Genomic DNA, 115,343 nt, shown 5'->3' with positions numbered 1-115,343 from the left:
ATTCCAATGTATTAGAACCAAACTACGAAAGAGTCAGCTGCGGCCCCTCTCGAACTCACCATAATTTATTAGAACGATAAAGCATCTATAAATTGAACAGAGCCAATATGTCAGCCCATACAAATCCTTGAGGTATTTATCTTAGGGACTTGTATGGGGCAAAAATTAGAAAATGTAAATTCAATTAATCAATGCAATAACTATATGAAAATATGGAATGAATGAGATTTTATGAAATAAAGGATGGCTAGGGTGCCATCCTTTTATTTTTATTCATTAGTACTGTGCCTGACCAGGAATCCAGTTAGTGCCTGCCAGCGGAACACGTGCCATTGCAGCAGCTTCTACATTCAATGCCACCAAATCTTCTGGATCAAGGTTGTGCAAATGTGATTTACCACATGCTCGCGCCATTGTTTGTGCTTCTAACACAAGCACACGCAGGTAGTTTGCAAGATGGCGTCCCCCTTCTACAGGATCTAAACGTTTAGATAACTCAGGATCTTGTGTGGTGATACCAGCTGGATCACGGCCATTTTGCCAGTCATCATAGTAACCTGCTGCAGAACCAATTTCTTTTAGTTCTTTATCCAGACGCGGATGGTTATCCCCTAGAGCAATTAGTGCTGCTGTACCAATGGCAACTGCATCAGCTCCTAGTGCCATCGCTTTAGCCACATCTGCACCGGTACGAATACCACCTGATACAATCAGTTGGACTTTTCGATGCATACCCATTTCCTGAAGTGCTTGAACCGCTTGAGGAATGGCTGGAAGAATTGGGATACCTACATGTTCAATAAATACCTCTTGGGTTGCTGCTGTCCCGCCTTGCATGCCATCCAGTACGATTACATCTGCACCGGCTTTCACAGCAAGCTTCACGTCATAATAAGGACGGCTTGCACCAATTTTTACATAAATTGGTTTTTCCCAATCTGTGATTTCACGGATTTCCGCAATCTTGATTGCAAGATCATCTGGACCTGTCCAGTCAGGATGACGACAAGCACTGCGTTGATCTACACCTACTGGTAAAGTACGCATACCAGCAACACGCTCAGTTACTTTCATGCCAAGTAACATGCCACCACCACCTGGTTTTGCACCTTGACCTAATACGATTTCAATTGCATCAGCTTTACGCAAATCATCTGGGTTCATGCCATAACGAGATGGTAGGTATTGATAGACCAAGGTCTCTGAGTGACCACGTTCCTCAGGTGTCATACCACCATCACCTGTAGTAGTTGATGTGCCCACCATTGATGCACCACGGCCTAAAGATTCTTTGGCATTGGCAGAGAGAGCACCAAAACTCATGCCGGCAATGGTCACAGGAATTTTTAGATGAATTGGTTTTTTCGCAAAACGTGTGCCCAGTACCACATCAGTACCGCATTTTTCACGATAACCCTCCAATGGGTAACGTGACATGCTGGCACCTAATAACAATAAGTCATCAAAATGCGGGACTTTACGTTTTGTGCCACCTCCGCGAATATCATAAATACCTGTCGCTGCTGCACGTTGAATTTCCTGAATCGTTAAACGGTCAAATGTCGCTGATTCACGTAACACTGGTTCAAATTCTTGGATAGTTTGAGTCATGATTTTATTCTCCGTATTACGTTATTCTTAGTACGCTGATGCGTTGTCGACTTTGAAGTTATATAGCTGACGTGCTGAGCCATAGCGTTTAAATGCTTTTGGATCTTCATCAAACCCTGCTTTAGCCAAAAGTTCAGCAAGCTCGTTCAAATGTTCTTCTCGCATTTCTTTTTCGATACAGTCTGAACCCAATGATTTCACTGCACCTTTAACATAAATTCGTGTTTCATACAGTGAGTCACCAAGTGCATCACCAGCATCCCCACAAACCACTAATCGACCTGCTTGTCCCATAAAACAGCTCATATGACCGATACTGCCACCGACAACAATATCGACACCTTTCATGGAGATACCACAACGAGCCCCTGCATCGCCTTCAATCACCAGTAAGCCACCATGCGCTGTTGCACCTGCTGCTTGAGATGCATTGCCCTTAACATGCACTGAGCCGGACATCATATTTTCTGCACAACCCACACCAACATTGCCATTCACAACAATATCCGCTTCTTGGTTCATACCGGCACAGTAGTAACCTGCATGACCATCAATGGTCACTTTTACTGGGGCTTTAATACCGACTGCAATATTGTGCTGCCCTGCTGGATTTTTGACTGTCCATTCGCTAATCGAAGCCACCGCTTCAGCATCATGCAATGCTTGGTTAAGTTCACGAATACTATCTACGCTTAAGTCGTATTGGTCTTTCAGTTCTACTGCGTTTAATTGTTCTGCTACTGCACTGTTCATAATCTTAATTCTCCTGATGATCTTTTACTTAAGCCGCGTCTTTCGAACGTTCCCATACATATAAGGTGGCAGGTTCTGGTTCCCAAACTCGAGCCTTATCGATATTTGGTAGAGAAGCCAAGGCCTGATATTCAGACGCCATTGCAACGTAGTCATCAGTTTCAGCAAGGACAGCTGGTTTGCATGCAATCGGATCACGAATCACGGCAAAACCATCTTTGGTTCCAATCGCAAAGGTAAAGAAACCGTCTAAATCATCTAAAGCATTGTCGAGTGCTTGAGCCAAGCTATCACCTTGTTGAAGACGCCAAGTCAAATACCCTGCTGCAACTTCTGTATCGTTGTCTGTTTCAAAATGAATGCCTTCACGTTTCAATTCTTGGCGTAAGCGTGCGTGATTCGATAATGAGCCGTTATGTACTAGGCACAAATCAGCGCCGGTAGAAAATGGATGGCTGCCTTCCATCGTTACAGCACTCTCTGTTGCCATACGGGTATGTCCGATGATATGGCTACCTTTCATTTTTGAGAGGCCAAAACGTTCAGAAATTTCAGCTGGAAGCCCCATACCTTTGAGGATTTCAATGCTTAGTCCGGCACTCATAATTTTGAGTTGTGGTGCCAATTTAGTAATCGCTGTACGGACTGTATCCTCATCCGCCTTTACTTTAATGACTGCTGCGGTCGCATTGGTAAACCAGTCTAATTCTGCATTTAATTCAGTCGCAAGTTCGGCAATAAAGGTATCCCAAATAAAAGCTTCATCAGTACTTTGTAAAGTGAGTTTAACCCAGCCTTCTTGTACTTCATCACCATAAATGGCAAAGCCTGCACTGTCTGGCCCACGGCCTGTCATTGACTCAAGCATCGGTTCAAATAATTTGCCAAGTTGCGATTCCAATGCCGGATTTTTAAGATATAAACCAACGATTCCACACATAGTTGTTCTCCACTACATTATTTTTTCAATGTTTAAAAGTTATGAATTAAAAGAATTCGGTATAACGTTGAATTTCCCAGTCAGACACATGGCGGCAATACTCCACCCACTCCATGCTCTTTTGATCAATGAATTCATCGACAATTTCTGCGCCTAATTTTTCGTGGAAAAGCGGATCGGCTTTGAGGGCTACGACTGCCTCTTTGAGTGACTGGGGTAAAGTTTCAATGCCACGCGCAGCAATTTCTTCCAGGCTTAAGGTATACAAATTTTCATTACACACCGGTGGTGGTGTCAGTTCACGTTCAATGCCATCTAGACCTGCAGCGATAATTGCGGCTGTTACCAGATAAGGATTACAACCTGCATCCGGTAGACGAAGCTCAATACGTCCATATGGAATACGAACCATGGCTGATCGGTTATTTGAACCGTAAGCGATAAATGCCGGTGCCCATGTCGCACCTGAAAGTGAGCGCCCTACTACTAAACGTTTATATGAATTGACTGTCGGTGCACAGAAAGCACAGAGTGCTGGTGCATGTGCCAAAAGACCTGCAATAAAGTGATAGGCCATTTTGGATAGCCCCATACCACTTGGGTCACTTGGATCATGGAATAAATTTTTGGATTCATCACTTCCTATCGATAAGTGGAAGTGCATCCCATTACCTGCACGCTTCGGATCCGGCTTCGGCATAAATGAACAGACCATACCCAAATCATTGGCAATTTCACCTGCTGCCATGCGGAAGAAGGTAAACATGTCTGCCGAATTCATGGCATCAGAATAGGTATAGTTAATTTCAAACTGACCATTGGCATCTTCATGGTCAATTTGGTAGATATCAAAACCAACTGGGATCAAGGCTTCTGTGAGCTTTTCCAGAAACTGGCGTGAACGGGACAAGCCTTTATAGTCATAACACGGCTTATCGAGATTATCCGAATCATCGACCATTTTGAGTTTGCCGTCTTCAGTACGACGGAACAAACTAAATTCTGGTTCTAGACCAGTGTTCAGTGTCCAGCCTTTAGCAGACAAGCGTTGAACTTGGCGACGTAACACATAACGAGAGTCATAAGGGTGAGGCTGCCCATTGACATAACCTTCACAGACTACACGACCATAGCCTGGCTGCCATGGCACGGGTGTCAAAGTAGATAGATCACCCTTGACCATGAAATCTGGTCCATGCGGTTGCATACCCATACCTGAAATTGCAAAGCCTGCAAATCCAACACCATCACCTTCAATTGCTTTTAAACCTGAGATCGGTACAGATTTGGTTTTTGCAGCCCCATGGATATCTACGAATTGAGCCAATACATATTTTAATTCATGCTCATCAATCACCTTTTGTACTTCTGGTCGGTACTTTGGCTTGCTTATTATCTGATGATCAAATATCTCTTTTACAGCCTGTTGCAACATGATTGACATACTCCAATATGACAAGACAACTTTTGGCGTGAAAAATGTCCATTAAGAAATGAATTACATTATTCAACACAAGAAATTTTATTTCCTAATAGGAATAGCAATTCTCTTGCCAACTTTTCATTTCCATAGTCAAAATTTGATTTTTTCTATAAAATATCAATATTCATATTAGGAATATATTTTTCCTGAAAATAAATTTTGGAGTTGTTAGTATTTTCCATCCAAAATTTAACTTGACTACAAATGATTTAGACTCAAAAGAGTGCAGGTTGATCCAGAATGAAACAAACAAAGAATGGTATGAAGTTAGAACAATACATTGGTATTCAGATTAAACGTTATCGTCAGGAACAAGGTCTCAAACTGTCAGATGTTGCCCAGATCTCTGAAATTAGCCAGGGCATGCTGAGTAAAATTGAAAATGCACAGGTATCTACGAGTCTGGAAACCTTAAGTCGTCTTTGTGAAGTATTAGGTATTCCTTTATCAACTTTATTTAGTCAATATGATCAGCAGGAAAGCCATGCCATGCTGGTTAAATCCGGTGAAGGCATGGAAGTCGTGCGCCGGGGTACGGATAAAGGCCATACTTATCATTTGTTGACTCATTCACGCGGACCTAAGAAAAATTTTGAGGCGTATTTAGTCAGTATTGATGATGAAAATGAAGAATTTCCTGATTTCTCTCATCCAGGTACAGAGATGTTGTATTTAATTGAAGGTGAACTCATCTATCGCCATGGTGATGAAACCTTTCACATGCATCCAGGTGACTGCCTAACCTTAGAAGGTGAAATTCCACATGGACCGGCCCAATTAATTCAAGTCCCTATTCGTTTATTGTCGATGGTCAATTACTCTCAAACAGCTGCCGAATAATTTGATTTATTCTCTAATTAAAAGATGGCTTCATGCCATCTTTTTTATTTTCATATAGTTAAATATATTTTTGATCAAAAACAGATCAATGGTATGAGAATTGCTTTAATAACAAGAAAATAATATTCCTTATAGGAATAAATATTTTGTCATTCAATTTCGTAAAAGAACATGAACTGATACGTAAAATTTTCTGTGATTCAGGAGCAATCATGAAATTAACTTCCATAAAACAGCTTACTTTTTATAGCCTCATCATATTCCCCTCCTTATGTTTTGCCGCAGAGACTGAAATGGATAAGGCTTCAACCGTATGGATGATCATTTCATCTTTACTGGTACTGTTCATGTGTATTCCTGGACTTGCATTATTCTATGGAGGCATGGTCCGAACAAAAAATGTGTTATCTATCTTTACCCAGTTTCTTGGGATTGCCGGTGTGGTCTCTGTACTGTGGGTAGCTTTCGTTTACAGCATGACCGCTGATGGAACCAACATGGCTGAAGGTGTCTACAATCTAAATAGTTTTGTTGGTGGCTTAAATAAAGCTTTTCTCATCGGTATTGATGAAAATACCCTGATTGGTGGTGTACCTGAATATGTCTTGCTCACGTTCGGTTTAGCTTTCGCAATTATTACTCCCTGTATTGTGGTGGGAGGATTTGCTGAACGCATGAAATTCAGTGCTGTGATGCTGTTCAGTATTTTATGGCTCATCATTGTTTATGCACCTGTGAACCATATTGTTTGGGGCGGAAGCGGTGCATTATTTCATAATTGGGGTGTACTTGATTTCGCGGGCGGGACTGCAATTCATATCAATGCCGGGATTGCTGCTCTAGTCGGGGCTTTCGTTTTAGGTCGTCGTAAAGGATGGCCAACTACACCTATGCCTCCGCATAATGTCATCTTTACACTGATGGGGATGGCCTTTTTATGGTTGGGTTGGTTTGGTTTTAATGTCGGCTCTGCACTTGCAATCAATGAATCCGCGATCGTGGCATTCATCACAACCATGTTTGCGACTTGTACTGGCATCTTGGGATGGTTGGTCATCGAAAAGATTAAAAGTGGTCATGTCACTGCATTAGGCTTAGCTTCAGGTGCAATTGCTGGACTGGTTGGTATTACGCCTGCTTGTGCTTTCGTTGGTCCCTTAAGTGCCCTATTCATTGGTTTTGTCAGTGCAATCGGGTGTTATTATGCGATCACAGTATTGAAGAAAAAATTAGGCGTAGATGATGCCTTAGATGTTTTTGCCCTACATGGTATCGGTGGGATCATCGGTTGTATTCTCACAGGTGTATTCTGTGTCCCAGCACTAGGCGGAAAAGTTGAAGGTATTGAAATTATTCCTCAGGTCACTGCTCAAATTGCCAGTATTATTGTCACTATCATTTATTCAGGTCTTGTGACCTGGATCATTATGAAAGTGGTAGACAAAATGATTGGTTTACGTGCAAGTCCTGAAGCAGAACAAAAAGGTTTGGATATTAGCGATCACAATGAGCGTGCTTATAACAATTAATTCAATCCCACATTCATCAAGAGCCTTGCGCTCTTGATGAATGCAAGTAGTTCCCCATTTTTATCTTTGTTTATCTATTCATTAATTTCTCATAAGCGTCTTTAATTAAATAATTTAAAGATTTCTTTTTGTTTTGCACCTTTTACTTCACAGGTCTATATAGTTCATAAGCTTCCATTATTATTGTCATACCTCTTGGAGATTCAATCATGATTTCTCTTGTCCTTAAATGTATCTAAAATTTACATAATACACACTATACGAAACCATCCTGTAAGCCTAAATTATTATTTTAATTCAATTATTTAGTTCAAAAAAATTCTAGACCTACCTAACTGGACTTTTTATACTTTTGCCATGTTCCACGCATGTTATTTGATCAGCGTTCCACAATGGTGCTTACTCTAACTTATTAACGAATAAATACTTAGTTGAGTAACATATGTAGAAAATGGCTGCCCGTTTACACGAACAGCCATTTGAGGGTTTACAGGTAGGGGGAAACTTTTTAGATCAAAGCTTCAATGCCAACAACTTGACCATTAAATTCCTGAATTGCATCGACCAGTACTTCCCAAAGATAAAGAGACATTGTACGGTCGCATAAAATATTAAATTTTGCTGCTACATCATCGCTGACATTCATCACGATTGCATTGATACGTGCGACTGATGTTTGTGCCACCTGGCCTCTTAAAAAGGCTTCTTCAGATAAATCTACTGCACAGAGTTTCGCCATGATCAAAGCAATCGATGGGCCTGTAAGCTGTAAACAAGCATGGCTGTCCTGACGTGGCAACAAATAATTGAGACGATCATCCATGACCCAGTTTTTTTCTAGATCTATAATCTTCTTACCAAAATCATCTAGACCACCCAAAAGCAGATATTCTGTTGCAGATAAACGTGCAACATAGCTGCCATCTTGCTGGGTAATCAATGTATTAGGTGTTTGTGGTAACTCAAAACCATGGTCAAGTAAAAATTCAGCAGTATCGATCCCTCGGAAGCCAACACGAGGTAAATTAGTTAAATCGACCAATGCACATTTTTGAACTGCACCACGGTCATCCAAACCACCCGCTAAAAATAATTTTCCAGCGCCAAAAGATTGGTAATGTCCCGCAACATTTTGAATTGGGCTACGTTCTGCTTGATATAAATTTTTCATAATTAAGCTACCTCCTGACGCACGCCTTCTGGATCATAAAATGGAGCTTTCACTACCGTCCCATATACAATTTCCCCTTTTTCCACGCGAATTGGAAATTGTTGGCCAACCTCACTTTGCTCTATGCTGACATAAGCCATACCAATGATTTGATCTAAAGTTGGTGAGAATTCACAAGAGGTAATGTTGCCTGTGATATTTTCATCATTGAGCACGATATGACCTTCAAGAGGTTGAGTCTGTTGCTTATCTAATACAAAAGACACCAGTTTACGTTTCAATGGTTGTTTACTGAGGATATCAATGGAACGTTTACCCACAAACCAGGGTTTAGATTTAGCAACTGCCCAACCCAAATCACATTCCAAAGGATGAGTCATGCCATCTGTTTCCTGACTAATGATGATGTGGCCTTTTTCCAAACGTAATAAACGCTGTGCTTCCACACCGAAAGGCTGAATCTGAAATTCTTGACCTGCGCCTATGAGATGATCCCAAAGGAACTCGCCATAACGTGCTGGATAATGGATTTCGTAACCAAGCTCGCCTACAAAGCCAACACGTAGCAGACGTACAGGAATGCCTTGAATTGTGCCAAGACGTAGACCTAAATATGGGAAAGCTTCATTGCTAAAATCCACATCGTGGCAGACTTTTTCCATCACTTTGCGTGAATTGGGCCCTGCGATATTTACTGCGGTAAATGCACTGGTGACATTAGTAATATCTACGTTTAAGCGCCATTGCACATTCCATTTCAACATCTGCTGATAGATTCGATCCACACCACTTGTGGTTGCTGTCACATAAAAATGATTGTCACTGAGACGTCCAGCAACACCGTCATCGATGATCACACCATCCTCTGCGGCCATGACTGCATAACGGGTTTTACCTACTGGCAATTTAGCAAAGGCAAAGGTATACATACGATTTAAAAACTCTGCGCTGTCGGTACCGCGGATTTCAAGCCCGCCTAGTGTTGAAACATCGATGATGCCAACATTTTTTCGTACATTCAGTACTTCACGTTCAATATTTTCTAAACGCTGTTCAGGGTTGCCATAAAATGCCGGACGTTGCCAATTGCCTGCAGGCATCATTTTCGCACCTAGTTCGAGGTGACGTCGGTGCATGGCTGTTTGACGGTAAGGATCAAAACCACGACCAGCAATGTGTGCCAGCTTTTCAGCAGTAAATGGTGGACGTGCTGTCGTTACCCCGGTTTCACTGACACTGCGATCGGTATGTTTTGCTACCAAGCGTGCCGTCGGTAATGCGGAATGTCGACCTTGTGATGGCCCCATGCCGACCGTTGAGAAGCGTTTAACCAATTGCACATCACGGTAACCGCTTTTTGTGGCATTAATGATGTCCTTGATTTGTAGGTCTTCATCATAATCGACAAATTCTTTACCTTTAGGATGTTCAAAGATCGGCCATGGATAGTTAACCGCAGCTTCTTTAAAGGTAATTTTATCAACCTGATGTGTATCATTTAAAATGGCATGAATAGCATTTTTTGCTGATTGTGCTGCATCTGCCAGGACATTCTCAAGTGCATGAACACCATTGACCGAGCCTGCAATATGTAGCCCTTCGACTAAGCCTGAAATACTGAACTGTGCTTGCGTATCGTTATAACTAAGTTTACCGCCTGCCTGACACAGCAACTGATAAACAGGCATATATCCGGAAGACATGGCCAATACATCACATTTTAAATAATGTGCATGTTCCGATACTTGACCTTCAGCCGTAATCTGACGTACATCAATGCTTGTAACATGCAACATGCCTTTACTATGCAGTGCCTCATATACAGTACTATTGAAATAACAAGGAATTTTATTTTGTTCCACTGCTTTTTGGATTTCAGTATTTGCTGCACCTGAACGCATCTCAATTAAAGCGACCACATTAAGTCCCGCTTCAACCAGATCCAGTGCGGCTAAGTACCCATCATCATTACCCGTTAAAATGGCAATTTTTTGTCCAGGTTTGACTGCATAAAGTTTCACAAGACGCTGTACAGCACTGGTCAACATCACCCCTGGCAAATCATTATTTCTAAACACCACAGGCTGATCAAAGCTACCACTAGCTACGATGCATTGTTTGGCACGTACCTTATACATGCGTTTGCCCTGAATAATTGGCAAATAATGATCGGTAAACCAAGCATTACAAATCGCCTGTTTCAGTACGGTAATCTTAGGATGATTTTCAACTTTTTGAATCAGCTCGGCTTTAATGGCTTGCGCTTTTTGTGCATCTACATCAAAGCGTGCATAGTTTAAGCTACCACCTAGTATTTTATCCTGCTCAATGAGTAGCACTTTTAAACCAGCTTCAGCTGCAGTCAGTGCTGCCTGAAGCCCTGCAGGTCCTGCGCCAATCACTGTAACATCAGTAAACAAATAAGCTTTATCGTAATATTCAGGCTCGAAGTTGAGATCAAGTACCCCCAGCCCAGCTTTTTTACGAATCATCGGCTCCCAGAGTTTCCACACCCCTTTTGGTTTGTAGAAAGAGCGGTAATAAAAACCAACCGGCATAAATTTGGAAAAATGTCCCAAAAATGCATCGGAGTCTTTCATTAATGAACCCGAATAATTTTGCCCAGTGGCACAGACTGCTTGTTCAATCTCTGTTGTATCCGCCAATACATTCGGCTCTTGTGGCAATTGAATTAAAGTATTGGCATCTTGACCCGCCATAGTCAGTGGCGCACGTGGACGATGATATTTAAATGAACGTGACATCACCCAACGGCCACTGGCAATTAACGCGCTGGCAATCGTGTCACCGGCAAAACCTTTAAACTTTTGACCATCAAATTCAAATTCGACTTTTTGATCACGTTGAATGAGTAATCCATATGGTGCTGGAAGGCGATCTAATCCTGTATTGCTCATGCGACTACCCCCTGTTGTGGTACTTGAGACTGACTTTGTTTTTGTTCTATTGCAAAATCAACGCGTTGATTGAAAAGTTCTTTGGCATCATAGGTCCGAATAATTTCATCGCTGGCTGTATGACGTTCTGCAATGAACCAGTAACTACTTGGCGTATGCATCCACCATTCACGAACAATGGCAATCTGATTGTCTTTATTAAAGACATAATCCGCCCATTGTTCATCGGTGCAGGTATTTTGATCCGGCATTTCACGCACTTCACCGCCATAGCTAAACTCACTGATATTGCGTGGGCCGTTTAAAGGACAAATCATAATTTTCATGTTATTACTCCTTAGTGGCTTGCTGCAGTTGCACCCATTTCATTGACTTGCTGGAAACGGCTGAAACGTGAAAGCTCAAATGGTTTAATCAAGTCAGGAGTTTTTCCTGTTGCTACCAGTTCCGCCATGGTCTTGCCGCAGATCGGTGTAGACTTGAATCCCCAAGTCCCCCAGCCTGCATCAAGGTAATAATTGTCATATGGTGATTTACCCATGATTGGACTATAGTCCGGTGTCATATCGGTAATCCCGGCCCATTGACGCATAAGTTTGACGTTGGCCATAAATGGGAACATCTCAATCGCATGAGCAAGTAGACTTTCTTTTAAATCTAATGTGGAACGGGTGTTATACAGTGGATATGGATCTGAACCACCGCCAAATACGATTTCTCCGCGACTGGTTTGTTGTACATAGCAATGCAATGCCGATGAGCTCACCAGTGGATTGATAAAAGGTTTAAAAGGCTGAGACACCATCGCTTGCAATGGAAAGGTATGAATTGGTGAACGAATACGCAGCTTGTTCATCAGTAGACTTGAAGCACCGGCGATTGCCTGAACTACACATCCACACTGCACCGTTCCACGGTTGGTCTTTACAGCAGTAACCCGATTTCCCTCAGTGACGAAGTCCTGAACTTCAGTGAGCTGATGAATTTCAACACCACGCTTAGATGCGCCTTTCGCATATCCCCATGCCACCGCATCATGCCGTGCAGTCGCCCCATCGATATGCCATAAACCTGCTAAAACGGGCAAATGTGCAGGATCAAGATTCAGACAAGGAACTAATTCTTTAATTTGCTGACGGTCAATCATTTCAGTACGACCACCAAAATGTTTATTTACCTCAGCTCGTTGACGAAAAGCACGTACTGTTGAATCAGTATGTGCTAGCGTGAGCTGTCCACGCTCTGAATACATGATGTTGAAATCAAACTCATTGGACAAATTTTTAAACATATTGACTGATTCTGAATAGAACTTCACACCTTCAGAAGTCAGATAGTTAGAACGAATGACGGCTGTATTTCGGGCTGTATTACCACCACCTAAATATGATTTTTCCAATACGGCAATATTGGTAATGCCTTCATATTTCGCTAAATAATAAGCTGTAGCGAGACCATGCCCACCACCACCAATAATCACCACATCATAGTGTGACTTCAGGTCTTTAGGTGGAGGTAAATCAACCTCTACAGGATATTCACTGCTTAATCCGTATTTGAGTAAACCCAATGGCATGATGCATCCTCCACGACATTTAACATGTCAGTTGTAATTCTTTATCTTGATGACTGTATTTGCTGATGAGCTGCAGCAATTGTATTTTTCATTAAATAAGCGATGGTCATGGGTCCTACACCGCCAGGGACAGGAGTAATTGCTTTGACTTTGCCTACAACCGCATCAAAGTCCACATCTCCTACTAGCTTATTCTTGCCATCCACCTGAATCCGGTTAATTCCGACATCAATCACGATCGAATTTTCATTAAGGTAAGCTCCATCCAGCATTTGTGGGCATCCTACTGCAGCCACCACAATGTCAGCCTGTTTGCAAATCGCTTGAATGTTTCTCGTCTTGGAATGAACGATAGTGACCGTACAATTTTCTTTAAGCAGTAAAGCCGCCATCGGTTTACCGACAATATTAGAGCGTCCGACTACAACTGCATTGAGACCACTCAGATCAGGTCCAAGCGTATCTTTGAGTAAACGGATACAGCCTGTTGGGGTACAAGGGGTCAAGACGTCACGTCCCTGGCTTAACCCACCCACATTTTCACTATGAAAACCATCAACATCCTTTTTAGGATTTATGCGTTCTAACACACTATTTTCATCTATATGTTTCGGTAAAGGCAGCTGGACCAAAATTCCATGCACAGTAGTATCAGCATTCAACGCATCTATCTGAGCAAGCAGTGTGTTTTGAGAAGTATCTGCGCTTAACCGGAATTCAAGAGAACGTATGCCTACGTAACCTGCTTTTTCTACTTTGTTACGCACATAGACATGGCTGGCAGGATCATTACCGACCAATACCACGGCTAAACAAGGTTCGATGCCCTGCTGCTTCAGATCCAGCACTTCTGCTTTAACTTCATCCAAAACAGTTTGTGCTGTCGATTTACCATCTATGATTTGCATCGTCTGGTGAGTTTGGAGTGCTATATTCATTTAAACACCACCGTACGATCGTCATTCAGGAATACACGGTGCTCAACGAAATATTTGACAGCTTTAGACAAAGCTATAGTCTCAGTATCACGGCCCACCGAAACCAAATCATCTGGCAAATAAGCATGATCAACACGCTGTATTTCCTGTTCAATAATTGGACCTTCATCCAGATCACCTGTAACAAAGTGAGCCGTTGCACCAATGAGTTTTACACCACGCTCAAAGGCTTGATGATAAGGTTTAGCACCTTTAAATCCAGGCAAGAAAGAATGATGGATATTAATGGCACGCCCTGATAAAGCTTTGCATAAGTCATCTGAAAGAATTTGCATATAGCGCGCAAGAATGACTAATTCCGTTTTAGTCTCATCTACAATTTTGAGTAATTCAGCCTCTTGTTGTGCTTTGGTTTCTTTAGTAACAGGTAAATAAATAAAACGGATGCCTTCACGTTCAGCAATTGGACGTAAATCTAAATGGTTGGAAACAATCGCGGTGATTTGAAAATCCAGTTCACCTTTGTGATGGCGATATAAAAGATTGAGAAAGCAGTGATCAAATTTACTGACCATGATTAAGACTTTCATTGGGCTATCACAGTCATAAAAGTCCGCCTGCATGGCAAATTGAGCTTTGACAGTTTCAAAACCATTTGTTAAAGCCTCGATATCGCCCTTGCCTTCATTAAAGCGAAACACAATACGAGTAAAAAACTGTCCTGTGGTTTCGTCATCATATTGTGACATTTCACTGATATAGCATTGATTCTGCGCTAGATAACCAGTCACGGCTGCCACAATGCCAGATGCTGCAGGACAAGTAATTTTTAAAATGTATTGTTTATTTGGATTGGATAACATGGCCTGATTTCCCTCAGAATTTCCAATTTGGTGCATAAGTTCAATGGAATGATTTATTTCCCTTCAGGAAAATAAATTTCTCTTTAGGAATTTATATTGGATTTTTTTTAAGCTGTCTAGCGCTTTATGAATATTTTTTTACTATTAGTAATATTTATTTTTATTTATATTTTTCATAGACATAAATAAATATCAATGAGGATTTTTTCCTCATTGAATAGTGATCTTATCTATGCTCAGCTTAGAGTTACCTTTATACAAAATAATGGGCTTTTATCTCTTTTGGACCCCTGAAAATATTCTTCACAAAATAATCAGCAAAAATTGCGCCAATATAAATAACTTTGACATAGTAGTGACTTAGGAATGCTCGCTTTTAGCTCTAAAAACATCAGGTTCACTAAGTTCATGAATCACTTAAAATTAAATTATGAATTTAATTAAGTGTATGAAAATATTTAAAATTAATAATTATATTAATTATGAAGTGGACTTTAGGTGGCACTGTTGCAAATAACCACTAATGGTAAGCTGAATCCTCTTTTAGCTAAAGGTACAGCATATGAATCCCTTCTTCAGGGCGAAATCATTCTTTGGGCTGTGCGCTAGTATTGTAAATATGGCATTAGCTATCGTGAACTGCAGGAAATGCTGGCCGAACGTGGTGTGAATGTTGATCACACGACTATTTATCGTTGGGTTCAGGCGCTTGGATCGCGGAATCCAGAGGTCATTGGCAGTCATCCAACGACGAAGCGTTTCTACAGGGATATTCAGGTCAAACATGCTGCTGAGTTTTTCATGCGCTAAGGTTGGGCCAAAGCCCAGCAGATGTTCAGAAATAATGGAAAGACATTTTGATTTTAACAAGTCATCATGGCGACGATGGCCAGGTTGACCACGACTGGCATGTGTCAGGCCTGAAACACCGTCTTGCTTTAGCTTCTGCAATAAGCGGGTAATTTGACGGGTTGAAAGATTCAGAATTTCAGCAGCACGGACTTGTATAATACGTTGATCTCGAACATCTTTCAGCACTGCAAGACGTTGTATTTCCTTGTCAGACATAGTGATCAGCATCTCAAGTTTATATCCAGTCCATGATGTTGATGCGCATCATAGACCAGACATTTTTATTGGTGAGAATACAGACACTTTAAATGGTTTCTAACAGATGGACTTCGTATAAGAGTTTTTATGTTAAATACAAATAAAAAAAATCCTAACGCACTGTCAGGATTTTTTAGTTCACATGTTATTAATCCTAACCGTAGTCAGGGAAGTTATACCCAAAAACTTTTTTCCAAGTATTTATTGATTCTTTATCTTTTCCTTCATTTTCAAGTTGTCTAGCATCTCTTGAAAGTTGGGCGAATGTTTTAAATTTCTCGCTCAATGAGTATCTACTATAATAGTCTATATCATTGATGTTACTTTGAATATTTTTAGGATCAGCCACAGTATTGATAATACTATTCGCTAAGTAGTTAAAAACGTTCTCTAATTCCAAATCAACATACTCTGAACATGTATTATTCGGTTTACTTTCATAGTAGTACAGGATCATAGCTTCTAATAAATAAGATCCGATGTTCACTCTTTTTTCTTGTTTCCAGTACTTCAATATGCGAATTACATTTAAAACATTACCAGATTGATTTTGATTGACGGCTGATAATCTATCTCTATCAGTCTTAGGATTCGTTTTTTTCCAACTTCCAGATCTATTTGGGATTAAATAATAAGAGTTTCCATCGCTATCTGGTGATGTCAAAAAGCAAGGAACAATATCGAAATTCCATGTATAGCTTTTCAACTTCAGAGTTGCTGCTTCTCCATCCCTTTTGATTTCAGCTGATGAATATTGACTGACCTTACTTAATTCTGATTTAAATGCATTGGTAATACGTGTTGAACTTAAGCCTGAACTATCAAGAGTTTTCGCATATTTTTTTAACTTTCCAGAGTAGTTTTCTGGAAATTTCAACTCAATATCGTCCCAAGATCTTTCATAATATGTACATCCATCGGCTTTGATACCAACCATTAGATCAATATCATCTAATGGTCTAGTTTTAGTCTTTCGAGCAAAAGAACCAAAGCCGATATCGATTTCTGGATATAAGTTAGGAAAGTTATCATTATTTTCTGGAAAGTTTGAAATTTGATATAATAACCAATTTCGACTATTTCGAGCCGTTGATGATGTAGCTGAATCTAAATTTACAATATTTTTCTGGAAGTCATTAAAAGCACTTATAACTGTTGTTGCCATATAAATCTCAATAAAGTTAATTAAAGATAGTTGTCTATGTATCTTTGAATATTCCTTATAGATAAGGTTTCATTTTGATTTTTAAAGTATTTATGTAATTTATTTGGAATAGGTCTAGCAGATTTACGATATGAATAAACCGCATTTTGTACCTCTTCAGCAAGAGATATAACATCTTGATCAGTAGCACTATTATTTGATAGTTGGTTTAAGGCATCTTCTATTTCACTATTCAAACGATTTCCTTCTTTAACAGTTTCTTTATGTTCTAGGACTAGAAAGAATAGAAATATTACTATAGGTATAGAGGCACTTAGTGTTTTGATAAATAATGAAATATTTTCAAAATAATAGATACTTACCGCAAAAAATACGAAAATCAGTAAAACAATAAAAGCTAATACGGTCTTGTAATATCTTTCTCTGTTGGGAATGTCCCAAGATAAATTTTGGCTTTGGCATAGGATAATTGCCATAGGGTATTGATAAGTAGCTGCGGGGGATGTATACCAATTTAAAAATTCTGAAAAATCTCCATACTTTTTCTTATATTTTTCAGATAATAACGTTACTTGACGGTTGTTGGGTTTTTCTCCTAAATAAAGTTTGTTCCACTTTAAGTTAAAGATAGAGCGATCATATAGTTCTTGCATCTGTACTGCTGAGCTTCTTATATTTTTTATCCAACATGATAAAGCTATACTACTGAGGCTACAAAAAATAGCTAAGTAAATGAATATAGAATAATCCTTAACAATACCAATTAATCCAAGAGTAAATGGCATACATACACTAATGATAAAATTTATTGTCATTAGAAATTTACTGTCACTGTATAAAGTATTTACAGCTGCTTGTAATTCTAAATTGGCTAGATCATTTTGCTTCTTTGAAATCAAGTTAACCTCTAAGTTTCTAATTTTTAATAATATTATACAGAATAACGAGTATGAAGTTTTAAATAATTAACAAGATCCTAAAATGATTCTCTTTATATAACTCAAACTACTGGTGTAATCTTTAGTTACTTATGAAATTCTTAGCATTGGGGAATAAGAAATGAATAGTGATAAACAGTACTTTGATCGTCTACAGGAAGAGTATTCAGAAAAATATGGTCATGAACTGTATGCAATTGATGATATTGAAGGAAAAAAAATATTTATTGATATTAATGATCCGTGGAGTGTTTCCTCAAGTTGGGGGGCTTTAGAGAATGAAATACGGTTAATAAAAATGGGACTATTTCCATTAACATTAAGACAAAAATTCGAAAGGAAAGAAACTTTTGAAAAAAAAGCAGACGAACTAGCTAAGCTAATTAATGTTGTTCATACTAAAGAAAATAGTATTCTATGTCCTACTAGTAGATACAATCGTAATAAAGAAAAATAGAATTAGTAATTAGAGCTGAATAATTTAATTTACCTCAAACTAACATAATACACGTTATGCGAAGTCAAAAAAGGAAGCTTAGGCTCCCTTTTTTATTGATGATTTTTTAATTCTTTTAGCATGGCATCCCGCAAAATTTCATTCATTCGTGTTTGATAACCTTTACCTTGTGCTTTGAACCAAGCAAGTACATCAGCATCTAACCGAATTGAAGTTTGTTGCTTCACTGGGCGATAAAATTGATTATGGCGTACAGCATTACTCCAATCAGTAATTTCAGGAATATCTGATAGATCTAGCTGATCATCAGGAACTGTACCTTTAGCAAGCAAGCGTTCAATTTCAGCATCTTGCTTGTCGCTGAATTTTTCATTCAGCTCTTTGCGTGAGTATCTAACCATGCTCATATTTATCTCGCTCCGTTTTGGTTACCTGTCTTGCACTAATGATTCGTATGATTTCACAGTCATCTTCATCAAAGATGGTATGAGCTACTAAGAGCATTAGTACGCCTTTTACTTTTCCAATGGTTTGCCAACGTTCTTCGCCATCGGTATGTCTGTCTTGGATTGAGATCCTCAATGGATCTTCAAAAACAAGGCTTGCCGTTTCGAAAGAGACATCGTGTTTTTTTTGATTTTTTCGATTCTTTGCCTCATCCCATTCGAAATACTGTTCCATAAAAAACATTCAAATTTGTATATACAATAATGTATCACAAAATTGTATCACTCAAGCTGAAAAGCGTAATTTTTGGTCAAAATTAGTGGCAAAATATGACAAAGTTGATCAAAAAACACACGAGTTGTTAAAGCGTGTGTTTTTTGATCTTTTTGGTTTTGGTTTTATTGAATTAAGTGTTTGATAAATAGAACTATTTAAAAAGGCATTTCGCATAACGCCCATTATGTTAAATGGAACCTTCTTTAGTTGAATATTCATACTTTCAATGGAGCAAAACTTGCAGAATCTTGTCTAATTTGTAATCCTTGCAGCCAAGGGTGTCTAGCTGAGCTAAGGCAGGTATTTGTTGTAGTCGGGCCGCTATAATATTGATAAAGAGCGCCTGTATGTTTAATTTCAAGATTTTTAATAAAGTCTCTACGGAAGTGTTGACGATAAAAAATGACCTTCAGCTTAATTCTGAAATTCAACTTATAACAAAATATAAGACCTCTACTTCTGAAGATTATAAAAAAGCAATTATTTTGATCTTTAAAGAACGTGGTTATTCAGCTTTAGAGATTGGTCAACTATTGGAAAATTAAAGTAAAAGATTTATTCTGATCAGATAGGCACCCTTATTTAAAGGTGCCTATTCATTTTAGAAATTCTTAAATTTCAATCTGACTACCTAGCTCTACCACCCGGTTAGAAGGGATTTTATAAAAATCACTGACAGGGCTGGTATTTTTTTGCATTGCGACAAATAACTTTTCACGCCATGTAGACATCTTGCTGGACAGACTTGGAATTAATCTTTCTCTAGAAACAAAGAAGCTGATATTCATTAAGTCATACTCAAGATCCAGTACTGAAAAAGCTTGTTTCAATGAATGAGGCACATTAGGCTCTTCTTTAAATCCATAATGGATCGTTATTCTGAAAAAACCATTCTCTAGTACTTCAGTAACGATTCGCTTAGCTTCATCAACATACGGGATTTCAGAAGTCTTGATTGTCACCAAAAAATTACGTTCATGCAGAACTTTATTATGCTTTAGATTATGTAAAAGCGCATGGGGTACGACTTGAGGCGTTCCAGTTAAAAATACGGCATTTCCACTCACTTTCTGACCTGTCTGTTCAAGGTGCTCAAGAAACACATTCAGTGGAAGCGTGTCCTTCTGCAGTTTGTCCTGAAGAATCTCTCTGCCTTTTTTCCAGGTCATCATGAGGGTAAAAACAATAACCGCAATAACGACTGGTACCCAGCCTCCAATCAGGACTTTTAATAGGTTTGAACTCAGCAAAACCAGATCAATAAAGGCGAATGGAATAATGAACAGTAAGACTTTCCATGTTTTCCATTTCCAGTAACTATAAGCCAGAAAAGCTACTAACAGTGTGTCACAGAACATGGTCACAGTGACGGCCAGACCATAAGCACCTGCCAACTTGCTGCTACTTTCAAATATTAAGATCAAGATGGTGATAGAGATAAACAGGAGCCAGTTCAGTAATGGAATATAAATTTGTCCAATTTCCGAAGCGGAGGTATGTAAAACGGCACTGTTGCAAATAACCACGAATGGTAAGCTGAAGACTGTTTTAGCTAAAGGTGCAGCATATGAATCCTTTCCATGGTCGGCATTTTCAGGGCGAAATCATTCTTTGGGCTGTGCGCTGGTATTGTAAATATGGCATTAGCTATCGTGAACTGCAGGAAATGCTGGCCGAACGGGGTGTGAATGTTGATCACACGACTATTTACCGTTGGGTTCAACGTTATGCTCCTGAAATAGAAAAACGTTTACGCTGGTATTGGCGTAATCCTACAGATCTGAGCTCGTGGCATATTGATGAAACCTATGTAAAAGTGAATGGACGATGGTCTTATCTGTATCGTGCAGTCGATCAACGTGGCGATACCATTGATTTTTATCTTTCTTCTAGACGTAATACCAAATCAGCATATTGTTTTCTTGGAAAAATTTTAAATAATGTGAAGAAGTGGCAAATTCCACAAGTGATCAACACGGATAAAGCACCCACATATGGACGTGCTTTATCACGGTTAAAACGGGAAGGTAAATGTCCACCAGACCTTGAGCACAGGCAGATTAAGTATAAAAATAACGTGATTGAATGTGATCATGGCAAGCTAAAGCGGATCATCAGGGCCACATTAGGATTCAAATCTATGAAGACGGCTTATGCCACAATTAAAGGTATTGAAGTCATGCGTGCACTACGTAAAGGACAAGCATCGTCATTTTATTATGGTCAGCCTCAGGGTGAAGTGTGTCTAATCAACAGGGTTTTCGGTCTCTAAGTACTTTTTAAAGGGAACATCATCGACTCAAATCTCTATTTGCAACAGTGCCGTTTAAAGTCAGAGTTTGAAACCCGTATTGGCACAGATGAAAATAAGGTTTTTATTAAAGTTCATGCCGATAAAGAAGAATCGCATGATGCACATTATGATGCCAAACTTTTATATAGCCGTATGATTTCAGACTTTTGGGATGCACAGATTGGTGCACGTTATCGCAGTGAAAAAGTTGAACTCGATGATCATCGCAAAGACACCGAAGAAAATGTTGATGCAGTGATTGGCTTACATGGTATGGCACCATATTTCTTTGAAACTGATGCTTATCTCTATGCAGGAGAAGACAGTTATGCGGGCTTTAGCCTAGAAACGGAACGTGATTTTCTGATTACGCAAAAGTTGATTATTCAAACTTATTTAGAGTTGGATGCGATCTTTAGTGATGACTCTAAATATGCGAAAAAAACTGGTTTAAGCAGAGCAACCGCAGGGCTTGAAACTCGCTATGAAATCAGTAAAAAGATCATGCCGTATATCGACATTGCCTATGAGTATTCAAAAGGTAATGATGAAACGTCGTGGCAAATAGAATCAAACTCTGAGAAAGGTTGGTTATATGGAGCTGGTGTTAGATTTAGATTTTAATTAATTTAATGATTACTAAATAGCTTTATTTAAATAAAACTCTAGCTTAATGTGACCGGAAGCAAAATGTTAACTTATTTTGCTCCCTCCCTCCCATTTAACATAATAGAGCTTATACGAAACGTATATTTTAAATATATAAAAATCAGATGCTTGTGTTATAGTGATAATGCTCGACGATGTCGAAAAGCTGACTTGGAAACAAGTCGGCTTTTTTTTAAATTGTTTTGATATATTCCGCCAATAAAATTGATTGTTTCTTAATCAAATTAAAACTTTCTTCAATGTTGTCAGCCTTCTCCGGTAAGAAAATATCCCCAATTTCTGCGGATAAAAAGGGGACGGTTTTTATCCGATCTTGTACGCATTTGCTTACGTCAATTCCGGCCCTTTGCGGCTATGCGGCATACTGGAATTTTTCGGCACTGTTGCAAATAGGCTGACATGATAAGCTAAATATCTTATTTATTTCGAGATACAGTAGATGAATCCCTTCCACGGTCGGCACTTTCAAGGTGAAATCATTCTTTGGGCTGTTCGTTGGTATTGTAAATATGGCATCAGCTATCGTGAACTTCAGGAAATGCTCGCTGAACGTGGAGTGAATGTTGATCACACCACAATTTATCGCTGGGTTCAGCGTTATGCTCCAGAAATGGAAAAACGTTTACGTTGGTATTGGCGTAATCCTACAGATCGACATTTATGGCATCTGGATGAAACTTACGTAAAAGTGAATGGCAAATGGGCATATCTATACCGTGCAGATGACCAACGTGGCCATACTCTTGATTTCTATCTTTCTGCTAGACGAAATACCCATTCAGCTTATTGTTTTCTTGGTAAGATTTTCAATCAATACCAAAGCATTGAGCATTATTCAAAGAATGGTAATTGGACTCAAATACTATATGAGTTTAAAACAGAACAAGGACAGATTTTTGTTTTTGCACGTAATCGCGCTGTTGCTAAACATTTGCCAATCATGGCTCAAATTCAACCTAATCAAAAAATATGCTTCCAGTACTCACCCAATTTTAAAGATAGTAATACACTCTATCTTTTGACAGGTTTGAGCTTACAAAACTAACAGGCAAAAAAATACCTTGCGGAACAAGGTATGGAAACTGCGTTTATACAACGCTAGAGGGTAAACAAAATACAGCAAATCTGGATAAATATTAAGCAATAAAAAGGCTTGAGCTAAGGTAGCGAGAAACTCAGCATAAATATTGACATTAAAATCCAATTTTATTGACAATTCACGACAAGCTCATCTTTATTGTCGTGAATTGTCAAAATAAAACTTTGTCTGGCTTATTTACCCTTAACCTATAAGTTAAGCGACTGATTCACTTTGCTCTTGTTCTACGACAGGAGGCTTAACCAGTTTTGGCTTTTGCTCGACCCATTTTGCTGGAAATACGGATTCAATTGCATGACTAAGCGCTTTAGAAATAGGGGCTGGTAACTTGATACCTAGCGGATTGTCCTCTTTCAAATCTGCTGAAGACACCACACGCGTCCCCATCACATAATCAAACCAAGGACGAGTAACACACCAATTTGCATCTTGGTTCGAGTTCATGTGGTGATCATAGTGCCACGGGATTGTACGCTTCGCCCAATCAGGCTCAAGATGGGCACGGCGATGAACATAATAATAATTCCCCGCACTATAAATCGCTGCAAGCGCCATGCCTTTTGAAAAAGGATAGAACACAACACTTAGCACACCTGCGGCTACAGCAAGTGACATTAACTCATTGCGCGTACGCCAGTTGTCCAGACCCTCGACATAACAATCATCAGAAAAGCCCTGCTTGCGCACTTCACGGTGGTGTGCCCAGTGCGATTCCATCTGTTTTGGCGTTGGGCTGAAACGTGGCTTGCCTTTACGGTGAACCCCATGCAGTAGATATTTATGGGCAAACCATTCATAACCGTTTGCAATCACCAAACCTGCAACAAAACCCTTCAACATGGTTTTCTCCAAATGTTTCCTTATTTTTTTAAAGATATAAATTTTTGTAGGCGAAGTATTGACGATACGATATATTTATATTGACAAAACACGACAGAATAAGGAGTAGACAGGATGTCTCAACTCAAGAATTATACAGGCTCGGTTTATGGTGGTTTAGGACACCTGCTAAAAGCCTACTGTGAGGCGAAAGGTCTAGAAATACCTGGACAATTACAACAGGTTCAGAACCTAGAACGCTTTGATTACGTGATCTGGCGCGACCTGCTTGAAGACTTAAACCGTCTCCATCCACGGACAGGTTTGGGACTGGAAATTGCCGCATATGTCCAACCCAAGCATTTGGGAATTATCGCCTACCTAGCCCTGTCCTGTGAAAATCTGGGTGAGGCCATGGCACGCTACCAGGACTTTCACCGTCTTATTTATGATGGCAGCCCGCTACTGGTGGAATTCGACCATCCATATGTCTCGATTCGCTGGGAAGCACCCGAACCCAATCCCACCCAACTGACCGATGAGATTGCGATTGCCTTGATGATACAGTTCCTTAAACTGTTTATGTCGGGTGAAGGCATCAATCTGCATGAAGTCCATTTTTTAAATTCTGCACCAAAGAATATTTCTGTTTATGAACAATATTTTCAGTGCCGTGTGCGCTTTGACCAACCCAGAACCCAACTAATTTTGCCTGTGGCTGAGGCATTCAAGCCACTGAGGAATGGAGACCACACCTTACAGCAACTACTTTTACAGCAGGCACAGGCGCTTCTGGACAAATTACCCAACTCGACCCAACTTGATCAACGCTTGCAACATGCCATTTCGACAGGCCTGCAAAAGAACCAATACCAGATCGACTTTATTGCGAAGAAACTGGGAGTCTCGGTTCGGCAGCTTCAACGCCACCTGCAACAGCAAAATGCCACTTTTCAGGAACGGGTACAGGAAGTTCGCTTTATGCTGGCAACTGAATATCTAAAAGACCCACACCTGAGTTTACAGGAGATTGCCCTGCTGCTTTGCTATTCAGAACAAAGTGCCTTTCAGCGCGCCTTTAAACACTGGACCCAAGTCACACCTCAGCAGTGGCGTATCCAGCATTTTCACTAAAATCTGATCTGTTTGATCTACGTCATCAGGATGTCATGCTTTTTTTGTTAAATTGACTGAAAAACGAGCATTTTCTCGTTAAATATAAAGTTCTATGCGAATAAAACATCAATAACTACAAAAAGCGCATTATGAATAAATATCTTGCTGAATTCATCGGAACGTTTTGGTTGGTCTTCGGAGGCTGTGGCAGTGCCATTTTTGCAGCAACTTTTCCCGAGTTGCGCATCGGCTTTCTTGGCGTTGCACTTGCCTTTGGTTTAACCGTTTTAACGGGTGCCTTTGCACTTGGACATATCTCTGGCGGTCACTTTAACCCTGCAGTCAGTGTCGGCTTATGGGTCGGTGGACGTTTTGATACCAAAGATCTGATCCCCTATGTGGTCTCCCAAGTGGTCGGAGCAGTTTTAGCCGCTTGGGTGTTATACCTGATTGTCCAAGGACAAGCTGGTTTCGCCGGTACAGGAGGCTTTGCGACCAATGGTTATGCCGAACTGTCACCAGGAAAATACTCTTTAATCTCCGCTTTAATGATTGAAATTGTACTGACCGCAATGTTCTTAATCGTGATTATGGGCGCCACAGATAAGCGTGCGCCTGCTGGTTTCGCGCCGATTGCCATTGGTTTAGCCCTAACCTTGATTCACCTGATCAGTATTCCTGTGACCAACACCTCGGTTAACCCTGCACGAAGTACAGGTGTTGCAATATTTGCTGAAACAGCCGCATTAAGCCAACTCTGGTTGTTCTGGGTTGCCCCGATTGTCGGTGCCATTATCGGCGCTATTATTTATAAAATTTTAGAAAAAGAGGATTAATTTTTTCTCTATCCATTAATAACAAAGCCCACAATCTGTGGGCTTTTCTTATTGTTCAACATGGAACATAGATAGGCTTATATTATAAAAATGGATTGTCAATTTCACCCGACTGCGGATGTTCAATTTTCTCAGGAAGCTGAGCTTCACTTTCAAGCTGTTGCACAATAGCATTCAGATACGCCTGCAATGCTTTGGCCGCAGCTAGGCCAGCTTGGTCTTTGGTGAGTTGTAAATTGCCATAAATACTAACGCAGTCCGTGTCATTTTCAAGGGTCAAATCATGAATGGCATGGGACTCGTTACCTTGTACAAAAGGTTTAAACATTTTATTTTTACTCTTGTTTGTTTTTCAGGCATTGGGCACTGCAGTCGAAGGTCTATACATCCAACTGCATAGAACTTTAACGTAACAGCTGCAAAATATATTGCAATAAGGCGTCGACCAATTGTTTCACAATCGCATCTTGATCCACCGCATCAATACCCGTGCCTGTTTTGACTGTGCTACCACTACTCGACTGAGTAGAGCCCGATTTAAAGTTTTTTTGTAAGGCTTTGAGCTGCTCGGATGAAACCTCTTCTGCACACTGACTTTCCGCATCCCAATGCGAGTATTGAATTGCACTATTGGCTTTTACCGCCGTTGCTGTCAATGGTAGTTTATAAGTATTACGTTTTTGCTCTTCTGTCAGTTGCGGAAATAAATTCACACCCAACTGCTCTTCCAAATAGCAGACACTGACAATTCTTACCTGCTGTGAATTATCATTCGGTGCGTAATAAGCGCCGATTGCACCTGTTTTTGGCATATAGACCGCTTTGTAAACCGCACTCGGAACAATCACTCCCTGACCAATGGTCTTGAGCTTTTTGCCCTGAAATACAGGCCCAGTTACCACAAAAACATCCAGCTTTTGCTTGGTCACAAGTGCCCGTGTGGCTTCTTCCAATTCACGCCACACTTGCTGATTATTTTTAGGGGCCTGTGGCACCATATTGGCCAAAGAAAAACTGTCGAATTGTGCGGCTTTGTTGGGCATATCAGCATTCGGTGCCATATGTTATATCCGGATTTAATCTATACTCATACAAAACACTCAATTTAATTTAAATTATATAAACTATAAATTAAGTAATAGATGTCCTTCTAAATTAAGAAGAATTCTTATTTTATTAATATTTCTACCTTAACATTCATGCATAATTCGTGAATGAGAACATCTATTCAAAATAGCTTTCCAGAACAATGTTTAAGAAGTATATACGCAACTCAGTTTAAGAAGATGCAGACTTAAGCCTAGGAACAGATTACAGATATACTGAGATCATTGACAAAATTCAAAATTCAAAAAATCTTAAATACTAAAAAATATAAATCTCTGAATGTGATATACGCTGAACTATCAGGAGACTTTCCCTTGGGAGATTCTAGGCAGCCAACTTATAAAAGTCTTCGGCCATTTGATTTGGTGTCTTAAAACCCAAACCCTTTTGAATTCTTCGATGATTATAAAATAATTCAATGTATTTTATAATATCTGCTTTGGCTTCTTCTCTGGTTTGATAGTTGTAATGATGCACTAACTCATTTTTCAGTATTCCCCAAAAGCTTTCAATCGGTGCATTATCGTAACAGTCTCCGCGCTTGCTCATTGAACCTTGAAAACCATATTGCTCAAGTATATTTCGATATTCATGGCTGCAATATTGACTTCCTCTGTCTGAATGCACAATCAGTTCTTTGGTTGGTTTTTGATTGTGAATAGCCATATTTAGCGCATTACAAACAAGCTGTGTTGTCATGCGCTCATTTAAGCTATAGCCAACCACTTGCTTCGTGTAAAGGTCTTTTACCGCTGCTAAATACAGCCATCCTTCAACAGTCCATATGTACGTAATATCACTTGACCATGCTTGATTTGGTCTAGTCATTGAGAATTGTTGCTCCAGCAGGTTTTCATAGATCGCTCGATTATGGTCACTATTCGTAGTCCTTTTAAAACGCTTGTGTCGCTTACAATACAGGTGGTTCAGCGCTTTTATCTGACCTACAGCGTACATACTCATTTTTATACCCTGAGCTTGTAAGTATTTGGTTAATCGAATATAACCATAGCTCTGCCTTGTCTCCTCATGGGCTATTTTCACCAATATCGTCTGTTGATTTCGTTGAATCGTTCTTTTGCTCACGCCTCTCTTGAGCCAATCATAAAAACATGAAACTAAAACATGAAGTAATCGAGCCATTAAGGTAATTGGAAAAGAATATCTTTTTTGTTTCATATAGGCGTACCTTACTGACTTTCTTTGGCAAAGTACGCTGCTGCCTTTTTTAAAAATTCACGTTCCATTTCAGCTATTTTGAGCTGTTGTTTGAGTTTTTTATTTTCTTCGAGTAGAGCGTTTAGATCAGGTGAATACTGTTTTGTACCTGCTAAAGTTCCAGCCTTTGCTTTGGTATTCCAATTTGAAAGAGTTTGCATTGAAATGCTAAGTTGTCTAGCTGTTTCCGAGACATTGCCTTGATTGGCTTCAATTAATTTGATGGCTTCAGCTTTAAATTCTGTGGTGTAAGTCTTGTGTTTCTTGCTCATGGTAAACTCCTGATGAGTGTGTTTAGTTTACCAAGTTAAAACCTCCTGTTTTTTCAGCACACATCATACGACAAAGGGTGGAATAATCCGGAGCTGTCCAATCTAATCCAGAGAGTTTAATCAGACTTTGAACAAAACCTGTGACCATACGTAAAGAGAGTCGGAATAGTAATTTGATCATTAAGCAGCATTGAATCGCTGTATCGGAGTAGGTTTGATTTCGACCTTGCTTGCCTTGTGATTGTGCATACCACTGAGTCTTTGGATCAAGCCAAATGGAAATATTACCTCGGTTAATTAAGGCTCGGTTATAGGATGACCAATTGGTTGTACGGTAGATTTTAGAGGCAGGCTTATTCATTTTGAAATTATATTGCTGAATAAGCTTTTGATGCTAGGTTTGTGCAACAAAGCCATTATAAGATGAAAGGAATAGTACGCTAAACTACTATTCCTTTCATTAAATTATTTTAAAAAACTAATTCGATGCCTGCACCATATTTCCAGCCTTTTTCAGAATCCGTAGCCTCTTGCATAGAAGTGGCTTTCTGTCCTTTTTCATATTGGTAAGCAACGTCAATAAAAGGTTTAATTCGCTTAGTAATTTCATATCGGGTTTTGATCCCCGTTTTTAGTTCTGATAAACCTGATTTTGCAGCATAGTCAGAATCATCACTAAATACTACATCTGCTTCGATGTAAGGTTGAGTAATAAGTTTTTGAGTTAAAATTAAATCACGTTCGAATTCAAAACTTGTTCCCCAAAAGTTATTCTCTCCTCCATAAAGATATGCTTGTGTCTCAAAGAAATAAGGGGCTAATCCTAATATACCGATAACACCATCAATCCGATTGTTGTTTGGGCTGTTTTTATCTTCACTATATCGAACACCTGTTTGCACATCCCAAAATGGGGCTACATTACGACTATAGAGTGCAGATATATCATAATTAATATCACTGCTTTCTGGCTTTGCTAGATTCGCTTCGATAAATATACGATTTTCATCTGTCCCAATCAAAGTTTCAAACTTCGTTCCTAGTGTACCCTTACCATCTTCATCAACTATCCATGCATTTTCAAGTTTTGTTGCTTGATAAATTTGTCCGCCATGTTCTTTAAGATGATCATCATGAGATGGGGCTGATCTCTTTCTTGCGGTCAGAATAATATTATCTCCCCCATTTGCATTTTCCATTGAATAATATTCTGGATACAATTCTTGGGGGCTATATCTTAAGCCACCAGACTCCTGTAATAAGACTCTCATACCATTTGTAATATTACTTTCTTGTTCCGAAGTGCTGCTATTAGCAAAAGTTAAGTTTGATATACTTACTAATGCAATTGATAAGACTGTTTTTGAGAAGAAATTCTTAGTGATTTGCATGTGGATTTACTCCCTTCTCACTTATTGGGGGCTGAGCAACAATATTTTTTGAAACACTATCTTTGTCTACTTGGGCGACAATTAGTTTATTCATCATTCCTGCGCTCATATGGTAAAGCAGGTGGCAATGAATAGCCCACTCACCTAATTCATCGGCTGTAAGCAGAGTAGTTATAGTTTTCCCTGGTGGAACAATTACAGTATGTTTATTTGGTATATTGCTTGGATCCTGACCATTCTCAAGCTGCATAAACATGCCATGTAAGTGCATTGGGTGAGCCATCATACTGTCATTGACAAATTTTAAGCGAATACGTTCACCATACTTCACCACTAGTGGGTCGGCTTCATTAAATTTTTTACCATTTATTGTCCAAATATAACGCTCCATGTTTCCACCAAGACGGATCTCTATTTCACGTTCAGCTGCACGAGTGTCTTTTTGAGGATCTAACGATTGCAAATCACTATATTGCAATGCTTTATTACCTTCAGGTGTTGAAGCATTTGCCCATCCAAATACGGTATTATCATTCTTGTCTGAAGCCGCCTTAACAGTAGCGCTATTCATCGGCATATCATGATCCATACCTTTCATAGAAGACATATCGTGATTCATGCCTTTCATAGAAGACATATCATGATCCATACCTTTCATAGAAGACATATCGTGATTCATGCCTTTCATAGAAGACATATCATGATCCATACCTTTCATAGAAGACATATCGTGATTCATATCTTTCATAGATGACATGTCATGGCTCATCCCCATATCTTCCATAGTTAATAAAGCACGAGGGCGAGATTTAGGCATCTCAATTTGTTTGACTGCTGGGCTGCTTTCTTCATGTAATGTTCCCACTGAAAAACCGGTACGATCAATAGATTCAGCTTCAATTTGGTAATGTGCTTGTTTTGGTTCCACAATGACATCATAAGTTTCAGCAGTACCAATACGGAACTCATCTACAGGAACGGGCTTTACAGGTTGACCATCAGCACTGACTACAGTCATTTTTAGGTTTGGAATGCGTACATCAAAGAATGACATAGCGGAAGCATTAATAAAACGAAGGCGAACTTTTTCACCAGCTTTGAAGTTGCCCGTCCAATTTTGCTGAGGTGTCTTGCCATTCATTAAAAATGTATAACCTGTGACATCGGACATATCTGTTTTCAGCATTCGCATCTGATTCCACATAGAACGGTCTTGCCAAGTCGCTTTTAGCCCATCACGTTTAACTTGTTTTAATACATCGAATACTGTTTCGCGGCGGTTCTGATAGTAGTCTGCTTCTTTTTTAATATTTTTCATAATTTGATCACTTGTCGAATTATGAAAATCAGAAAGCAAAACAACGTAATCTTTATCGGTTTTTTCAGCAGCTGTTAGTGGAGTTTTATCTTTAGGATAAATAACAAAAGCACCATATAAACCGTCTTGTTCTTGTCCTTTACTATGTGAATGATACCAATAAGTACCATTTTGGCGGACTTTAAACTTATATTCATAAGTTGTATTAGGGGCAATGCCATGAAATTTGTTAAATCCAGGTACACCATCCATAATTCCAGGTAATAATAAGCCATGCCAATGGATTGAAGAGTCCTGATTTTTTAACTTATTGTGAACACGGATAACGGCCTCATCACCTTCTTCAAATTCAAGAAGTGGTGCAACGAATTTACCATTTACAGTAATTCTCTTTAGCGGTTTTCCTGTGATATTTACAGTTTGTTCAGCGATTGTTAAATCATATTCTTTAACTGCCGCCATTACCCAAGTTGATGAAAATAAACCAACTCCAATTAAGAGTATATGACTTAACTTTTTTGACATTCTATCTCACCTTTAGAAAGGTCAAGGTTGAAGTAATAAAGCAAATATTTAGTATAAACTTTAATACTTCTTTCTCGCTATTTATAAAATTATTTATTGCTACCAGGCATATTCATCTTTGAATGATCCATTTTAGAATGGTCCATATTCATCATAGAATGATCCATTTTTGACATGTCAGATGAGTTAGGAGACTGATGTTGACTATGATCTTGCTGAGTCTTGTCATCTTTTTCCATTTTACAAGGTTTTGTACAAGGTTCCTGTGCTTTTACCGTTTTAGTGGCACTTGAGGTTGATACATCTTTTGCCCAAGATTGAGTACCAGCAATTAAAGTTCCAGCACACATTAAAATTGTTAGACTACGACGCACTACAGTTTTCATAAGTTTCTCTAAAAGTTAATTTCTTGCTACTACACTAAAGTGAAGCACTGAACATCTAAGTGACTTGAAAATGACATTTTTGTAATCTATCTCGATCAGATGTTTTATAACGTTATTATAGTTTTAATGAATAACTTAGGATTCTGAGATGAGAATACTATTAGTTGAAGATGAACAAAAAACTGGTGATTATCTCAAGCAAGGTTTATCCGAAGCTGGCTATATTACGGACTGGGTTACAGATGGGTTAACGGGTAAACATCAAGCTCTTTCTGAAGAGTATGACTTAATTATTTTAGACGTGATGTTACCTGGACTAAATGGTTGGAATATTATCAATGATATTCGTAGCAGCGGTAAAACAATGCCCATTCTTTTTCTTACCGCCCGAGATCAAATCGAAGATCGAGTAAAAGGATTAGAGCTAGGCGCTGATGATTATTTAGTTAAGCCTTTTGCTTTTGCAGAGCTTCTAGCTCGAATAAAAACGCTCCTTAGACGAGGGCAACAAAGAGAAGATAATAATATTATTAAGATTGCTGATTTAGAACTTGATTTGAGAAAACGTCGGGTAACACGAGCAGGTCAACGCATTGATCTGACGGCTAAAGAATTTGCGCTTATGGAGCTTTTTATGCGTAGAAGAGGTGAAATTCTACCAAGAGCACTTATTGCATCTCAAATTTGGGATATGAACTTTGATAGTGATACAAATGTAGTTGAAGTCGCTATTAAACGATTAAGAAATAAAGTAGATAGTAATTTTACCCCTAAGTTAATTCAGAATATTCGAGGAATGGGGTATGTATTAGAGGTAGAAGATGAATAATAAATTATTCAAATCTATCAGTTTTCGTATTGGTATTATTTTCTCATTATCGACTATATGCATTCTCATTATGATGGGGTTTTTCATCCATAAATTAGTGATGCATCATTTTGAAACGCAAGATCGTACCCAATTAGAAGGTAAAATCCAGCTTATTCAGAATCTTCTCCAACAGCATCCTAAAAATTCTCCAGAACTTGATCTATATTTGAAAGATGCTTTAGTTGGACACCATGATCTTATGGTCCAAATAGAACGACCGGCAGGTCAGATTTTATTTAGTTCAACACCTTCAATCATTAATACTCAACAGTTAATCAAGTCAGCAAATAACCCTTGGATTAAATGGAAAATTAAGAATAAGACCTATCGTGGCATGATCTACAACACGGATATAAACAAAAATACTGAAATACAATCTGTACGCATTATTGTGGGGATCGATACATCTGAACATCTACATATTTAAATGATTTTAAGCGTCAACTTTTTTACATTGGTTTAGCCGGTACGATTTGTTTAATGTTTTTAGGCTGGTTTGCAACCTGGAGAGGTTTAAGACCCGTGCAAAAAATGGCTAAGGTCGCAGAAGGCATTTCTGCCCAACATCTTTCAGAACGTTTAGAAGTTGAGCACACACCAACAGAACTAAAATCATTAGCAATTGCCTTCAATGATATGCTCGACAGACTAGAATCAGCTTTAGAAAGGCTTTCCGATTTTTCATCTGATTTAGCGCATGAAATTAGAACACCGATTAATAACTTAATGACTCAAACTCAAGTATGTCTTGCCCGTAAACGAGATACCAGTACCTATCAAGAAGTACTATTTTCTAATTTAGAAGAATTAGAACGTTTGGCTCGAATGGTATCCGATATGCTTTTCTTGGCAAAAGCAGAACATGGCCTAAAATTACAGAACTTACAGAATATTGACCTGGTTAAAGAAGTTACAGCCTTATTTGATTTCTATGATGCGCTAGCTGCCGAAAAAAATATGACGCTTCAACAAACAGGATCTGGAAATGTCAAAGGTGATCCTGCTATGTTACGTCGAGCACTCAGCAATCTATTATCTAATGCAGTTAAATATGGAAATAAGAATTCTACAATACGCATAAAACTTCAACAGAATTTAGATAACACAATATTTTCAATTGAAAATGAAGGACCTGAAATCTCTCCTGAACAACTATCCAGGTTATTTGATCGATTTTATCGAACAGATGCATCTAGACAAAGAACAGAAGAAGGAACCGGCTTAGGGCTCGCGATAACAAAATCTATTCTTGATATGCTTGGGGCGACCATCCAGGCTGAATCCCTCAATGGTCGAATCATTTTTACCATTGTTTTTCAAAGTGAATCCATGCAAGGGGAATCATTTTAACTCATTTTTTGAACATCTTCCATTTACCCGAGTTGACCTTACATAAAGCTCAAACTGAGAGCCAGAGCTACGCCAGCACCTATCATGGCAATTGTGTAGCCAAATATGATAGCTCGGCCAAACTGTGCCCCCCCTGTCATCCATGCAATTGTCGCTTTGCTTAACATGTTGCTCAGTGTGGCCAGCCCTAGCGCGACAGCAGCCACATTTGTTGTTAAGCCTTCAGTACGGCTTTGTTGCACAAAGATTTCATAACTATATGATTTTAGAAGTTTTGATTATTTTTTGATCCAAAATTAAATTTATTTAAATCAGATGCTTACATATTTATGCAACAAAGCCATTTCAGAGTAAGGAATCTACTACTTATATAATAGAGATTCCATCTCCAAAACAGTACTACTGTATGAATGAGTTGTATTCAATGCAGGGAAGAATGTAGATCCTTAATACTAACGGAAAATTATTTTACTGAATTTTCATGTAAAGACTCATTTAATTGATCAATCACTGTCGTCCATTCACCATCAGAGTGTAGTTTTTCTTCTAAAAAATGACGTTGAGCATCAGTCCAAAAAATTGCTTGTGTTAAAAAAACATCTCCAGCTAGCTGATGGCTCTCTATGAATTTTGCAATTGCTTCTTCAGTAGAAGCTAAACCAAGCTGTTCAAATAATTTGGTCATTCTTGGACGTGTTTGAGTCATGTGCTTAGCCCACAAATTTATATTAGATCAAATTAAACATAACATGTTTATATTTAAACTAAAATATAAAAAATTAAATAGCTACTATTTTCTTAGACAAAATGATTACTACATTTCATAAATCAACCACCTACATAATTTGTTTGTTAAATGATCATTATTTTTCAATAAGATTATTTTAATAGTTAAAGATTTTAAATTTTAAAAATGACAAAAATGTAATTTTGAAGTCATCGCTCTGTTTCTGTCTCTCACTAATAATTGAAATATAAGAGGAGATGATGTGGTCTCATTAAATATAGATTTTATAAAGTCATCTCTAATGAACTAACGAATCAAGAGGAAACGTAAATGAAATTATTTCAAAATAAAATGACTGCTCTACGTAATGTTGTAGTAGCTGCAACGATGATTGTGGCTACTACAACTACGTTCGCTCATGTGAGTTTAGTGAGTGCGATTCCTGCGGAAAATGCATCTATCCTTAGTCAACCAAAGAACTTGACCCTTAACTTTGGTGCAGAGGTTATGTTGATGAATATTAAGTTACTGGATGCTCAGCGAAGAGATGTTCCTTTAAAATATAAAGTTACTCATGACTTAAAGAAATCCTTTGATGTCGCTCTTCCGAAACTGAAAAAAGGTAAATATACCGTTGTCTGGACAACAATGGGGAAAGATGGTCACAACATGAATGGTGAATATAGTTTCACTATCAAATCAACTAAATAAGAATTGATTACCTTTCAACATGTCAGTGAGGTGCTGGCATGTTGTTCTAGAATGGACAAAAATAATGATTTCTGAATATTGGATGTGGGCCACTTGGTTAACTAAGGTTATTTTATATTTAAGTTTAGCTTTTGTCGTTGGTGGAGCCTTTTGCTATTTTTTACTTAGACAATATCTTGAACTAAAAGAATCGATTCTTAAATATATTACAATTGGCGCTGGATTAGGCCTAATTTCCAGTACCTTGGGATTTTTTATTCTGATTGGTAGTTTTGCCAATACTGGTATTACAGGGATGGTGGACCCCACGTATATTAATATATTGGTTAATACTCCGACGGGGTATATATACGTTCTTCGTTCTATTAGTTTTGCTCTTTTACTTCTTCTCATGGTGGTTAAAGTTAACAGGAACAAAGGTCAGTTTTCTATAATTGAAAGTTCAATATTTTGTATTTTACTTATCCCGATTATTTTTAGCTTTTCCCAGCTCGGACATGTCGCTAATTTAACCTTACTTGCTCAAATTTTATTATCAATCCATATTCTAGTTATGTCGTTATGGGTGGGGTCTTTATATCCGTTATGGAAAACCAGCCGGGAAATAAGTGGTTTACCTTTAAAAGATCGCATGCATGTATTTGGACGTATTGCTGCTTTCATTGTTGGGATATTAATCGCCTGTGGCGCTAGTGTAGCTCTTCTTTTAATTAAAGATTTTAATACCTTAATCAATACTGCATATGGCTATGGTTTCATGGTTAAAATGTTTTTTGTTATAAGTATTCTACTTTTAGCTGCCTTCAACAAATGGTATTTCACCCCGCGTCTTCAACATCCTAAATTCGCTAAACACCTTAGTCATGCCATTTTATTTGAGATGTTATTAGGTCTATCAATTCTATTAACAACAGGCTATATAACCACTGTCGTGGGTATTGAATAAGAGAATTTCAAAATAAGGGAATTGAGGAAATTTAACATTACTGCATTTATCTTTTGTAGCTGAGCAATAAAGTTTCTACTGGACTGTCAACTTACGACAATCAGAACAGTAAAATCGCATCATGAGGCATTATACATAAAGGTAGTCACCGGTTTTTAGCTTATCTTCAACCCATAACGGTCTCATCTATTCAGTTCACTACCATTGATTGAAATAACTAATCTTATAAATTTCAGAGTGATCGTAGATGACAAAAATGTCATTTTAAAGTCACATTAATGTTGGTTAAGTACTTTTACTGTAGTCATTAGAACACTCTTCTTTGGAATACTCTGAAGAAAACTGTAAGGTTGTAAACAGACCAAGTTACAGCGAGTAACTGATTCAGAAAAAGGCTGGTTGTATGGTGAAAGTTTAGAGTTACTGTTCTAATGTTTTAAACAAATGTTTTGTTAAAAAGGAGCAACATATGAAATTTCACATCGCTAATATGACTTGTGGTGGTTGTGCACGCGGCATTACTACCGCAATTAAAGAGCTCGACTCGAATGCCTCACTCGATATTGATTTACAAAACCGTATTGTTGAAATCAACACAACGGTGAGTCAGGATCAAGTCATTGCCACTCTCAGTGAGCGTGGATTTACAGCTGATCCTGCTTAATCTCTGTTAGAGTAACAGTGGGAATTCCTTACCACTTTTACTCTCTCTTATTTTCCTCATCGTACAGATAAAACCTGTACTTGCTTGAAATAAAAGTAATCCCTGAATTCCCCCTAATCTTGGTTCGAGCTGATCTTCGCATATAGAACTCAGCATATCTAAATGATAGAGATCGTATATGAGTACCGAAATGACTGATACGCCACACTACAGTGAAACATTAGAGATTGAGGGGATGACATGTGCTTCTTGTGTAGGCCGTGTGGAAAAAGCTTTAAAATCTGTTGAGGGTGTTGAATCGGCTCATGTAAATCTGGCTACCGAAAAAGCAGTCATTTATGCGCATCAACCACTTGATCGCGCTACTTTAATTAAAGCCGTAGAAAAAGCAGGCTACGAAGTGGAAGCGCTGCAACCAATAGAGCTTACGATTGAGGGTATGTCATGTGCTTCTTGTGTAGGTCGAGTAGAAAAAGCCTTAAAATCTGTTGAGGGTGTGGAATCAGCACATGTAAATCTGGCTACTGAAAAAGCGACTATTCAGGCAAGCTCATCTGTCACTCGTGACTCGTTAATTCAGGCTGTCACCAAAGCAGGGTTTGAAGCAAAGTCAGTTCATCAAACTACGGAAAGCTTTCAAGATAAAAAGAATATTGAATTAGAAAAACTTAAAAAAGATTTAATTTTGTCAGTCTTATTGACTCTACCCGTTTTTATTTTAGAAATGGGATCACACCTGATTCCCGCCTTTCATACGTTTATGATGGATAACATTGGCCAACAAAATAGCTGGTTAATGCAATTTTTCTTGACCACAGTAGCATTAATTTTTCCAGGCCGACGCTTCTTCAAAAAGGGCATCCCAAGTTTATTCCGCTTAGCACCAGACATGAATTCCTTGGTGGCTGTAGGAACATTGGCTGCTTATCTTTATTCAGTGGTTGCTACTTTCTTTCCAAGTGTCCTGCCACAAGGCACGGTCAATGTTTATTATGAAGCTGCAGCGGTTATTATCACTTTAATTCTATTAGGTAGATTTTTTGAAGCCAAGGCAAAAGGCCGAACGTCTTTAGCAATTCAACATCTAGTTGGAATGCAGCCTAAAGTTGCCAGAATACAGCTCAATAATCAGGTGATAGAAGTTCCGATTGCCGAAGTTCAAACAGGAACGATTGTAGAGATTAGACCAGGTGAGCGTATCCCTGTCGATGGTGAAGTTATTCACGGCCAAAGTTTTATTGATGAATCCATGATTACTGGCGAGCCTATGCCCGTTGAAAAAACGATAGGCTCTACTGTGGTAGGAGGAACAATTAACCAAAGTGGCAGCTTAAATATCAAAGCCACCTCTGTTGGTAGTTCATCAGTGCTTTCTCAAATCATCCGAATGGTTGAACAGGCACAGGGTTCCAAGCTGCCTATTCAGGCATTGGTTGATAAAATTACCATGTGGTTTGTACCTGTAGTAATGGGTCTCTCTCTTTTAACTTTTCTTACGTGGTTTATCTTCGGCCCTGAACCAGCCCTAACTTTTAGTTTAGTGAACGCGGTTGCTGTACTCATTATTGCATGTCCTTGTGCGATGGGACTTGCAACGCCTACATCAATCATGGTGGGAACTGGGCGGGGTGCTGAAATGGGGGTTTTATTTCGTAAAGGTGAAGCTTTACAGCTGCTCAAAGAAACTAAAGTGGTTGCAGTTGATAAAACAGGGACTCTGACTGAAGGGAAACCAGTTTTAACCGATCTGCATGTCTTAGAAGGTTTTGAATACAATACCGTACTTTCACTGATGGCAGCCGTTGAATCAAAGTCTGAGCACCCTATTGCTCGAGCAATTGTACAAGCCGCTATAGATAAGGAATTAATCCTGTCTCCTGTTGCTGATTTTAAATCAGTGACCGGCTACGGAATAGAAGCGAAGGTTTCTGAGCATTTGGTTCATATTGGTGCAGATCGATATATGGAAAAACTAGGTTTGAATCCTACTGTTTTTTCTCAATTTTCGGATCGTTTGGGAGAAGAAGGAAAAACCCCTCTCTATGTTGCGATTGACCAGAAACTTGCTGCCATTATTGCTGTAGCAGATCCAATTAAAGAATCAACATTTGCTGCAATTGAAGCGTTACATCAGTTAGGTTTAAAGGTTGCCATGATTACAGGTGATAACCGTCATACAGCTCAAGCGATTGCAAAAAAACTAGGTATTGATGAGGTTATTGCTGAAGTCTTACCTGAAGGTAAAATAGAGGCCGTTAAAAAATTAAAAAATCAATATGGTAAACTCGCATATGTTGGAGATGGCATTAATGATGCCCCTGCACTTGCAGAAGCAGATATTGGCTTAGCGATAGGTACAGGTACAGACGTAGCTATTGAAGCTGCTGATGTGGTTTTGATGTCTGGCAACCTGAAAGGAGTGCCGAATGCTATCGCTTTAAGCAAAGCGACTATAAGCAATATTCGTGAAAATTTATTTTGGGCATTTGTTTACAATGCAGCTCTGATTCCTATTGCAGCTGGTGTACTTTATCCGCAATTTGGACTGCTACTTTCTCCTGTATTTGCTGCAGGTGCAATGGCGCTCTCGTCAATATTTGTACTAGGAAATGCTTTACGATTAAAACGTTTTAAAGCCCCCCTTGCAATTATTTAACCATTTTTTATATACATTTAAAGTCTTGTTGGCTTCACTTTATATATTTGGAAATAGTCTAAGCCATGTTGGCTTTTATTAAATATCATACAGTTGATATTCTAATTATTTGAGAGGGATTAAGATGAAAAGAATTTTATTAATATGCTTTATAGGCATGTCATTTACCTATGCGAATGCTCATTCTGGGGGAACGAACTCACAGGGTTGTCATACCAACAGTAAAACTGGTGATTACCACTGTCATTAATAGGTGCGCACACAGTTTTTTATTTAAAAGACTGTGCTTTAAAGTTATAAGTAGCGTTTAACTAAAGCTAAAAATTCATTTAGTTCTTTTTCCTTTATTTTCTCAGTATCACCGAGTACATGTTCTCTAAGATGAAGTTCTATTAACTCATTCATTAAGCCATTTATCGCACCTTTAATTGCTGCAACTTGCTGTAATACCTCAATACAAGAATTTTCAGAATTTAAAATATTCTGTTCAAGGGCATTAGTTTGACCTTGAATTCGTCTAATCCGATTTAAAATTTTTTTGTTCTGATTTAAGTGAGACATACTATTCAACCTCAAGAACATATACTATGGGGGAGTATTAATTGTGGTGCAATAAAATGTAATATCTAAATAATGTTAAAAGTGACCATTCGCATCAATTTGACGAAGGAAATCCTTTAGCACAAAAGAAAATTTTAATCGCAACCATCCTCACTGGTGTAATGATGGTGTTTGAAATTTTTGGAGGATGGTTCTTTAATTCCATGGCTTTATTGGCTGATGGATGGCATATGAGTTCTCATATGTTGGCATTGGGCTTAGCTTATTTTGCCTATAAAATGGCTCGAAAATATGCTCGTGATCAGAGATTCTGTTTCGGTACATGGAAGATAGAAATCTTAGCTGGATATTCGAGTGCCATTTTATTGATGGTTGTTGCTGTATTCATGGGTGTTCAATCGATAGAACGTTTATTCAATCCTGTGAATATTCACTACAACGAGGCAATTTCAATTGCGATTGTTGGCTTGATCGTTAATTTTATTTGTGCCTGGTTACTACGTGAAAATGGTCACCACCACCATCATCATCACTCTCATGATGACCATGACTTAAACCAGAAAGCCGCTTTTCTTCATGTAGTAGCAGATGCAGTAACTTCTGTATTAGCGATTATTGCACTTTTCGCAGGGAAGTATTTTGGATGGGATTTTTTAGATGCAATTCTAGGGATCGTAGGTGCAGTGCTTGTAGCACAATGGTCTTGGGGATTGATTAGAGAAACAGGTAAAACATTGCTTGATGCAGAGATGGAACATCCTGTAGTAAAGGAGATTCAGGAAGTTGTAGAGGAATTAGATAACCAAATTACGATTACTGATCTGCATGTCTGGAAAGTAGGTAGAAGTAAATTTTCATGTATTTTATCCCTAAATACAGTTAATGACTCCTTAACAGCAGAGGTAGTTCGTAAAGCTTTGTCAATTCATGAAGAGATTGTTCATATTTCTGTTGAAATTAACAAGAATTTCCATGTTGTTTAAATTAATATTTATTCCTTTTAAACTTTATCAGTCTATTTATGTAAATCTTAGATTAGAATTTGTTTGTTGTAGAGCGTCGGGGCGCCTCGGCAATTCTGCGTGTTGAAATAGAAAGGAAAATTCATTACTTTAAAGCGCAAAGCGTGTTGCAGATGCAGCTCTTATTCCGAGGAATTTTACACTGGTATCGCCCGCCGATAGAAACACCAGATCCGGCAGTCAGGACGTAAATAACCATTCCTCCAGTTTAAATAAAAAAACCTGCAGATTCGATGCAGGTTTTTTTTAGAGATAATCAATCGCGTCTTATTTGGCTTTACGCTCTTTCTCGATCAGGTAATTCACCACCTGAATGACTTTGGCATCATTACCCTGCACAATATATTTACCATTCACGGTCACTGCCGGAACACCACTTAACTGATACTGAGCAGCCAGATTTTTGGCTTGGGCAATTTTCGAAGTGATCGGGAAAGATTTATAAGTGCTGTTAAATTTCGCTTCAGGAATACCATAGCGGGTATAGAACTTGGCCAATTGCGCCTGTTCTAAAATTGGACGTTGCTTATCATGAATATCATGGAATAATTGTAAATGTGCTTTTTGACGCACACCCAATGCTTCAGACACATAATAAGCACGCGCTGCCTGCTCCCAGAGTGGATTCATTGCAGCCGGCGTACGTACAAAACGTACATCTTTTGGTAATTTTTTCAACCAGCCCTGCATATGTGGTTCAAGCGCGAAACAGTGACCACAGCCGTACCAGAAGAATTCACGTACCTCAATTCTGCCCGGTTTTTCGACTTTGACTGGTTTTGCAACCACCTGATAGTCCTGACCTGCCACAAAATTGGCCATAGCATTGCCTGAAAAGGCCAAAACAGATGCGGCAACAGCTCCTAAAAGGAATTTTTTCATTGGGATTATCGTCCTCTAAATCATTATGCTTAGTGTATGGGTTCACTATAAATCAATTATGCCGGTTCCGTTTTCATGCTGCGAACTTTTGTGCTATCAGAACCGCTACATTAAAGTATGCGACTGATTTTAAGTCAGTTAATATGGCCATTCGACCGCTATGTGTTTTTAGATAATCACAAAAGTTAAACTTTGAGTAATAAAAACGGTTATAATTTCTACGATTAAAACGTAGTGGTCAAACCTACAGTAAATATTAGCTTCTTACTATTCTCTTCAGTAACAGCCGCGTGGCTATGATAATTGCTGGAATTTACAACATAGAACTGAGCAAAAAATGATTTATGAAAGGTTTATTAAATTAAATAAATTATTTATATAGTTAAAATTCACCTGATAAATCACTTTTTAATTTAAATTACTATGTTAATTATTTGTTAATTATTTCTAAATTTTTCTCTAAGAAACGGAGTCCCCCATCAGCAAAACTACTGGTTGAAAAAACTATAGTAAAAATAACTAAAATAATCTTCATGTACATATTATTGAATCTGATCATATCTTGGACCAAAAAAATCTTTACTTATAATAATGAGTAAATATATACATCCGAATGACGACAAAATTACAAACTTGTAATTTTGTTAAGGTTTGTTCTCAAAAAAATAAATTAATACTATTTTAAAAAAGATAAATCGTTGCTGAAAAAGCTAGATTGCAATCGAGTTAATTAATTATAAATCAAAAACTTATATTGTATAAAATTAGTAACTCTTTGCTTTCTGCACTTATTATTTAATCAACGTTTCACGATTTTCATAAGCTAAACTAAATATAGTCGCCAATTTCAATTGAGTTATTTCCCGGCTTTTAAATACCGATATACCGCTTGGCGACTAATTCCAAATGCCTGGCCTAATGCCATTTTTGAAGGGTACTTCCCTTCCTTCCAGTCTTGTCGCAAAGCTTCAGCCTGATCAGGTTTCAATTTATGTACCCGGCCTTTGTACTTCCCTTGAGAAGAGGCAAGTTTAATTCCTTCCTTTTGCCGCTCTAAAATGATCTCACGTTCAAACTGTGCAAAAGCACCCATCAGTTGCAGCATCAAATTATCCATCGGGGTGGATTGGGCCGTAAAAGTAATATTTTCTTTTACAAACTGGATGGCAATCCCTCGTTTGACCAGTTTATCCACTTCAGTCACCAAATCTTTTAAGCTTCGCGCAAAACGATCCATGGAATGTACTATCACCCGGTCTCCTTCCCGGACATAATTCAACATTTCCTGAAATTTCGGTCGGTCGGTATTTTTACCTGAAGCACGGTCAACAAAAATCCGGTCGACTTCAATTCCCTCAAGTTGACGTCCCGTATTTTGCTCGACCGAACTCACTCGCACATAGCCTACTTTTTGGCCTTTCACTTTTTACGCCCCAATTGGATAAAAATGAACAATTTCGTAAATTATAAATCTTTAATACCAAAGTTACATGTTACTTATGATTAAAAAACATTTAAATGGTACATGTTTTTAAGAACTTTTAAAATGTAATTTTAGGGTATAGTCTAAAGTAACAGAATGAATATTCTACCCCCGATAGAAACAGCCGTACTCTGGGGGGAGATTTTTTTGATGTGCAGGTGCCGACCCTTACCAGAAGGCACTGTTGAAAATAACCACGAATCGTAAGCTGAATACTCTTTTAGCTAAAGGAGCAGCATATGAATTCTTTCCATAAAATTTAGGCTTGTATACCCAGAAAAATGTGGAACTTCTTAGGTTTCATACATGAGGATTTTGATAGGCTCACTGACTATTTTAAATTGTGTGCCTTAACTCTCTGTTCTAAAAGGCTATTCAGAATTTTTAGACTGTTTATTTTGAACATTCTTTTTACTCTGTGGTGGCGATGCCGTAATTGGACCTTGCAAGATGCATGGTCGTGTATGGGCGATGTCCAGAAAGAATTTGACTCAAAACTATTTTAGTTGGGAAGGAATGCTAAAAATTGGAGATTGATACATCTCATCGTTTGTTTAAATATTTTTTGATTAAATTTTCCCTTTAAAAATTCTATTTTTTTTAATGTCTTAACTTGTATTTAATATAGGAGATCCCCATAACAACAAAAGCACTACAGGAATACAACAATATGGCGAATCCACAAAAACACTATGCTAAGTTCCACACAAATATTCGATTAGGTCGTTATGACGAAGAAAGTACATTACGTGAAAAACGTGACCTTTTGATTAGCACCTTAAAAGATGAACTCAAAAAGGATCCAAATGGTCCTCAATTTGTTGAATACTTTAATCAAGGTAGTTATGCCTTGGGCACAGGGATTAAGCCTAAGAATGGAGATTATGATATTGATGTAGGAGTTTTATTAGATTGTGACAAAGAGGAATATGGCTCAGTAGAAATTAAAAAAATTGTTAGAGATGCTTTAACTCATTCAAATAGAACTGTAACGATCAAACGACCTTGCGTAACTGTCACTTATCTCAAAAATGGTAGTCCCGATTATCATGTAGATCTGCCCATCTACGCTGAAGACGACAAAGGCAATATGTATCTAGCTCGAGGTAAGGAATTCTCCTCTGAAGACCTTAAGACTTGGGATATTTCAAATCCTACTGAACTTACCGATACAATTTTGGGAAAATTTGAAGATGATTCAGATTTACGTCATCAGTTTAGACGATGTACTCGCTACTTGAAACAATGGCGAAATGAGAAAGGTCTAGATTTTTTTAAGAGTATTGCTATCACTACAGCTGTATATGAGCATATAACAGCTGAAGATTATGAGAATGATAATAAGGTATTACTTTCTATAGTAAATAATGTATTAGATCAATTCACTACCTTTAGCATTGATCCAGAAAATAACGAGTATTACTTCAGACTCGTAATTAATTTACCTGCACATCAAGGTGTAGACTTACTCGAAAAATTGACCCGAAAACAAATGGAGCACTTAAAATCAAAACTTGAAGATTTAAAATCATCTTTAGAAGCTGTAAATGAGGAAACTGATACAGTAGAAGCTTGCAAAATTTTAAATAAAACTTTTGGAAGACAATTCCCTATCCCTGAAATACAAGAAGTGTCCGAACCAGTAGTACAAACTTATTACACTCAAGAAGGAAAATCTGCTTAGGAAAACTCAATGTTTTTTGATAACCCAAAGTTAGACAATATTGAAAAGCTATTAAGTGAACATGGAGCTCAAAATATCCATGTCACTTCTATTACTAAGGATTGGGTTAATCTAAAATTTGATTTTCTCATTAATACACAACAGGTTTGCCTTGGTCTAATTTTTCAAAATAGAGCTAATTGGACGATACCTCCCATTTTTAGAATATTGACACGACCAATGTCTGCCTTAGATCATGTGAGTCAAAGTGGGGAAATTTGTACTACGGATCATCAAGGTGAAAACTTTGAAGGCTATAGACATAAAGAACTTATTACTGAATTCTTTGAAAGGGCTATAGATATACTCAAGCAATCTTTTATTAATTTTCAATTAAACAACCGAGTAAGCTTGTATAACGAACTAGAAGGATATTTAGGCAGCACTCAAAATATAAATGAGGATGTAATATTACATTGCGACCCTACTTCTACATTTAATTTATATGGTTGGTTAAGAAAATCATCAAAAGGGAATCATCAAATATTAGAGCATATTGATGATGGCGATAGTTCTTACATAAACCACAACCAGCTCACAAAAGTAAAAATTCATAAGATATTATTAGAAGATGCTTCTGTTTTCCCCATACCAGATATAGGAGATTATTTTAATGAGGACTATTTTCTAAAAATTGTTAATACCCTCTCTAATGAGAACAAACGATCTTTGTTAAAACAAGGCAATCATTATGCCCTAGTGGGAATTCCAAATGAACATGGATTTGCTTATGTGATTTTTTATTATGCCATTTGGTATTCTTTCAAAGAAAAAGTATCCTTCAAAGGCTTTAAAGTCTCTTTAACACAAAGAGCGTGGATAGATTATTTATTAAATAGAACGGGGCAAGAGAAAAAAACAAGACATATAGCGATTATCGGATGTGGGGCTTTAGGCTCAAAGATTGCAGAGATATTAGCTCAAACAGGCGTAAATAAATTTTCTTTCATAGATCCAGAGCTTTTAAAAACAGATAATATTTATCGTCATTCTTTAGGTTTGCAGTATGTTAATACCTATAAATCTACTTCTTTAGCTAATAAGTTTTTAATAGAAAGGCCCGGATTAACTATTTTTCCATTCGTAAGCCATGGTGAAAGCTGGATAAAATCAAAAATTACTGAAGATATTGATACTATCATCATAGCAATTGGCCATACTCCTACTGAGATTTCTCTCGTAAAAACTATTTATGAAATAAGTGCAAACATTCAAGTAATAATAGGCTGGTTAGAACCTTATGATTTAGGTGGACATTTTATTTCTTTCAATAATAAACATGTAGGATGTTTAAACTGCTTATATTTTGATGAAAAATCAAATAAAAGTCTTACCCCTATGTATAAATATGTACAATCTGGACAGCTAATTGCTAAAAATATTACAGGGTGTGCTGGTGCATTTACCCCCTTCTCTTCTTTAAATTGCATGAAGCTAGCAAGCTATATTTCTGAATATGTCCTGAATCAACAATTAGGATTTGTTTCTATTTCTGGCGACAATCAGAATGCAAATAAAAATGGAATAATTACTACCCCTTTTTATAATTCAGTAAATAATTCAAATGGAATTAATATATTGAATTTAAAAGAAATTTATAAAGAAGTATGCCCATGTTGCAATACATAACTCAAGGGAGGATTAAATGTGACACACCTACAGGCCAAGTCTTTATTATTCAAGCAAATGTTTTAAAGAGTTTAAAGCAATTTATACAATTAGAATCAGATTCTCCAGAATCGGGTGGCATTCTAATTGGAAGAACAGACATAGAAACTAAAGCTAAAATCATTGAAAGCTTTACCTCTCCTATGGAAGGAGACTGTCAAACACGTATGTCTTTCTTTAGGTCAAAGTCCCACCAATATGCTTTAATACAAGCTTGGAACGAATCTAAAAAATTCTATAATTTTCAAGGCCTATGGCATACACATCCTGAAGATGTACCAACACCCTCTCCAACCGATTTAAGGGATATAGATACTGTTCTAAATGGCATTACCAATCTTAATGACCCAGTTTTATATTTAATAATCGGAAGAGTAAAAACTGGAATCTGGATTGGTAGAAAAAATTTTAAAATCAAACTGTTAGGTTATATTGAGTTAAATTGAAAATGCAACTAGACCCATCCCTAAGTTTACAGACTTCTTTATCAGCAATAGATGATTTATCAAATGCAAATAAATATATAGAAGAAATTTTAAAGCATATTTGTATAGATTCATTAGGTGTATTAGTTGATGAAGAACGTAAAAATATAATTTTTGTCTTATTGAAAAATAAAAGCCCTGAAAGTTTTTTCCGTATAATTCTCAATTATGATGATACTTTAACTTTTGTCCGAAGATTGCTTGCCAAAAAAATTTCCATTTATGCACGCTTTCTTCAAGGTCACATAATTGATGCCCACACTCTACATGATTTTGAAAAGTTAAAAGAAACATGGAATTTAACCTCCTCTCAAGAGAGCGAAGTTAAAGATGTAGATTTTGTTCCTAGAAAGATTCCTAAACAAAAACCAAACCCTGTAAACCAATTAGAATATTTCATAAAAAGAATTTTTGATTTTGAGCATCTTACAGGTAGGGGTAACGATTTATCTGAAAAAGATAAAAACCAGATTTATCTCTCAAGTCATGGCCGATGTATGTTTAAAGGATGTGGTGCAAAATTAAACATAGATGAAATAACTGGATTTGAAGGTACATATGGCGTTTTAGCTCATAATGTTGCAGCATCAGAAAATTCTACTCGCGGTATCCCCTTCTTCTCATATCAACTATCAGATGATCCAACGAATATTTTATTATTATGTGAAAAACATCATAGGTTAATTGATAAAGTTGCTGGCGCAGAATATACAGCTTCAAGACTCTCGCAAATGAGAAGTAATTTCACAGCACAATGCGAAGATTTATTAGATTCTTTAAGCTTTACTCCTATGCCAGTGTATTTATTTTTCTGGCCCGTGAATCGCAATATTCCTCAGTCTCCTTCACGACGTGATATTGCAAGCTGCCTTCTCCCATTAAAATCTATTTTGCATAAAGATAAGACACTAATTCATGAACCATTACCAGCTCATTTAAGAGCTTCAGCTGATGAGTTCTATAAAAAGTATTTTTTAGAAGAATTTGAAGTTCAAACAGAACAATTACTTAGGGAAACTAAATTTGATGATAAGAGAGTAGCTATTTTTGGCTTCGGCCCTATGCCATGCCTAATAGCATTAGGAAGTAAATTAGGAAATAAAGGGAAATTTATACCTATGCTTATGTATAGGGATGGAAGTTGTTGGATGTGGCCTGATCTTATATGTACAACCAAAGCGTATGAAATTAATAATTTCAGTGAAATAGAAGATTGTACTGAAATTACTATTAGATTGAATCTCACTGCTGATCCAGAAACCTCTAAAAATAAGGCTGTTGAATTAGGACATCCGGTAATTAATATTACTGCTAAACCAGAATATATGGGGAATGGAGCAATAAGAAATCCTGAACGAGGACTAAGTTTCATGCAAGATATTCATGCGTTATTTCATAGTCTAACAGATAAAGGAATTACCAAAATTCATGTCTTACCATGTGCATCCAATGCTGCTTGTATATGGTTTGGACAAGCATTTGATCTGCATCATCCTGAAATGGTTATTTATGATTACTTAAATAATTCAATGGTTCCAAGACTTCAAATTCGAAATAATGGAAGCAAGAATGAAATCGCTGTAATTTAAACAGTATATTTGATAGTACTTTCATACCATTAGATTTAAATATGACATTAGTAAATGGAGTTTAGCTCTAATGGGGCTTTGTTGCATAAATATCTAAGACTATGATTTTGTTTAATTTATTTTTGGATTAAAATTTAAACAAATCCTTAAAAATCAGTATCTTGAAGAATGTTTATACAACAAAGCCGTTTTAAACTAAAAAATGTTTGTAATACTATTTTATTTAAATCACTCTGCGATCTAGGTATTAAATTTAAGACTTTCCATGGTTTTAAATAATCTTGCAGATTTTTTTGTGGTTCGAGAATATTTAAATCTTTATTAATATCAAAATTTGAGGGAATTCCATTTGTATTTTTTGCTAATAATTCCTTAACTAAATTTGTTGGAATAGCTCCATTTAAATGAACGTGTAAATCACCCTTAGGAAGATTCACTATCATATCTTGGCAGAGTAAAACTTGAAGTGCGACATAAACCACCTAATTAATTTAAAGGGTTTATGGAGTATATAAAATTGTCATACCATCATCTTAACTTTGAAGATCGTACTGCATTAATGCTTGAGTCAAGAAAAGAAGGCTTTTCAGCCAGAAAATTTGCTGAACTTATTAAAAGACATCCTAGTACGATCTATCGTGAGCTTAAAAGAAATAGCATCAATGACGTTTATCAAGCTCGATATGCTTCTGATAACACCTTCGCTAGACGTAGACGTGGTCACAGAAAACTCAAAATCGATTCAATCCTCTGGAAATTTATTGTTGAAGCGATCCGTTGTTTATGGTCTCCTCAGCAAATAGCAAAGCGTTTAAAGACATTTCCTGATTTGGATCAAACAATGAATGTAAGCCATACAACGATTTATTCAACGATACGCGCATTACCAAAGGGTGAGTTGAAAAAAGACTTATTATCCTGTCTGCGTCATGAAAATAAAAAGCGAAAAGCTAACGGTGAACCTAAAAAAGATTCTATATTACAGGATATTAAAACTATTCATGAGCGCCCAGCCGAAGTTCAAGAAAGAAAAATACCGGGTCATTGGGAAGCTGATTTAATTAAAGGTAAAGACAATAAAAGTTCGATAGCAACACTTATTGAACGAAATACACGGCTCTGTATCTTGGCAACATTACCTGATGCAAAGGCAGAATCAGTGCGCAAGGCTTTAACTGAAGCTCTGAAATATTTACCTGCAGAACTGCGTAAAACGTTGACCTATGACCGTGGACGCGAGATGGCAGAACATAAAATACTTGAAGAAGATTTAGGCATAGATGTATATTTCTGTGACCCACATTCACCCTGGCAAAAAGGCACATGCGAAAATATGAATGGTTTAATTAGGCAATATTTACCTAAAGGGATTGATTTAAATCAGGCAGATCAGCATTATTTAAATCAAGTTGCCATGTCACTGAATACTCGTCCTAGAAAAGCGTTAGATTGGCTTACACCATTAGAGAAATTTGCTCAGCTTGTTGATTATCATAAGACTTTTCAAACTGTCGCACCTCATGTTTGAATTCGCCCTTCATTAATTTTTTGTAGTGCAGACATAAGTGTAGAAATTAATATAGCTGATTGAATTTTATCATAAAATCTATTTCCAAGTTATTTATTTTTAAATTTTTCTATTTCAATTCTGAATGGCTTTGTTGCACAAACCTATCTGTAAAGGGTTTTTCAGCGATATAATTTTCAAATGAAGAAGCCTACACACAAAATCTACCGCACAACCAATTGGCCCGCATATAACCGAGCACTCATGAGTCGAGGAAATATTGCCATTTGGTTTGATCCTGCTACGCAATGATATGCTCCATCAAAAGGCAAACAAGGGCGAAATCAAATCTACTCCGACGCAGCCATCCAATGCTGCTTAATGATTAAATCCTTATTCCGTCTGTCTTTACGTATGGTCACTGGCTTTGTGCAAAGTCTGATTAAACTTTGCGGATTAAATTGGATAGCTCCAGATTACACCACGCTTTGTAGAAGACAAAAGCATATTGATATTGTAATCAGCTACCAAAAAAGTAGCGATGGGCTGCATCTACTCATGGACTCTACAGGCATGAAGTTTCTAGGTGAGGGCGAATGGAAACGCAAGAAACATGGACCTGAATATCGTCGCCAATGGCGTAAACTTCATATTGGTATAGATGCTAAAACCCTACAAATACGAGCAGTTCAGCTTACAACCAATAATGTCAGTGATTCACAGGTGCTTGGTGATTTACTTAATCAGATTCCACAAGATGAGCGGATTGACTCTGTTTATACCGATGGGGCTTATGACACCAAGCAATGTAAGCGTCCGCTGAACACACCTTATGAATTCATCCTATAAGCCTTAATTTAGTCCCCACTTAAAAACAAGTGGGGACTAAAATTCATGACTACAAATAACCAGACATCCATCGCATCTCTTGCGAAAAAACGAAGAACATACAGTGCTGAATTTAAACAGCAGATCGTTCAGGCTTGTAAAGCACCGGACGTTTCAATTGCTTCGGTCGCTTTGCAACATGGATTGAATACAAATCTTGTATCCAAATGGATTCGCTTAATTGATGGTAAGCCAGGGAATGATCGCTCACCACTACCGAATAAACCTGCATTTATTGCCTTATCTTGCTCTGCACCATTAGATCCTACTCCTACTGACATGTTAACGGTTCAAATTACTTTACCCCACTCAAAAGCAGAAATTGGCTTGAAATGGCAAGTATCAGAAATATCTGCTTTAGCAGAATTACTCAAGGCACTTGCAACATGATCAGCATTGATGAAATCTGGCTTTCTACCCAACCTCTGGATATGCGAGCAGGGATGGATACTGTCATGGCTCAGGTGGTGAGAGCCTTTGGCTACATTAAACCGCATTGTGCTTACCTGTTCTGTAATAAACGTGGCCATCGCATGAAAGTGCTGGTACATGATGGACTGGGCATCTGGCTGTGTGCCCGGCGGTTGGAACAGGGAAAATTCCACTGGGCGCAGGTTCACCAGGGTGAAAGCATGGCGATCAGTCCGGAACAGTTACAGGCATTAATCCAGGGTTTGCCCTGGCAGCGCATTGGACGACAGCAGGTGGTCACGATGCTCTAAACCAAGCTCGGCTATTCTGCCATCCTCCAAACGTTCTATTTCATTCTCTTCATGACCTCAGGCATACTGCGGTCATGAATACGCTGCCTGACTTAAGCCAACTGACCCATGAACAACTACTGGAATTCACCAGACAGTTGGCTCTGCAGCATCAGTCTCTGGCGCAATCAAATCAAGAATTGGATGCCAAAGTTCAACACCTCTCTGTTCTCACTCAAAAATACGAGCATGAACTGGCGCTGTTTAAAAAGCATAAATTCGGCAGTAAAAACGAACATCTCACCGCAAAACAAATCCATCTATGGGACGAAGCGGTTGAAGAAGATATTGCAGCGGTTGATCTGGAACTGGAACGACTGAATGCAGATAAAACCAATGCAGCTGCACAGAAAGCCCCAGTCAACAAACCTAAACGTCGGCTGTTGCCAGATCATCTACACACCCTCCGTATTGAGCATGAACCTGAATCAACCCAATGCAGTTGTGGCTGTACCTTGCGTCGTATCGGTGAAGATGTCAGTGAAAAACTGAATTTCAGACCGGCACAGTTCTATAAGGAACAGCATGTGCGTGGTAAATGGGTCTGTGATCAGTGTGACACTCTGACTCAGCAAGCGATGCCAGCCTATGTGATTGATAAAGGCATTGCTTCACCTGAATTGCTTAGCCATGTGCTGGTGTCAAAGTATGCCGATCATTTGCCTTTGTACCGTCAACGTCAAATCTTTCTACGCGCAGGTGTTGATCTGTCTAGATCAACGTTATCTGACTGGATTGGCCGCTGTGGGGTGGAACTGGAACCTCTGGCCAATGCCTTAAAACAGGTGGTACTGCAACAGCAGGTGATCCATGCAGATGAAACACCGGTGACGGTCATGCAGATGGGTGAAAATGAGAAAAAGCCCAAAAAAGGTTATGTCTGGGCCTATGCCAGCACACAGTACAATCCAGTTCAGGCAGTGATCTATGACTTTCAAGATAGCCGTTCTGGCCAGCATGCTGAAGACTTCCTGAAAGGCTGGCAGGGTCATTTGGTCTGTGATGATTACAGTGGTTATAAAGCACGCTTTAGATCAGGTCAGGTCATTGAGGTGGGCTGCATGGCACATGCACGTCGTAAATTCCATGAACTACATGTGACCAAGAAAAGTCAGGTCGCTGAACAGGCATTAGTGCTGATTCAGAAATTATATGCGATAGAAGCAGAATTAAGAAAAAAGACGGATGGTACAGCGGAAGACCGCTGCGAATACCGACAACAGCATAGTCAACCGGTCATGCAACAACTATATGAATGGCTCAACCAACATCAGCTGACGGTGCCATCGAGTTCTCCAACCGCCCGGGCGATCAATTACAGCCTAAAACGTTGGACTGCTTTAAGCCGCTATCTGGATGATGGCAATCTACCCATTGACAATAATTGGATAGAGAACCAAATGCGTCCCTGGGCCTTGGGGCGTAAGAACTGGCTATTTGCAGGTTCGCTGCGCAGTGGTCAACGAGCTGCCAATATCATGACTTTAATCCAGTCAGCAAAGCTGAATGGCTTGGATCCGTATGCCTATTTAAGTGATGTGCTGAAAAGGTTGCCAACACATAAAGTGCCCCAAATAGAAGAATTACTACCTCACCGCTGGAAACCTGAACCCCGTTAAAACTTGGCGATGGCGTTCAGCGGATGCTTACCAAGCAATGCCGTCAGGTCATTGCAGATCGGCAAGCGCATGCGGTGATTCCACCTAGAAAAAATGGAAAGATACAAAGAGTAGCTCGCTAGAGCGAAATGAATTACTTCGAACAATTAAACGTTTAGGCAGGACACTAGTAAGCATCCGCTGAACGCCATCGCCAAGTTTTAACGGGGTTCAGGTTTCCAGCGGTGAGGTAGTAATTCTTCTATTTGGGGCACTTTATGTGTTGGCAACCTTTTCAGCACATCACTTAAATAGGCATACGGATCCAAGCCATTCAGCTTTGCTGACTGGATTAAAGTCATGATATTGGCAGCTCGTTGACCACTGCGCAGCGAACCTGCAAATAGCCAGTTCTTACGCCCCAAGGCCCAGGGACGCATTTGGTTCTCTATCCAATTATTGTCAATGGGTAGATTGCCATCATCCAGATAGCGGCTTAAAGCAGTCCAACGTTTTAGGCTGTAATTGATCGCCCGGGCGGTTGGAGAACTCGATGGCACCGTCAGCTGATGTTGGTTGAGCCATTCATATAGTTGTTGCATGACCGGTTGACTATGCTGTTGTCGGTATTCGCAGCGGTCTTCCGCTGTACCATCCGTCTTTTTTCTTAATTCTGCTTCTATCGCATATAATTTCTGAATCAGCACTAATGCCTGTTCAGCGACCTGACTTTTCTTGGTCACATGTAGTTCATGGAATTTACGACGTGCATGTGCCATGCAGCCCACCTCAATGACCTGACCTGATCTAAAGCGTGCTTTATAACCACTGTAATCATCACAGACCAAATGACCCTGCCAGCCTTTCAGGAAGTCTTCAGCATGCTGGCCAGAACGGCTATCTTGAAAGTCATAGATCACTGCCTGAACTGGATTGTACTGTGTGCTGGCATAGGCCCAGACATAACCTTTTTTGGGCTTTTTCTCATTTTCACCCATCTGCATGACCGTCACCGGTGTTTCATCTGCATGGATCACCTGCTGTTGCAGTACCACCTGTTTTAAGGCATTGGCCAGAGGTTCCAGTTCCACCCCACAGCGGCCAATCCAGTCAGATAACGTTGATCTAGACAGATCAACACCTGCGCGTAGAAAGATTTGACGTTGACGGTACAAAGGCAAATGATCGGCATACTTTGACACCAGCACATGGCTAAGCAATTCAGGTGAAGCAATGCCTTTATCAATCACATAGGCTGGCATCGCTTGCTGAGTCAGAGTGTCACACTGATCACAGACCCATTTACCACGCACATGCTGTTCCTTATAGAACTGTGCCGGTCTGAAATTCAGTTTTTCACTGACATCTTCACCGATACGACGCAAGGTACAGCCACAACTGCATTGGGTTGATTCAGGTTCATGCTCAATACGGAGGGTGTGTAGATGATCTGGCAACAGCCGACGTTTAGGTTTGTTGACTGGGGCTTTCTGTGCAGCTGCATTGGTTTTATCTGCATTCAGTCGTTCCAGTTCCAGATCAACCGCTGCAATATCTTCTTCAACCGCTTCGTCCCATAGATGGATTTGTTTTGCGGTGAGATGTTCGTTTTTACTGCCGAATTTATGCTTTTTAAACAGCGCCAGTTCATGCTCGTATTTTTGAGTGAGAACAGAGAGGTGTTGAACTTTGGCATCCAATTCTTGATTTGATTGCGCCAGAGACTGATGCTGCAGAGCCAACTGTCTGGTGAATTCCAGTAGTTGTTCATGGGTCAGTTGGCTTAAGTCAGGCAGCGTATTCATGACCGCAGTATGCCTGAGGTCATGAAGAGAATGAAATAGAACGTTTGGAGGATGGCAGAATAGCCGAGCTTGGTTTAGAGCATCGTGACCACCTGCTGTCGTCCAATGCGCTGCCAGGGCAAACCCTGGATTAATGCCTGTAACTGTTCCGGACTGATCGCCATGCTTTCACCCTGGTGAACCTGCGCCCAGTGGAATTTTCCCTGTTCCAACCGCCGGGCACACAGCCAGATGCCCAGTCCATCATGTACCAGCACTTTCATGCGATGGCCACGTTTATTACAGAACAGGTAAGCACAATGCGGTTTAATGTAGCCAAAGGCTCTCACCACCTGAGCCATGACAGTATCCATCCCTGCTCGCATATCCAGAGGTTGGGTAGAAAGCCAGATTTCATCAATGCTGATCATGTTGCAAGTGCCTTGAGTAATTCTGCTAAAGCAGATATTTCTGATACTTGCCATTTCAAGCCAATTTCTGCTTTTGAGTGGGGTAAAGTAATTTGAACCGTTAACATGTCAGTAGGAGTAGGATCTAATGGTGCAGAGCAAGATAAGGCAATAAATGCAGGTTTATTCGGTAGTGGTGAGCGATCATTCCCTGGCTTACCATCAATTAAGCGAATCCATTTGGATACAAGATTTGTATTCAATCCATGTTGCAAAGCGACCGAAGCAATTGAAACGTCCGGTGCTTTACAAGCCTGAACGATCTGCTGTTTAAATTCAGCACTGTATGTTCTTCGTTTTTTCGCAAGAGATGCGATGGATGTCTGGTTATTTGTAGTCATGAATTTTAGTCCCCACTTGTTTTTAAGTGGGGACTAAATTAAGGCTTATAGGATGAATTCATAAGGTGTGTTCAGCGGACGCTTACGGACACTATGGAAAAAATGGTCAGGCTATCATCGGCGAAGTTTGGTTGAAACTAAGATGCATTGCATCAAATTATTAGGAGATAAACTCAGTGCAAGGAGTTTTGATAGCCAAGTGAATGAGATCCATGCACGTGTAGCAGTCCTTAACAGATTTACGGAATTAGGTCGACCACTTACCCAAGTTACGCCTTAAATTTGGCTCAATTAGGGGCGCTTTGCATTTCAAATCTTTGTGCAACAAAGCCACTTCAAAGTAGAAATGTCTGGTCTGGATTGTTGCCACTCTAATTTGAGTTTAAAAAAGCTAGCAAATCTGCTAGCTTTTTAAGATGATTATTCTATTTTTTAGAATTTAATAAACCAAAGAAGTTCTCTCCATCGTTCTCTAAGTCTTCAAAAAACTTATAAAACGATTGGGCAATAGCCTTATTTTTGACAATAATACCCACAGGCACTGTTGTTAAAATATTTGTGGATGAATCACTAACGTGAATAATCAAAACACAAAAAGAGTCTTTCATAACCAAAAGCTCAAAATTACCGTCAAAAACTACACTACTTTCCTTAAACGTTAGAAAGTGCTTGGCTCCTGCCTCAGCTGTGATTAGTTTTTTATAACTTGCGATTGATTGTTTATCATTTCTGTATGCCACTGGTAAGAAGCATTTAAAGTTTTTGGTAATTGTGGTTGTCGATAAACGATCAATAAAATCACTAAATCTATCTGACTTACCCCAAAATTCATCTGATGGAGCTAACCAATACAGCTGTTTATCATCATTATTCTGGTCTTGATATTGTTTGATTGTTTTGAAAAACAGGTCTGAATTTTCCTTAGAATATATTGGCCCGATAAAGTATTCATTGGATTTGTGTTCTAGCTTAAATAAGCGATCTAAATTAAGCTTATTCTCGCTAAAAATAGATTCAACTGAAAAAGTATCCTCCATATCTAATTCATGGAGTACCTTTAGAATATCCTCAATATTTTGTGGCTTCTTAGCTGATCTAAGAGCAGCGTAAAGAGAATCTTCGATTTTGTTAAGATTTTCCATGTGATTAAAATCACTAATCTCTGTAGGTGTATAATTCTCATCAAGCGTCAATGGTAATGTAAAACGACGAGAATGGTCTCGCAATTTTTCCACTTGGCTCATTTTATACAGTTGCAGCTTCTTTTCATCCACTGATGGATTCAACTTAACTAATCCTTGGCTGAAATAAAATCGAAAATTTTTCTGAAACTCCTTACTAACCAAAGACTCACCATTTGAAAGGTATTGGTTAGAAGCATCTAATTTAATTGAATTTGCCCCATTGTCAGATGCGTTGGGATTAACTGGCTCAGGATTCAAGCCAATCATCTCAAAACTCATCTTTTGAATATTGTCCTCAATCTTATTTACATAAGGAATTGCACAAACATCCGAGAATGCTTTCTCAAGTCGCTGAGTCAGAGCAAATCGATCATCTTCAAGATGTTTTATCTGCATTTGTTTTAATAATTTAGTTAATAGCACATCTGTTTCATGATTAGATAACCCTAAGAACCGCGCTATTTTTTCAGCAGAAAGTGGTGCAATTACCAATAGGCGCAATACCATAGAATCAATAAAATCTAAGGTATCTGTTGTGGTATAGCTAAATGCCACATTGAATAGTTGTGATGGCAATGTAACATCTACGTCATGATAGCTTCTTAGTGAATTTTCCATGAGTTATACCCCTGCCTTTCTATATTTTTTTGATCTATTTTTATTAATGTGCGGATTGTTTTGTACTATTTTGACAATGGCGCGTTTTGAAATATATCGATATTCTAAAGTCTGATTTTCACGGCACTTGATGTAATTTAATACGCGTCCTAAAGGTAAGTTACTGTTGACTCCTTGCCACATTTCTGACGCACCAAAGATTACAAGACGATCCATTGCGCGAGATAAAGCCACGTTCACACGATTTGGTGACTTCAAAAATGCAGGAAACTTAGTTGGATCATTTCGCGTAACTGAGAGAATGATGATCTTATTCTGTTTACCTTGATAACTATCCACCGTATCAATACGCACAATTGATCTCAATGCATCTGACACTTCACACAAAGAGAAGGCTTTTCTTAACCGGTTTTTTTGCTCAGCATAGGTACAAATTACACCAATAGCAGGCTCTTTAAGGGAATCAGGCTCTGGCACTAATTTATTTAACAAGAGTTTGTCTTGGTCAATCCGCTGAAGAAAATCGATAATTTCATTAATTTCATGTGGGTTATAAATACTACTACCTTTCTCCATTTTGAAATGCTCAGCATTCCCAGTATCCACCCAAGTAACTGTTGAATTCAATTCTATTACGATGTCGGATGCATAGTTATCAGGCACAATCCGCTTTAACTTAATTTCTTTCAGCTCTTCATCACTTAAACCACGAGAATCGACAACTTCAGTTTCAAGTTTTCCTTCATAAAAACAGTCTGAAACTAATTCGCCGATGCTCGGACTCATTCGGTACTGTGACAAGAGTTCTGAACTAGCCTTTAGTCCATAATGTGAATTAAAGATACGGCCAAAGTCGCTTTGTAATTTATCTTCCAAATCATCATCTGATATCTTAAGTTGCTTAGCTAAAGCCTTTATATGATCGCTCGAATATAGTGGAGGAAGTTGGTCTTGATCCCCAACTAATAAAATACGTGCACCTGACTGCATTGCAATTGCCAATTCTGAAGCGATTGAACGTGCTGCTTCATCAATAATCACCCAATCAAATACGTGATTGGCGATTCCAATACTTTGTTGGCCAACACCAACGCATGTGCCACAGACTAATTGCCTTGTTTTGACCAGAAAACTTTCATAATTAGCATTTTGGCTTTCAATTAATGGTTCATAATCTAGGGCAATATTGATCAAGGCTTTCGCTTTAAGTCCTTCCTCATTAGATACCCCGTAGTATTGATTAAGTGCTGCGAACGTAATCATGTCGATCTTATTTAACTGGTTTAATACTGTTATCTCTTTATCATTGATACAGTCTTCCAGTTGATCCCAAAAGTCTTGATTTCCGTCAAACATGCTCTTCAGCTTATGCATTGCTGATTTGAAAGCCTGGGTATACTCTTCTAATGAGAAACTAAACTTTTGATCAAGATCATCTTGGTCGATTGACTGATACGCAGATTTAAGACTATTTAAAATAGTGACTCTGATTTCATAAAGATCGCTCAAGTATTCAGCTTCAAGTGATAAATCTTTTGCAAGCTCAAGCACTCTTTCTTTAATATTAGACTTAAACAGCTCTATCTGGCTCGTAATAATTGAGCCTGTATAGACATCTTTTAATTCAGGAGACACAGCACTCTCTTTATTGCTTATTCGAGCAATACTTAATGGTGTGTCATACTCTGTGCATAGCTGACGTATACGCTCAACACTTGTATTTACAGCTTCGTGCGACTGACTAACAATTAAGATGTTAGATACATTTTGTTTATCATAGAGATAGTGAGCCAGTATAGAGATAAATTCAGTTTTGCCGGTTCCTGGTGGTCCCTTTAATAGTGATACAGGTCCATACTTAAGCACATTACGGAACGCTTTACGTTGTAATGGATTGAGGGCTTTAACCAATTCCCCATTTTTGTATTTGTTATAGTGATCTAGATCTTCATCAGGCACTTCAATCTCATAATCTTTTGCTTCAATCACTAATGATGGTTCAAAGTAATCTACGAGATTTTCAATGACAGCCTTATTACTCAGAATATTTGTCAGAGCATCTGCACGTTTCCGATTAGATGACTTATCTGCCTTGCTTTGTAGAAACAGTGTTGCTTCTTCAGGAACTTCATTTGTTTTTTTACAAAAATCGATCCACAATTCTCCGACTTTTGATTGCGCAATATTCACCGTACCTATGCAGAAAGTGTAATCACCTCCCGCCCCAGTTTCTTTAGTGCACATTACATCGACTTTATCGGTCTTTGAAAATTTAGCTGAAACATCTTCTGCAGAGTCATAGTATGCAATAGCACTCTTTGAATCTTTAAAATGTTTGCTCGAAACTATCTTTAACGGCTCAGACAGAGTGATTGTAGGATGTGCATGACGCTCAGTCGCCATGACTTTTTTCCACAACTCTTTCGTTTCAATATCAATTAAGTGGCTATGTGTAGGCAGATGACTCATTGGCTGTGCCATAAGCTCATCAGTAGCTATAACATCGCCTATCTCTTCTTGTAATGCTTTTTGTTCACGCAGAGCCCGTAATGTTTCCTCTTTCTCTTGAGTCCTTTTGAGCTGTGCTTGCTTAAACTGTTCAATAGCATCCTTAAAGTTTTGATCTTTTGCTAAGAAGTCATTTAACTCTACAATGTTGTCACGCTTACTCATCCCAGATATCGGGTGGACTTCAATGCTAACATCAATAGTCAGATCTGCATCCCTACTAGCCTTCCACCACAGGTCTTGTTTTTTGACAAAATCAAGGAAACTTAATTGATTTTCATGGGGCTTATAAAACCCTTTTAACATGCCATTGATTCCGCTAAGTGTAAATCGAAAATCCCCCTCACTTGCTGCCTCAAGTTGGATATAAACTTTGCCGTTTTCGGGATAAATCGTAAAGGGCGTCTCAACCTTACTTGTATAAATACTAATCTGAGGAGCTTCTTTTACAATAGCACCCTTACATTCAAATGCCTCTATAAAGCGAGAATTATCAATATAGCGTACACTTGGATCTTCCATTCCTTCTATGCTCAAGGCTGTATTTAGCCAGGATAAAGTAGGATCCATTGAAGCCACATCATCCACAGCCAAGTCTATATCGTATAGATCTGCGATTAATTTCAATGCAGTAAAGTTGTCACACTGAATGACTGTTGGATCTTCAATATCAGATGGGAAATAAGCATTAGAAGAATCAGGTTGTGGTACTTCAGGATGGAAGCAATCATTAAAACTAACTTTCAAGTTTGTTTTATCTACTAGAATCTTTTCATCATCCAAGTTTCCATGTTGAAAGCCATGCTCATGAAATTTTTTCAGAGAATGCAATAACTGAAGTGAAAGTTCATTTTTTTCATCCTCAGTTAAGCCCTCAATAACCGTTGACCAAGCTTCACCCTTTACCATTTCAGTTACTAGATACACACATGCTGTGCTAGTTGATAAACCAAAATCAATAATCTTAGGAAGGTATGGCAAATTGAGAGCCTGCGTCATTTTAAGTTCTTCAAAGAATCGCTTAAAACAACTCTTTTGATAAGTTGTCATTGCAGATGCAACTTTACCCATCCATGTTTTGACTAACATGTTGCCTGATGCATAGAGTGTAAAATTTTGGTTAGCATCAATAGGCGCGCCAAATATCGGGTAACTGATATAGGTATTTGTCTGATTTAAATATGGATTCAGTACATCTGCATCAAGTTCATAACTAACTTGTTCAGCAGGTTTTTGAGCTAAGAAATCTTGGAATACTGCACATGCATTATCATATTTCCCTGTCAAAGCTCGTGTTAAAATACGCTCTAACCAGTGGTTCTGATCTCGCTCCTCAAGACTAAATTTTTTCAATGAACGTGGGCTCAGTCGAGCATTCTTCCAAATATGAAGGATTAACTGCCCTAACCAATACACATCCTTTTGTGCAGCTGTCAGCGCAAGATTCGGAAGATGAGCTGTTGTATTCAAAAATGGGAGTTCGTTAGCCAGTTCAGGGTCAATTTTCGAGGGCTGTGTTTGATCATTTGCTGCCGAAAAATTGGATAGCAATATCTCCTTTTTATAAGAGATCCACACACTATGATCACCCACATCACCATGAGTAATTCCCATTTGATGTAGGTGATTAAATTTACCAAGCAAAATCTGGAATAAATCCAATTTCTCAGATTCAGACATTTTCTCAGCATAAGCGCCGATGAATTCGTTGACTCGATAGCTGTTCTCAGGCAACTCATACAACTCATTATATTTTGATGTCATGTCATCAAGACTTGGGTTTGTAATCGGGTGCAAACAACTTTGATAAAGATCAGGCTTTTCTGTTTTAATTTTTTGGAAAACCCGGCGCTCATTGCAGATCAAGTTGAATCGATGTTGAGGCTGACTCATTCTTGAGTTACTCAACTTGAATTCATTAAAATCCCAACAACGCATTAAAGATTTTTCACCAACGATGGTCAATGAATGCGCTTTATACTCGCTATAAATCTTTTTAGGATGCGGTAAGATCAAGTCACCTCGTTCATGATTATTAATAATCAAAGAGCGTGGTTGAATTTGGTCAGGCGCAAAAATTTCATCAATAATGGCGTGATATTCTTTTTTAATATCATATATGCGACCATCACGTTCCAGATGCTTGCGGAACATATTATTAAAATTCTTCTGTTGAGCTAATTGTATAAACTCATCTATCGAAAGAATGTGCTCTAAATCTTCTGGAGGCAGGCGCGAATAATCTGCTTTACCACACATGACAACAAAGTGAGAAACACTTTGGTAATGAAATGTAATGCCCTTAGCTTTCTTTTCTGAAACTTTATCCTTTAGTTTATTAACTATAATTTGCATTTTTTTTACATTTTTAGCTACAGGGCATGAATCTTGCTCTTTATTACCTACGTACCATTTTCCTGCAACTTTTGTAATTTCCTTACCGTTCCAGTCCTTGAATTCAATGACCAAAATGTTTGCATGAGTAATAATTAGGAGATCATATTCAAATTTCTCAGAACTACCTTTCGCTACTGCTTTTTTTCCATTTTTATGCATAAATTCAAAACCAGCATATGCTCGCCAGTTTTTAGTTTTTTCGCCACGATCAAAGACCTTTTTAATCTTATCAATTGCTTTGAGTTCGTGCTCGTATATACCTGTCTCTGGATATGTAACTTTCATATTAAAAGATTCTTTATTTAAAATGTCTTGCTTTTGCACATACAACAAATAAGCGTCAAAAATGATGCTAAATTTTTATTAACATAAAGTAATGCTATATGTACGGTGTCTTTTAGAAAAAATACTTAGCGTAAGAATTTAGTTTTTTCAGGTTGATGGTTAGTTTGGCCAAATAAGCCCTCCGAAGGTTTTTTATATTCAGTTTAGGATTGTATTTAAAATAAAGTCTGCCAAATATTTTGGTGTAAAACCTGAGTCTTCTAGCACGATCATCATTTAGATGATCTAACTCAATCATTCGTTTAAGCAAAACGTATTTCACTTAACGGTTCATAATGTGACTTATATTACATTTAATTTTTGAGTATTCAAAATTATTTTATTGAATTATAAGAAAAAAACTTAAGGAATTCCTTAAAATTTGATGACAATGGTCATATCTCTAATCACTAAAAAGACCAAAAATAGATATCTACCCATATCTCTCGGACAAATTAACTCTATTTTATAAAAGTATCAATAAATTCATTAGGTTCATGAACCAAAAATTTATAATTATTTTTTTATTTATATAAGTTATTGAAAATAATAAATAAAATTATTAAAAGTTTTATTAACTAGACTTCAGGTGAACATAAGTTAAAGTTCGAATTAAAATGAATAGGGTAGTCGCAATTTCCAAAAAATGACAGCTCATGTGTCGTTTAGATACTAACAATTTGTTTATTATAACAAATCTTAAGCATGTTAGCTGTCGTCATTCTTTGATACGGTCTACGTACTACCGTACAATCATCAGCTATATTCATGGTGTTACTTTGCATAATTTACATTTTCTGCATTCAAACCAATCAATCCAAAATTACGTGCACGTTCGAGACACATAAGCTGTCATTGACGACACATGTAATGTCACTGGTTGCGTTCGTGCGTCTATTTCCGTTGAACTATGCTATACCTTGAATAGCCAGCTACTCGGTTCACTGAAATACTGACCGACACGTTAGATTTCAGTTTTAAATCAAAATAGCGATCAATCGTCACAATTAGATGTTTTACATAATCAAAAACTACATATGTTAAATCCTTTAAATCATTGTTCTGGTGTGCAACTTCAATAAATTCTGAAAACAACGCTACACCTGTTTCGTTGGCCAGATTCGCTAACTGATTATCCAATCCGGCAATTGCCGTTAATTCTGATGCAATCACCACTTTATGCATTGCTGTTTCCGCTTCAATGCCTTTGTACTCAATCCCCTTGTATATATAGACATCGTTTTCTCGTTTGCCTTGGTTCCAAGGGTTATCCGTACCATCCAGTCTAGGCATGCTGTACGGTCGTTTTAGTTTTGCTGGAGGTGTTTGTTTAGCGGTGACTTCATAAAGGTTAAATACGCAATCTGTGTAGCGTTTAAGGCTATGGTATGTCAAAGCTTGCTGTTTGGCGGTCAACTCCCGTGGTGATACATGATTCACCAAGGTTTTGAACATTTCTAATGATTCTGGTGTGAACGATCCATCTTTTTTTGCATTGTCCATCAGGTCTTTTTTAGCCCATTTATGCTTTAGTTTTTCCGCTTCAGCATCAGATATTTTCTCTCCCCGATACACGTATCCACGCGCTGCGTTTGAATACTCAAAATCTGCTCGTTTTACTGCCTTGTAGACCATTGTTTTTGTCATTTGTTTTGCACCAGTTTTTCCCATAGTTGTGGCGACCGCTTGAGGGCTTAACACGTACCCATTCTTTTTCGCTTCGGTCGTAACACCAAAACTCGTACCCTAAACAACAACGTTTATTCACGACATAGCGGTAGGTGTTGCAGATCGTAAGCATATTCTCAGTGGCGTTAACTTCCCAAGGTTTAAACGCAATAAGCTCTGTTATTGCTTCCCTGTAAAGTCGTGTTGCTTTGGGATTATTGAATAAGATCCGTTCTTTTTTTGAGGTCTTAGTGATTGCATTCATTTCGTCCACGACCTCACTAATGCTTTTAGCCAATCATCCATCAAATCAACTAAAATTGCCCGTTCTCTGCCTGTTGGATATGCGCTTAACTTCATATTCCAACTATTTGCCGACTCTTCTGTGCCGTGCACCAAAAACCCATTTTGTTGATCATTTTCAGCCAGCTTATCCGTCACCCAACATTCAAACAGTCTGGCAAAGATTTCTGTTGGCTGTGACCAATACATTGACCGTGATTGATCTAGGTGCATGGCGTTATTCATAAAGCCCGTACCGCCTTGTCTTTCTTCGTAATCAAGGTATTTGGTTGACTTAAAAGTAAGATAATTAACCAGCTTGATAAACTTATCTGCAGTCTGGCCATCTTTAAGATGTTTGTATGCTGACTCTTGATGATTCTGTACTGAGTAACGCCCTTTACTGGTGTAAAGAAAGTATTCGCTAAAAAAGTTATTATTGAGTCCGTTTCGTTTTGCCAAAACACAATCAAATCCGTGCGCGAACTCATGGGCTAGTGCTCCAACACCTTGCGTCTTGGTCAAATGAATAAGCATATTACCTGGTTCAAAGTGAGCTGCTGCGCTATCAACGCCTGTGCCACGCGAACCGAATGCTATTCCTAGCTTACCGCCTAAAGATGCGAACGTAACGGGTAGACCTAGAAGTTCGACAAGATCCATTAGTGAGTCATACGTGCAATTCAGAAACCATGCACGTTCCTTTTGATTTACCCAATTGCCGAACTCGACTCCAGAAAATTTGAAATAGTCCATAAGCAACTGGCTATCGATGTTTTCACCCTTTCGATGGTCCTTACCCTCGCGCACTTCAACTCTGTCGTAGCGCGGTCTTTTGGGTGGTTTTGCGCGTCCTTTTTTGGGTTCTATGACTCGTTCATCTAAAATTGGCTGAAAAAATGTTTTTACTTTTTCTAGTGCTGCATTGAATGTGTCGTATTCCGTCCAATCATCTAGTGTTTGAAACCGCTTTGCTGAAATGGATTTAACGGCATACCACTTATGTTGACCAGTCTCAGTGTTTAATAATTTTTTGGCACCATAATTATCCGTATCAAGTACACGATCGTCTGGCCATCCTAAAGGGATTAAGTTTTTTAAGCGTAAACGTGTGTCTGAACTAAATGATAGTGGGTGTTTAACTCTGCGATTGGTATGTCGTCCAGCTGAGTAGCGTTCTAAAATATCTTTTTCACTTCGTCCAGCACCAAACTTAACGGTCATGTACGCATTAAAGTCGTCTGTCAGTTGTTCTAAACGTTCGTAGTGTGAGCTTTCATATTTGTTTTTTAAGAAGTGTAGCGTAGCAATGTAGGCATCATCCCATTGCTTTTGACCTATGCTAAACCAACCGCCCCCTAAAGGCTTGTTGGTTAAGTTTGCATAGACCAAAGAAAATAATAGTGCATGTTTTACAGGTTTATGGCCAGATTGGGCATCAGCTCTAAAATCAGGCTTTTGCCAATATTCCTTTTTAGTCACTAGGCTGTCAGACTTAATTCCATTCATGTTGCCTGAGAAGTCTGGTGATGGGTTGTCTTTACGTGCACCAGCAAACTTTTTACCTACATCCGTAATAGGACCATCTTTTTTTTCATTACTATTTATTTCTTCAGTCATAGCTAAACCACATAATTGTTAGTTGCGTATATCGTCCAAGATTTCTGACAGATCAAACAGATTAATATCTTTGAGTTTTGCTTCAGCATTGATGCACTCAAGTAAATTCATAAAACCAACAAAAATAATGTGTGGTATTGGTCTATTGTTGATATGCACGGGTGTTGACCAAGTGCGTACACGCGTTTCGCATATTTCAAGCCCTTGTTCTTCAAAAAGCTTGATCAATGTCGGGATGTCTTTGTCTAGTTGAGTAAGGGCTAATAACGACCGAAATACATCATTTAAGCTAATAGAGTGGTGACGATGGTTCGGATTGTGCTGTTTTCTATTGTCGCCCTGTTGTTGATTAAAGTAATGATGTTTTTCGCGATCTTGAGATGTTCTGTTTAAATATTTCATTTGGTATTAAGCTCCAAAGAGATAGCTGTAAATCAGGTACAAAATAAAAGTTATTGTTAATCCCGACACCAATAGAGAATTGATCGGGTAATTTTCTAAGTTAAAAGGTTTTCTGTGATAGCTCACTCCCCAATCTGAAACAGATCCTCGCTCTACGGCACTATAAAAGTTAGTTTGTGAGGCGTTTAAACGGTTGTTGTCTACTGATATGAATTCCAGTTTGCACAGCAATTCGTCACTCAGGTAGTTAAAGAAAGTCGTTGGTGTACCATTTGATAGGATGTGTATATAACCGACCTGTTTTTGGGTATAACCCATTCGCTCATACGCTTTTTGAAATTCGTGCGTTAAAGTCGCACTAAACTTATCCCCCTTATTTTTGGCAATCAGTTCAATTGGTGGCTCAGCTCCAGCCTGAATAAGCTTGGTGAATTTAGGACTACCACAACCCCAATTTTGAGAGATCCAAACACCGCGTTTTGTGTCGTGAATCAAACCATCAACAATGACCACGGCTGCATCACCGATGTCGCCGTTTTCTTTTTCTGTAAATTCGGTGTTATCAACGTCTTTTCTGAATTCTTCAGGCATTGGCCTTAAAACTTCTAAAAGATTGGTACTGTCACTTTGTACATGACCAGTAGCCAAAATCATCGACTCAATTTTTTTTAGGGCATGTTCAGGTACTATCAATACTGAATGTACACGCTGGTCATACGCATCAGATTGAATGTCTTGAGCTTCGGTATTCTTTTCAATAGTGCTTAATTCCATATTATTTCTCTGCCTGGGCTTTCTGGTATTCAACTGCAGTCTTCATTGAATATTCGGTATCATCTTCGTGCTCTGTACCAACCATGCTTTGCTGACCTTGGTATATACCTTTAACAGCATTGACGAATGCGTTATGCGCCGTAGCGTTGTAATACGTTAAGTTTCCAGCACTGGTCGAATCATTGAATGTCAAAGTATTAGGAACATGCCAAACTGCTGAATAAGCCTTGCCATCGATAACAACAATAGGTTCAAACTCGACCGCTTCACGGTGCTTGGTTTCATTCCATGGTGTATAGAAAACAGTATTGTTTTTGAGGTTGTAGACCTTGAATACGATCTGGCCAAGATTCCGTATTTTGGCCTCTTTGTTGTATGCCTCTAAAACCTTGTCTTTTTGGAAGTCTGTAATTTCAAGCTCAGGGTTCTTCGTAATCACCAGTGTTTCATCAGTCGTTTTAATCTCAGATGGAACGTAGATTTTTGAACCTTTAGGGAAACGTCCTGATTTCTCCAATGCGGATCTAAACTTGTTATTTGCATCCAAGAAGTTGCCAAACTCACTACTGAAGTAGCTGTAAAAATTTGATGCACTGGTGAACATGCCAAACTGATTCACCCGAACAATTTGCTCAGATACAGTGGATGCTAAACTTGCATATGGTTTGCCCGACACATCAATTTCGCGCCATTTGTAGTTACGTACACCTACTTCTTTGTCGCATGCATCATTAAACATAGATGTAGAAACAATATCGCCGTCCAAGCGCTTCACATAAGCAACCGGGTAACTGCGGATAGGTGCCATACGAACAGCTTTGTTTGAATTGGTGTAAAAGCCAGATGACGAAATGATATTTTGTTCAGATGATTTAATTTGATAACTTCGTAATGTATTTAACTGTCGATCAAAGCTATCAATTTCAGATTCATATAAAACATCACCCTCAACAGATGTCGCGATTGAATAAGGGGCATACATCACATCGCCCTGAACTTTATCCATGATCTGCTCAGCTTCAATACGATATAACGGCTGTGAGAACATGCCATTTGATGCCAAAGCTGGTAGATCTCCCCCTACACCAAAATTACACGCTACTTTGTGGCTGGTGGTAGAAAGGCTTGATTGAGGTAATTTGTAGTTAGATGGATTGTAAGTGGTAACACGTTCATCATATTTGCGAACTTGTTCCTCAACTTTCTTTTCAATGGGATCTATTTGTTCTTCTTGAGATGCAGTATCAGTATTTGAAGGCTTTAACTTATCACAACCAAATAGCAAAACTGACAATATCGCTATGGTAAGGGTTTTCTTATTCACTAATTAATGACCTAACTTAAAACTACTAATACCCCACATTATAATTAAAAATAAGTATTAATGAAGTGGTATTTAATAGTTTAAGGACTTTTAAGCGAAAAACCCAATATCATTAATTAGTTTTAACGAACATTCTTTTAATGCAACTTCATAACCGCCGTTATTATTAAATGTAAAAGCAAATGGTAGCATTTTATCAATCGCAAATATCTTCTCTAATAAGTCGTTGTTTTCTGCAGATGGCTTATCCTTTAAGGCATATTGCATGGAAAACTTAGCATTTATACCCGTGCTTTTATATAAAGCATTTATTTGTTCTTTAAGGCTTTTTTCCACTTCTTGCACAGTATTGAAAATAAAATTCTGATTAACAGTGAATTTATCAGTTTTCAAAGATCCAAAGGTCCACGCCAGACTCTCCGAAACCACATACCCTAGAACAGTCTGCAATTCTTCATCTTCAAATTTGTGATAATGAACGTATGATTTAGTTTTACCGTTAAAATATAAAATAGAAATGGAGAACAACACCTCTTTGTGAGCATATTTAAAAGGTACTTTAACAAGACTATAAAAGTTTAAGAGCTCAACGTTGGAGGCTTTAGACATATTTTTTAAAAAAATTTTAAAGACATTAAAGTGATTATACTAAAAATATCAAAGAAATGTTAAAGGGTTTTAAAATGGATACAGTTGTTCTAAAAAATAGTTTAATTGCTAGTTTAGTTTTTGTATGTGTGTTCCTGGTGTTCCAAAACATCGACCATAGAGTTTCTGAACGTATACAGCTTGAGTCAACCAGTGCAGCATTCGAGTCGCTTGATAAAGACTTTTCTGCGATCAAAAGAAATGTGGATACTGAATTCAATAAGCTCCCGAAGTACGTGAAGCCAAGCAAAGAGCAATCGATCAATGATGCATTGGAATTCATTAAATTCTCGAAACAGACCTTTACTGACACAATGGCCCAAAATGAAGAACTTTTAGCAGAAGTTAAGGGTTTTGAGAAAAAGGCAAATGATGTTTTAGAAAAATAATAGTTATTTTAAAAAGAAAAATGGGAAGCTATAAGCCTCCCATTCTTTTAATGTCGTAAGAAACATTTAAATTTTGTTCTTAAAAGTATTATAGTAAAACTAATAATTTATGCAAATACTTTTAACAGAAATATCTAAAAGGTCTTTAACACTCAACGAATCCGAATAACTTAGACAGTGTGAATAAATTGTTAAAGTAGTCGAGTGTATATGTAAAACATTGGTATACCCATTAGAGATATGCGAATTATTATATATGTAAAACCTAACATACTTTTTAGTCGTATCTTGCGTAAAACTTACCAGATAATCTTTTGTGTTTTCATTTATGTTATCTTCGTATTGCTCTGTTATGCTCAGGATCTCTTTGCTGTTCAGCCAATAACTGCCTGTTTTATCTTGTTTAATCTGTTCCAAAATCAAATTATTTAATGACTGGTACTCTTTCGTTATTGCTTTGGCATATCGTTTTGATGACTGATGTTCTTTCCAGTCAATTTTTGCTTTCTTAAACAGTTTGAAAGCTGTAACCGCGCACAATATAGCTGAGATGGTACATAATATTATTCTACTACTATCACCTATAATGCCAATCATTCCTAAATGCACATCTTTTGAGAATAAACCGTTCAAAGATAGGTATACGCCAAAGATACAAAAACTTAACGCAAAAACCACAACTAAAATTAAAGTTGCTCTAATTAAAAGCTCATTAAAAGTAATTTTTCTTAAACTTTTGGTATAAAGCTTAATCTTATCTTTTTCAGATTTTAACATTTTAGCCAAGAACTTATGTTCTCTTTTTCCTCTGCTAAAAGGTGGTGTTACAGCATCTTTAAAAGTCATGTATAATCAAAAGTATTTTAACGTTCCATTAAATATACACTACACCTGGGCCTATTTAAAATGAAACATTATAGAATTATCGCTATTTTAATACCTTTAATATTTTCAGGTTGTGCAGCAAGCCACTCAGACAAAGAGCTTGTTGACTCTTATTACAATGACCAACAAAAAACAATAGAAAGCGATGTAGATCAACTCGTTAATTCCTACTCCGCTAAAGTCGTTACTCAGTACTACCCTGAACCATACTTCAATCCAACCAAGCCAATACCGCATTATTACGCTTTAAAGCTTGATGAAATGGGTATCCCTTACCCAAAAGAGCTTGTATACGACAATGCCGACTATAATTTTTATAAAGAGCAGGCTAAGTTTAATGCAAACAATAATGACGTAATTGATACAGATCACCACGATCACTAAAACTTTTTTATCGTAGGTGTTTTGTTGAGGGGCGTTTCTTGCCGAAACCTTTCTTAACCCCTTAGTGTATGAGGGTAAAAGATTCATACTATATTTTAGAAAATACACTTGATGGAGATAAAGACCAAAAAATCAAAGTGTTGAGAGTAAGCCAGTATGATACTTTTTATTACCCTCATACATTATCTTCTGAACTATCTTCACTCCTTTTTTGATTGGCTTCTTTGATAACATTTTCAATAAAACAGATAACTAAATTTAAAGCGATTAAAAATAATACGATATAGCCAATAGTTTTTAGAGTTAGTACAAAGTTATTGAATACATAAGTTGATGCTTTTCCTATTCCTATATAAACCACATAACATGCAAATATAACCAATGCTATTGCACTAATTGAAATTATTGCAAGTCCAGTATTTTTTAAAAATGAGCGCAATAAGTATTTATCGAATTTAGAATTATTCATAGCCATATACTATCCTTCATAAAAATTTCATTTTCTAACATTGAACGAAGCGCAACTATTGCTGCACCACCGCCAACAATAATTATGATAAAGCCGAATAAAAAATTGAGATTCATGTTTGCAGCTATGTTTAATTATTTAGATTTAAGCAACTTAATTAGTAGCATTACAATAGTTATTGTACGAGAGTACTTTACTCTCGTACACTTAGAAGATAAGCATCTGGATTCGTTTTTAATTCTTTATCTAACATTATTAGCTTATTCAACATATCTTGGTTTGTCGTCTTGGGAATGATCCAACCGCCAAAACTAATATTGTTTAATTTGATGTTAGGTAGTGGATCTTGTCTATTTTGTTCCAGTAACCAAAGATAGTTTTCACTACAAACAAATAAGACTTTTAATTCCTGATCAATGCGCCGTAAATCACAATATCTGAATAGGTTTACGTTACCTGGTGCTTCAGCATTGATAATTGGTTTTTTTCTTGTTTTTTCACCATGTAACTTAAAGTATTTAACACAACTTTCAATGTCACTTTTTAAATTGATTGGTGCAGTTTCTATTGGTGCCTCTGATAATTGTTCTTCAGCATATTCAAAATAGATCCAACATACATCTTGGTCTTTTAGCTTTTCAAAAAGCCAATCTGGAACGTCATGCAATTTTTGTTTTAGTACAAATGGTTTTCCTACATTCGTAATCTTGACGCTTCTTTTCTTGTACGTGTCCAGCTCCCCTATCTTCTTCACGCCACTTTTATATAAATAACGGTTTTTGAGAACTACTTTACTCTTTTTTACCTCTTTTTCAGGTTTAGGATCAGTACTGGATTTTTCAGGCTCAACATTCAAACAAAAGTAATCTATTCCTTTGGTAAACAATTGAAACTTCCCCTCCTTTTCAATTAAGGCAAAATTCCCTCTGATTTCAGCACCTACTATATCTTTAGATATTAGAAATCGATCATCAACGGTTTGTTCATTTAAGAGCAGTAAAGCCGATTTAAAATCTACTTTGTGTTCTGGTATTACAACATAACCGTGGTCAAACAACTTTTTGCTCACTCGGATAACTGTGTAAATATCCATAACCAGCTCCTTATATTATTTCCTGTAATTTTGGTTGATGTATTCTTGGATCGCTACAATTCTTTTTTCTGAAGTAGGATGCGTTGATAAGAAATCAATTTTAGTGCCCTGTTTTTCTTGGGCTACTACTTTATTCCAAAAGCTGACTGCGCCCTGTGGGTTGTAACCAGCACGAACCATAATATCAACACCTAGAAGATCCGCTTCACTTTCAAGTTTGCGCGAACCAGGTAAGTTAACCCCATAATCGCCTAGTAAACTTGTGCCAGATACAACCATGTCACCAAGACCAGCCGAACTAGCTGCAAGCACACCTAAACCAGTTAAAAGCTTTTTACTTACCTTTTCACGCCCATGATCACGTAAAGCATGTGCAATTTCGTGGCCGATCAGTGCAGCCAATTCATCATCAGTTGCATTAATTTTTGTGATAGAACCAGTCAACACACCGATCTTGCCTCCAGATAGACAAAACGCGTTGATTTCATTATCTCGGATTGTATTAACTTCCCAATTCCAATTTGCTGCGTCAGCTCGATAATGTGGAACTTGTGCGATAAGACGTTTTGCTACTCTATTTACTTGAGCGTTATTCACAATCAATCCACGCTGTTTAGCAGTCGTGATGATGTTGTTGTAAGACTGAGTACTTTGCTGAAGATATTCTTTTTCAGAATACAACATGATTTGTTTGCGTTTAGAACCCATTCCATCAATAGTACTAGATACGCAACCAGTTAAAAGAGATCCGGCAACAGCCAAAACACACAAAGATTTCATCTTAAAATCAAACATTTTGTTTTCCTTTATGTTTAAAAACATTTAACAAGTTAAAACTGCGCTTATTAAGCTTGTTTTTATCTTCCAAATCAGTAATACATTTAAACTCTTTTAAGATGTTTTTGTAATGCTCTTTTTGTTCATTTTCTGACTTATTAAAACCTTTCAAAGCTAACTGTTCAATAGTTTTAGGGCTGAATAATTTCAGAAGAACTATATTTAATATTAAAGTACCAGCCAGTAAGCCCAACGCATAAAGCTGAACAACTGAAGTACTGTATTTAGGTTCCATCGGACCAAGTGAACCAAAGCATATAAAGCTAAATACAGATAAAGTAACTGCAGCTATAAAACTAGATACCGTAACTCTAATCTTGAACTTATATCGTGCAATTAAAGCGACAATTAAAAAACCAAAAAGTATGGTACCAATTGCCGTAGCCATTATGACTAAAAAGAGCCCAGGGTTTGTGTTTGATGGATCTAACATTTCCATAGAATATCCTTAAATAAAACCCTTGCTTTCTAATAGGGTGAAACGATCTTTAAACAGTACAAAGAATGTTTTTTTAACGCTTTCGTACTGGTGTTTGATAATGTCTAAAGCACTATCATATGCACCTAGTTTCACGTAATTAACAAAATTGGCATGATCAAAACCTTTAAGTTTGTGACGTTTAATAAAGCCCTTAAAGTCTTGCTCTTTTTCTTTAAATTGATTCTCAAATTCAAAGAAAAGTTTGCCTAATTTCATGCTGTATAGTTTTAAATTGACAATAAATTCGACTAAAGGTGTTTCATTTCCTCTAATCGTAACCAGCATGTCTTTATCTTTTGTGATTTCGAGCGATGGTAAAAAATTAGAAAAATTAACCAGTAGATCACTTAATAAAACTTGTTTATTAAAGTATGTGACCAAAACAGGTGCGCTATCTGGCACATACGCTTTGATACGTTCAAATTTACTTAAAGCTTCTGGAGAAGCATGACCACTAAGGGCTAATTTCACTAACATATAATTCACTCGACATCTAATTCATTTTTTAAAACCAATTTGTATTTTGGATGAACCCCAAGTCTAAGTTGAAGTAATGTCCACGCTTGCTTTGTTATTAACTTTTCGCCACTTTCAAACTTTGACCACTGTATATTGTTGTACAATCCTGTGTGACTAGACATTTTGGTTTTACTTAAACCACTCCAGACTCTTAGTTGTTTTCCTAAGACTGGTATTGGAACCAGCATTAAACCATTGTCCTCTTGTTCCTTTAAAATCTTTAAAGCTGCCTTTTTACCTACTAATTGACCGCCATCTTCACAAATATAAGTAATACGAGCTGTATATTGTTCAGAGTTTAAGCACTCTTCTAACAATGCTAGAACTTCATCCTGAGGATTCGTTAAACCCCCTCCAACCGTATCGCCTGTATCAGTTTTAATCACGAGTTATACCTTTTAAGATAGATATTCTTATAGTATATACGAAAAACATTTAAAAGATTTTTTTAAAAAAACAAAATGTTCATTTTTTGTATTTTAGCTAAAACCACTTATAATATGATTATTGGTATTAACCAAAGTTTAAAACATATTGAAAGGTGTTTAAAATGACTAACTCTAAAACTAACGCTAAAACCAAAGAGAACCGCTTAAACCAAAATGGCAGTTTAAGCAAAACCGACCAACGCAAGCTTAAACCTATTTCTTTTTGCTTATTAGATACAGAACAAGTGACAATGCTGGAGAAAATTGAAAAGTTTCAATATGGCAATTTCTTTAAAAACATTATAGCTTCTATGACTGATGAAGAAGTTGAACAGATCGCGAATAGCAACAAGAAAAGCGATCCAATCATTCCTCAAAAATTACTAGATCTAAACATCACAAAAGGTTTCTTATCTTGTCGTTCAATTGCAAAGGTGCTTTTTAAACACAATAAAGTTGAATCTATGCTGCATGAGCTACGTAACTTTATCTCTGACGAATTCATTTTAAAGTTAGCTGAAGACCGCAACTTAACACTATCTATAAGCGACTCAGAAGTCGATTCTAATACCTCTTCAGGTATGTTTGATGATCGCTATGCGATGGCTGATACTGGCTATAAGAGCCGTACAACACCTGTTTTCAATCAGCAAAATATTGAATCTATAAAATCCATTGTTCGTGAACATGAGAAGCTTCCAAAACATGTCGAATTAGACAATGATTTCATTGAACAGTTTATGAATGACAATCCTGAAGTATTCGCAAAATTATAAAAACACAAACAAAAAAAACCATCTAATTTTTAGATGGTTTTTTTATGTCTTAATTATTTCTAGAATCAGCTATAAAGCTTCGCTGGCTCGTCTGCAACTGGTATCACTGGCTGTACTTCTTGCATAAGAATTTTAGTCACTTCATCCAGTGGTGCAATGTTGGAAGGTAAAAACTCTATTGCTTCAGGAAATTGTGATTTAAGGTAAGCATCTATGGCTTTGTGAATAGCTCGGTACCATTCTCGCGATTCGCTCTCTAAATTAAACATGCTTGAAATTGAAGCTTCTAGATCCGCAATATATTTACTTGGTAGTAAAGCTTTACGCTCCATATAAGCTTGATGTGCCATAGCAAGCCAGATAAAGCGATTTAATTCCTTACTACTTCCCTCTACGCTATTATCTTTAAAGTTCAACGTTCTAAATTTGCAAATGTGAAAATGTTGCTCACTAAAATATTTAAAGAAATCTTCATACTCAATTACAGAAATGGATTTTTGTAGCACCAATGGTATATCTAATGCGAGATCCACTTCGACTTTACGTGTACCAATGCCATTTTTAATAACAAATTTCATATTCACCTCAAAATAAATTAAATTGTTTAAAGGTGTCTTTATCATTAAAAGTAACCAGGTGATGCGATTCAATTAACGATTTAAGGTCCTTAGCCTGAGCAACTGGCTGTATTTCAATGCTGGCGATTTGTGCAGCTTCATGAATTAACCCTATGATTTGAGCACGGCTTTCTAAATATGCAGATAGATCGCGAGTTTCTTTGAATGAAGAAATGACAAAGTTAATATTCTTTTCTAAATTCTCACTCAAACTGCTTAGTGTTTGGTTAATTGGTGCATACTTTTCTATATGCTCTAAGACTGTTGCATGATCTAGAAAAAAACTAACTTCCAGCAATAATGAATTGTAAAAATCAATAAAGTTCGTTTCTTTTTCAAAGATGAAAATTTCTTGGCCATCTTCGTCATTAGGTATCTCAATTGAACCTTTTGAGATCTCAAAACTTTCATCCCCCAACAATGTATGCAGAATTCGGCCTAAGTGTTCTGCATGTGGTTTGCTGTTAGTAAAGTTGATTTTCAAGTTTTCATTTGAATCAGCAATACGGACTAAAATATAGTTTGTTGTGTGAAATAATTCATCTGCATTGTCAGTAAAATTTAACATTGAAATCTGATTATCTGTTCCAGCATCAGAATCAAGTTGCTTATCCAAAAATTCATGGTTATCAATAAAAAGCTTAGCTACACCGTTTGTAATAATGCTTTCGTATTCACCAAAGTTTTGTGCAAGGTATTCGCTCATTAAATTTGGCAGAACTTCTAATAAACTTTTTTTAAGATCCGATAATTCAATAGCAGAATTGAATAACGAATCTGGCACAAGGTTCTCTACCTCTTCATCAAGTGCTTCATCGTTTGGTGACAACCCTTTTTGCTGTGCAATTGCATTACGGAAGGAAGCCATAATTGAGATTGTCAAAATTGAAAGTGTTACCGTTTTAACCCATTCACTTTTCACATCGTTAGGCACGTAAAAAGCGCAATTACTAACCCACTGGTGGTTATGATTAAGAATCCGCTTTAAAGGGGTTTTAGTGGCTGGAAAAATTTCAAAGACAGTATTTAAGATTGGGTTTTTACCCAATTTGATGCTTTTATTATTACCGTAAAAATAGATGCTGCGAATATCAGACATAATATACTTTCTTAAACTTAACGTTGGTTACATATTATCACTGATTTAGTTTTAAAAAATATTTTTTAAAACTATTAATTTTATTTTTTTGTGTTTTAATTCTGCCCTTGTTCACTGCTTTTAAAACCCAAAAAAACAGGTAACTTTTGCTTAGGCTACGGTGGGAACTTGGTATTACAGTGTTATTTGGTAGCTAAAAAATTAAACATTGATAAACTATTGATAGTAAAAGAGATAAGGAATAGATAGATTTCTTTGCGTGTAGGGATATACTTTTCATCAAACATTTTGTTTATCGCATACAGAAGTGAAGAAAAACATAAAATGAATATGATGATTTGCAATATATATGATGGAGTATTGAGGGTTTCTGGTAGATATTTAATCTTGTATATCGTTGTATTTAAAAACATTTCAAACACAAAGAATACAACTACAAAGATGTAGCAAATATTGAAAATGGCAACTAAGTTGTATGCCGATTTGAGTACCAGGCCTGTCATCGATTGTTCACTTGAATCAATCTCACCCGTTTTTGGAATTTTAAAAAGCACAACGCATTCCAGTTTTAAGAGTGTATCTATTATACTTTTAGAATACCTTTTATCAACTATAAAACTTTGTTATTAAAATAAAAAAATGGCCTTTTAAGACCATTTTAAAACACCCTACCCTCCTTTTAAGACTAGCCGTTGTGCTTATCTTTAGAATCACGGTAAGTAGAGATATGGTAGAAGAAAAAGCACGATAAAAGTGAGAAAAGCACCACCCCGAACGTGTTCCAAAATCTGCTATTTGATAGTTCAGAAATACGTTTATTGATTTCTGAGATAACACATGGATTCGCTTTTGCAACTTCAACATTTACATTGCAGACTTCAGCATATTGGAATAGGAATGTTTTATGGCCAATATCATACATTTCTTGGATCTGGTTAATATTGGTCGTATTCAGAAGAACCATAACAAGAGAGATCAGTGCTACAAATATAGAGATAACAAGAAAGCACTTCACAATGATTTCACGAGCCACATCATCAACACCACTTAAATATCTTTCGAGCAATATATTTAGCTTAGTTCGACCATCAAGGATAATGTTATAGTCATGTTTTACTTCATTATTTCCTGTATGGTTTTGATTTGTTGGTTCAACAGGAATGTCAGATAATTCGGCTGGTAAAGTGACTGCAATTACATCTTTTTGTTCTTCAGGTGCTAAACTTTTATTGCTGCTGTTTGATACAAAATCTTTTAATAAGGGTACTGGCTCACTTTTAAGGTGTTCTGTTTTTACAACCTCGTGAGCCGACTCATTTGCATCGAATAAGATCTTGTCTGTTCTTTCTGGATGCTTGAGATGTATATATTGATAAATAAAATAATTGATCTTTTGCTGTAAGACCGGGCTTTTATCAACTTCACTTTCCACATCTGCACCAAAAGTCTCAGTTATAGATGATTTTAATTCTTGTACTTCGGATTGATTCAGCAATTGATATAGTTCATATATTGTTTTAGAACTGATCATGATAAAACCCACATTAATATTCATTAAACTGTTAGTAGTATATAGAATGTGGTTTTAAAATAAATAGGTATGTTTTAAGAATAAAAAAAACCGCCTTTTAAGGACGGTTTTAAAAGGGGGTTTAATTAGTATAAACAGTTGCCGTTTGCACCAATAGAGCGTCCATTCTGGCTTAAATACCGTTGTACGGTGTTAGCAACATCTCTTGGGAGTTGATTATTCACTTTTTGTATAACATCGACTTTGTATTTATTCTGACAACTCACAATACCAGCCAACATGTTATTGATCAGTGATGTATTGTCTTTACCATCCAATTTACGTGTTTCTTCGTTTATCACTATGAATTGAACAATATTTAGATAGTTATTCGTGAGGTTGTCACCACTTTTTGATGACTTGTTTAGATTCTCAATGGTCGAATTCAAGTTATTCATTCGTGCTTCAAGGCCAGAATCACCAGTGACATTTGCATTATTGTTTTGGTAACGCGTAGCTGTGGTGTTCCGATTAGAATTATATTGTCTTTGCTGTATCGGCTGTTGCTGAACCTGAACTGGTGCTTGCTGTTGAATTTGACCAGGTGCTTGCTGTTGTTGAGCTGGCACTTGCTGAGTTGAATCTTCATTTGAAGTTGCTTTTTTATACCAATCACTAAAATCGGCATTTGCACTACTACTCAATATAGTAGCCGTAAAAATTGCACATAAATAAAGTTTATTATTCATTGTCTGAACTCTCTTTACCGTTGTAGTTCGCTGGACTAATAGCTTTTAAACTGAACTCATTTGCAAGTTTCCACAACCGCATAAATGTCTTTTGCTTTTCTTGTACCCAATAGTCCTTATCTTTTTTTAGAAGATTCTTTAATACATCTGAGTTCAAGTGGAAATTATCATCAAAAAAATGTTCAAACAGGAGTTCTGTTAAATAGTTTTGAGTTAACGTTTTTTTATTTTCATTACCCGTACCAAAGAATATTTGGCAAAGCTTTGTGCTTTCACACACGAGATCTATGTATTTTTTCTCGTCTGCATTTCGCTGGTGGCGCAAATGAGGATGTGTAATAAAAATAGAATTACGTATGAAAGCATAATCAATAATTACAGTAGCTTCCGTTTTCTTTGAAATGTACTCAGCGTTTGTAAGAATTTCACAAGTGGTAACATCAACTTTGTCGCGAATATTAATGAATTCGCTTGAGAAAGTAGATGCACTTTTGTTTTCGATCTCAACTTTCTTATCACGATTTCTCAGATAAAGTAAATTATCTGCTTGCTTCATATCGTTTAGGAATCTTTCAAAGAAGTGATTACTTTTATATAGATCTTCTAGAGCTCGCGTAACATAAGACGCAACCAAATTAAGATTTTTAGCTAAATATGATGGTCCATTCTTAGTTGTATAAGCAGCTAAACGATCCTTAACAAGTTCTATTACTTTTTCAGGTTCACCATTATTCAATCGAATTGCTGAAGTGAAGAGCGCATTACTGATTTTAAGCTCATTGCCCTGTTCATCCTGAACCTTTGCACACATTTCATTTAATGTATTAAGCGCTTTACGATAGTTGGACTTCAACTGAATCTGAAAACGATAATTGCAAAAATTGTCACGATCTGGTGTACGCTTATTGCATGGTTCATACTTAACAGAAATAAATAATTCAATAGATGGATTGTTATTCAGTCTTTCTAATGAAACAAGAAGTCGTTTACGGTAAAAATCACTTGCTTTGTATTTAAATTCTACTGAAAACTCGGTTAATGCTTTGAAGTCAATGTAAGGAATAACCACTTCGCCACGAAACTCATTGATCTTCATCAAGTTATACATATAAAGATCAAAACGGTCCTTAAATCCAAGAACCGTTAAAGTGTCGAGAACTGTGTAGCGCCCCTTTTTATCAAAATCTAATTCAGATAGATTGGCAATCAACGTTTCTTCAAGCTGATAGCAAATAAACGCATTGTTATCTAATTCAAAATAGCCCGTACTGGCAAACATTCTTTTATGAGTTACGCTGTCTACGTCATTTCTTGAAAATGGTTCGCTGTCCATTTGGCGTAAAGAGCTCATTGGTAGCATCACTTTACCAACACTATTTAGCGTATTCCATGCCAAAGATTTGATACGGCCATTGCTAAGGTAATTAGCTTTATTTTTGAATAAAAGAATTTGACGGATGTATTCAAAATTCAGAACAAAGTTGTTCGCTAGTTGTAATGCTTCAATTTGGGATAATTCAGGTTTTTCAGCGATAACGCGCTGCAGCTGATGTGCATACTTATTTTTGGCATTCACCAACATTAAGTAAAAAATGAATTGATCAACAACTGGAATATCTAGATAACATTCGACTATGAAATTACTGATTTTGTTGCCGTAACCCAAGAGATCCATGGTTTTTGTTTCGGCATTAATAATTGAGTCTTTGATTGACTGCGATAGTCCAAAAATTTCATCTTCTGAAATTCCTTTACTTATGCAGACTTGTGAAGAATCTTGCATAACTGCTCCACTTTAGACAACGTACAACGTACATTGCCTGAGATTGAATTAAAAAATAAAAATAAAAATATATTTGCAACCCAACTAACGTTGTAGTCTTTTCGCTTTAAAGCTGTGTATATACTAACTAAATTTTAGACAATAAAAAAGCCTCGTCAGAGGCTTAATTACGCAATTAACATTATTTGTTGACCGATCTGCGGTAACTCTAGTTTAGAAGTAGTGAACCTGTATGGTAGCTTCTCATATATGCTTTTAAAACTAAGAGAATTTCTAAAAAAATCAAAGCTTTTAGTGAGTTTAAAAGTAATATCGCCACTTGATAAGATTTGAATTTCGTCAATCATAGGTGCTGCAGCTTGCTTCGCATCTGTATCAATCATAAATGATAAATCACAAGCTTCACGCATGATCTGGTTGATAGTTTTCTTATTAAAATCTAGACCTGTAACGTGGTTAACTTTTTCAGCTGATACAACGTATCTACCGTCTTCTGCAGAATAAAATGCATTTAAATTATCAACTAGAATAAGCAATTCGGCAGATAAAACACCTTTTAGCAAAATATCAGACGAGCCAGAGCTAAACACATTGAAGTCAATGAGTATTTTTTGATGTCTAAGACTAAATGATTGATATTGCATATCTCGAATTCCCATAGGCATTCTGAGTAGACATTATAGCATCAATTCGTTAATTAGACTACGATTAAAAGCATTTTTAACAGTAATTTCTTAATAAATAAGACTATGAAAAACAGTGCCTTATATGAGTAATATTCACAATTACAATGTAAGTTAACCAATGTAATACTTGATCAAATAAATATGTGCTCAAGATAGGCACCCAGCGAAACTTTTTTATAAATGGTTTGTAAACTTTCTTCCGTCCTAATGACGTAAGTTATTGTTTTATAGTGGTGCCAAAATACGAGCGAAACTTTTTTATAAATGGGTTGTAAACTTTCTTCCGTCCTAATGATGTAAGTTGTTGATTTATAGTGCTGGCAAATTTCGAGCGAAAGTTTTTTATAAATGGGTTGTAAACTTTCTTCCGTCCTAATGATGTAAGTTGTTGATTTATATTGCTGGCAAATTTCGAGCGAAAGTTTTTTATAAGTGGGTGTAAACTTTCTTCCGTCCTAATGATGTAAGTTGTTGATTTATAGTGGTGCCAAAATACGAGCGAAAGTTTTTTATAAATGGGTTGTAAACTTTCTTCCGTCCTAATAGCGTAAGTTATTGATTTTACTTTTTTGTCCAGATCCAATAGCTCAACTATCATAGATAGTATGTTTAGTATGTTTTAAGGTTAGGTTATAACTTTTTGGCTGTACCTAACTTCCAGCGAAAGTTTTTTATAAATGGGTTGTAAACTTTCTTCCGTCCTAATGACGTAAGTTATTGATTTATAGTTGTGTCAAAATACGAGCGAAAGTTTTTTATAAGTGGATGTAAACTTTCTTCCGTCCTAATGGCGTAACTCATTGATTTTCTGTTATAGTCTGAACTCAGCGAAAGTTTTTTATAAATGGGTTGTAAACTTTCTTCCGTCCTAATGGCGTAAGTTATTGATTTGTCGTAAAACAAGCTAAATAGCGATCGTTGGGTCATATATAAGGGCTATTCCTCATAAAATCTGAAAGTCTTTATTATCAAGGCTCTCAGGAAATTGGAGAAGTTATCCGCAACGTTTTGAATTTAATTTGCGCTCAAATGAATTTAATTTGCGCTGGAAGTATTTTTTATTCTATTTAATTTTATTATAAACAGCGACTTACAACACTTGCTAGTTTGCAAATTTCCAATATTGCAAAAAGCTAAAAAATGAACAATATTTTACTCATATTTTTAAATTCATTCTAATATACAAGAACTTAATTTGTGGATAGAATTTAATAGGAAAGTGGATAAAAACATCAAAAACCAGCTAAAAACGCCTTATTTTCTAAAAATTCAAATTCAATTTGCGCTCAAATGAATTTGATTTTCGCTCGTACCATTTGTGTTTTTCCGTACTAATCCTGTAATATCATGAAAAATAAGCATAAAAAATGTCCCTAATTAACTTCCCTTAATTAGAAAGATAATAAACAAAAAATTTCTTTTTAAAAATTTACTCTTAAACTTTTTAATATATTTTTTAATTTTTTATTTGCCTCCTTAGTATATACCAATGAGGTTTTGTAGTATTTTATAAATAGCTTGAGTCAATGACCAGCAATCAAAAATATAAAGCGTGGAATTTAAGAAATGAGTAAAAGTGATAATACGATTAAACGTATCGTCATGACTGTAGATCAATTTTACAAACATGATGAACAAGACGAGCTGTATGCATACGGCTTTGATATGTCTACCAATGAACCAGTTCGCATACGAATGAGTTCATCTGAAGAATTCACGAAGATCATTAATAAACTCAACAAGCATCATACTGAGAATGTTTCAGTAGATGAAGTCCACGCAAAATTTGATTCTGGACGTAACCAACGTACTTCATTAGACACACATAATCGCGGTGCTAACCGTGGTCGAATTATCTGTTTTGACAAATGTGTTGACTCACCCTACGAATCTCTTGACGGTTATAAAACTTATGTTGCTCAGTGGTGCAACGTAATGAGTAACAACCCGAATTCACAATTAATCAAAGCAGTCACTTCTATCAATGTGCATCAACAAAAAAACGGCGATTTCTTTGTTAAAGCTCAAATCATTGAAGATGCAGCACATATGCAAGTGCCCAATGTAAAAATTAATTCTCCAGCACTTCATAACGCTATTATTAAAAATAATTTACAGCTTCTTGTTAAATCTTTATCGAATAGTACTGACAACCAACCTGAGCGCATTCCATTTTCAAAAATTGTTGTGCGCTATGAGTCTGGTTCTGTATTAACTACAATCCCATTGATTCCAACCTATGACAGTGCTGATCGTGAAAGTGTTAAGCAATTCGCTAAGCCAGATCCGTTGATGCAACGTGGCGGTATTGATAAAACTAAAAAGTCTTATCGGGTTGCTAAAGATCCGATTGAAAGTATCAAAGATATTTTGAACGGCAATGACTTTCACACCGCAACTTTTGATCCAAATTTTGTACCATCCAACCAGCATGAAAAAGACCAGTTCGATAAACAGGCTCAGAACGTTTATGTTATGGACCAGGCCCGTATTGCCCTGTTTGCATTACTTGGCGATCGACAAATTAAAGTGTTCTACAATGAAGATGTAGACAAAGAAAAAAATCAAAATTTAAAACGTCTTTACGCTGGCTTGGTGAGTCAAAAATTACTGCCTGAGGTTTATCATGGCCAACAACTACAACTAGGTGCGCTTTACAAAGACACGTTCTTAAAGAAATTTTTCAACAATAAAACGCCTCACGCTGGTTTTCGCAAGGTAGATCCAGAAATAGATTTACGTACTGGTGAGGGTGTTCGTGGTGTTGGTGCACCTCCCCTAGTGAATCAATTTACCGATGACTACGGCAATCCAAAACCGCACGACTTAAATCCTCAATTTTTAAGTCAAGTTGATCGTCAGACCATGAATAAATTGACGCATGCAAAACAGCAATTTGCTGAAGCGTTTATTGTTATTCAACCACACCAACGGAACTCGAATAATTGTTTTGTCTCGTTTATCGAGCCTGTTGAACTTACTCAAACCCGTATGAATGCGTTGAACTTTTCAGAAATTACGGTAGAGCATGTACAGCAACATAAAGCTTCAATCGATAGTCCGTTATCTAAGAACTTCAACCACGATCTTTTACCTGATCCACAAGAGTTAATGATGAAAGTCAGACAGCCAGAAATGGATGTTAAGAAAAGCCAAGAAAAGGCTGCGACTTCTGATGTCTATAACGACATGACTTTTTAATCAAATTTAATAATTCTTCTTCAGGTTCGCTATGACTACTCATGATTTAAACGAAAAAATTAAATGGATCGACTTATCACAAGCTGGTGTATATCTCGATGTACGGCGTGTTGGCCAGACGGATAGCCAATTACTCTTATTGGACGTTCAAAAAAAACTATCTAAAGAAAATTTGAATAACATTGGTTTTACACCGATGAAGTTTGAGGCTTATCCTCACTTTGACGGTCACTTGTATCAATACAATTTGAATGAAACGATCAAACCAAGACTGTTTCATGAAGTTTTGGGTATTCCAAAAGAATTTATCCGTAGTGTGCTTGCGACTCGCCAAGAATTGCATGATTTGTTCAATGCCCAAGCAAAAACATTGGTGCCACAACGATTGAACGTTGCGTTGAATAGTGCAACTCCACTCGGTTATAACTCTGATGGCAACAAAATCTATGCTTCAGCTCATAACCGTTTTTACGTGAATGCCCAAGGTACGCAAATACCTGAAGGTCCTAATGATCAGCCGTCTAGTCTGTACTTACGTGCGACCAAGCAAAAAGATTTAAAAGAATGCTTAAGAGGCTATATCTATCAATTAGAACATGAAACAAAGAGCCATAATCACCAGGACTTTTTAAAGTTTTTAGCTCTAATCACGCAAGCCAAAAATGCTGACGTTGATGTATCCAAGGTAACAGATAAACAGATCCATACTGCAGAAGAAGCGCTTGAAACAGTGATGGTCGAAAAGTTAGGTGAGCTTGATTTTACTGAGAGCTCATTTAAAACGAGTTTAGCGTTATACAATCGCATGCCGACTAAGACCATGCGAAACAATACGATTCGTATGTTACAGCAATATTCGACTCCAATCCCGATGTCACTTGTGGCTCAGCGCTTATTGATTGAGGGTGATAACCGAACAAAACAAAACTTTTCCGTGCTCGAGCCAACTGTGGGTAATGGATCTTTAATCGGTTTATTAACCCAAGAGCGTAATGCTTCTGTCTATGCGGTTGAGTTAGATCCCAAACGTGCTGAACGTACAAAAGCACTGACTCAAAATTATGAATGCACGGTTGTTACTGCAGATGCTACACAAATTGATTTTGAGCAAACGTTTAAGCAAAAAGTTGACTATGTGATTGCCAACCCTCCTTTTGGTGCTATGGATAAATTAGAACGTGTTGCACCAATTTTGGTTCAACAGCGTAACGGCGTAGATCCAAACCCATTATTGGTAGATCCATCAGAAAACGTCTGGTTCAGTACGGATAAATTGGACCATGCCATTCTGGTTAAATCACTAAACGCACGAAACGATCAAGGGCGTTCAGTTTTCATTATTGGCTCAGATAAACAGATTTCAGATGGTAAGGTTGAGCGTAAATCAAAGAATTTACTCAATTATCTCTATAAGCATTATGAAGTTGAGGCGGTTGTAGAAATCCACGGCAATGCATATGCACGAAACGGCGCTAATCAAAATGTTCGTATGTTGGTGGTAGGCAATCGTAAAAATGAACAAGCGTTACTACAAACTTACCAATCTTCTGTGGTACCAGATAAGTTGAAAGTCATAACGGACTATGACGAACTTTGGGGATGGGCTAATAACGTAATCTATAAACGTTTGAATCCGAATAAGGATCTATACTTCAAGCCAACTACTCCGACTCCAGTTGAGCAACAAGCACCAGTGGTTGAACCTGTTGTTGAGGTTAAGCCTGTTGAAAAAGAAAATGACGATTTGTTTGCCAGTCTAGGTGATGAACAGCCTGTTTCGCCACTTGAAGATATTGCATCAAGTGTAACGCCTACGTCTGCAGTCACTATGTTTGATGAAGTCGTGGTCGCTAAAGAAGAAGAGATTAAGCAAGAGGAAGCTGTCAAACCAAAACCGATGTTTGGTCGTAAACCTAAATCAAAACCGAATAAAGTTTCTTTTGACTTCGGAACCGTTGAAGTTAGTACGCAAACAACCAGTTCAGATGATGATGTACCTACACCAACTGAAGCTACACCAACGTTTGAAAATGAAAATGACAATGATTTCGTGCCTGAGGTAAAGAATCCGCACGAGAACCAAAATCAGGATGAAGACCTTGACGATGACGTTAATCTTCAAGTAGGTGATACCACGGCGACCAATGAGGGTGAAACACCTGAACAAACACCAGCTGAAGAACCAGCGGTAGAGCAAGTAAAACAGGAACCGGGTTTAACTGCTGAAGAGATTGCTAAGTTAAATTCTGAATTAGCGATCGGTACTGAGCAAAAAGAAGAAGAACCGACTGTTGAATCTGACCAATCAAATTTACAGCCGATTGTTCCTGTTCCTAATGCTGAAAACACAACAGAACCAACTCCGGAAAATATATACCAAGTTAAGTATATACCGATGTCCATGGCATCTGAGCCAATTGCTTTAGTGGCTAAAAACCAGATTAAAGCGATTAATCAGGCAAATGCTCAATTGACTAAACACATCCAAAATGTATTAGGTTTTGGGGGTATCAATTTCCAAGCTGAAGTCGATAATGGTAACTACCCTACTCTTGTTGATGCCTATGTCGCTAAGAAATTGCAATATGACAATTTTGATGCACTAAAGTCCGCTTTTGCATGTGAACAGGTCGATGCGGTTGCCCATATCATTTTACGTTTTGACCAAAACTTACCTGTGCTTATTGGCGACCAGACGGGTTTAGGTAAAGGTCGTATTGCAGCTGCGTGTTTACGATATAGTGCGTTAAGAGGAAAGCCCCCTGTTTTCCTTACAGATACAACGCAACTCTTGAACGACATTTGGCGTGATATTGTTGCTACAGACAGTGACAAGTTCTTTAAAGATCCGTTTATCTTTAACTCGGATGCTGTGATTAACCGCTTTGGTACTGAAGAGGTTTTATTCACTGGCCAAGATCTGCCTAAGGAAATTGAAGATATTCCAGCGCAACATGACTTGGTATTGGCAACGTATAGCCAATTTAACCGACCAAACCGTAAACGTGCGTTATTGACTCGTTTTATTAATCAAGACACTGTTTTGGTGATGGATGAAACGCACCGTGCAGCATCCTTGAAATCAGCTACAAGTCAATTTTTCTTAGATGTTATTGATCAGACCAACCTAATTAATTTCCAGTCTGCATCGGCAATTAAGAAACCTGAAAATCTTGAATTCTTCCATAAATTGTTCCCTCGATCCGTATCTCGTAATGACTTACAAAAGGTTATCGATAATGCAGATGGTCCAATTTTGGAGTTTATTTCTGAAGGTTTGGTAGACAGCTCTGCCATGATTCGTAGAGAGCAAGATCTCTCGCACATTACCATTCAAACCTTTGTGCCAACTGAAGAGGAAATTAAGAAATTTCACAATTACTCAGATGTTCTTTCTGACATCTTGACGGACATGGTGAAATTTTCTAAAGACATTCGCCTCGATGCGCTAGAAAACATTGCCAATGATGATGATGCTGTTGCCAATTTAGACTTTCATCAGGATTCAGACGATCCGAAAAACCGTTTAAGTTTGAGTGTGATGAACTTTGGATCTCGAATGTACCAGATCCAAAAGCAATTCCTATTGGCATTGAAAACTGACTCTACAAGTGATGCTGTGATTCAGGCGTTACATGAGGGTAGAAAGCCCGTGATTGGTTTGGAAAATACGGGTGAGAGTCTATTCAACATTTTGATGCAAAGTCGCATGGAAGCGATTTTAAAAGCAGATACGGCGCAAGACGTTACCGCTGATTCGCCTGAAAAAGAAAAAGCGTTTAATAACTTCAAGTCGGTATCGTCAGAAATTGAATTTCTTGAAAATGAGCTTCAAAAACTCATGATCAAAGAAAACCGTGACGCTGGCGATGAAAAAGCAGCGAAAAATATTCAAAAGGAATTGACTAAGCTTGAATATAAGCGCGGTAGCTATCTGCAAAGTCAAATTTCTGTTTTAGATGAACTCCCACAATTCCGTGACTTGCTTGAAGTGATGTTAGATCGCATCGATGTGGTGAAAGCTGAAGATAACTACGGTAACTCGTTCGTTAAGAAGCTCAGTACGGAAGTGACATTTAATGAAAACGGCGATCCAGTGGTAAGTCCGTATAAAATCATTTTGGATCGTATCAAAGAAAAGATTCAAAAGTTCCCTGATCTACCTTTGATGCCTTTGGACGTACTACGTAACAAGGTGACAAAAGCTGGCTTCAAGATTGATGAAATCTCTGGCCGTCAGATCCACTTAACGGAAACAAGAGACGGCAAATGGAAGGTTAATAAACAAGAGAACAATACGACACAAGGTAAGATTTTGGTTCAATCAAAATTCCAATCTGGTGAAATCGATGTTGTTATTGTGACTCGCTCTGGTTGTACGGGTATTTCTCTACATGCAGCCAAAAACCCTGATCCTACAATTCCATCGGATCACTTGCGCCAACGTGAGTTGTTTTTCTTGCAAAAACCTGAGAACTCTACCGATACGATTCAGATGATCGGTCGTGTGGGTCGCCGTGGTGAAGAATCACATCCGATTATGACGACAGTAGATTCGGGTATTCCAGCAGAAACACGTATGCACTTAATGATGATGCGTAAACTGTCTACCCTATCAGCGAACGTCTCTGCCAACTCAGAAACCAAGTTTAACGAAAACGATTATCCTGACATGCTCAACTACATTGGCAACCGGGTATCGTTGGACTATTTGAAAAATAACGTGAACTTGGCGAACACACTTGATATTGATATTTCGGATGATGAAAAAGGACCATCGTATCGCACGGCGCAAAACTATCATGTGAACCAGTTGCTATCTAAACTGATTTTGATGCCGATTAGTCAGCAAGAACAGGTTTATCAAGACTTGGTTGTTGACTATAACGATAAGATCCGTGAATTAGACTTGTTGGGTCGTAACCCACTCAAGACCAACTTTTTAGACTGGAAAGCTAAAAAAGTCCGTGAGTTTGAAGTGAAGGACAACTTCTTTACCGTGACTTCAGAAACAGAAGCAGCCAAGATCAATACCTTTGATCTACCTGTGCGTTTTGAAGGTCTGCAATACATTGAACATGTTGAGCCATTACGTGCTGACAACCTAAAACTCATGTTCAAAGAAAGTGATGATTATCTGGTGCGTCAATTTAAACGTATCAATGAAAACATCAATGAAACGGTACACGGACTACTACACTATGCCTATAACTTTGAGGCATTGATGTACCAAAAATATGAAGGCTTTGCTAAGCAAAAGTTATTTTTCAAAAGTGGGCAAATGCGTGGTGAAGTAATTCGTGATTATCGACACGAAGTATTTGATCATTTCGGTGTTGTTGAAGCCAATGTAAAACACATTGATGATATTCAATTTCGTAAACCTGATGATCACTCTGCAGATGCCTTTGAAAAAGTAGCTGAAGCGGTTTATCTAGCCAATGATCCTATTTTGACCTCTAACTTTGATCGCATGTATCGAATTGTTCAGGATCTAAAATTCTTGGCTCGTTCTATGGAAAGGAACGAAAAAGAAGGTCATTCAGCGCATGGGTTATTGTTCCTTATCTCAAAACCTAGTCTTTTTGATGATGAAGTGACGCCAGATCACAAAACAGGTGCTTTGCTACGTCTAGACCTACCGCCGTTACGTGGAGGTGCAATCACACCGAATGCGGTTAAGCTTGATTTGGTTTACCCTGGTGATAAGAAGTCGTTTAAAGTTCCACTGATCAATTACACCATGCAAAATGCCAAGCAAGACTTGGATTGGGTAGCTCCAGTGAGTGAAAAAGGACGTATTATCCTAAAACGCTTCAATCCTGAATTTTATTCTTATGCTGATGTGAATAGACGTCATGTTGAGGATCGTCAACCCTTGGTGAACTTATTTACTGAACAAAACAATTATTCCCGTTATACGCGTACCTATTTTGAGAAAGCGCCGTCTGGTGATGTCACACGACAAGCGATTACCTTAACGGGCAATATGTTCAAGGCACATAAGATTGTCAGCTCACTAGATCTACGACATTCAACCGTTATATTTACCGATGCTGATGGTATGCGTAACCGTGCGTTATTATTGCCATCAAATACACCAACTGACTTGTTTGAAAGCTCTCTTGAAAACCAAGTGACGTTTAAGCAAGTTAAAGAGATTGCGAACTTCTTTAATCAATTGCCTGTAAACATTGATTTCAACCGCAATAACTATGTGGGTACTAAGGTTAATTTCCCGTACAAGAAAGCAAGTATTGAGTTCTACTACAACGGTTCAGACTGCTTTAATGTGACGGTGAAATCTGTTGCAAAACAGTTCAATCGTTTTATGTCGAATACCAACGTATTCCATGATCCTAAAGGCGGTAAAACAGATGAATCGTTGAACATCCACTTTACTGAGCCAGGCCGTAATGAGTTTAGATTTGCGCTTGATCTCAAGGATGTTGAACGCTTTGTTGACGAGCTGGACAGTACAACCAAAATTGAAGCTGCCTTTTTGGATTTAAAATCTAAACTTCCTGATGGTAATGGTTACTTTTTAAATGAAATTAACCTTATGCTTAATCCTCCAGAAGAGCCAGCTTATAAGGCTGAGTTACCTGAGGGTAAAACCCTAGATAACGATCAAGAAATCCAGCAATTATCTTTCTAAAACCCTCCCTTAAAAGGTATATACCAGACCATACGTGAATAACAATTACGTGTGGTCTAGTTCGTATATACCATGTATCATATCTGTGACGATCACATTGACGTTTTAAAAAACAAATACAGGTATTTTATGTGCAACTCTAATCCCTTAGAGGAATCTTCTAATAACTCAGATTTAGTGGATTTTGACAGTGAATTAGACATCACAACTGGTTTTAATTCTGACTTTAAAGAAGACTTTATTTGGAATGTTGATACAGATTCTAAAAAGGACTCTTAAAATCAGAAAGGCCACCTGTCATAAGGATCAAATATGGACCAAAGCCCTAAACAAGATAATTTTGACGAGCAAACACTTGATCAACTGCAAGACGGCCAATCATTAACTTTCAATGAGGGCCTGGAACAGTGGGATGATTTAAGTTTGGACGGCGTGAAATTTCAATCCATCCAGCCTACGCCACAACAAAACAATGTTGCACAAGATCAATCGCAACAATACCAGTCTGAACCATATAGCAATGATCCCCTATCTGAACCTCCATTAATGGAAGAACCGCCAGTCATGCAAGATGATGGGTATCAATATGATCAGCCTATGGGCGGTAACTCTGTACCTCCTGGGCACCCAGATTATGATTACGCTCCCCCTCTTGAAGATACTCGGTTGAACGATGATGAACCGATGTTTTTTGACGAAGGTGATTATGAGCGTAGTAGCTACCCGAACTACGAGAATGAACAGTCCATCATTCCTGAAAACACGTTTGATCTTTCCGCTGTCACTGTCAATGATTTAGCTGAACTTGATCCTGTTCTGATTGGTAAAGTATTTGATGCACTTGAGCAAAGAGATCCAGCCAGTCAATTAGAATTCTTTGCAGACATCGGGCTTGATCTGCAGAATGATGATGATCTTAAGTTTATTGCGGATCTGAATAAAATCCAGACTAAAAACGCACTGGACCAAGGATTAGGCAATATTGCTGAAAATAACAGTTCATTGCAAGTTGAAGACCGTGTATATACAACTGCAGACTCTAAATTATTCCTATCAGACAATGATCCTGATTTCCTCCTTTCCAAAGAAGAGAATCCATTTGAAGCCGTTCAAGTGGCTGAAAAAACCCTCTTTAACTTTGAGACAAAATCTTTTGTCACTCAGCCCTACTATGGTTTAAGCCTGAAGGGTGCAACTAAAGAAAATGCCCTCAACTTCCTGAGTAATCGTCAATTCGCGATTGAAGGCTTGATTAACCAAAACCAAGTCGTGCGTGAAGCAAAACAGCAGATCTACAACGAAGTTACGGGTGCACCGAATACCTATTTTTCAGGTGAATTAACCGATAAAAACCAAATTAACGCATTGATGCGCCAAGTGCGTGATTTTTGCTTAATTCGTGGGATTGAAGCTGAAGAACTTGGCTTAGTGCCAAAAACTATCGTCATGGATCAATGGCGTGTGAATAGCGACCATACAGCTGCTCGACTTGAACAACTTGAGATTCACTATCTTGAATTCAATACGGACACGTTAACCAAGGAAGTAATTCAGTTATTAGAAACCCGTGAACATAGCGACCAGTTACAAGCTGCTCTACTTTTGAAAGAACATAAAGAAAATCAGAAGACTAAAGAGACAGTAAAGGAAGATGTTGAATCAGCTGATCCGAATGCACCAAAAGGTACACCAAAGAGCACATTAAACATTGCTGGTGGTCCACAAGACAAAGCAAGTTTGGCTGCAAGTAGCGTTGCCTCTAAAAGCTTTAAGGATATGCGAAATGAGGAAGGTAACGAACGTCCTCCTTTAGCGCGTGAAAATAGCCACGGCCATCCACGCACGGTCGCTGATGAACTCGCTGCGCTCAGTGCAAAAATGATTGCAGTCATGATTGAACTGGTTAAGAAAACAATCAAGTTGATCATTGCAGCGATTATGGCCATGTTCAACAAGAACAAAAGCCTTGATAACCTGAAAAATATTTGGGATAAACCAATCAATCCTGATGTTACCGTTAAAAGTAACCATCCAGACGCACAACAACCCGAACAGCTTGCCAATACAGCCGATAAATCAAAATTGACTGAACCTGGTAAGAATGCCGATATTTTAAAACCGATCTCAAAAGAGCAAATGTTGCCTCTTTTAAACGATCCATATACCACTCAACTGAATAAAGACCGTGACGGCGTTACCTTAGAAGAATTCGATCTAAATGTCGCTAAAGTCTATGCCATTGACGGTGAACAATACATCGTGATTGATGTAGTCGGTAAGGATTCTGTCGAAGGTGTTGAATCCTCTACCCCATTTATCAAACTGGTTAAAGAAGCAGATTTACCGCCTCAAGTGGAAGGTAGCGATGCACTTACCCCGATTACGCCGTTCTATTTAGAAACGATTGAAGACAAAGTAACGTTTCTCTCAATTGAAGAACTGCACGAAGGCATTAAGTCTGAAAAGATCCATGAGTTTGAAGGTCGCTTTTTTGAACCCATTTGTTCTCAGTATTTAGAACAAGCACGTATGTTCCTTGGTGCCGAATATCCATTAGGGCAAGATCCAGAACAAATGACTGAAGAAGCCAAAGCTTCATACAAAGATCAGTTTATTCAACGTGCCTATCAATCAGGTCAAATGATTTCGGATCAAGTAAAGAAAGCCAAATCTAAACTTTCAAACCTTTTGGGTAAGTTTAAAGGCAATACTGCAGAACAGTCGGCAACTCAATCAGCACCGCAAAGCCAAGACCAAAACAATGACGGTAAACCAATGAACCCTTATGACAGTATTTATGTTGATCATGATTCTGACTTAGAAGCATTCTTTAAAGACCGTCACAACAATGTTTCTAATGCTGAAATTGAACAGTTTGTCGGTATGGTTTATGAAGATGAAACAACCCAAACCAATATGGTTGTTTTGGATATAGCTTCCGATAATCTGGATAAACGTGCGATCGTTGTGCCTCTTTCGGTGATTGAAGATCTCGAAAATATCACTGAAAAAGATGTGCTTTATCTTAAAGACATCGTGAATGAATCCTCTACCGTTCCACTGTATGAGCTGGAGTCTGTCGAGCCGATAGACGAGTTAAATGCGCTTGGTAAATTTTCAAGCGAATACTTAGACAAGCTCAAAGCCGATACCATCAACAATACTGCAGAACAGACTAATACTTACGCCAGATCTGCCGAACGTGAACTTGAACTTTTAAAAATGATTTTGGAAGGCAAGCTCAGTGTTGTAGGTGCTATGGTGAAAACGGATTACGGTCAATTCGTGGTACTGACTTCAGATTCGGAAGGTCATAAATCAATTGCACCCGAATACAACGCCGTGGCCATTACCAACCTTGATCGTCAAATTACCACGGAAGATATTATTAATGCCGGTATTACAACGATACCGCGTAAAGATATTTTAGAGTGGAATACTGTCACGGCGCTCAATGAAGAATCTGCCAATCAGGTGACTTATTTAGATCCTGAAGTTTACCAAGCAGTAAGTAATGCAATTCATCAAAATCGCGAAAAAGAATTGATTCAAACCTTGAGTACGTTACAACCCTCTGCAGCACTCAATAGCATCGGTTCAAAAATCATTACGCAAGATGGCAATACATATATTGGTCTATGCGCCAAAGATGATGGCAAATCAGGCGAGTACTACGCCGTAAAAGCTCCAGATAATCAACTCTCCCCGATTGGTGCAAGCTATATCAATGATGTTGGTGTTGAAGTCATTAGCCGTAGCCAAATTGCTGAATTTCAGAATGCGGAAAATAATCAGCAACAACTAATCAGCCATGATGTGTTTGTTACATTGCTAAATGCAGTCAATAACAGCAATGAACAAGAAGTACTTCACCTCTTCTCTAACTTGGACCAGGTGAAACAACAAATTAAAGATTCGTTATTCAGCGAAAAGGAAAGTGAAAAAGTGATTGAACAAAATCAATTTATTGAACAACTGAAAAACAATAACCTTGTGAAAGCCGATCACATTAACGTGCTTAATCAAATTGCTGATCAGATTCAAAATACGCAACTGAAAAATGTTGTTAAAGGTATGGCCTCAACCGTTGTTGCGCCTGAAAACTCTCAAAACGAGATGTATGTTCAAAGCTTTCTACATCTCAACCAACGCCTAGACACGTTACAACAAGATTTAAAGCTTCAAGCAGCATCAAATCTTATGAATGCTGAATATAAGCAACTTTTTGAATGTATGGATGATCATCTAGTACTACCTACTGCGTATGGTGATGCCAAGTTTGTAAACCTTAATAGTGTTGAGCCTCGTATTGTTGAATTTAGAAACTCGGCTGAAACAGGTCAAATCTTTGACAGCTTCAACGCCGTGATTGCTGAAACAGGAAACGTGGAAATTGCGCTTCAGCACTTAAAGCAAGAGATCTTAACCGATCACTATATCGCTGCGATTCATGAAGATGTGAAGTTACACCGTCTAGAACAGCAAGACATGGACAAAATCAAAGAAGTGAATCAGATCCTTGAGGCTGATTTTGATAAAACTGGCCTACGCTTAGAAGCGCTCCAAGATGGTTTGAATCTCAATACTAAAAACTACTTAGACCAAGTAAAGCTTGAGAAAAATACGACATCTCAATTTTTGAGTGACCTTGATAAGCATATAGATTTAGAAGTCGCACGTAGAAACGATCATGACAATGATCAAACATTGGGGCGTTAATCATGGATCTCTATAAAAACGTAACTGGCGACATCGATGCGATGATTACTTTTGATAAAATCTTAGGTGGTTTTGGTCAAAATACAGTGAATACCACGCGTGAGCGTGTTCAAATCAACTCTAAGCATGAAAAGGTAGAGCGTGAGATTGAAGGTGCCAGTCCGTACCTTAAAAGCGATTATGAGCTATTTGTCGAGCATCACAATATGTTGATGCAAGAGTATCGGGCAACTCAGCTACATTTACGCAATATCTTAGAAAAGAAAAATGAGGTTAAAAGCATTCAAAAGCTTGCGGATCTCTGCGAACGACACCAGTGCTCCAACATCGCTCAATTATTCGTTGAAAAAAATGAAGATGAATATGTATTGCAATGCTTTCAAGACTTTCAGCAAGACTTAGAAAACAATAATGCTCTCCGAAAAGACTTTAATCACTTTTCAGACTCGTTTGAAGCCTACCGATACAATATGGAGATCTGTAATAAGCTTTCTGGTATCGATCAGCCGTTTACCCTTGAACGTCCGAATGACAGACAGTTGAATTTCGTTATCCATAGTCATGAAAACATCAATAAAACATTGTTGGACTATCAGGCGAAGATCATTGAGCAACAAACAACTGTGGACCAGCTCAAGCAAGATGCTTCCTATACTGCCCTATTTCCGATCGCAACCAATGATAAGAACATGTTCTCAATTGCAGCGACCGAAGTTTATGTAGAACAGTCACCGAAATATCAAGACTATCTTAAGGTCATTAAAAATGAGCTTAAGAACATAAACGAAACGGGTAAAAATGCGTTTAGTCAGCATTACAAAGATACTATTACGCAAAGCAATCTTGAAAACGTTAAAACTAAAGAAAGCGCTTCAACTTATAGCAATGGGTTTTAATTAATTTTAAATAAAAACATTTAGGGTGTTTTAAGATAGAATCTAAATACCCTTTAATGGAGTTAAACATGATTCAAACTAAAATCACTGAACCGACAAGAACGCCGTTTAATCCTCATGGTTTTGCAGATGCAACGCCTTTACATGCGTTTTACTTGGAATTATTAGAAAAGGGATTAATCAATAAAGTTCTTGAAGAAGGTAATTTGGAATTTGAAAACCAAAATTTGTTCATGACGATCGATTGGGAATCAATAGACGTTCAAATGGATGCTTATACGTTTGATGTGAAATTAGATATTGTATGTGGCGTCATACTTGATGAACAAAAGGTCACGAATAGCATTCAAGTGTTTATTAATGAGCAAACTTTGTTTATAGCTTCAGCTAAAACCTTTAACCCTAAATCTGGTCTAACGCAAAGTCTTAACTTTGATATTCCTTTACGTGTTTTAAGTCAAATGGGCTATTACGCCCTACCTCTCAAAGAGGAATAAATCGTGGGAATGAGCATAGAAAGCCAAAACATAGCATTGTCTCAAGAGCCTACAACCTTTGTACCAGAAGCTTTTGTACACTCTATTAACTACTTTTGTCAGACCTTAGAGAACACTTTTCATTTTGATAAGCGTTCACTCAATTTCTTTGAATCAGGTACACCAAAAGAATACGGCTTGTATCTTACTGAACAGCATTGCCTTGTTTTTTTGAATGCTTGCAGTAGTGGCTATCTTGGCGAAACACGCAAAGTTACCAGCTTCACCGCTTTTGTGCTTTTAAATCAAAAAAATAATGAATCTGAAATGCTCGACATCACGTTAAACGATCCAAAACGTGTAGAGGAACATTTCAAAACTGCGTCTAAAGATCAGATCAATATTTACTTAAAGAACGTGCATGAATTAAGTAATTTTCTGAAAAATAAGTACTCGGATTCAGGTTTTTTAAAAGATATTGTGACTGAGGAAGGTTTTTCTAAAACCCTAAAGCCATTGGTTTTACAGGAATGCTTAAAAGAGGAAGTAGAGCTAATTAATACTTTAATGTGTTTGGTTAGTACTCAGTTTATATATATTACGACAGATATTATTTTTAAGCGTCCTATTTTAAAAGAATTCATAAAACTATGTTTAACCAATGAGAAGTATATACTACAATATGGTGAAGAATGGTATTATGATTCTATATATAAGTTCGCTAAAAGGATATATGAGTTAAAACACCTTATAGCTACCTTATATTTAAGTAGTGAAGCTGTAGTAAAAGATGTTGTAGTGCTTTGCGAACTTGCTTCTAAAAAACATTAATCATAACTCTTTTAAAGGGCTAGATATGCGTAACAATCACAAGAAAGCTAAAAGGCTACAACAAGTTCGGGGCAATGTTTTAAGGACTAACCCTAATCTACAAAATGTTAAGCCAGCTTTTAAAACTAAAAGTGCTTTAAGCATTTTTGTTGCTACCGTTGTTGGGTGTTCAAGTGCTATTGCAGTTCAACAAAGTTCCGTTGCTTCTGTTACCAGTAATACTCAAAACATGGGTAACTTAAACATCGCAACATCATCGACCATTGCAAGTAGCTCTGGTGGTGATACGCCTTTGTCGAATTCAAATAGCGGATATTATTCGTCTACCAGTTCTAATTCGTCATTCAACTCTACTGCTGCTGAAAACAACTTCATGGCGGTTAAAAAAGGTGAACAAGCAGCTGCTCAAAACATTCAAACCAATATTGAATCATGTGCAACTGATGGGATCGGTAAAGTCGTTAAAGACAACTTAGATCTACAAATGACGGTTTGGGGTCGTCCAATCGATATTAACAAAATGTTCAGTCCAGCTAGTCAAGGTGGCTGTTTTGCTGACATCGGTAAAATCATTGACCTTTCTGTGACTATTCCATCACTTGATACAATCATCAATGCAGCGCAACAAATGGTTGTCGATTACGCGACTAAAAAAGCGTGTGACGCAATGAAAACTGCAAGTACTGAACTTGTTGGCCCATTGAATGATGTTATAGGTGAAATCAACAAAGCGGGTCAATACACTGATGTATCGGGTGCGCTTGGTACTGCTGTGAATGGGCAACTTGGTAAACTTGATCCTGGTCTAGTTATGCCTAGCGGTGCTTTTGAGGGTGGAGATACTTATACAATCAATGGTAGTAGCTCGACTGGTACAGTTTCTTATTCAACTGATCAAAAAGCCAGTACTAGCACACCGTCTAACGCAAAAACTTCAAGTTCAGAATCTACTTCTGTCACCCAATCAATTAAAGACTTTTTCTCTTAAGTTGGGGGTGGTATGAAAAATAGAAATAATCTGCGTAAAAGAAGAATTACTGTTAATCAGTTTTCACCTGTTAAAGCAATTGCGGTGGGTACTTTAACGGTTGGTCTATTATCCGTACCACTTTTTACCAATGCTTTTAGTCTTGGCACTATCCTTTCTGAGCTTGCAATACAAGCTCAGCAATTGATGGTACGTTCTGCTGTGCGTGTATCTACTCAACAAACAGCGGTCAGTGCAAATCAAATTGTTGATAACCAAACGCGTGATTCAGAAATGATCGTTGCTGGTATTCAAAGTGTCGATAAAAATATTGAGATCAAAAAAGCGATTTTAAATTCTGGTACGAATGCTGCCCTCCCTGATTCAGCTTTTTGTACGGCTCTTGAAGAACGTGAACAAACCGATCTCAATAGAAACTTAAAAGACTTTAACGTTTTTAAATACATGCAAGACGTTTCAGGGAAACTTTTCTCAAATTCAACAGATGAAGCAACCTCACCATATGCGTTTCACTTGGCGACCTCGTGTGGCGTAGAAGAAGCAAAAATGGGTGTCTGTAATTTGATTCCAAATGGTCTGCAGTATGGCGACATTGATACTGCTTTTGTTTTTTCTCGTTCTCGACTTTCTGAACAGCAAGCGACTGTTGCATTGAACTACTCGTCAATTGCATCTAACAACGTTGTTCCAGTCGGATTGATGGAATGCTCTTCATCAACTTGCGTTGATTTTCAAAATAAATACATGGCTGGAAGTACTCTTTCATCACTGGCTAACTATTCGGTGGCTAATAATGTGATGCAACGCACTACACCAAACTCCAATGCTTCAGCCAAATTCTTTGAGTAATGACTATGAGAAAGCGTAAAAATACTTTAAGACAGCCTAAAGGAAAATCAAAGTTTGTACCTGTCATTTTAGGTGCAACTTTGGTGATTAGTAGTCCTGTTTTTGCTGAATGGGCTACGGTTGGTTTGGGTACGATTATGAGCGAGATGTCTTCTCAGATTCCTAAGCATGCAAGCAACCAAGCAAATGATATTCAAAAAGTATCTCAAAGTACCCGTAGAAAGTTAGATGATTCGACTGAAAACATCGTTGCAGCGCTTAAAGTTGCGGTGAAGCAAAAGGCGCAAGCTGCTAACCAAATTACCGATGCGACAACTAAAAACACCCAAACTATTGCCTCTGGTATTCAAGCGCTTTTACAGTCAGATACCATGAAAAAAGCACAATTTGCTTATGGTGCCAATACTGGTCAAGGCTTTAAGTCTTGTGAGGTTTTGGCTGAAAATACAAATATGTCGAGTGCATCTGGTCAAGTGATTGATCAAGCAGCTGATATGGCGACTCAAACTTCTCAAGTCGGCGGTAAATTAGTTGGCTCTCAACAGGAAGTGATTAATCAACGCCTAAACGTGCATAAAGCTGAATTCTGTACGGTTGCTGAAGCACAAGCTGGTCAATGTACGTTGTCTAAATTACCGGGTGGCGATACCAATGCTTCCCTACTGTTTAAGTCTGTTGCACCTGGCTCAAAAGAAGCTCTTGCAAGACATTACGTGCGTGAAAACATTTTAGGTACACCAGATAAATCATTGTCTACTGCAACGGCACGTACTCCAGCTGGTCGAGATTATTTGCAAGCGACCAACCAAAAAACAGCTTTACTTGCTATGCCAGCGTATAGCTTGGCGGTTATTGACGCGCAAAATACAAAATCATTCAAAGATATTGACGGCAAAATGGTGTCTGCCAACGATTTGATCGACCAAACAATCGCACGTTACTACGGCGGTCCTGAAGCTAAAAAATGGCAAATGGCGATGGCGATGCAAGATCCACGCGGTCTACTTAAAGAAGCCAATATCATTAACGGCGTTTCTGTTTATTTAGATCTTCAAACTTACAAGCAAAGTTTGCGTGAAGAAGGTTTATTGTCTGCATTACTTTTAGCGAAATCTCAGCCGATAAAAGATGATGTGAAAACGAAATACGGCCAGTCAGTGAAAGTTAAGCTTTCACAAACTATGCCTCAATTTTAAGGAGACTAAATAATGCGTACTCCGAAAAGAACATCACGTAAAGTTATGAAAGCGCCACAAGCGCACGGCTCTCGTTCAAAAATTAGTGCACTCGGTTTAACCCTCGCCCTCATTAGTGGTTCTGCATCTGCTTATTACTGTGCTTCCGTGGGCAACCCGATGGCAGTAAATACCTTGAATATGCTTCTTCAACAGGCTGATGCGGTGGAAAGCGCTGCGTTACGTGCGTTGGACTCAAACTTATCTTTGGGCATTAAAAAGCAACAAGATGATGTGACGACAGCGATTAAGATCCTGACGAAACAAGAGGCTGTATCTGCTCAAGGTATTTCAGATAACGCACATAAAAACGCACAAAGTCTTGTAACGGCGTACCAAGCTGTTAAACAAAGTGAGCAAATGAAAAAAGCTCAATTTGAGTTTGGTGCACATGGCCAAGCATTTAAAGCGTGTGAAGTTTTAAGCGATCGTGAACAAGCTCAACAAGACAATAAATCTGCTGATAGTTCAATTTTAAATAAAGTTGGCTCTGAAGTGATTGCTGCGCCTGGTGTCTACATGAACCCTCACAAAGCACAAGAAGCTATGTTACAAGCTCATAATGAGTTTTGTACCACTTCTCAGGCTGCGTCTGGACTATGTGGTGCTGCTGGTGAAAATGCTAGTCTAAGTTTACAAGCTTCAACTTTATTCACGACTGCAGCGCCAGACACGGCGATGGCTCGTGCTCAAAATGCATTGATCAACAACATGGTTGGTCTACCTGATGCCCCAATTGACGGAAAAATTGCGAAAACATCTGCTGGTCAAGATTATGTGATGGCTAAACTGGCGAAAGATGCTTTAACTTCTCCAGCAATTACCTCTTTGAAAGCAATTCAAGCGCAATACTCCCCTGTTGCTGGTGGTGGTACCAATAGTCATGATTCAAGTACCAAACTTGCACCGATGCAACACTTGGAAAAAAGTGTCGCTCGTTATTTAGGTTCAGGGCAAGATTACAAAGACTTTGCTAAATCACAAGCGATTAAAGATGAACGTGGTTTGATGGTCGATGGTTTAATTCAAGGTACTGAACGCTTGAACTTGCAATATCAACAATACAAGTCAAATGAACGTAAAGAAGCGGTATTGGCTGCGCTAGTTTCTGCTGAAAGCAAATTATCTGACGGCTCAATTGAAGTGACAGATCGTTCTAAGTCTACGGGTAACATTCGTAGGATTGCACTTTCACAAGCAATGGCAAGTAAATAGCCTGATTTTTTCATTATCAGACTGATAATGAAAAAAACTTAAAAAAAGGGATGGTTTTAAGCCATCCCTTTTTTTTGTTTAAAACCCTTTTAGATAGTTTCTTTATATAAATTCTCTTATAATCTTTAGTATATACCGTTCAAAAGTAACCGATGGTGCTTTGATATTTTAATTAAAAGATGCTTATACATATTGCCATGGAGTTTATATGTCAACTAAAAAGAAATGGTTGGATCTGAGTAGCTTTGGCGCTCAACTTGTAGTAACCCCTAAAACTGATTTAAGAAACCAAGCAGCCATTATTAAGATTAAAGATGTTGAGCTTTTAGAGAAAAAGTTGAACACATCCTTAAACAGCTTCTTAACAGGTTTAAAACAGACTGGAAAGTTTGTTTATATCACCAATGAGCAAAATAACGACCTTAGTTTTATGTATAAGAGTTCGCAAGATAGTCTCTCTCTTGCTGACATAAAATCTGTTTTTCCTTACGACTCTAAAAATGACCTCATTGAAATGGATATGTCAGATATATATCTGCAAAACCCAATGAGTAGTGCTGAAAAAAACCAGTGGCAATCCCTATTTGAACTCAATAATCAAAAGTCCGTTGTGCTTTACCAAGCAAAACAGCAAAAACCGTTTGCCCCAAATACAACCATTATGGGTGCGGTTAAACAATTCAATAAAGCAGATTTAGGCTGGAATAAGCTACCGACATTACTGCAGTCAGTAGATCCATTGCCGTTGGCTGATTTAGACAATTACGGGTACCAAGCAGATAAAACACTGACTCGTTATTATGTTGATAAAGAAGCAGCGCTAAATGCTGGACTCATAGAAGATACGATAGAGCCTATTGAACTAAGCAAACAGCTAGTGATTTCGGTTAATTCAGGCGGTGAAGTACTTGCCCTAAAAGATATTACGCAAATCCCTGAGCTGACCAATTATAAAATATCTTCACATCCAGCATGGCCAGCGTATAACAGCTTACCGAAGCAATTTATTGATATTCGAGAGCTGAATAAGGGGCTGAATACGAGCATTGATCCAATTGTGAATGCGCTCAGATCGGATGATCATGCCGTTAATCACCAAGGATTGATCAAGCTTCAAACCTTAGTCACGAAAATCAATGACTGTTTGTATTCATACGAAGAAAACAGCATTCCGTCAGCATTGGCACCATTTGGTATAGAAACAACTGCGTTACAGCTGGTGGACAATGATTGGAAAGTTTGGGAATACAACAACCAAACTTTAGATGTAGAAGAATTCGACCTTGCCGATAAGATTAAGGACCTGATTCAAAGCGTTCAAAATAATATTAATAATTTAAGAACATTTGATCCCTACTCTATTGGTGATAGCAGTTTTGATCGTGAATTAATTTCTGAAAGTTTGGATGACATCGGTACAAGTTTAGAAAGCTTGGATCTCAATCAAATTAAGCAAACCATACCGCCTGAACCTAAGGTTCCAGTAAAACGTTTGTTCAATCGAATTGATCACTTTTTTAGACACACCAAGTTTAAGCCGAACATTCCAGAACCAGTCATTAAGGACTCTTTGACTAAACTCGCTTTAATGCGAAAAATTAAGCAAGAATACCTACAAAAAATTGCAAAGCTCAAAGAAGAACGTCAAGCTATTGTTGAAGCGAAAGCAACACATACCATCAGTGAGCGTATTGAAAAAGCGGTTGCGATTCAAGTCGCTGTTGCTACTGAAAATGCGTATGTTTTGGATCAGCAAGCCTATGACGATCAAGCTTATGAAATGGAATTGGCATTAAGTCAGTTAAACATTGCTTCTACGCGTCTGAACAATCTTTATGATAGTTTTTTTGATTCAGTGATAGACCGTGAAGAATACGGCACGGATCTTGATAACTTCCTACAAAGCGTTGTCACCGATGATGAATTGCAAGATGAAATGCAACGTCTATTGGATGAAGCGAACGAGTTTGAAGCTACTCACACCTCAAATGACATTGACATTTATCATTTCAACGTTGATCTAGGTGAAGAACCGAACGGGCTTTGGAATGAAGCTGTTAACCAGTTTGATGTGGTTCATTATTATGATGAACAAGATCAAGAGTTATCTGCAGTTGAAAAGTTTGAATATTCTATTTTGGGATATTCACCATCTCAAGAATCTGCAATGCCAGATTTTAACGATATGGTGTTCTCGAATGCTGTATCAGTGCTGGATAACAGTATTGAGGACATGATTGCGACCAGTGCTGAAAATGTAGGTAAAAACTACTTTTCATTTCATCAGCAAATGCCTCGTATTCTTCAACAACTGCATAGTATTAATAGCCAATTTACGGCGCTTGGTGATGGTGATGCCCATAGCATTGCATCACAATATTTATCAGATGAAAGCTTAGAGCGATTCTATAACCTGTTAGAACAGGACGGTAACTACAAGGGTTTTAATAAGCGCATCGATGTGGCTCATGTGCTTTCTGAGCTGAGTAGCAATATTGGCAACAATCCTGACTCCCCTATCCTTAACCGATTACCTGATATTAGGTCGCAACTCAATCATGCGATAAATGAGGAATTACGTGTACGCACGAATCCTGGTAATGCACTGGCCAACGCGATTGTTTTTGCTGCGACCAATGAAGTTTTGTCTTTAAAAGAAACACTCGAAAAAGATGAAATCTATGTGGTAGACAGCTTTCAAAACTATCTGCCTAAGGTGATACATAAAGACCACTTCAACTCAAATACACAAGAACAGCTTTTTGCCTTAAATAAAAAGGTCGCGGTAAGTATGGCGTATAAGCGCTATCTACAAGACTTTTATCAAAATGCCGTGGGTGAAGAGTCTAAATCTGAGGCGGTTATTGCCATTATTAATAATGAGCACAAGCATATTTTGACGGCACTAGGTTATCTAACACCGACCTACAATGAAGTCACGGCACCAAAAGACTCGAAAATTGAAAATGTCGTCACGTTGACTGAAGAAGCGGTAAAAACCTACCTAGCTGAAGGTAACGCTTTGATGGTTGAGCCTGAAGTTAGCGCACGTTCTTTGGCGGTGTATAGCAGTACGATAGCATCTGATCAGAACTTCATTCGCTTACTACCGATGGATCTAGGTCAAAAGGTTAGTTCATTACAAAAGCAAAAAACCATTATGATTAATGGTGCTTCTTCGTTTGAACATATCCTGAGCTCTAATCCGATCAGCGAAAACAAGCTGACCTATGATGACCTTAAGAATGTAATTCTTAATCGTATTTTGACCAAGGAAGCGGTACCGAAATATGAAAAAGGCTTAAAGCTTGATATTGAAGTTAAGAATGTCTATGAGCATGCATCAAGTTTCTTGCCACTTGAAAAGACCGATGTTAACAGTGAAAATGACTTTGGCAATCTCTTTAAACATGGGCTTGTGCTTGAAGCATTACAATCGACTCCAGACTCACTCAAGAATGGATTTAACCTCAACCGTGATTTAATCAATTCTGCCCTACTGCAGTCATTTGAAAATCGTTCTATTGAAGAATGGACGGCACTAAAAAATAAATCCCTCGAGACAAAAACGGGATCTCTTTTAAGCATTATCACCAATCCTGAACGCATTAAAGAGTTTGAGTTTCCTGAGATAAATATTTATCTCACGGTTTCACCAGCTGATGAACAAAAGCACGGTGCGATTAACTTATATTTCAGCGGTGAACAGATTCCGTCTACCGATCGCTTAATCGTTAAATCAAGTCTGAATGACTTAGCTGCAGACGATAAGGCGCTGTTTAAAGCTTTGACGCTTAGCAATGATTCAGTTTTAAGTACGCAAGAGCAAATGCAGTACTTGATCGACTCATTAGAAAAACGCTATCAGATCTTCCAGTCGATCGAAAACCTACACCTTAAAGAAAAGGTATTGTTTAACCCTGAGTTGGACGATTACAAGGCATTAACTTTACGTGATGCCGATAATCAATACATCGATCCAACGGCGAAACAAGATCTAATCGATTTTGTGAAAAGCAATGATGTGATGACCAATGTTGATTTGATGAACGTCTTTACCGACTACATCAATCAAAAAGAAATGGATCAAGCGTTTGAAAACGGCACCAAAATTATTGTGGCCAATGACGGTGCTGATTTAGTGATTTCTGTCATTGATAAAGACACACCAGTTTTACAGCATGATCAATTACGGGTTTTTGATAATGTTGAGCAGTTTGCTAAATTCAACGAGCGTGGTGGATTGTTTAAAGACTTCCAGTTAAACGGGATAAAAGCGCATCTTGTGGACCAAGTATTAAATGATCTTGGGTTACGTGAAAACATACTGCAGACAATCAAGGTGCCATTATCACCAAGTTTTGAAAATATTGATGTTAAAGGCCTTAATGAGATTGTGGCTGTTAATATTTCAACATTGGTCAATAAAATTGATTTTGCCTTTGGTGAAAAGCTACTTGAATCTAAAGACCGGTTCGATCTCGCGATTAAAGTTGCCGATGATCAAGCTCCGTTAAAACTGGCCATTGTGAATAATGCCGAACATCAGCAATTTGTTGATCAAGGCTATAAAATTCTTCCTACGCCAAAGCACCCGAACTCTAAGAACTTCTTAATTACTGATTTTGCAAAATCATTCAAAAAAGCAGAATTATTTAAGTCTCGCGATCAAGTATATAAACCTGAACATATGGTTCAAAGCGCACCTGTTGTAGAAGTTGCCCAAGAACCATTGGTTGAAGAACCGACCGTAACTGAGCCTGAAGTTCAAAAGCCTACTGAACCAGAAGTACAGGAAACAACGGTAGAAGTTGTAGAGCCGACTGAGCCAGTTGCTCCAGAACAAACATCACTGTTTGAGTCTGAGGGTAAGCCTGAAGCTGAAGCACCAAAAGAGCCAAAAACAACCAAACCGAAAGCCACTGAGCCACGTTCTGAAGTTGGACTTATTGAAGATACGGGTATGAAAATGCCTGGTGCGAAAAAGGATCTGTATGGTCCACGTTTATCGCTCAGTCAGATTCAAGATATGTCGCTTTTGCAAGTCAAAAACCTAATTACGCGTGACAAAATTTGGAAAAAGGAATCGGTTTTACAAGCAAAAGAAGCTGGTCGAGATATTTACATTCACTTGCTGACTGACGCTGTACGTAAGATGACGAATGATCAGCCACGTTATCCGCTTGAAAATGCCACTGAAGAACAGTTTAAAAAAGTAGGTGCTGGATACTATGACGCTGTTTTAAGTATGCGTGATGCATTAATGGAAGCAAAAACAGTTCGTGAATTTATTCCTAATGCATGTGATTTATACGTTCGTTTGAATGAAGACAAAGATCTGTTCACGGCGTTTAAATCATTAGATCGGTCATTATTTTCATTGGTAGAAAGCTATGCTGAATATGCTGCCACTGACATGATTATTAGTTCTGAATTGGCGAAAACCGATAGTAGTGAAGCACGTAAAACGCTCACTGAAGCACTTCATCATTTAAGGAAAGAGTTACCGCCAGTTAAAGGCACCTACTCTATCTATAAAAAAATACGTAGTGCGATTGATGCCAAACCGTTCCAAGACAAAGTAAAAGCGACTGTTACTTTTAGAAGTGGCAACATTATAGATTCGAGTACGCTATTTAGCAGATCTGATGCTGGTCTATCTGAACAGGTCATGGATCTGTTAACTGCTAAAAAAACCAAAGACGCAACTGCAGAGAATGATGATACTCAAGAAGTCTCGTTATCTGAAAAGAATGTATCGCACATTGTAGATGACACGGCGAGTACCTTAGATGCCCTATTCAAAGAGTATGCTAAGCCTCGTACTATGCGTAAGGCATTCAAGCTCAGTGATGTGGTTGTGACGGAAAACATTGCTTCACGTAATGGCCAAGATGTTACAGCACATACCTTGCAAGCGACCTTTGGATTTAAAGCCGTAGAGTTTGGCGAGTACTTGAACCAGAGCGATCGTCAAATCGCGTTAAATAACGCATATGACGGTTGTTTCGCTCTTGCTAAGGCACTTGATATAGATCCGAAATTTGTTGGCTTTAACGGTATGTTGGGTGTTGCTTTTGGTTCGCGTGGACGTTCCGCTGCGATGGCACATTATGAGCCATCTAACCGTGTGATTAACTTAACCAAGAATTCAGGTTTTGGCTCGTTTGGTCATGAATTTTTCCATGCCTATGACCATCTCATTTTTAGTGCGATGACACGCAATCAACCAAAAATGATGATGGAAAACGTACAGCCTTATCTAACTCGTTTTGCAGAATTGAATAACATTAAGTCTGAGAAGTATGCCAACATTAACCAAGATTTGTTGCAAGCTGCAGCCAAAGTAAATCAAGCGATGTATTACTTGCCAATGAAAAAGGATGACTCGATAGAAGTACTTCGCACGAATCTTGAGAATCAAGTCAAGTTTTATGAAACCAGCATCAAAACGATTTTGGATAAAACATTGGTAGATCAACCTGACATTGTTGATTTGTTTACGCCAGATAGAGACAGCATAAAAGAGAAAATTAATACGTTTATTGCGGAACGTGGCAAGTTGCATACTGAACTATCTTCATTGATTAACTTCGCTAATCGTCATGAAGATCCTGAACTTTTCCAAAAGGACGCCATACAACATAGACGTTATATGCACGTTGCCCAAGGCTTGCATAAGTTCTTGTCTGAAAATGAGTATCCAATCCCACGGACTGAGCTCAACAAATATATCTCGCAATCTCGTTCTGAAATTGATCATGATCGTGTCTTTGCAGCGCAAGTACTTGGTGCAGCGAACAGTACAGTCTTTAGATCAGTTGTATTCCGTGATTATCGACAAATGTTGCGTAGTCAGTTTGCGATATGTGCACTCGACTTCATCAAAGAAAACAGCCCTAAACCATTGTCAGATGAACACTTAAAGTTAATTTCTTTAAGCTTACAGACGAACGATCGCTTAACATCAACTAATCAATCTCAGCTAAAAACTGATTTCTACAAAAATGCGATGGTATTAGAGGGCTTAACAAGTGCTAAGAAGCCGTATTGGACGACCGCACATGAAATGTTTGCCCGTAGTGGTGAGCAGTACTTACAAGTGACCTTAGCAGAAATGAACTTGCGTAATGATTGGCTTGTTTACCCATGTCCTGAAGGTGGTTCATCTTCTGTAACTCAACCGCATGGTATAGAAAAAGATGCAATCATGAAGGAGATTCGCGAATTTACGGTGAAAGGCCTGGACTATATTCAGGAAAATATTGCTGAACTGCGTTTTGCTGATCATCAGCAGTATGTCAGAAATGCAATGCACTTCTTCCAACCGGGTACAGATCAGCATGAGAATCTACTTAAATGGAATGAGGTCATTAATGAGATGTCACAAGCTGAATATGATGAATATTGGTCTAAGCTTATGACTAACATTGAAGAGCAAGCAGATGTTGAGTTGAGTAAACAAACGAATAATTCAGAATTAGCCATTTAACTTGATTTTGAGGGTGATACTCTTTAAAAGGGTATTACCCTTTTTCATAAGATTTGAAGGTTGTTTAAAAAAGTTTATATGATGAATATGCTAAAGAAAAAACTAGTTCAAATACCGTTTTATTTGACAGACTGGATGGGTTCTAAAACTATATTTATTCTGTTGGTGTCGGGTATTTTGTACTTAGCAACTACTGAAGCTCAATTAGATGTCATCAAGACTACAAACGAATACTTATGGAATCTGTTTAACTTATTAATAATAATTACATTTCTGTTTTTGGGAATTCAGTTCATAACAGAGCGACCGCAGTTGGATTCAGAAAAAAGAAGCCAGTTTAATAGATTGTTTTCAAGAAAAATCTTTAGTTCTTTGTCTCGGCTTTTTTTACTATTCACTGGTGCAAATGCATTTCTAAATATTGTTGTAGAGCAACACTACACTGAATTAAAAAACCATCCTGAACTGCTGTTGCCGGCTTCTGTTATTTTAATAACTGGATACTTGGGCTTTAAATATTTATTAGATTCATCTATTCATTTAAATGAATCAGAATATGCACCTTATACATCGTCTGGGCCAAACTCAACATTGACACATACAGACATTAAAACAGTTGCAGCACATGAATCAGGCCATCTAATTATGTGTTTTTTTTACGGTTGTATTCAGCCAGATTTTAAAGCACAAATATTTTTGGGTGGACATCCTGATATCCCGTATGTTTCAGGAATGGTTAGTCACATACCTGTAAGCAATGTCGTTGAAGAAAAAACGTATTGTGAGTGGCGCATGCATGTTCTACTTGCTGGGCAAATTGCAGAAAAACTTATACGTGGATTTTATTCTACAGGCGCAAGTAGTGACTTTACAACATGGCAAGAAATGGCTAAAAAGTATTTATCTAATCAATTCAACGGTTTGTATTTTATAAATCCTGAATCGGATTTTGAGAAATGCCACAACATGCAAAGTTTTGAAACTTTAAGAAAAATTCAAACAAAAAATATTGAAGAGTTCTTTGAACTAAATAAAAGTGTGTTGTTAAAAATGTGTGATGCACTTGAAAAAAATAAAGTTCTCAACAAAGAAGAAATTTTGTTGTTCTTTTATGAGGTTAAACACCTAAAGTCGTTACCTTATCCTAATGGTGAATTTCTCAAGTTTTCAGCAAACTGGTCATCTAGTGAAGATGAAAATAGTCAAAAGCTTCATTGTTAAAACCAATTTGGCTCGGATAGTCAGTGTCATTTTAAGTTCGTATATACTATTTTTAATAATAGTCCTTAAACCCTCCCTAAAGGTTATTTATTTAGTTTAATATAAGCACATATAAGTACTCGTAAGAGTCATTAAGAAGTCTTGGATCATGCTATGTGACCAAGTAGGAGACTATAAAGTGAATGAAGTTAAATGGCCTGATTTAACTGGTCTTGGTGCTCGTCTTGTAGTATCGCCAGCAAATAACTATCGCCCAAAGACAGCGATGCTTGTTGTTAATGAGTTTGAACACTTCAAAAAATCGATTGAACAAAACAGTTCTAAGCAATTTGAACAAGTGTTAATGGATGCCCATTTTTATGAAGTGCAAAATGATGATGGTATTCATGCGTACTACTATAAGAACCCGGCAAAGTCTGGTATCGATCTAAACGATCTTCAGAAGGTCTTTCCAGCGTTTACCAACGATATGAAAGTACCGACTAAGCAAGAAGATATTTATCTCACCAATCTACCGTTTAAGAAGAACATTCCGAACTGGAAAAGTTACTTCGCATCAGCGACCGAACGCCTTTCCGCTTTCCCTGAAGTGTATGTCAGTAAGCTAAACAATGGATCTAATATCCTTGATACGCTGAAAACCAGTCTTCAGGAATCGAACAAATCCTACTTGGCTCAATTTCAGTCTTCAAAAATTCCTTTTAATCGTCTTCAAGATTATGGCTATGAAAATATCTTCTCTAAAGTCTATCTAGATGAAGAATCGGCGATGGCCAGTGGCGAAAGTCCAGATAATCTAGCCAAAATTAAGTTGTCTCCATTTGCAGTACCCGTCAATTACGAAAAAGATGGTTCGTTACTGATTATTGATGACTTGCGCCATATTCCTGAAATCTTTGCTCATGATCCGTATGAAGCATTGGGGTTAAATGACAATATTAACCTGGTGCATTTTGCTCATGAATACGAGTCCACTTTTAATCAGCTGATTGAGCATGGCCGTGGCAACAGAATGTTTAACATGAGCTTTAAAGATGTTGATGCTTATGTACAAAAATTAGCTTCTGATCTTGTTGTGATAGACCGTGTGTTTAATCAACAGCAATTGCCGTATCCAAAGCTATTAGAATCAGCTAAACAAGGTATTCCAGCTTTTTATAAAGATGAACACGGCACATGGATGGCGTCTAAACAAGGTATTGAAACACGCCTTGTAGATAAGATGGTGTATGACGCTGCCATGCTTCGCCATGATGTCTTACAACAAATGGTACGCCAGATGCCAACAGGTAAAGTTTTCTTTGCCGATCTGAGCCAAGAGTTCTCTGAATTCTCTGTAAACATCGTTCCTAAGTTTAATGCGCTCTATGATCACCAATCTGCTGAAATCAAACAGCGTAAACTAGAAGAACAACTCAATGAATCAAATGTTAACGAGATCTTGAATGATCTTGATGTTAATTTTGAGGCAACTGAGAAGGCATCTATTACTGAGTCTGATCTACTCAACATTGCAAATGACCTCCCTACTCCAGAAATTGATGATGTTGCCGTACTTAAAGAGCTCTTAAAGTTTCCTGAAGAATTATTGGATGCAAGAGGCAATGACAAGGTGCGTGATTTCGCGCCGTCTATGCTTGAAATTAGACAGATCTTGGATGTCTATGTCATTCCTAAGGCTACTGAACAAGCTCAACAAATTGAGAAGCAATATAGTGATTATCTAAATCAGAAATATGCTGAAATTCAAGATGTCGTGCGCTCAGCTACACAAACAAAAAGCTTTAGCGTAGATGATATTCAAGCGATCTCTGACGAAATCGACACACACAATGTTGAGATCTCAAAACAGTACAATGAAGTTAAAAAAGTCTTATGGCAAAGTGAAACTTTGGTATCTGGCATTACGTCTGCAACAAATACCTTTTTGTTTAATAAAAACAGCTTCTACTACGCTAAAGATGAAAACGGCAAATTTGTAGGTTTTGAATCTGAAGTAGAAAGCAATCAACACAAAGCGGATCTGTTCAAATTACTGTCTAAGCAATTCGACAATCAATTGGTTTCAATTAAAACGCCTGAGCTTCAGGAATTTGTGAATAATGAAACTGCAGTTGATATGTTGATGTCACGCACGAACAATTATGTTGAGCAAAATATCAATGATTTTGTTGCTGGTGATTTTTCTGCGCCGTTAGAGCTAGAGCAAGATGCACAGCGTTTAGAGTTAAGCGATCTGTGCACGGCTGATCTTGCTAATAACGATAAATTAGCTTCAGCGTATTTTGAAGAGTTTACTCGGCTTCTTGATGAATCAAACTTTGATGAAGCATTTTTAAAACAATCTCTATCACAAA

87 protein-coding genes and 14 pseudogenes (2 of these 101 running past the window's edge) are annotated in these 115,343 nt (G+C 37.8%); 46 read left to right on the top strand and 55 right to left on the bottom strand.

What is annotated here, in order from left to right; all coding sequences use genetic code 11:
* A protein-coding gene (locus I6L31_RS18110; protein ID WP_032055824.1) for a hypothetical protein crosses the window boundary here: on the top strand, positions 1-80 show its final stretch. The gene continues 247 nt to the left of window position 1, outside the view; only the last 80 of its 327 coding nucleotides appear in the window; the start codon falls outside the window, past its left edge; its stop codon occupies positions 78-80.
* A gap of 196 nt (positions 81-276) precedes the next feature.
* On the opposite strand, the gene I6L31_RS18105 is transcribed toward I6L31_RS18110, so the two are convergent.
* The 4 genes from I6L31_RS18105 to glnT are packed head-to-tail and all read right to left on the bottom strand — an operon-like array spanning position 277 to position 4,739.
* The gene (locus I6L31_RS18105; protein ID WP_005006275.1) at positions 277-1,611 is read right to left on the bottom strand and encodes an FMN-binding glutamate synthase family protein; all 1,335 of its coding nucleotides are present in this window, start codon (positions 1,609-1,611) and stop codon (positions 277-279) included.
* Between the two features lie 27 nt (positions 1,612-1,638).
* Positions 1,639-2,364, bottom strand: coding sequence for a GltB/FmdC/FwdC-like GXGXG domain-containing protein (locus tag I6L31_RS18100; protein ID WP_005006276.1), 726 nt, complete (start codon positions 2,362-2,364; stop codon positions 1,639-1,641).
* Positions 2,365-2,392: 28 nt separating this feature from the next.
* Positions 2,393-3,304 carry a class II glutamine amidotransferase gene (locus I6L31_RS18095; protein WP_005006277.1) on the bottom strand — a complete coding sequence of 304 codons (912 nt, stop codon included), beginning with the start codon at positions 3,302-3,304 and terminating at the stop codon, positions 2,393-2,395.
* Between the two features lie 46 nt (positions 3,305-3,350).
* Positions 3,351-4,739, bottom strand: a complete 1,389-nt coding sequence (glnT, locus tag I6L31_RS18090) for a type III glutamate--ammonia ligase (RefSeq protein WP_005006280.1) — start codon at positions 4,737-4,739, stop codon at positions 3,351-3,353.
* Positions 4,740-5,027: 288 nt separating this feature from the next.
* On the opposite strand from glnT, the gene I6L31_RS18085 reads away from it, so the two are divergent.
* Entirely contained in the window at positions 5,028-5,627 is a 600-nt protein-coding gene (locus tag I6L31_RS18085; protein ID WP_005006283.1) for a helix-turn-helix domain-containing protein, read from the top strand.
* Positions 5,628-5,839: 212 nt separating this feature from the next.
* Positions 5,840-7,156: an ammonium transporter gene (locus I6L31_RS18080; protein ID WP_005006285.1), complete on the top strand. Its 1,317-nt coding sequence runs from the start codon at positions 5,840-5,842 to the stop codon at positions 7,154-7,156.
* A 508-nt stretch (positions 7,157-7,664) separates the two neighbouring features.
* Here the strand turns inward: I6L31_RS18080 and I6L31_RS18075 are convergent.
* From I6L31_RS18075 to I6L31_RS18035, 9 genes and pseudogenes are all read right to left on the bottom strand, one after another.
* Positions 7,665-8,327, bottom strand: a complete 663-nt coding sequence (locus I6L31_RS18075) for a sarcosine oxidase subunit gamma (RefSeq protein WP_005006287.1) — start codon at positions 8,325-8,327, stop codon at positions 7,665-7,667.
* Positions 8,328-8,329: 2 nt separating this feature from the next.
* Complete coding sequence (locus I6L31_RS18070; RefSeq protein WP_005006289.1) at positions 8,330-11,245, bottom strand: 2Fe-2S iron-sulfur cluster-binding protein; 2,916 nt, start codon at positions 11,243-11,245, stop codon at positions 8,330-8,332.
* The gene (locus tag I6L31_RS18065; protein WP_005006290.1) at positions 11,242-11,571 is read right to left on the bottom strand and encodes a sarcosine oxidase subunit delta; all 330 of its coding nucleotides are present in this window, start codon (positions 11,569-11,571) and stop codon (positions 11,242-11,244) included. Before I6L31_RS18065 ends, I6L31_RS18070 begins: the two co-directional genes overlap by 4 nt.
* Before the next feature lie 11 nt (positions 11,572-11,582).
* Positions 11,583-12,821 carry an FAD-dependent oxidoreductase gene (locus tag I6L31_RS18060; protein ID WP_005006292.1) on the bottom strand — a complete coding sequence of 413 codons (1,239 nt, stop codon included), beginning with the start codon at positions 12,819-12,821 and terminating at the stop codon, positions 11,583-11,585.
* A 41-nt stretch (positions 12,822-12,862) separates the two neighbouring features.
* Positions 12,863-13,759 carry a bifunctional 5,10-methylenetetrahydrofolate dehydrogenase/5,10-methenyltetrahydrofolate cyclohydrolase gene (locus I6L31_RS18055; RefSeq protein ID WP_005006294.1) on the bottom strand — a complete coding sequence of 299 codons (897 nt, stop codon included), beginning with the start codon at positions 13,757-13,759 and terminating at the stop codon, positions 12,863-12,865.
* Positions 13,756-14,622, bottom strand: coding sequence for a formyltetrahydrofolate deformylase (gene purU / locus I6L31_RS18050; RefSeq protein WP_005006297.1), 867 nt, complete (start codon positions 14,620-14,622; stop codon positions 13,756-13,758). Before purU ends, I6L31_RS18055 begins: the two co-directional genes overlap by 4 nt.
* 702 nt (positions 14,623-15,324) lie before the next feature.
* Positions 15,325-15,702: pseudogene (locus I6L31_RS18045) on the bottom strand (helix-turn-helix domain-containing protein); the annotation flags it as partial.
* Positions 15,703-15,886: 184 nt separating this feature from the next.
* Positions 15,887-16,897, bottom strand: a complete 1,011-nt coding sequence (locus I6L31_RS18040) for a hypothetical protein (RefSeq protein WP_005006301.1) — start codon at positions 16,895-16,897, stop codon at positions 15,887-15,889.
* A 20-nt stretch (positions 16,898-16,917) separates the two neighbouring features.
* Positions 16,918-17,796 carry an S-4TM family putative pore-forming effector gene (locus I6L31_RS18035; protein ID WP_005006303.1) on the bottom strand — a complete coding sequence of 293 codons (879 nt, stop codon included), beginning with the start codon at positions 17,794-17,796 and terminating at the stop codon, positions 16,918-16,920.
* Between the two features lie 160 nt (positions 17,797-17,956).
* On the opposite strand from I6L31_RS18035, the gene I6L31_RS18030 reads away from it, so the two are divergent.
* Positions 17,957-18,292, top strand: a complete 336-nt coding sequence (locus I6L31_RS18030; protein ID WP_005006304.1) for a hypothetical protein — start codon at positions 17,957-17,959, stop codon at positions 18,290-18,292.
* A 92-nt stretch (positions 18,293-18,384) separates the two neighbouring features.
* Here I6L31_RS18030 and I6L31_RS18025 read toward each other — a convergent pair whose 3' ends face one another.
* Both I6L31_RS18025 and I6L31_RS18020 read right to left on the bottom strand, forming a co-directional pair.
* Complete coding sequence (locus I6L31_RS18025; protein ID WP_004282216.1) at positions 18,385-18,699, bottom strand: BrnA antitoxin family protein; 315 nt, start codon at positions 18,697-18,699, stop codon at positions 18,385-18,387.
* Positions 18,686-18,973 (bottom strand): BrnT family toxin, encoded by a 288-nt coding sequence (locus tag I6L31_RS18020; protein WP_005006312.1) that lies wholly within the window; start codon positions 18,971-18,973, stop codon positions 18,686-18,688. The genes I6L31_RS18025 and I6L31_RS18020 overlap by 14 nt, the downstream gene beginning before the upstream one ends.
* 389 nt (positions 18,974-19,362) lie before the next feature.
* Between I6L31_RS18020 and I6L31_RS18015 the strand changes: the two genes are divergently transcribed.
* Positions 19,363-19,560, top strand: a complete 198-nt coding sequence (locus tag I6L31_RS18015; protein ID WP_004282105.1) for a hypothetical protein — start codon at positions 19,363-19,365, stop codon at positions 19,558-19,560.
* 66 nt (positions 19,561-19,626) lie between these two features.
* On the opposite strand, the pseudogene I6L31_RS18010 reads toward I6L31_RS18015, so the two are convergent.
* Positions 19,627-20,523 (bottom strand): annotated as a pseudogene (locus I6L31_RS18010) (KUP/HAK/KT family potassium transporter); the annotation flags it as partial.
* 59 nt (positions 20,524-20,582) lie between these two features.
* On the opposite strand from I6L31_RS18010, the gene I6L31_RS18005 reads away from it, so the two are divergent.
* From I6L31_RS18005 to I6L31_RS18525, 3 genes and pseudogenes are all read left to right on the top strand, one after another.
* Complete coding sequence (locus I6L31_RS18005) at positions 20,583-21,287, top strand: IS6-like element IS1006 family transposase (protein WP_001067784.1); 705 nt, start codon at positions 20,583-20,585, stop codon at positions 21,285-21,287.
* Positions 21,288-21,341: 54 nt separating this feature from the next.
* A pseudogene (locus tag I6L31_RS18000) lies at positions 21,342-21,932 on the top strand (copper resistance protein B); the annotation flags it as partial.
* Positions 21,933-22,416: 484 nt separating this feature from the next.
* A pseudogene (locus tag I6L31_RS18525) lies at positions 22,417-22,788 on the top strand (IS6-like element IS1007 family transposase); the annotation flags it as partial.
* A gap of 483 nt (positions 22,789-23,271) precedes the next feature.
* Here the strand turns inward: I6L31_RS18525 and I6L31_RS17990 are convergent.
* On the bottom strand, positions 23,272-23,916 hold the full coding sequence (locus tag I6L31_RS17990; RefSeq protein ID WP_005006322.1) for a sterol desaturase family protein: 645 nt from the start codon (positions 23,914-23,916) through the stop codon (positions 23,272-23,274).
* Positions 23,917-24,030: 114 nt separating this feature from the next.
* Between I6L31_RS17990 and I6L31_RS17985 the strand changes: the two genes are divergently transcribed.
* Positions 24,031-25,029: an AraC family transcriptional regulator gene (locus tag I6L31_RS17985; RefSeq protein ID WP_005006324.1), complete on the top strand. Its 999-nt coding sequence runs from the start codon at positions 24,031-24,033 to the stop codon at positions 25,027-25,029.
* A 131-nt stretch (positions 25,030-25,160) separates the two neighbouring features.
* Positions 25,161-25,847: an aquaporin Z gene (aqpZ, locus tag I6L31_RS17980; protein ID WP_005006325.1), complete on the top strand. Its 687-nt coding sequence runs from the start codon at positions 25,161-25,163 to the stop codon at positions 25,845-25,847.
* An 82-nt stretch (positions 25,848-25,929) separates the two neighbouring features.
* Here the strand turns inward: aqpZ and I6L31_RS17975 are convergent, their stop codons facing one another.
* From I6L31_RS17975 to I6L31_RS17945, 7 genes and pseudogenes are all read right to left on the bottom strand, one after another.
* On the bottom strand, positions 25,930-26,175 hold the full coding sequence (locus I6L31_RS17975; RefSeq protein ID WP_005006328.1) for a hypothetical protein: 246 nt from the start codon (positions 26,173-26,175) through the stop codon (positions 25,930-25,932).
* Between the two features lie 76 nt (positions 26,176-26,251).
* Positions 26,252-26,911 (bottom strand): annotated as a pseudogene (locus I6L31_RS17970) (DNA/RNA non-specific endonuclease); the annotation flags it as partial.
* 367 nt (positions 26,912-27,278) lie between these two features.
* Positions 27,279-28,444 (bottom strand): IS3-like element ISAba22 family transposase gene (locus tag I6L31_RS17965; RefSeq protein ID WP_151706957.1). Its coding sequence is split into 2 segments (ribosomal slippage): positions 27,279-28,186 and positions 28,186-28,444, totalling 1,167 coding nucleotides; the frame shifts between segments, so codons are not numbered across the junction.
* Positions 28,445-28,511: 67 nt separating this feature from the next.
* A pseudogene (locus I6L31_RS17960) lies at positions 28,512-28,805 on the bottom strand (IS5/IS1182 family transposase); the annotation flags it as partial.
* A 109-nt stretch (positions 28,806-28,914) separates the two neighbouring features.
* Complete coding sequence (locus I6L31_RS17955) at positions 28,915-29,835, bottom strand: copper resistance protein B (RefSeq protein ID WP_005006333.1); 921 nt, start codon at positions 29,833-29,835, stop codon at positions 28,915-28,917.
* Positions 29,822-31,678 (bottom strand): copper resistance system multicopper oxidase, encoded by a 1,857-nt coding sequence (locus I6L31_RS17950; protein ID WP_219349276.1) that lies wholly within the window; start codon positions 31,676-31,678, stop codon positions 29,822-29,824. The genes I6L31_RS17955 and I6L31_RS17950 overlap by 14 nt, the downstream gene beginning before the upstream one ends.
* Positions 31,679-31,767: 89 nt before the next feature.
* On the bottom strand, positions 31,768-32,064 hold the full coding sequence (locus I6L31_RS17945) for a hypothetical protein (protein WP_005006338.1): 297 nt from the start codon (positions 32,062-32,064) through the stop codon (positions 31,768-31,770).
* Between the two features lie 148 nt (positions 32,065-32,212).
* Between I6L31_RS17945 and I6L31_RS17940 the strand changes: the two genes are divergently transcribed.
* Together I6L31_RS17940 and I6L31_RS17935 are read left to right on the top strand one after the other, a co-directional pair.
* A complete protein-coding gene (locus I6L31_RS17940; RefSeq protein ID WP_004679347.1) occupies positions 32,213-32,893 on the top strand; it encodes a heavy metal response regulator transcription factor in 681 nt (226 codons plus the stop codon).
* A pseudogene (locus I6L31_RS17935) lies at positions 32,886-34,285 on the top strand (heavy metal sensor histidine kinase). Before I6L31_RS17940 ends, I6L31_RS17935 begins: the two are co-directional and overlap by 8 nt.
* Positions 34,286-34,323: 38 nt before the next feature.
* On the opposite strand, the pseudogene I6L31_RS18395 reads toward I6L31_RS17935, so the two are convergent.
* Together I6L31_RS18395 and I6L31_RS17930 are read right to left on the bottom strand one after the other, a co-directional pair.
* Positions 34,324-34,512: pseudogene (locus tag I6L31_RS18395) on the bottom strand (hypothetical protein); the annotation flags it as partial.
* Between the two features lie 236 nt (positions 34,513-34,748).
* On the bottom strand, positions 34,749-34,991 hold the full coding sequence (locus tag I6L31_RS17930; protein WP_004281876.1) for a DUF2789 family protein: 243 nt from the start codon (positions 34,989-34,991) through the stop codon (positions 34,749-34,751).
* Positions 34,992-35,342: 351 nt separating this feature from the next.
* On the opposite strand from I6L31_RS17930, the gene I6L31_RS17925 reads away from it, so the two are divergent.
* From I6L31_RS17925 to I6L31_RS17905, 5 genes are all read left to right on the top strand, one after another.
* Complete coding sequence (locus tag I6L31_RS17925; protein ID WP_004681441.1) at positions 35,343-35,723, top strand: copper resistance CopC family protein; 381 nt, start codon at positions 35,343-35,345, stop codon at positions 35,721-35,723.
* Between the two features lie 64 nt (positions 35,724-35,787).
* Positions 35,788-36,669, top strand: coding sequence for a copper resistance D family protein (locus tag I6L31_RS17920; protein WP_005006346.1), 882 nt, complete (start codon positions 35,788-35,790; stop codon positions 36,667-36,669).
* 469 nt (positions 36,670-37,138) lie between these two features.
* A complete protein-coding gene (locus I6L31_RS17915) occupies positions 37,139-37,333 on the top strand; it encodes a heavy-metal-associated domain-containing protein (protein WP_004281879.1) in 195 nt (64 codons plus the stop codon).
* A 178-nt stretch (positions 37,334-37,511) separates the two neighbouring features.
* Entirely contained in the window at positions 37,512-39,989 is a 2,478-nt protein-coding gene (locus I6L31_RS17910) for a heavy metal translocating P-type ATPase (protein ID WP_005006349.1), read from the top strand.
* A 124-nt stretch (positions 39,990-40,113) separates the two neighbouring features.
* The gene (locus tag I6L31_RS17905) at positions 40,114-40,239 is read left to right on the top strand and encodes a YHYH domain-containing protein (protein WP_094148905.1); all 126 of its coding nucleotides are present in this window, start codon (positions 40,114-40,116) and stop codon (positions 40,237-40,239) included.
* Positions 40,240-40,283: 44 nt separating this feature from the next.
* Here the strand turns inward: I6L31_RS17905 and I6L31_RS17900 are convergent, their stop codons facing one another.
* The gene (locus I6L31_RS17900) at positions 40,284-40,550 is read right to left on the bottom strand and encodes a metal/formaldehyde-sensitive transcriptional repressor (protein ID WP_005006352.1); all 267 of its coding nucleotides are present in this window, start codon (positions 40,548-40,550) and stop codon (positions 40,284-40,286) included.
* Positions 40,551-40,630: 80 nt separating this feature from the next.
* On the opposite strand from I6L31_RS17900, the pseudogene dmeF reads away from it, so the two are divergent.
* Both dmeF and I6L31_RS18625 read left to right on the top strand, forming a co-directional pair.
* Positions 40,631-41,533 (top strand): annotated as a pseudogene (dmeF, locus tag I6L31_RS17895) (CDF family Co(II)/Ni(II) efflux transporter DmeF); the annotation flags it as partial.
* A gap of 128 nt (positions 41,534-41,661) precedes the next feature.
* A pseudogene (locus I6L31_RS18625) lies at positions 41,662-41,763 on the top strand (TetR family transcriptional regulator); the annotation flags it as partial.
* A gap of 76 nt (positions 41,764-41,839) precedes the next feature.
* Here the strand turns inward: I6L31_RS18625 and I6L31_RS17890 are convergent.
* The 3 genes and pseudogenes from I6L31_RS17890 to I6L31_RS17885 all read right to left on the bottom strand — a co-directional run bounded on the left by I6L31_RS17890 (position 41,840) and on the right by I6L31_RS17885 (position 43,877).
* The gene (locus I6L31_RS17890; protein WP_004281236.1) at positions 41,840-42,454 is read right to left on the bottom strand and encodes a thiol:disulfide interchange protein DsbA/DsbL; all 615 of its coding nucleotides are present in this window, start codon (positions 42,452-42,454) and stop codon (positions 41,840-41,842) included.
* 177 nt (positions 42,455-42,631) lie between these two features.
* Positions 42,632-42,753, bottom strand: a pseudogene (locus tag I6L31_RS18620) (cation diffusion facilitator family transporter); the annotation flags it as partial.
* 557 nt (positions 42,754-43,310) lie between these two features.
* On the bottom strand, positions 43,311-43,877 hold the full coding sequence (locus I6L31_RS17885; protein ID WP_004812033.1) for a recombinase family protein: 567 nt from the start codon (positions 43,875-43,877) through the stop codon (positions 43,311-43,313).
* 730 nt (positions 43,878-44,607) lie between these two features.
* Here I6L31_RS17885 and I6L31_RS17880 point away from each other — a divergent pair.
* The 4 genes from I6L31_RS17880 to I6L31_RS17865 are packed head-to-tail and all read left to right on the top strand — an operon-like array spanning position 44,608 to position 49,402.
* Positions 44,608-45,621 carry a nucleotidyltransferase domain-containing protein gene (locus tag I6L31_RS17880; protein WP_005006358.1) on the top strand — a complete coding sequence of 338 codons (1,014 nt, stop codon included), beginning with the start codon at positions 44,608-44,610 and terminating at the stop codon, positions 45,619-45,621.
* A gap of 9 nt (positions 45,622-45,630) precedes the next feature.
* Positions 45,631-47,289 carry a ThiF family adenylyltransferase gene (locus I6L31_RS17875; RefSeq protein WP_005006360.1) on the top strand — a complete coding sequence of 553 codons (1,659 nt, stop codon included), beginning with the start codon at positions 45,631-45,633 and terminating at the stop codon, positions 47,287-47,289.
* Positions 47,274-47,774, top strand: coding sequence for a Mov34/MPN/PAD-1 family protein (locus I6L31_RS17870; protein WP_005006362.1), 501 nt, complete (start codon positions 47,274-47,276; stop codon positions 47,772-47,774). The genes I6L31_RS17875 and I6L31_RS17870 overlap by 16 nt, the downstream gene beginning before the upstream one ends.
* A gap of 2 nt (positions 47,775-47,776) precedes the next feature.
* Positions 47,777-49,402 (top strand): SAVED domain-containing protein, encoded by a 1,626-nt coding sequence (locus I6L31_RS17865; RefSeq protein WP_005006366.1) that lies wholly within the window; start codon positions 47,777-47,779, stop codon positions 49,400-49,402.
* Positions 49,403-49,548: 146 nt separating this feature from the next.
* Here the strand turns inward: I6L31_RS17865 and I6L31_RS17860 are convergent, their stop codons facing one another.
* Positions 49,549-49,845: a hypothetical protein gene (locus I6L31_RS17860; RefSeq protein ID WP_005006367.1), complete on the bottom strand. Its 297-nt coding sequence runs from the start codon at positions 49,843-49,845 to the stop codon at positions 49,549-49,551.
* 59 nt (positions 49,846-49,904) lie between these two features.
* On the opposite strand from I6L31_RS17860, the gene I6L31_RS17855 reads away from it, so the two are divergent.
* From I6L31_RS17855 to I6L31_RS17830, 6 genes and pseudogenes are all read left to right on the top strand, one after another.
* Positions 49,905-50,930: an IS30-like element ISAba125 family transposase gene (locus tag I6L31_RS17855; RefSeq protein ID WP_010326927.1), complete on the top strand. Its 1,026-nt coding sequence runs from the start codon at positions 49,905-49,907 to the stop codon at positions 50,928-50,930.
* Between the two features lie 180 nt (positions 50,931-51,110).
* Positions 51,111-51,725, top strand: a pseudogene (locus I6L31_RS17850) (IS5 family transposase); the annotation flags it as partial.
* Between the two features lie 78 nt (positions 51,726-51,803).
* Positions 51,804-52,187 (top strand): IS66-like element accessory protein TnpA, encoded by a 384-nt coding sequence (tnpA, locus tag I6L31_RS17845; protein ID WP_005006377.1) that lies wholly within the window; start codon positions 51,804-51,806, stop codon positions 52,185-52,187.
* Positions 52,184-52,519 (top strand): IS66 family insertion sequence element accessory protein TnpB, encoded by a 336-nt coding sequence (gene tnpB / locus I6L31_RS17840; RefSeq protein ID WP_005006379.1) that lies wholly within the window; start codon positions 52,184-52,186, stop codon positions 52,517-52,519. Before tnpA (I6L31_RS17845) ends, tnpB (I6L31_RS17840) begins: the two co-directional genes overlap by 4 nt.
* Positions 52,520-52,593: 74 nt before the next feature.
* Positions 52,594-54,177 (top strand): IS66 family transposase, encoded by a 1,584-nt coding sequence (tnpC, locus tag I6L31_RS17835; protein WP_219349275.1) that lies wholly within the window; start codon positions 52,594-52,596, stop codon positions 54,175-54,177.
* 29 nt (positions 54,178-54,206) lie between these two features.
* Positions 54,207-54,346: pseudogene (locus I6L31_RS17830) on the top strand (IS5/IS1182 family transposase); the annotation flags it as partial.
* Positions 54,347-54,377: 31 nt separating this feature from the next.
* Here the strand turns inward: I6L31_RS17830 and tnpC (I6L31_RS17825) are convergent.
* From tnpC (I6L31_RS17825) to tnpA (I6L31_RS17815), 3 genes are all read right to left on the bottom strand, one after another.
* Entirely contained in the window at positions 54,378-55,961 is a 1,584-nt protein-coding gene (tnpC, locus tag I6L31_RS17825; RefSeq protein ID WP_219349275.1) for an IS66 family transposase, read from the bottom strand.
* A 74-nt stretch (positions 55,962-56,035) separates the two neighbouring features.
* On the bottom strand, positions 56,036-56,371 hold the full coding sequence (gene tnpB / locus I6L31_RS17820; RefSeq protein ID WP_005006379.1) for an IS66 family insertion sequence element accessory protein TnpB: 336 nt from the start codon (positions 56,369-56,371) through the stop codon (positions 56,036-56,038).
* Positions 56,368-56,751: an IS66-like element accessory protein TnpA gene (tnpA, locus tag I6L31_RS17815; protein ID WP_005006377.1), complete on the bottom strand. Its 384-nt coding sequence runs from the start codon at positions 56,749-56,751 to the stop codon at positions 56,368-56,370. The genes tnpB (I6L31_RS17820) and tnpA (I6L31_RS17815) overlap by 4 nt, the downstream gene beginning before the upstream one ends.
* 85 nt (positions 56,752-56,836) lie before the next feature.
* On the opposite strand from tnpA (I6L31_RS17815), the pseudogene I6L31_RS17810 reads away from it, so the two are divergent.
* A pseudogene (locus I6L31_RS17810) lies at positions 56,837-57,031 on the top strand (IS5/IS1182 family transposase); the annotation flags it as partial.
* A 145-nt stretch (positions 57,032-57,176) separates the two neighbouring features.
* On the opposite strand, the gene I6L31_RS17805 reads toward I6L31_RS17810, so the two are convergent.
* The 8 genes from I6L31_RS17805 to I6L31_RS17770 form a co-directional block, all read right to left on the bottom strand.
* The gene (locus I6L31_RS17805; protein WP_005005738.1) at positions 57,177-58,553 is read right to left on the bottom strand and encodes a hypothetical protein; all 1,377 of its coding nucleotides are present in this window, start codon (positions 58,551-58,553) and stop codon (positions 57,177-57,179) included.
* Positions 58,554-58,556: 3 nt separating this feature from the next.
* Positions 58,557-63,743, bottom strand: coding sequence for an AAA domain-containing protein (locus tag I6L31_RS17800; RefSeq protein ID WP_171518569.1), 5,187 nt, complete (start codon positions 63,741-63,743; stop codon positions 58,557-58,559).
* 933 nt (positions 63,744-64,676) lie between these two features.
* Positions 64,677-65,483, bottom strand: a complete 807-nt coding sequence (locus tag I6L31_RS17795; protein WP_010591556.1) for a hypothetical protein — start codon at positions 65,481-65,483, stop codon at positions 64,677-64,679.
* A 228-nt stretch (positions 65,484-65,711) separates the two neighbouring features.
* Complete coding sequence (locus tag I6L31_RS17790) at positions 65,712-67,352, bottom strand: LPD1 domain-containing protein (protein ID WP_005005743.1); 1,641 nt, start codon at positions 67,350-67,352, stop codon at positions 65,712-65,714.
* Between the two features lie 18 nt (positions 67,353-67,370).
* A complete protein-coding gene (locus tag I6L31_RS17785; RefSeq protein ID WP_005005744.1) occupies positions 67,371-67,754 on the bottom strand; it encodes a hypothetical protein in 384 nt (127 codons plus the stop codon).
* 6 nt (positions 67,755-67,760) lie between these two features.
* Positions 67,761-68,528, bottom strand: a complete 768-nt coding sequence (locus I6L31_RS17780; RefSeq protein ID WP_005005745.1) for a hypothetical protein — start codon at positions 68,526-68,528, stop codon at positions 67,761-67,763.
* A 1-nt stretch (position 68,529) separates the two neighbouring features.
* Positions 68,530-69,852, bottom strand: a complete 1,323-nt coding sequence (locus tag I6L31_RS17775; RefSeq protein WP_005005746.1) for a hypothetical protein — start codon at positions 69,850-69,852, stop codon at positions 68,530-68,532.
* Between the two features lie 90 nt (positions 69,853-69,942).
* Entirely contained in the window at positions 69,943-70,461 is a 519-nt protein-coding gene (locus I6L31_RS17770; RefSeq protein ID WP_005005747.1) for a hypothetical protein, read from the bottom strand.
* Positions 70,462-70,535: 74 nt separating this feature from the next.
* Here I6L31_RS17770 and I6L31_RS17765 point away from each other — a divergent pair, with 74 nt between their 5' ends.
* Positions 70,536-70,889 carry a hypothetical protein gene (locus tag I6L31_RS17765; RefSeq protein ID WP_005005748.1) on the top strand — a complete coding sequence of 118 codons (354 nt, stop codon included), beginning with the start codon at positions 70,536-70,538 and terminating at the stop codon, positions 70,887-70,889.
* Between the two features lie 99 nt (positions 70,890-70,988).
* Here the strand turns inward: I6L31_RS17765 and I6L31_RS17760 are convergent, their stop codons facing one another.
* Positions 70,989-71,735 (bottom strand): hypothetical protein, encoded by a 747-nt coding sequence (locus I6L31_RS17760; RefSeq protein WP_005005749.1) that lies wholly within the window; start codon positions 71,733-71,735, stop codon positions 70,989-70,991.
* Between the two features lie 60 nt (positions 71,736-71,795).
* Here I6L31_RS17760 and I6L31_RS17755 point away from each other — a divergent pair, with 60 nt between their 5' ends.
* Positions 71,796-72,158 (top strand): hypothetical protein, encoded by a 363-nt coding sequence (locus I6L31_RS17755; protein WP_005005750.1) that lies wholly within the window; start codon positions 71,796-71,798, stop codon positions 72,156-72,158.
* Positions 72,159-72,333: 175 nt separating this feature from the next.
* On the opposite strand, the gene I6L31_RS17750 is transcribed toward I6L31_RS17755, so the two are convergent.
* The 6 genes from I6L31_RS17750 to I6L31_RS17725 form a co-directional block, all read right to left on the bottom strand.
* Positions 72,334-72,633 carry a hypothetical protein gene (locus tag I6L31_RS17750; protein ID WP_005005752.1) on the bottom strand — a complete coding sequence of 100 codons (300 nt, stop codon included), beginning with the start codon at positions 72,631-72,633 and terminating at the stop codon, positions 72,334-72,336.
* A gap of 187 nt (positions 72,634-72,820) precedes the next feature.
* Positions 72,821-73,720 carry a hypothetical protein gene (locus tag I6L31_RS17745; RefSeq protein WP_005005753.1) on the bottom strand — a complete coding sequence of 300 codons (900 nt, stop codon included), beginning with the start codon at positions 73,718-73,720 and terminating at the stop codon, positions 72,821-72,823.
* A 15-nt stretch (positions 73,721-73,735) separates the two neighbouring features.
* Positions 73,736-74,515 (bottom strand): M48 family metallopeptidase, encoded by a 780-nt coding sequence (locus tag I6L31_RS17740; protein WP_005005756.1) that lies wholly within the window; start codon positions 74,513-74,515, stop codon positions 73,736-73,738.
* Positions 74,508-74,996: a hypothetical protein gene (locus tag I6L31_RS17735; protein WP_005005757.1), complete on the bottom strand. Its 489-nt coding sequence runs from the start codon at positions 74,994-74,996 to the stop codon at positions 74,508-74,510. The genes I6L31_RS17740 and I6L31_RS17735 overlap by 8 nt, the downstream gene beginning before the upstream one ends.
* A 9-nt stretch (positions 74,997-75,005) precedes the next feature.
* Positions 75,006-75,515, bottom strand: a complete 510-nt coding sequence (locus tag I6L31_RS17730; RefSeq protein ID WP_005005759.1) for a hypothetical protein — start codon at positions 75,513-75,515, stop codon at positions 75,006-75,008.
* Between the two features lie 5 nt (positions 75,516-75,520).
* Positions 75,521-75,943, bottom strand: coding sequence for a hypothetical protein (locus tag I6L31_RS17725; RefSeq protein ID WP_005005760.1), 423 nt, complete (start codon positions 75,941-75,943; stop codon positions 75,521-75,523).
* Between the two features lie 164 nt (positions 75,944-76,107).
* Between I6L31_RS17725 and I6L31_RS17720 the strand changes: the two genes are divergently transcribed.
* Positions 76,108-76,761 (top strand): hypothetical protein, encoded by a 654-nt coding sequence (locus tag I6L31_RS17720; RefSeq protein WP_005005764.1) that lies wholly within the window; start codon positions 76,108-76,110, stop codon positions 76,759-76,761.
* 65 nt (positions 76,762-76,826) lie between these two features.
* On the opposite strand, the gene I6L31_RS17715 is transcribed toward I6L31_RS17720, so the two are convergent.
* The 6 genes from I6L31_RS17715 to I6L31_RS17690 form a co-directional block, all read right to left on the bottom strand.
* Positions 76,827-77,339: a hypothetical protein gene (locus I6L31_RS17715; RefSeq protein WP_005005767.1), complete on the bottom strand. Its 513-nt coding sequence runs from the start codon at positions 77,337-77,339 to the stop codon at positions 76,827-76,829.
* A 7-nt stretch (positions 77,340-77,346) separates the two neighbouring features.
* A complete protein-coding gene (locus I6L31_RS17710; protein ID WP_005005771.1) occupies positions 77,347-78,477 on the bottom strand; it encodes a hypothetical protein in 1,131 nt (376 codons plus the stop codon).
* Between the two features lie 685 nt (positions 78,478-79,162).
* Positions 79,163-80,008, bottom strand: coding sequence for a hypothetical protein (locus I6L31_RS17705; protein ID WP_024160863.1), 846 nt, complete (start codon positions 80,006-80,008; stop codon positions 79,163-79,165).
* Positions 80,009-80,133: 125 nt separating this feature from the next.
* Positions 80,134-80,736: a hypothetical protein gene (locus I6L31_RS17700; RefSeq protein WP_005005776.1), complete on the bottom strand. Its 603-nt coding sequence runs from the start codon at positions 80,734-80,736 to the stop codon at positions 80,134-80,136.
* Positions 80,729-82,519: a hypothetical protein gene (locus I6L31_RS17695; protein ID WP_005005779.1), complete on the bottom strand. Its 1,791-nt coding sequence runs from the start codon at positions 82,517-82,519 to the stop codon at positions 80,729-80,731. The genes I6L31_RS17700 and I6L31_RS17695 overlap by 8 nt, the downstream gene beginning before the upstream one ends.
* A 167-nt stretch (positions 82,520-82,686) precedes the next feature.
* Positions 82,687-83,163: a hypothetical protein gene (locus I6L31_RS17690; RefSeq protein ID WP_005005780.1), complete on the bottom strand. Its 477-nt coding sequence runs from the start codon at positions 83,161-83,163 to the stop codon at positions 82,687-82,689.
* A 1,608-nt stretch (positions 83,164-84,771) separates the two neighbouring features.
* Between I6L31_RS17690 and I6L31_RS17685 the strand changes: the two genes are divergently transcribed.
* The 13 genes from I6L31_RS17685 to I6L31_RS17625 all read left to right on the top strand — a co-directional run.
* Positions 84,772-86,406 carry a hypothetical protein gene (locus I6L31_RS17685; RefSeq protein WP_005005782.1) on the top strand — a complete coding sequence of 545 codons (1,635 nt, stop codon included), beginning with the start codon at positions 84,772-84,774 and terminating at the stop codon, positions 86,404-86,406.
* A gap of 31 nt (positions 86,407-86,437) precedes the next feature.
* Positions 86,438-93,064, top strand: coding sequence for a strawberry notch C-terminal domain-containing protein (locus I6L31_RS17680; RefSeq protein ID WP_005005784.1), 6,627 nt, complete (start codon positions 86,438-86,440; stop codon positions 93,062-93,064).
* Positions 93,065-93,376: 312 nt separating this feature from the next.
* A complete protein-coding gene (locus I6L31_RS17675; protein ID WP_005005786.1) occupies positions 93,377-97,783 on the top strand; it encodes a hypothetical protein in 4,407 nt (1,468 codons plus the stop codon).
* Between the two features lie 2 nt (positions 97,784-97,785).
* Positions 97,786-98,679, top strand: coding sequence for a hypothetical protein (locus I6L31_RS17670; protein WP_005005788.1), 894 nt, complete (start codon positions 97,786-97,788; stop codon positions 98,677-98,679).
* 68 nt (positions 98,680-98,747) lie between these two features.
* The gene (locus tag I6L31_RS17665) at positions 98,748-99,176 is read left to right on the top strand and encodes a hypothetical protein (protein WP_005005789.1); all 429 of its coding nucleotides are present in this window, start codon (positions 98,748-98,750) and stop codon (positions 99,174-99,176) included.
* Positions 99,177-99,185: 9 nt separating this feature from the next.
* A complete protein-coding gene (locus tag I6L31_RS17660; protein ID WP_228128637.1) occupies positions 99,186-99,986 on the top strand; it encodes a hypothetical protein in 801 nt (266 codons plus the stop codon).
* 25 nt (positions 99,987-100,011) lie between these two features.
* On the top strand, positions 100,012-100,974 hold the full coding sequence (locus tag I6L31_RS17655) for a hypothetical protein (RefSeq protein WP_005005795.1): 963 nt from the start codon (positions 100,012-100,014) through the stop codon (positions 100,972-100,974).
* Between the two features lie 12 nt (positions 100,975-100,986).
* A complete protein-coding gene (locus I6L31_RS17650; protein WP_005005796.1) occupies positions 100,987-101,823 on the top strand; it encodes a hypothetical protein in 837 nt (278 codons plus the stop codon).
* A gap of 5 nt (positions 101,824-101,828) precedes the next feature.
* Positions 101,829-103,019 (top strand): hypothetical protein, encoded by a 1,191-nt coding sequence (locus I6L31_RS17645; protein ID WP_005005798.1) that lies wholly within the window; start codon positions 101,829-101,831, stop codon positions 103,017-103,019.
* Between the two features lie 12 nt (positions 103,020-103,031).
* Positions 103,032-104,273 carry a hypothetical protein gene (locus I6L31_RS17640; protein WP_005005799.1) on the top strand — a complete coding sequence of 414 codons (1,242 nt, stop codon included), beginning with the start codon at positions 103,032-103,034 and terminating at the stop codon, positions 104,271-104,273.
* A 208-nt stretch (positions 104,274-104,481) separates the two neighbouring features.
* A complete protein-coding gene (locus tag I6L31_RS17635; RefSeq protein WP_005005800.1) occupies positions 104,482-111,765 on the top strand; it encodes an LPD1 domain-containing protein in 7,284 nt (2,427 codons plus the stop codon).
* 78 nt (positions 111,766-111,843) lie between these two features.
* Positions 111,844-112,986: a M41 family metallopeptidase gene (locus I6L31_RS17630; RefSeq protein ID WP_005005801.1), complete on the top strand. Its 1,143-nt coding sequence runs from the start codon at positions 111,844-111,846 to the stop codon at positions 112,984-112,986.
* A gap of 178 nt (positions 112,987-113,164) precedes the next feature.
* Positions 113,165-115,343, top strand: the 5' portion of a protein-coding gene (locus I6L31_RS17625; protein WP_155237302.1) for an LPD1 domain-containing protein. The gene runs 5,048 nt beyond the window's last position; only the first 2,179 of its 7,227 coding nucleotides appear in the window; it begins with the start codon at positions 113,165-113,167; its stop codon lies beyond the right edge, outside the window.

It is taken from the genome of Acinetobacter septicus, from assembly GCF_019355975.1.
Classification (GTDB): Bacteria; Pseudomonadota; Gammaproteobacteria; order Pseudomonadales; family Moraxellaceae; genus Acinetobacter; species Acinetobacter ursingii.
Note: the sequence above shows the minus strand (reverse complement) of the source record. Positions and strands in the feature narration are given on the sequence as shown.

Excerpts from the sequence above, each read along its gene's own strand:
- I6L31_RS18080 (WP_005006285.1), top strand. The coding sequence starts at position 5,840 with ATGAAATTAACTTCCATAAAACAGCTTACTTTTTATAGCCTCATCATA.
- I6L31_RS18095 (WP_005006277.1), bottom strand. The coding sequence starts at position 3,304 with ATGTGTGGAATCGTTGGTTTATATCTTAAAAATCCGGCATTGGAATCG.
- I6L31_RS17975 (WP_005006328.1), bottom strand. The coding sequence starts at position 26,175 with ATGTTTAAACCTTTTGTACAAGGTAACGAGTCCCATGCCATTCATGAT.
- glnT (WP_005006280.1), bottom strand. The coding sequence starts at position 4,739 with ATGTTGCAACAGGCTGTAAAAGAGATATTTGATCATCAGATAATAAGC.
- I6L31_RS17860 (WP_005006367.1), bottom strand. The coding sequence starts at position 49,845 with ATGATAGTGAATCTTCCTAAGGGTGATTTACACGTTCATTTAAATGGA.
- I6L31_RS17905 (WP_094148905.1), top strand. The coding sequence starts at position 40,114 with ATGAAAAGAATTTTATTAATATGCTTTATAGGCATGTCATTTACCTAT.
- I6L31_RS18075 (WP_005006287.1), bottom strand. The coding sequence starts at position 8,327 with ATGAAAAATTTATATCAAGCAGAACGTAGCCCAATTCAAAATGTTGCG.
- I6L31_RS17875 (WP_005006360.1), top strand. The coding sequence starts at position 45,631 with ATGTTTTTTGATAACCCAAAGTTAGACAATATTGAAAAGCTATTAAGT.
- I6L31_RS17800 (WP_171518569.1), bottom strand. The coding sequence starts at position 63,743 with ATGAAAGTTACATATCCAGAGACAGGTATATACGAGCACGAACTCAAA.
- I6L31_RS17665 (WP_005005789.1), top strand. The coding sequence starts at position 98,748 with ATGATTCAAACTAAAATCACTGAACCGACAAGAACGCCGTTTAATCCT.
- I6L31_RS17765 (WP_005005748.1), top strand. The coding sequence starts at position 70,536 with ATGGATACAGTTGTTCTAAAAAATAGTTTAATTGCTAGTTTAGTTTTT.
- I6L31_RS17650 (WP_005005796.1), top strand. The coding sequence starts at position 100,987 with ATGAAAAATAGAAATAATCTGCGTAAAAGAAGAATTACTGTTAATCAG.
- I6L31_RS18015 (WP_004282105.1), top strand. The coding sequence starts at position 19,363 with ATGTTTAATTTCAAGATTTTTAATAAAGTCTCTACGGAAGTGTTGACG.
- I6L31_RS17805 (WP_005005738.1), bottom strand. The coding sequence starts at position 58,553 with ATGGAAAATTCACTAAGAAGCTATCATGACGTAGATGTTACATTGCCA.
- tnpA (WP_005006377.1), bottom strand. The coding sequence starts at position 56,751 with ATGACTACAAATAACCAGACATCCATCGCATCTCTTGCGAAAAAACGA.
- I6L31_RS17930 (WP_004281876.1), bottom strand. The coding sequence starts at position 34,991 with ATGACTCAAACACGTCCAAGAATGACCAAATTATTTGAACAGCTTGGT.
- I6L31_RS17900 (WP_005006352.1), bottom strand. The coding sequence starts at position 40,550 with ATGTCTCACTTAAATCAGAACAAAAAAATTTTAAATCGGATTAGACGA.
- I6L31_RS17945 (WP_005006338.1), bottom strand. The coding sequence starts at position 32,064 with ATGAAAACTGTAGTGCGTCGTAGTCTAACAATTTTAATGTGTGCTGGA.
- I6L31_RS18030 (WP_005006304.1), top strand. The coding sequence starts at position 17,957 with ATGAATAGTGATAAACAGTACTTTGATCGTCTACAGGAAGAGTATTCA.
- I6L31_RS18055 (WP_005006294.1), bottom strand. The coding sequence starts at position 13,759 with ATGAATATAGCACTCCAAACTCACCAGACGATGCAAATCATAGATGGT.
- I6L31_RS17745 (WP_005005753.1), bottom strand. The coding sequence starts at position 73,720 with ATGGATATTTACACAGTTATCCGAGTGAGCAAAAAGTTGTTTGACCAC.
- I6L31_RS17680 (WP_005005784.1), top strand. The coding sequence starts at position 86,438 with ATGACTACTCATGATTTAAACGAAAAAATTAAATGGATCGACTTATCA.
- I6L31_RS18020 (WP_005006312.1), bottom strand. The coding sequence starts at position 18,973 with ATGGAACAGTATTTCGAATGGGATGAGGCAAAGAATCGAAAAAATCAA.
- I6L31_RS17785 (WP_005005744.1), bottom strand. The coding sequence starts at position 67,754 with ATGAAATATTTAAACAGAACATCTCAAGATCGCGAAAAACATCATTAC.
- I6L31_RS17790 (WP_005005743.1), bottom strand. The coding sequence starts at position 67,352 with ATGACTGAAGAAATAAATAGTAATGAAAAAAAAGATGGTCCTATTACG.
- I6L31_RS17950 (WP_219349276.1), bottom strand. The coding sequence starts at position 31,678 with ATGTCAAAAAAGTTAAGTCATATACTCTTAATTGGAGTTGGTTTATTT.
- I6L31_RS17740 (WP_005005756.1), bottom strand. The coding sequence starts at position 74,515 with ATGTTTGATTTTAAGATGAAATCTTTGTGTGTTTTGGCTGTTGCCGGA.
- I6L31_RS18065 (WP_005006290.1), bottom strand. The coding sequence starts at position 11,571 with ATGAAAATTATGATTTGTCCTTTAAACGGCCCACGCAATATCAGTGAG.
- I6L31_RS17675 (WP_005005786.1), top strand. The coding sequence starts at position 93,377 with ATGGACCAAAGCCCTAAACAAGATAATTTTGACGAGCAAACACTTGAT.
- I6L31_RS17915 (WP_004281879.1), top strand. The coding sequence starts at position 37,139 with ATGAAATTTCACATCGCTAATATGACTTGTGGTGGTTGTGCACGCGGC.
- I6L31_RS17925 (WP_004681441.1), top strand. The coding sequence starts at position 35,343 with ATGAAATTATTTCAAAATAAAATGACTGCTCTACGTAATGTTGTAGTA.
- I6L31_RS17635 (WP_005005800.1), top strand. The coding sequence starts at position 104,482 with ATGTCAACTAAAAAGAAATGGTTGGATCTGAGTAGCTTTGGCGCTCAA.
- I6L31_RS17940 (WP_004679347.1), top strand. The coding sequence starts at position 32,213 with ATGAGAATACTATTAGTTGAAGATGAACAAAAAACTGGTGATTATCTC.
- I6L31_RS17715 (WP_005005767.1), bottom strand. The coding sequence starts at position 77,339 with ATGAAATTTGTTATTAAAAATGGCATTGGTACACGTAAAGTCGAAGTG.
- I6L31_RS17750 (WP_005005752.1), bottom strand. The coding sequence starts at position 72,633 with ATGGCTATGAATAATTCTAAATTCGATAAATACTTATTGCGCTCATTT.
- I6L31_RS17735 (WP_005005757.1), bottom strand. The coding sequence starts at position 74,996 with ATGGAAATGTTAGATCCATCAAACACAAACCCTGGGCTCTTTTTAGTC.
- tnpC (WP_219349275.1), top strand. The coding sequence starts at position 52,594 with ATGAATACGCTGCCTGACTTAAGCCAACTGACCCATGAACAACTACTG.
- I6L31_RS17695 (WP_005005779.1), bottom strand. The coding sequence starts at position 82,519 with ATGCAAGATTCTTCACAAGTCTGCATAAGTAAAGGAATTTCAGAAGAT.
- I6L31_RS17630 (WP_005005801.1), top strand. The coding sequence starts at position 111,844 with ATGATGAATATGCTAAAGAAAAAACTAGTTCAAATACCGTTTTATTTG.
- I6L31_RS17760 (WP_005005749.1), bottom strand. The coding sequence starts at position 71,735 with ATGACTTTTAAAGATGCTGTAACACCACCTTTTAGCAGAGGAAAAAGA.
- I6L31_RS17990 (WP_005006322.1), bottom strand. The coding sequence starts at position 23,916 with ATGTTGAAGGGTTTTGTTGCAGGTTTGGTGATTGCAAACGGTTATGAA.
- tnpB (WP_005006379.1), bottom strand. The coding sequence starts at position 56,371 with ATGATCAGCATTGATGAAATCTGGCTTTCTACCCAACCTCTGGATATG.
- I6L31_RS17920 (WP_005006346.1), top strand. The coding sequence starts at position 35,788 with ATGATTTCTGAATATTGGATGTGGGCCACTTGGTTAACTAAGGTTATT.
- I6L31_RS17660 (WP_228128637.1), top strand. The coding sequence starts at position 99,186 with ATGAGCATAGAAAGCCAAAACATAGCATTGTCTCAAGAGCCTACAACC.
- aqpZ (WP_005006325.1), top strand. The coding sequence starts at position 25,161 with ATGAATAAATATCTTGCTGAATTCATCGGAACGTTTTGGTTGGTCTTC.
- I6L31_RS17730 (WP_005005759.1), bottom strand. The coding sequence starts at position 75,515 with ATGTTAGTGAAATTAGCCCTTAGTGGTCATGCTTCTCCAGAAGCTTTA.
- I6L31_RS17955 (WP_005006333.1), bottom strand. The coding sequence starts at position 29,835 with ATGCAAATCACTAAGAATTTCTTCTCAAAAACAGTCTTATCAATTGCA.
- tnpB (WP_005006379.1), top strand. The coding sequence starts at position 52,184 with ATGATCAGCATTGATGAAATCTGGCTTTCTACCCAACCTCTGGATATG.
- I6L31_RS17685 (WP_005005782.1), top strand. The coding sequence starts at position 84,772 with ATGAGTAAAAGTGATAATACGATTAAACGTATCGTCATGACTGTAGAT.
- I6L31_RS17690 (WP_005005780.1), bottom strand. The coding sequence starts at position 83,163 with ATGCAATATCAATCATTTAGTCTTAGACATCAAAAAATACTCATTGAC.
- purU (WP_005006297.1), bottom strand. The coding sequence starts at position 14,622 with ATGTTATCCAATCCAAATAAACAATACATTTTAAAAATTACTTGTCCT.
- I6L31_RS17780 (WP_005005745.1), bottom strand. The coding sequence starts at position 68,528 with ATGGAATTAAGCACTATTGAAAAGAATACCGAAGCTCAAGACATTCAA.
- I6L31_RS17645 (WP_005005798.1), top strand. The coding sequence starts at position 101,829 with ATGAGAAAGCGTAAAAATACTTTAAGACAGCCTAAAGGAAAATCAAAG.
- I6L31_RS18070 (WP_005006289.1), bottom strand. The coding sequence starts at position 11,245 with ATGAGCAATACAGGATTAGATCGCCTTCCAGCACCATATGGATTACTC.
- I6L31_RS18105 (WP_005006275.1), bottom strand. The coding sequence starts at position 1,611 with ATGACTCAAACTATCCAAGAATTTGAACCAGTGTTACGTGAATCAGCG.
- tnpC (WP_219349275.1), bottom strand. The coding sequence starts at position 55,961 with ATGAATACGCTGCCTGACTTAAGCCAACTGACCCATGAACAACTACTG.
- I6L31_RS17890 (WP_004281236.1), bottom strand. The coding sequence starts at position 42,454 with ATGAAAAAATTCCTTTTAGGAGCTGTTGCCGCATCTGTTTTGGCCTTT.
- I6L31_RS17910 (WP_005006349.1), top strand. The coding sequence starts at position 37,512 with ATGAGTACCGAAATGACTGATACGCCACACTACAGTGAAACATTAGAG.
- I6L31_RS17700 (WP_005005776.1), bottom strand. The coding sequence starts at position 80,736 with ATGAATAATAAACTTTATTTATGTGCAATTTTTACGGCTACTATATTG.
- I6L31_RS17640 (WP_005005799.1), top strand. The coding sequence starts at position 103,032 with ATGCGTACTCCGAAAAGAACATCACGTAAAGTTATGAAAGCGCCACAA.
- I6L31_RS18025 (WP_004282216.1), bottom strand. The coding sequence starts at position 18,699 with ATGAGCATGGTTAGATACTCACGCAAAGAGCTGAATGAAAAATTCAGC.
- I6L31_RS18005 (WP_001067784.1), top strand. The coding sequence starts at position 20,583 with ATGAATCCTTTCCATGGTCGGCATTTTCAGGGCGAAATCATTCTTTGG.
- I6L31_RS17710 (WP_005005771.1), bottom strand. The coding sequence starts at position 78,477 with ATGTCTGATATTCGCAGCATCTATTTTTACGGTAATAATAAAAGCATC.
- I6L31_RS17705 (WP_024160863.1), bottom strand. The coding sequence starts at position 80,008 with ATGATCAGTTCTAAAACAATATATGAACTATATCAATTGCTGAATCAA.
- I6L31_RS18085 (WP_005006283.1), top strand. The coding sequence starts at position 5,028 with ATGAAACAAACAAAGAATGGTATGAAGTTAGAACAATACATTGGTATT.
- I6L31_RS17655 (WP_005005795.1), top strand. The coding sequence starts at position 100,012 with ATGCGTAACAATCACAAGAAAGCTAAAAGGCTACAACAAGTTCGGGGC.
- I6L31_RS18100 (WP_005006276.1), bottom strand. The coding sequence starts at position 2,364 with ATGAACAGTGCAGTAGCAGAACAATTAAACGCAGTAGAACTGAAAGAC.
- I6L31_RS18040 (WP_005006301.1), bottom strand. The coding sequence starts at position 16,897 with ATGGCAACAACAGTTATAAGTGCTTTTAATGACTTCCAGAAAAATATT.
- I6L31_RS17880 (WP_005006358.1), top strand. The coding sequence starts at position 44,608 with ATGGCGAATCCACAAAAACACTATGCTAAGTTCCACACAAATATTCGA.
- I6L31_RS17870 (WP_005006362.1), top strand. The coding sequence starts at position 47,274 with ATGTTGCAATACATAACTCAAGGGAGGATTAAATGTGACACACCTACA.
- I6L31_RS17755 (WP_005005750.1), top strand. The coding sequence starts at position 71,796 with ATGAAACATTATAGAATTATCGCTATTTTAATACCTTTAATATTTTCA.
- I6L31_RS17770 (WP_005005747.1), bottom strand. The coding sequence starts at position 70,461 with ATGTCTAAAGCCTCCAACGTTGAGCTCTTAAACTTTTATAGTCTTGTT.
- I6L31_RS17985 (WP_005006324.1), top strand. The coding sequence starts at position 24,031 with ATGTCTCAACTCAAGAATTATACAGGCTCGGTTTATGGTGGTTTAGGA.
- tnpA (WP_005006377.1), top strand. The coding sequence starts at position 51,804 with ATGACTACAAATAACCAGACATCCATCGCATCTCTTGCGAAAAAACGA.
- I6L31_RS17865 (WP_005006366.1), top strand. The coding sequence starts at position 47,777 with ATGCAACTAGACCCATCCCTAAGTTTACAGACTTCTTTATCAGCAATA.
- I6L31_RS17855 (WP_010326927.1), top strand. The coding sequence starts at position 49,905 with ATGGAGTATATAAAATTGTCATACCATCATCTTAACTTTGAAGATCGT.
- I6L31_RS18060 (WP_005006292.1), bottom strand. The coding sequence starts at position 12,821 with ATGCCATTGGGTTTACTCAAATACGGATTAAGCAGTGAATATCCTGTA.
- I6L31_RS17670 (WP_005005788.1), top strand. The coding sequence starts at position 97,786 with ATGGATCTCTATAAAAACGTAACTGGCGACATCGATGCGATGATTACT.
- I6L31_RS17720 (WP_005005764.1), top strand. The coding sequence starts at position 76,108 with ATGACTAACTCTAAAACTAACGCTAAAACCAAAGAGAACCGCTTAAAC.